The organism is Prochlorococcus marinus XMU1408 (assembly GCF_003208055.1).
Taxonomy (GTDB): Bacteria; Cyanobacteriota; Cyanobacteriia; order PCC-6307; family Cyanobiaceae; genus Prochlorococcus_B; species Prochlorococcus_B marinus_A.
On sequence record NZ_QJUE01000002.1, the window covers coordinates 113,522 to 224,730 of the forward strand.

133 protein-coding genes and 2 tRNA genes (2 of these 135 running past the window's edge) are annotated in these 111,209 nt (G+C 35.5%); 78 read left to right on the forward strand and 57 right to left on the reverse strand.

Features of this window, described 5'->3' with window-relative positions:
* The 3 genes in view from aroQ to cobI are tightly spaced (at most 35 nt apart) and all read left to right on the forward strand, a layout consistent with a single transcriptional unit that may run on beyond the window.
* Positions 1-295: the 3' portion of a type II 3-dehydroquinate dehydratase gene (gene aroQ / locus DNJ73_RS02100; protein WP_158466065.1), read on the forward strand. 143 nt of this gene lie to the left of the window's left edge; the window shows 295 of its 438 coding nt (coding positions 144-438); the start codon falls outside the window, past its left edge; it ends in the stop codon at positions 293-295.
* 7 nt (positions 296-302) lie between these two features.
* A complete protein-coding gene (locus DNJ73_RS02105) occupies positions 303-917 on the forward strand; it encodes a tRNA-(ms[2]io[6]A)-hydroxylase (RefSeq protein ID WP_158466066.1) in 615 nt (204 codons plus the stop codon).
* 35 nt (positions 918-952) lie between these two features.
* Positions 953-1,681, forward strand: a complete 729-nt coding sequence (cobI, locus tag DNJ73_RS02110; protein WP_158466067.1) for a precorrin-2 C(20)-methyltransferase — start codon at positions 953-955, stop codon at positions 1,679-1,681.
* 5 nt (positions 1,682-1,686) lie between these two features.
* Here cobI and dusB read toward each other — a convergent pair whose 3' ends face one another.
* Positions 1,687-2,679 (reverse strand): tRNA dihydrouridine synthase DusB, encoded by a 993-nt coding sequence (dusB, locus tag DNJ73_RS02115; protein WP_158466068.1) that lies wholly within the window; start codon positions 2,677-2,679, stop codon positions 1,687-1,689.
* Positions 2,680-2,737: 58 nt separating this feature from the next.
* On the opposite strand from dusB, the gene DNJ73_RS09690 reads away from it, so the two are divergent.
* From DNJ73_RS09690 to proC, 7 genes are all read left to right on the forward strand, one after another.
* A complete protein-coding gene (locus DNJ73_RS09690; RefSeq protein WP_187152528.1) occupies positions 2,738-2,941 on the forward strand; it encodes a hypothetical protein in 204 nt (67 codons plus the stop codon).
* 64 nt (positions 2,942-3,005) lie between these two features.
* Positions 3,006-4,370, forward strand: a complete 1,365-nt coding sequence (gene der / locus DNJ73_RS02125; RefSeq protein WP_158466069.1) for a ribosome biogenesis GTPase Der — start codon at positions 3,006-3,008, stop codon at positions 4,368-4,370.
* A 15-nt stretch (positions 4,371-4,385) separates the two neighbouring features.
* Positions 4,386-5,300, forward strand: coding sequence for a CbiQ family ECF transporter T component (locus tag DNJ73_RS02130; RefSeq protein WP_158466070.1), 915 nt, complete (start codon positions 4,386-4,388; stop codon positions 5,298-5,300).
* Between the two features lie 17 nt (positions 5,301-5,317).
* The gene (locus DNJ73_RS02135) at positions 5,318-5,584 is read left to right on the forward strand and encodes a PipX family protein (protein WP_158466071.1); all 267 of its coding nucleotides are present in this window, start codon (positions 5,318-5,320) and stop codon (positions 5,582-5,584) included.
* The gene (locus tag DNJ73_RS02140) at positions 5,584-6,228 is read left to right on the forward strand and encodes a YggS family pyridoxal phosphate-dependent enzyme (protein WP_187152529.1); all 645 of its coding nucleotides are present in this window, start codon (positions 5,584-5,586) and stop codon (positions 6,226-6,228) included. Before DNJ73_RS02135 ends, DNJ73_RS02140 begins: the two co-directional genes overlap by 1 nt.
* Before the next feature lie 156 nt (positions 6,229-6,384).
* The gene (locus tag DNJ73_RS02145) at positions 6,385-6,960 is read left to right on the forward strand and encodes a cell division protein SepF (protein ID WP_158466073.1); all 576 of its coding nucleotides are present in this window, start codon (positions 6,385-6,387) and stop codon (positions 6,958-6,960) included.
* Positions 6,961-6,973: 13 nt separating this feature from the next.
* Positions 6,974-7,819, forward strand: coding sequence for a pyrroline-5-carboxylate reductase (proC, locus tag DNJ73_RS02150; RefSeq protein WP_158466074.1), 846 nt, complete (start codon positions 6,974-6,976; stop codon positions 7,817-7,819).
* On the opposite strand, the gene DNJ73_RS02155 is transcribed toward proC, so the two are convergent.
* From DNJ73_RS02155 to hpf, 4 genes are all read right to left on the reverse strand, one after another.
* Entirely contained in the window at positions 7,710-8,984 is a 1,275-nt protein-coding gene (locus tag DNJ73_RS02155; RefSeq protein ID WP_158466075.1) for a glycosyltransferase family 4 protein, read from the reverse strand. The genes proC and DNJ73_RS02155 overlap by 110 nt on opposite strands.
* A 123-nt stretch (positions 8,985-9,107) precedes the next feature.
* Entirely contained in the window at positions 9,108-9,908 is an 801-nt protein-coding gene (gene recO, locus DNJ73_RS02160; RefSeq protein WP_158466076.1) for a DNA repair protein RecO, read from the reverse strand.
* Positions 9,908-10,591 (reverse strand): deoxyribose-phosphate aldolase, encoded by a 684-nt coding sequence (deoC, locus tag DNJ73_RS02165; RefSeq protein WP_158466077.1) that lies wholly within the window; start codon positions 10,589-10,591, stop codon positions 9,908-9,910. Before deoC ends, recO begins: the two co-directional genes overlap by 1 nt.
* A gap of 11 nt (positions 10,592-10,602) precedes the next feature.
* Positions 10,603-11,187 (reverse strand): ribosome hibernation-promoting factor, HPF/YfiA family, encoded by a 585-nt coding sequence (gene hpf, locus DNJ73_RS02170; RefSeq protein ID WP_158466078.1) that lies wholly within the window; start codon positions 11,185-11,187, stop codon positions 10,603-10,605.
* On the opposite strand from hpf, the gene lipB reads away from it, so the two are divergent.
* The 5 genes from lipB (at position 11,170) to queA (ending at position 17,125) form a co-directional block, all read left to right on the forward strand.
* Positions 11,170-11,892 (forward strand): lipoyl(octanoyl) transferase LipB, encoded by a 723-nt coding sequence (gene lipB / locus DNJ73_RS02175; RefSeq protein ID WP_158466079.1) that lies wholly within the window; start codon positions 11,170-11,172, stop codon positions 11,890-11,892. The two genes, hpf and lipB, sit on opposite strands and share 18 nt — an antisense overlap.
* A gap of 42 nt (positions 11,893-11,934) precedes the next feature.
* Positions 11,935-13,902: an AMP-binding protein gene (locus tag DNJ73_RS02180; RefSeq protein WP_158466080.1), complete on the forward strand. Its 1,968-nt coding sequence runs from the start codon at positions 11,935-11,937 to the stop codon at positions 13,900-13,902.
* 78 nt (positions 13,903-13,980) lie between these two features.
* Complete coding sequence (locus DNJ73_RS02185; protein ID WP_158466081.1) at positions 13,981-14,424, forward strand: YlqD family protein; 444 nt, start codon at positions 13,981-13,983, stop codon at positions 14,422-14,424.
* Positions 14,425-14,615: 191 nt separating this feature from the next.
* Complete coding sequence (locus DNJ73_RS02190; RefSeq protein ID WP_158466082.1) at positions 14,616-15,974, forward strand: dihydrolipoamide acetyltransferase family protein; 1,359 nt, start codon at positions 14,616-14,618, stop codon at positions 15,972-15,974.
* Positions 15,975-16,027: 53 nt separating this feature from the next.
* Positions 16,028-17,125, forward strand: a complete 1,098-nt coding sequence (gene queA / locus DNJ73_RS02195; protein ID WP_158466083.1) for a tRNA preQ1(34) S-adenosylmethionine ribosyltransferase-isomerase QueA — start codon at positions 16,028-16,030, stop codon at positions 17,123-17,125.
* A 12-nt stretch (positions 17,126-17,137) separates the two neighbouring features.
* Here queA and cysK read toward each other — a convergent pair whose 3' ends face one another.
* The 3 genes from cysK to DNJ73_RS02210 form a co-directional block, all read right to left on the reverse strand.
* Positions 17,138-18,124: a cysteine synthase A gene (gene cysK, locus DNJ73_RS02200; RefSeq protein ID WP_158466084.1), complete on the reverse strand. Its 987-nt coding sequence runs from the start codon at positions 18,122-18,124 to the stop codon at positions 17,138-17,140.
* A 90-nt stretch (positions 18,125-18,214) separates the two neighbouring features.
* The gene (locus DNJ73_RS02205; protein ID WP_158466085.1) at positions 18,215-19,690 is read right to left on the reverse strand and encodes a PLP-dependent transferase; all 1,476 of its coding nucleotides are present in this window, start codon (positions 19,688-19,690) and stop codon (positions 18,215-18,217) included.
* Positions 19,687-20,856 carry a trans-sulfuration enzyme family protein gene (locus DNJ73_RS02210; protein ID WP_158466086.1) on the reverse strand — a complete coding sequence of 390 codons (1,170 nt, stop codon included), beginning with the start codon at positions 20,854-20,856 and terminating at the stop codon, positions 19,687-19,689. The genes DNJ73_RS02205 and DNJ73_RS02210 overlap by 4 nt, the downstream gene beginning before the upstream one ends.
* 307 nt (positions 20,857-21,163) lie before the next feature.
* Here DNJ73_RS02210 and DNJ73_RS09695 point away from each other — a divergent pair, with 307 nt between their 5' ends.
* The gene (locus tag DNJ73_RS09695; protein ID WP_187152530.1) at positions 21,164-21,334 is read left to right on the forward strand and encodes a hypothetical protein; all 171 of its coding nucleotides are present in this window, start codon (positions 21,164-21,166) and stop codon (positions 21,332-21,334) included.
* Between the two features lie 746 nt (positions 21,335-22,080).
* On the opposite strand, the gene DNJ73_RS09700 is transcribed toward DNJ73_RS09695, so the two are convergent.
* The 3 genes from DNJ73_RS09700 to DNJ73_RS02220 all read right to left on the reverse strand — a co-directional run bounded on the left by DNJ73_RS09700 (position 22,081) and on the right by DNJ73_RS02220 (position 23,064).
* Positions 22,081-22,221, reverse strand: a complete 141-nt coding sequence (locus DNJ73_RS09700) for a hypothetical protein (RefSeq protein ID WP_187152531.1) — start codon at positions 22,219-22,221, stop codon at positions 22,081-22,083.
* 94 nt (positions 22,222-22,315) lie between these two features.
* Positions 22,316-22,846, reverse strand: coding sequence for a PAP/fibrillin family protein (locus tag DNJ73_RS02215; protein ID WP_158466087.1), 531 nt, complete (start codon positions 22,844-22,846; stop codon positions 22,316-22,318).
* Between the two features lie 20 nt (positions 22,847-22,866).
* Entirely contained in the window at positions 22,867-23,064 is a 198-nt protein-coding gene (locus DNJ73_RS02220) for a hypothetical protein (protein ID WP_158466088.1), read from the reverse strand.
* An 831-nt stretch (positions 23,065-23,895) separates the two neighbouring features.
* Between DNJ73_RS02220 and DNJ73_RS09705 the strand changes: the two genes are divergently transcribed.
* Genes DNJ73_RS09705 through DNJ73_RS09710 form a run of 3 tightly spaced genes read left to right on the forward strand, consistent with a single transcriptional unit; the run spans position 23,896 to position 24,338 of the window.
* Positions 23,896-24,069: a hypothetical protein gene (locus tag DNJ73_RS09705; protein ID WP_187152532.1), complete on the forward strand. Its 174-nt coding sequence runs from the start codon at positions 23,896-23,898 to the stop codon at positions 24,067-24,069.
* Positions 24,070-24,073: 4 nt separating this feature from the next.
* Entirely contained in the window at positions 24,074-24,205 is a 132-nt protein-coding gene (locus DNJ73_RS10130) for a hypothetical protein (protein ID WP_257473290.1), read from the forward strand.
* On the forward strand, positions 24,198-24,338 hold the full coding sequence (locus DNJ73_RS09710; protein WP_187152533.1) for a hypothetical protein: 141 nt from the start codon (positions 24,198-24,200) through the stop codon (positions 24,336-24,338). Before DNJ73_RS10130 ends, DNJ73_RS09710 begins: the two co-directional genes overlap by 8 nt.
* 512 nt (positions 24,339-24,850) lie before the next feature.
* Here DNJ73_RS09710 and DNJ73_RS02225 read toward each other — a convergent pair.
* The gene (locus DNJ73_RS02225) at positions 24,851-25,132 is read right to left on the reverse strand and encodes a hypothetical protein (RefSeq protein ID WP_158466089.1); all 282 of its coding nucleotides are present in this window, start codon (positions 25,130-25,132) and stop codon (positions 24,851-24,853) included.
* A gap of 259 nt (positions 25,133-25,391) precedes the next feature.
* On the opposite strand from DNJ73_RS02225, the gene DNJ73_RS02230 reads away from it, so the two are divergent.
* From DNJ73_RS02230 to DNJ73_RS09720, 8 genes are all read left to right on the forward strand, one after another.
* Positions 25,392-25,601, forward strand: a complete 210-nt coding sequence (locus DNJ73_RS02230) for a high light inducible protein (protein WP_158466743.1) — start codon at positions 25,392-25,394, stop codon at positions 25,599-25,601.
* On the forward strand, positions 25,598-25,762 hold the full coding sequence (locus DNJ73_RS09715; protein WP_187152534.1) for a hypothetical protein: 165 nt from the start codon (positions 25,598-25,600) through the stop codon (positions 25,760-25,762). Before DNJ73_RS02230 ends, DNJ73_RS09715 begins: the two co-directional genes overlap by 4 nt.
* A gap of 11 nt (positions 25,763-25,773) precedes the next feature.
* Positions 25,774-25,893 (forward strand): high light inducible protein, encoded by a 120-nt coding sequence (locus DNJ73_RS02235; protein WP_011294968.1) that lies wholly within the window; start codon positions 25,774-25,776, stop codon positions 25,891-25,893.
* On the forward strand, positions 25,893-26,039 hold the full coding sequence (locus DNJ73_RS02240) for a high light inducible protein (RefSeq protein WP_158466090.1): 147 nt from the start codon (positions 25,893-25,895) through the stop codon (positions 26,037-26,039). The genes DNJ73_RS02235 and DNJ73_RS02240 overlap by 1 nt, the downstream gene beginning before the upstream one ends.
* Entirely contained in the window at positions 26,039-26,185 is a 147-nt protein-coding gene (locus DNJ73_RS02245) for a high light inducible protein (protein WP_158466091.1), read from the forward strand. The genes DNJ73_RS02240 and DNJ73_RS02245 overlap by 1 nt, the downstream gene beginning before the upstream one ends.
* Positions 26,185-26,310, forward strand: a complete 126-nt coding sequence (locus DNJ73_RS02250) for a high light inducible protein (RefSeq protein WP_158466092.1) — start codon at positions 26,185-26,187, stop codon at positions 26,308-26,310. The genes DNJ73_RS02245 and DNJ73_RS02250 overlap by 1 nt, the downstream gene beginning before the upstream one ends.
* A gap of 172 nt (positions 26,311-26,482) precedes the next feature.
* Positions 26,483-26,617, forward strand: a complete 135-nt coding sequence (locus DNJ73_RS02255) for a Photosystem I reaction center subunit IX (protein WP_158466093.1) — start codon at positions 26,483-26,485, stop codon at positions 26,615-26,617.
* Positions 26,618-26,907: 290 nt separating this feature from the next.
* The gene (locus DNJ73_RS09720; RefSeq protein ID WP_187152535.1) at positions 26,908-27,078 is read left to right on the forward strand and encodes a hypothetical protein; all 171 of its coding nucleotides are present in this window, start codon (positions 26,908-26,910) and stop codon (positions 27,076-27,078) included.
* A gap of 97 nt (positions 27,079-27,175) precedes the next feature.
* On the opposite strand, the gene DNJ73_RS02260 is transcribed toward DNJ73_RS09720, so the two are convergent.
* Positions 27,176-27,283, reverse strand: coding sequence for a high light inducible protein (locus DNJ73_RS02260; RefSeq protein ID WP_158466094.1), 108 nt, complete (start codon positions 27,281-27,283; stop codon positions 27,176-27,178).
* 360 nt (positions 27,284-27,643) lie between these two features.
* Here DNJ73_RS02260 and DNJ73_RS02265 point away from each other — a divergent pair, with 360 nt between their 5' ends.
* Entirely contained in the window at positions 27,644-28,060 is a 417-nt protein-coding gene (locus DNJ73_RS02265) for a hypothetical protein (RefSeq protein WP_222703264.1), read from the forward strand.
* A 641-nt stretch (positions 28,061-28,701) separates the two neighbouring features.
* Here DNJ73_RS02265 and rpsD read toward each other — a convergent pair.
* Positions 28,702-29,310, reverse strand: a complete 609-nt coding sequence (gene rpsD / locus DNJ73_RS02270) for a 30S ribosomal protein S4 (protein WP_158466096.1) — start codon at positions 29,308-29,310, stop codon at positions 28,702-28,704.
* A gap of 93 nt (positions 29,311-29,403) precedes the next feature.
* Here rpsD and yidD point away from each other — a divergent pair, with 93 nt between their 5' ends.
* The 3 genes from yidD (at position 29,404) to DNJ73_RS02285 (ending at position 31,685) form a co-directional block, all read left to right on the forward strand.
* On the forward strand, positions 29,404-29,643 hold the full coding sequence (gene yidD / locus DNJ73_RS02275; RefSeq protein WP_158466097.1) for a membrane protein insertion efficiency factor YidD: 240 nt from the start codon (positions 29,404-29,406) through the stop codon (positions 29,641-29,643).
* Positions 29,640-29,951 (forward strand): glutaredoxin family protein, encoded by a 312-nt coding sequence (locus DNJ73_RS02280; protein ID WP_158466098.1) that lies wholly within the window; start codon positions 29,640-29,642, stop codon positions 29,949-29,951. The genes yidD and DNJ73_RS02280 overlap by 4 nt, the downstream gene beginning before the upstream one ends.
* A 216-nt stretch (positions 29,952-30,167) precedes the next feature.
* Complete coding sequence (locus DNJ73_RS02285) at positions 30,168-31,685, forward strand: UDP-N-acetylmuramoyl-L-alanyl-D-glutamate--2,6-diaminopimelate ligase (RefSeq protein ID WP_158466744.1); 1,518 nt, start codon at positions 30,168-30,170, stop codon at positions 31,683-31,685.
* Positions 31,686-31,689: 4 nt separating this feature from the next.
* Here the strand turns inward: DNJ73_RS02285 and DNJ73_RS02290 are convergent, their stop codons facing one another.
* Positions 31,690-32,901, reverse strand: coding sequence for an aminotransferase class V-fold PLP-dependent enzyme (locus DNJ73_RS02290; protein ID WP_158466099.1), 1,212 nt, complete (start codon positions 32,899-32,901; stop codon positions 31,690-31,692).
* 179 nt (positions 32,902-33,080) lie between these two features.
* On the opposite strand from DNJ73_RS02290, the gene DNJ73_RS10135 reads away from it, so the two are divergent.
* The 4 genes from DNJ73_RS10135 (at position 33,081) to DNJ73_RS10140 (ending at position 35,028) form a co-directional block, all read left to right on the forward strand.
* A complete protein-coding gene (locus DNJ73_RS10135) occupies positions 33,081-33,215 on the forward strand; it encodes a hypothetical protein (RefSeq protein ID WP_257473296.1) in 135 nt (44 codons plus the stop codon).
* A 606-nt stretch (positions 33,216-33,821) separates the two neighbouring features.
* On the forward strand, positions 33,822-34,025 hold the full coding sequence (psbN, locus tag DNJ73_RS02295) for a photosystem II reaction center protein PsbN (protein ID WP_158466100.1): 204 nt from the start codon (positions 33,822-33,824) through the stop codon (positions 34,023-34,025).
* Positions 34,026-34,212: 187 nt separating this feature from the next.
* A complete protein-coding gene (locus DNJ73_RS02300; protein ID WP_158466101.1) occupies positions 34,213-34,881 on the forward strand; it encodes a hydantoin utilization protein A in 669 nt (222 codons plus the stop codon).
* A 12-nt stretch (positions 34,882-34,893) separates the two neighbouring features.
* Positions 34,894-35,028, forward strand: a complete 135-nt coding sequence (locus tag DNJ73_RS10140; RefSeq protein WP_257473297.1) for a hypothetical protein — start codon at positions 34,894-34,896, stop codon at positions 35,026-35,028.
* Positions 35,029-35,398: 370 nt separating this feature from the next.
* On the opposite strand, the gene DNJ73_RS02310 is transcribed toward DNJ73_RS10140, so the two are convergent.
* Positions 35,399-35,644 carry a NifU family protein gene (locus tag DNJ73_RS02310; protein WP_158466103.1) on the reverse strand — a complete coding sequence of 82 codons (246 nt, stop codon included), beginning with the start codon at positions 35,642-35,644 and terminating at the stop codon, positions 35,399-35,401.
* Positions 35,645-35,717: 73 nt separating this feature from the next.
* Between DNJ73_RS02310 and DNJ73_RS02315 the strand changes: the two genes are divergently transcribed.
* Both DNJ73_RS02315 and lepA read left to right on the forward strand, forming a co-directional pair.
* Positions 35,718-37,208, forward strand: a complete 1,491-nt coding sequence (locus DNJ73_RS02315) for a malate:quinone oxidoreductase (protein WP_158466104.1) — start codon at positions 35,718-35,720, stop codon at positions 37,206-37,208.
* A gap of 83 nt (positions 37,209-37,291) precedes the next feature.
* Complete coding sequence (lepA, locus tag DNJ73_RS02320; RefSeq protein WP_158466105.1) at positions 37,292-39,103, forward strand: translation elongation factor 4; 1,812 nt, start codon at positions 37,292-37,294, stop codon at positions 39,101-39,103.
* A gap of 15 nt (positions 39,104-39,118) precedes the next feature.
* Here lepA and DNJ73_RS09725 read toward each other — a convergent pair whose 3' ends face one another.
* Positions 39,119-39,286, reverse strand: a complete 168-nt coding sequence (locus DNJ73_RS09725; RefSeq protein ID WP_187152536.1) for a hypothetical protein — start codon at positions 39,284-39,286, stop codon at positions 39,119-39,121.
* 139 nt (positions 39,287-39,425) lie between these two features.
* On the opposite strand from DNJ73_RS09725, the gene DNJ73_RS02325 reads away from it, so the two are divergent.
* Positions 39,426-40,229: an ABC transporter permease gene (locus DNJ73_RS02325; protein WP_158466745.1), complete on the forward strand. Its 804-nt coding sequence runs from the start codon at positions 39,426-39,428 to the stop codon at positions 40,227-40,229.
* A 36-nt stretch (positions 40,230-40,265) separates the two neighbouring features.
* Here the strand turns inward: DNJ73_RS02325 and trmH are convergent, their stop codons facing one another.
* Together trmH and DNJ73_RS02335 are read right to left on the reverse strand one after the other, a co-directional pair.
* Complete coding sequence (trmH, locus tag DNJ73_RS02330; protein ID WP_158466106.1) at positions 40,266-40,955, reverse strand: tRNA (guanosine(18)-2'-O)-methyltransferase TrmH; 690 nt, start codon at positions 40,953-40,955, stop codon at positions 40,266-40,268.
* 185 nt (positions 40,956-41,140) lie between these two features.
* Entirely contained in the window at positions 41,141-42,151 is a 1,011-nt protein-coding gene (locus DNJ73_RS02335; RefSeq protein WP_158466107.1) for a porin, read from the reverse strand.
* Positions 42,152-42,367: 216 nt separating this feature from the next.
* On the opposite strand from DNJ73_RS02335, the gene DNJ73_RS02340 reads away from it, so the two are divergent.
* Positions 42,368-43,699: a 16S rRNA (cytosine(967)-C(5))-methyltransferase gene (locus DNJ73_RS02340; RefSeq protein ID WP_257473299.1), complete on the forward strand. Its 1,332-nt coding sequence runs from the start codon at positions 42,368-42,370 to the stop codon at positions 43,697-43,699.
* Positions 43,700-43,740: 41 nt separating this feature from the next.
* Here the strand turns inward: DNJ73_RS02340 and chlG are convergent, their stop codons facing one another.
* Entirely contained in the window at positions 43,741-44,691 is a 951-nt protein-coding gene (chlG, locus tag DNJ73_RS02345; protein WP_158466109.1) for a chlorophyll synthase ChlG, read from the reverse strand.
* Positions 44,692-44,706: 15 nt separating this feature from the next.
* Positions 44,707-44,928: a DUF2862 domain-containing protein gene (locus tag DNJ73_RS02350; RefSeq protein WP_158466110.1), complete on the reverse strand. Its 222-nt coding sequence runs from the start codon at positions 44,926-44,928 to the stop codon at positions 44,707-44,709.
* Positions 44,929-44,982: 54 nt separating this feature from the next.
* On the opposite strand from DNJ73_RS02350, the gene hisF reads away from it, so the two are divergent.
* Both hisF and ubiE read left to right on the forward strand, forming a co-directional pair.
* Positions 44,983-45,753 carry an imidazole glycerol phosphate synthase subunit HisF gene (hisF, locus tag DNJ73_RS02355; protein WP_158466111.1) on the forward strand — a complete coding sequence of 257 codons (771 nt, stop codon included), beginning with the start codon at positions 44,983-44,985 and terminating at the stop codon, positions 45,751-45,753.
* Between the two features lie 80 nt (positions 45,754-45,833).
* The gene (gene ubiE / locus DNJ73_RS02360) at positions 45,834-46,532 is read left to right on the forward strand and encodes a bifunctional demethylmenaquinone methyltransferase/2-methoxy-6-polyprenyl-1,4-benzoquinol methylase UbiE (protein WP_158466112.1); all 699 of its coding nucleotides are present in this window, start codon (positions 45,834-45,836) and stop codon (positions 46,530-46,532) included.
* A 10-nt stretch (positions 46,533-46,542) separates the two neighbouring features.
* On the opposite strand, the gene DNJ73_RS02365 is transcribed toward ubiE, so the two are convergent.
* A complete protein-coding gene (locus DNJ73_RS02365; RefSeq protein WP_257473300.1) occupies positions 46,543-47,025 on the reverse strand; it encodes a DUF721 domain-containing protein in 483 nt (160 codons plus the stop codon).
* 73 nt (positions 47,026-47,098) lie between these two features.
* Between DNJ73_RS02365 and DNJ73_RS02370 the strand changes: the two genes are divergently transcribed.
* Together DNJ73_RS02370 and DNJ73_RS02375 are read left to right on the forward strand one after the other, a co-directional pair.
* Complete coding sequence (locus tag DNJ73_RS02370) at positions 47,099-47,875, forward strand: PspA/IM30 family protein (protein WP_158466113.1); 777 nt, start codon at positions 47,099-47,101, stop codon at positions 47,873-47,875.
* A 28-nt stretch (positions 47,876-47,903) separates the two neighbouring features.
* Positions 47,904-48,662 (forward strand): biotin--[acetyl-CoA-carboxylase] ligase, encoded by a 759-nt coding sequence (locus tag DNJ73_RS02375; protein WP_257473301.1) that lies wholly within the window; start codon positions 47,904-47,906, stop codon positions 48,660-48,662.
* Between the two features lie 20 nt (positions 48,663-48,682).
* Here DNJ73_RS02375 and DNJ73_RS02380 read toward each other — a convergent pair whose 3' ends face one another.
* Complete coding sequence (locus DNJ73_RS02380; RefSeq protein ID WP_158466114.1) at positions 48,683-49,390, reverse strand: ABC transporter ATP-binding protein; 708 nt, start codon at positions 49,388-49,390, stop codon at positions 48,683-48,685.
* On the reverse strand, positions 49,383-50,945 hold the full coding sequence (locus DNJ73_RS02385) for an NAD(P)H-quinone oxidoreductase subunit N (protein ID WP_158466115.1): 1,563 nt from the start codon (positions 50,943-50,945) through the stop codon (positions 49,383-49,385). Before DNJ73_RS02385 ends, DNJ73_RS02380 begins: the two co-directional genes overlap by 8 nt.
* 130 nt (positions 50,946-51,075) lie before the next feature.
* On the opposite strand from DNJ73_RS02385, the gene topA reads away from it, so the two are divergent.
* From topA to DNJ73_RS02415, 6 genes are all read left to right on the forward strand, one after another.
* Entirely contained in the window at positions 51,076-53,982 is a 2,907-nt protein-coding gene (topA, locus tag DNJ73_RS02390; protein WP_158466116.1) for a type I DNA topoisomerase, read from the forward strand.
* 31 nt (positions 53,983-54,013) lie between these two features.
* A complete protein-coding gene (locus tag DNJ73_RS02395) occupies positions 54,014-54,508 on the forward strand; it encodes a hypothetical protein (RefSeq protein WP_261792582.1) in 495 nt (164 codons plus the stop codon).
* Positions 54,509-54,510: 2 nt separating this feature from the next.
* Entirely contained in the window at positions 54,511-55,197 is a 687-nt protein-coding gene (locus DNJ73_RS02400) for a DUF2232 domain-containing protein (protein ID WP_158466118.1), read from the forward strand.
* A 6-nt stretch (positions 55,198-55,203) separates the two neighbouring features.
* On the forward strand, positions 55,204-56,400 hold the full coding sequence (locus tag DNJ73_RS02405) for a nicotinate-nucleotide--dimethylbenzimidazole phosphoribosyltransferase (RefSeq protein WP_158466119.1): 1,197 nt from the start codon (positions 55,204-55,206) through the stop codon (positions 56,398-56,400).
* 5 nt (positions 56,401-56,405) lie between these two features.
* Entirely contained in the window at positions 56,406-57,407 is a 1,002-nt protein-coding gene (locus DNJ73_RS02410; RefSeq protein WP_158466120.1) for a hypothetical protein, read from the forward strand.
* An 83-nt stretch (positions 57,408-57,490) separates the two neighbouring features.
* A complete protein-coding gene (locus DNJ73_RS02415; protein WP_158466121.1) occupies positions 57,491-58,153 on the forward strand; it encodes a riboflavin synthase in 663 nt (220 codons plus the stop codon).
* A gap of 28 nt (positions 58,154-58,181) precedes the next feature.
* On the opposite strand, the gene DNJ73_RS02420 is transcribed toward DNJ73_RS02415, so the two are convergent.
* The 4 genes from DNJ73_RS02420 to DNJ73_RS02435 form a co-directional block, all read right to left on the reverse strand.
* Complete coding sequence (locus DNJ73_RS02420) at positions 58,182-58,538, reverse strand: AbrB family transcriptional regulator (RefSeq protein WP_158466122.1); 357 nt, start codon at positions 58,536-58,538, stop codon at positions 58,182-58,184.
* 95 nt (positions 58,539-58,633) lie between these two features.
* Positions 58,634-59,239, reverse strand: a complete 606-nt coding sequence (locus DNJ73_RS02425; protein WP_158466123.1) for a heme-copper oxidase subunit III — start codon at positions 59,237-59,239, stop codon at positions 58,634-58,636.
* Positions 59,236-60,876: a cytochrome c oxidase subunit I gene (gene ctaD / locus DNJ73_RS02430; protein ID WP_158466124.1), complete on the reverse strand. Its 1,641-nt coding sequence runs from the start codon at positions 60,874-60,876 to the stop codon at positions 59,236-59,238. The genes DNJ73_RS02425 and ctaD overlap by 4 nt, the downstream gene beginning before the upstream one ends.
* A 4-nt stretch (positions 60,877-60,880) precedes the next feature.
* The gene (locus DNJ73_RS02435; protein ID WP_158466125.1) at positions 60,881-61,693 is read right to left on the reverse strand and encodes a cytochrome c oxidase subunit II; all 813 of its coding nucleotides are present in this window, start codon (positions 61,691-61,693) and stop codon (positions 60,881-60,883) included.
* A gap of 183 nt (positions 61,694-61,876) precedes the next feature.
* Here DNJ73_RS02435 and DNJ73_RS02440 point away from each other — a divergent pair, with 183 nt between their 5' ends.
* From DNJ73_RS02440 to DNJ73_RS02460, 5 genes are all read left to right on the forward strand, one after another.
* Positions 61,877-62,803 carry a COX15/CtaA family protein gene (locus DNJ73_RS02440; protein WP_158466126.1) on the forward strand — a complete coding sequence of 309 codons (927 nt, stop codon included), beginning with the start codon at positions 61,877-61,879 and terminating at the stop codon, positions 62,801-62,803.
* Entirely contained in the window at positions 62,796-63,791 is a 996-nt protein-coding gene (locus tag DNJ73_RS02445) for a heme o synthase (protein ID WP_158466127.1), read from the forward strand. Before DNJ73_RS02440 ends, DNJ73_RS02445 begins: the two co-directional genes overlap by 8 nt.
* 100 nt (positions 63,792-63,891) lie before the next feature.
* Positions 63,892-64,905 (forward strand): ATP-binding cassette domain-containing protein, encoded by a 1,014-nt coding sequence (locus tag DNJ73_RS02450; protein ID WP_158466128.1) that lies wholly within the window; start codon positions 63,892-63,894, stop codon positions 64,903-64,905.
* A gap of 31 nt (positions 64,906-64,936) precedes the next feature.
* On the forward strand, positions 64,937-65,791 hold the full coding sequence (locus DNJ73_RS02455; protein ID WP_158466129.1) for an ABC transporter permease: 855 nt from the start codon (positions 64,937-64,939) through the stop codon (positions 65,789-65,791).
* 29 nt (positions 65,792-65,820) lie between these two features.
* A complete protein-coding gene (locus DNJ73_RS02460; protein ID WP_158466130.1) occupies positions 65,821-66,297 on the forward strand; it encodes a hypothetical protein in 477 nt (158 codons plus the stop codon).
* A 71-nt stretch (positions 66,298-66,368) separates the two neighbouring features.
* On the opposite strand, the gene groL is transcribed toward DNJ73_RS02460, so the two are convergent.
* The gene (groL, locus tag DNJ73_RS02465; protein WP_158466131.1) at positions 66,369-68,042 is read right to left on the reverse strand and encodes a chaperonin GroEL; all 1,674 of its coding nucleotides are present in this window, start codon (positions 68,040-68,042) and stop codon (positions 66,369-66,371) included.
* Between the two features lie 128 nt (positions 68,043-68,170).
* On the opposite strand from groL, the gene DNJ73_RS02470 reads away from it, so the two are divergent.
* Positions 68,171-68,347 carry a hypothetical protein gene (locus tag DNJ73_RS02470; protein ID WP_158466132.1) on the forward strand — a complete coding sequence of 59 codons (177 nt, stop codon included), beginning with the start codon at positions 68,171-68,173 and terminating at the stop codon, positions 68,345-68,347.
* Positions 68,348-68,618: 271 nt separating this feature from the next.
* Here the strand turns inward: DNJ73_RS02470 and DNJ73_RS02475 are convergent, their stop codons facing one another.
* Positions 68,619-68,858: a hypothetical protein gene (locus DNJ73_RS02475; protein WP_158466133.1), complete on the reverse strand. Its 240-nt coding sequence runs from the start codon at positions 68,856-68,858 to the stop codon at positions 68,619-68,621.
* A 148-nt stretch (positions 68,859-69,006) separates the two neighbouring features.
* On the opposite strand from DNJ73_RS02475, the gene DNJ73_RS02480 reads away from it, so the two are divergent.
* Positions 69,007-69,189 (forward strand): hypothetical protein, encoded by a 183-nt coding sequence (locus tag DNJ73_RS02480; protein WP_158466134.1) that lies wholly within the window; start codon positions 69,007-69,009, stop codon positions 69,187-69,189.
* 386 nt (positions 69,190-69,575) lie between these two features.
* Here DNJ73_RS02480 and fabG read toward each other — a convergent pair whose 3' ends face one another.
* On the reverse strand, positions 69,576-70,328 hold the full coding sequence (fabG, locus tag DNJ73_RS02485; protein ID WP_158466135.1) for a 3-oxoacyl-[acyl-carrier-protein] reductase: 753 nt from the start codon (positions 70,326-70,328) through the stop codon (positions 69,576-69,578).
* A 157-nt stretch (positions 70,329-70,485) separates the two neighbouring features.
* Between fabG and ispD the strand changes: the two genes are divergently transcribed.
* Positions 70,486-71,163, forward strand: coding sequence for a 2-C-methyl-D-erythritol 4-phosphate cytidylyltransferase (ispD, locus tag DNJ73_RS02490; RefSeq protein ID WP_158466136.1), 678 nt, complete (start codon positions 70,486-70,488; stop codon positions 71,161-71,163).
* Here the strand turns inward: ispD and DNJ73_RS02495 are convergent.
* Both DNJ73_RS02495 and DNJ73_RS02500 read right to left on the reverse strand, forming a co-directional pair.
* On the reverse strand, positions 71,150-72,022 hold the full coding sequence (locus tag DNJ73_RS02495; protein ID WP_158466137.1) for an LD-carboxypeptidase: 873 nt from the start codon (positions 72,020-72,022) through the stop codon (positions 71,150-71,152). The genes ispD and DNJ73_RS02495 overlap by 14 nt on opposite strands.
* A gap of 22 nt (positions 72,023-72,044) precedes the next feature.
* The gene (locus DNJ73_RS02500; RefSeq protein ID WP_158466138.1) at positions 72,045-72,938 is read right to left on the reverse strand and encodes a 4-hydroxybenzoate polyprenyltransferase; all 894 of its coding nucleotides are present in this window, start codon (positions 72,936-72,938) and stop codon (positions 72,045-72,047) included.
* An 84-nt stretch (positions 72,939-73,022) separates the two neighbouring features.
* On the opposite strand from DNJ73_RS02500, the gene DNJ73_RS02505 reads away from it, so the two are divergent.
* Positions 73,023-74,657 (forward strand): Ppx/GppA phosphatase family protein, encoded by a 1,635-nt coding sequence (locus tag DNJ73_RS02505; RefSeq protein WP_158466139.1) that lies wholly within the window; start codon positions 73,023-73,025, stop codon positions 74,655-74,657.
* On the opposite strand, the gene DNJ73_RS02510 is transcribed toward DNJ73_RS02505, so the two are convergent.
* From DNJ73_RS02510 to petC, 5 genes are all read right to left on the reverse strand, one after another.
* Positions 74,654-75,151 (reverse strand): helix-turn-helix domain-containing protein, encoded by a 498-nt coding sequence (locus tag DNJ73_RS02510; protein ID WP_158466140.1) that lies wholly within the window; start codon positions 75,149-75,151, stop codon positions 74,654-74,656. The genes DNJ73_RS02505 and DNJ73_RS02510 overlap by 4 nt on opposite strands.
* Before the next feature lie 119 nt (positions 75,152-75,270).
* Positions 75,271-76,023 carry a precorrin-4 C(11)-methyltransferase gene (gene cobM / locus DNJ73_RS02515; protein WP_158466141.1) on the reverse strand — a complete coding sequence of 251 codons (753 nt, stop codon included), beginning with the start codon at positions 76,021-76,023 and terminating at the stop codon, positions 75,271-75,273.
* The gene (gene lgt, locus DNJ73_RS02520; protein ID WP_158466142.1) at positions 76,020-76,931 is read right to left on the reverse strand and encodes a prolipoprotein diacylglyceryl transferase; all 912 of its coding nucleotides are present in this window, start codon (positions 76,929-76,931) and stop codon (positions 76,020-76,022) included. The genes cobM and lgt overlap by 4 nt, the downstream gene beginning before the upstream one ends.
* A gap of 13 nt (positions 76,932-76,944) precedes the next feature.
* Entirely contained in the window at positions 76,945-77,877 is a 933-nt protein-coding gene (petA, locus tag DNJ73_RS02525; RefSeq protein ID WP_187152588.1) for a cytochrome f, read from the reverse strand.
* A gap of 43 nt (positions 77,878-77,920) precedes the next feature.
* Positions 77,921-78,457 (reverse strand): cytochrome b6-f complex iron-sulfur subunit, encoded by a 537-nt coding sequence (petC, locus tag DNJ73_RS02530; RefSeq protein WP_158466144.1) that lies wholly within the window; start codon positions 78,455-78,457, stop codon positions 77,921-77,923.
* An 82-nt stretch (positions 78,458-78,539) separates the two neighbouring features.
* On the opposite strand from petC, the gene DNJ73_RS02535 reads away from it, so the two are divergent.
* Positions 78,540-78,902 carry a DUF3067 family protein gene (locus DNJ73_RS02535; RefSeq protein ID WP_158466145.1) on the forward strand — a complete coding sequence of 121 codons (363 nt, stop codon included), beginning with the start codon at positions 78,540-78,542 and terminating at the stop codon, positions 78,900-78,902.
* On the opposite strand, the gene tatC is transcribed toward DNJ73_RS02535, so the two are convergent.
* The 3 genes from tatC to DNJ73_RS02550 form a co-directional block, all read right to left on the reverse strand.
* Positions 78,868-79,587, reverse strand: a complete 720-nt coding sequence (tatC, locus tag DNJ73_RS02540; RefSeq protein ID WP_158466146.1) for a twin-arginine translocase subunit TatC — start codon at positions 79,585-79,587, stop codon at positions 78,868-78,870. The genes DNJ73_RS02535 and tatC overlap by 35 nt on opposite strands.
* 230 nt (positions 79,588-79,817) lie before the next feature.
* Positions 79,818-80,069, reverse strand: coding sequence for a hypothetical protein (locus tag DNJ73_RS02545; protein ID WP_158466147.1), 252 nt, complete (start codon positions 80,067-80,069; stop codon positions 79,818-79,820).
* A gap of 42 nt (positions 80,070-80,111) precedes the next feature.
* A complete protein-coding gene (locus DNJ73_RS02550; RefSeq protein WP_158466148.1) occupies positions 80,112-81,815 on the reverse strand; it encodes an NFACT family protein in 1,704 nt (567 codons plus the stop codon).
* A gap of 68 nt (positions 81,816-81,883) precedes the next feature.
* Between DNJ73_RS02550 and gmk the strand changes: the two genes are divergently transcribed.
* Positions 81,884-82,447 (forward strand): guanylate kinase, encoded by a 564-nt coding sequence (gene gmk / locus DNJ73_RS02555; protein ID WP_158466149.1) that lies wholly within the window; start codon positions 81,884-81,886, stop codon positions 82,445-82,447.
* A 21-nt stretch (positions 82,448-82,468) separates the two neighbouring features.
* Here gmk and psaJ read toward each other — a convergent pair whose 3' ends face one another.
* Complete coding sequence (gene psaJ, locus DNJ73_RS02560; protein WP_158466150.1) at positions 82,469-82,606, reverse strand: photosystem I reaction center subunit IX; 138 nt, start codon at positions 82,604-82,606, stop codon at positions 82,469-82,471.
* Between the two features lie 45 nt (positions 82,607-82,651).
* Positions 82,652-83,209, reverse strand: coding sequence for a Photosystem I reaction center subunit III (locus DNJ73_RS02565; RefSeq protein WP_158466151.1), 558 nt, complete (start codon positions 83,207-83,209; stop codon positions 82,652-82,654).
* Between the two features lie 73 nt (positions 83,210-83,282).
* Here DNJ73_RS02565 and tsaD point away from each other — a divergent pair, with 73 nt between their 5' ends.
* The 4 genes from tsaD (at position 83,283) to DNJ73_RS02585 (ending at position 86,544) form a co-directional block, all read left to right on the forward strand.
* Positions 83,283-84,353: a tRNA (adenosine(37)-N6)-threonylcarbamoyltransferase complex transferase subunit TsaD gene (gene tsaD / locus DNJ73_RS02570; protein WP_158466152.1), complete on the forward strand. Its 1,071-nt coding sequence runs from the start codon at positions 83,283-83,285 to the stop codon at positions 84,351-84,353.
* A gap of 31 nt (positions 84,354-84,384) precedes the next feature.
* Positions 84,385-84,567 carry a high light inducible protein gene (locus DNJ73_RS02575; protein ID WP_158466153.1) on the forward strand — a complete coding sequence of 61 codons (183 nt, stop codon included), beginning with the start codon at positions 84,385-84,387 and terminating at the stop codon, positions 84,565-84,567.
* 38 nt (positions 84,568-84,605) lie between these two features.
* Positions 84,606-85,127: a DUF1643 domain-containing protein gene (locus tag DNJ73_RS02580; protein ID WP_158466154.1), complete on the forward strand. Its 522-nt coding sequence runs from the start codon at positions 84,606-84,608 to the stop codon at positions 85,125-85,127.
* Positions 85,128-85,299: 172 nt separating this feature from the next.
* Complete coding sequence (locus tag DNJ73_RS02585) at positions 85,300-86,544, forward strand: cation:proton antiporter (RefSeq protein ID WP_158466155.1); 1,245 nt, start codon at positions 85,300-85,302, stop codon at positions 86,542-86,544.
* Here DNJ73_RS02585 and gltX read toward each other — a convergent pair.
* The 5 genes from gltX to rplS form a co-directional block, all read right to left on the reverse strand.
* Positions 86,500-87,930 carry a glutamate--tRNA ligase gene (gene gltX, locus DNJ73_RS02590; protein WP_158466156.1) on the reverse strand — a complete coding sequence of 477 codons (1,431 nt, stop codon included), beginning with the start codon at positions 87,928-87,930 and terminating at the stop codon, positions 86,500-86,502. The two genes, DNJ73_RS02585 and gltX, sit on opposite strands and share 45 nt — an antisense overlap.
* Before the next feature lie 21 nt (positions 87,931-87,951).
* A tRNA-Asp gene (locus DNJ73_RS02595) sits at positions 87,952-88,025 on the reverse strand.
* Between the two features lie 188 nt (positions 88,026-88,213).
* Positions 88,214-88,402, reverse strand: a complete 189-nt coding sequence (locus DNJ73_RS02600; protein WP_006043540.1) for a hyperconserved protein Hcp — start codon at positions 88,400-88,402, stop codon at positions 88,214-88,216.
* Positions 88,403-88,437: 35 nt separating this feature from the next.
* A tRNA-Trp gene (locus DNJ73_RS02605) sits at positions 88,438-88,510 on the reverse strand.
* 60 nt (positions 88,511-88,570) lie between these two features.
* Positions 88,571-89,059, reverse strand: a complete 489-nt coding sequence (gene rplS / locus DNJ73_RS02610) for a 50S ribosomal protein L19 (protein ID WP_158466157.1) — start codon at positions 89,057-89,059, stop codon at positions 88,571-88,573.
* A 299-nt stretch (positions 89,060-89,358) separates the two neighbouring features.
* Here rplS and map point away from each other — a divergent pair, with 299 nt between their 5' ends.
* Positions 89,359-90,198, forward strand: coding sequence for a type I methionyl aminopeptidase (gene map / locus DNJ73_RS02615; RefSeq protein WP_158466158.1), 840 nt, complete (start codon positions 89,359-89,361; stop codon positions 90,196-90,198).
* 16 nt (positions 90,199-90,214) lie between these two features.
* Here map and DNJ73_RS02620 read toward each other — a convergent pair whose 3' ends face one another.
* Positions 90,215-90,964: an SDR family oxidoreductase gene (locus DNJ73_RS02620; RefSeq protein ID WP_158466159.1), complete on the reverse strand. Its 750-nt coding sequence runs from the start codon at positions 90,962-90,964 to the stop codon at positions 90,215-90,217.
* 148 nt (positions 90,965-91,112) lie between these two features.
* Here DNJ73_RS02620 and DNJ73_RS02625 point away from each other — a divergent pair, with 148 nt between their 5' ends.
* From DNJ73_RS02625 to DNJ73_RS02645, 5 genes are all read left to right on the forward strand, one after another.
* Positions 91,113-92,204, forward strand: coding sequence for a phosphotransacetylase family protein (locus tag DNJ73_RS02625; protein ID WP_158466160.1), 1,092 nt, complete (start codon positions 91,113-91,115; stop codon positions 92,202-92,204).
* A gap of 39 nt (positions 92,205-92,243) precedes the next feature.
* On the forward strand, positions 92,244-92,762 hold the full coding sequence (locus DNJ73_RS02630) for a DNA recombination-mediator protein A (RefSeq protein WP_158466161.1): 519 nt from the start codon (positions 92,244-92,246) through the stop codon (positions 92,760-92,762).
* Between the two features lie 123 nt (positions 92,763-92,885).
* Positions 92,886-93,383, forward strand: coding sequence for a YajQ family cyclic di-GMP-binding protein (locus DNJ73_RS02635; RefSeq protein ID WP_158466162.1), 498 nt, complete (start codon positions 92,886-92,888; stop codon positions 93,381-93,383).
* Between the two features lie 36 nt (positions 93,384-93,419).
* Positions 93,420-93,614 carry a hypothetical protein gene (locus DNJ73_RS02640; RefSeq protein ID WP_158466163.1) on the forward strand — a complete coding sequence of 65 codons (195 nt, stop codon included), beginning with the start codon at positions 93,420-93,422 and terminating at the stop codon, positions 93,612-93,614.
* A 128-nt stretch (positions 93,615-93,742) separates the two neighbouring features.
* Complete coding sequence (locus DNJ73_RS02645; protein WP_158466164.1) at positions 93,743-94,549, forward strand: prohibitin family protein; 807 nt, start codon at positions 93,743-93,745, stop codon at positions 94,547-94,549.
* A gap of 59 nt (positions 94,550-94,608) precedes the next feature.
* Here the strand turns inward: DNJ73_RS02645 and hemL are convergent, their stop codons facing one another.
* Entirely contained in the window at positions 94,609-95,895 is a 1,287-nt protein-coding gene (gene hemL / locus DNJ73_RS02650) for a glutamate-1-semialdehyde 2,1-aminomutase (RefSeq protein WP_187152537.1), read from the reverse strand.
* 283 nt (positions 95,896-96,178) lie between these two features.
* A complete protein-coding gene (gene xth / locus DNJ73_RS02655) occupies positions 96,179-97,006 on the reverse strand; it encodes an exodeoxyribonuclease III (protein ID WP_158466166.1) in 828 nt (275 codons plus the stop codon).
* Between the two features lie 115 nt (positions 97,007-97,121).
* Between xth and DNJ73_RS02660 the strand changes: the two genes are divergently transcribed.
* From DNJ73_RS02660 to DNJ73_RS02675, 4 genes are all read left to right on the forward strand, one after another.
* Positions 97,122-97,400: a hypothetical protein gene (locus DNJ73_RS02660; protein ID WP_257473304.1), complete on the forward strand. Its 279-nt coding sequence runs from the start codon at positions 97,122-97,124 to the stop codon at positions 97,398-97,400.
* A 69-nt stretch (positions 97,401-97,469) separates the two neighbouring features.
* A complete protein-coding gene (locus tag DNJ73_RS02665; protein WP_158466167.1) occupies positions 97,470-98,114 on the forward strand; it encodes a hypothetical protein in 645 nt (214 codons plus the stop codon).
* 71 nt (positions 98,115-98,185) lie between these two features.
* Positions 98,186-99,412, forward strand: coding sequence for a nickel pincer cofactor biosynthesis protein LarC (gene larC / locus DNJ73_RS02670; RefSeq protein WP_158466168.1), 1,227 nt, complete (start codon positions 98,186-98,188; stop codon positions 99,410-99,412).
* Positions 99,412-100,374, forward strand: coding sequence for a lysylphosphatidylglycerol synthase domain-containing protein (locus tag DNJ73_RS02675; RefSeq protein WP_158466748.1), 963 nt, complete (start codon positions 99,412-99,414; stop codon positions 100,372-100,374). The genes larC and DNJ73_RS02675 overlap by 1 nt, the downstream gene beginning before the upstream one ends.
* Positions 100,375-100,382: 8 nt before the next feature.
* Here DNJ73_RS02675 and DNJ73_RS02680 read toward each other — a convergent pair whose 3' ends face one another.
* From DNJ73_RS02680 to DNJ73_RS02695, 4 genes are read right to left on the reverse strand one after another with little or no spacing between them, the layout of a single operon-like run.
* Positions 100,383-101,963 carry an ABC transporter permease gene (locus DNJ73_RS02680; RefSeq protein WP_158466169.1) on the reverse strand — a complete coding sequence of 527 codons (1,581 nt, stop codon included), beginning with the start codon at positions 101,961-101,963 and terminating at the stop codon, positions 100,383-100,385.
* Positions 101,964-103,037 (reverse strand): CobW family GTP-binding protein, encoded by a 1,074-nt coding sequence (locus tag DNJ73_RS02685; RefSeq protein ID WP_158466170.1) that lies wholly within the window; start codon positions 103,035-103,037, stop codon positions 101,964-101,966. It abuts the gene before it with no gap.
* 24 nt (positions 103,038-103,061) lie between these two features.
* Positions 103,062-103,349: a 4a-hydroxytetrahydrobiopterin dehydratase gene (locus DNJ73_RS02690; RefSeq protein ID WP_158466171.1), complete on the reverse strand. Its 288-nt coding sequence runs from the start codon at positions 103,347-103,349 to the stop codon at positions 103,062-103,064.
* Between the two features lie 19 nt (positions 103,350-103,368).
* A complete protein-coding gene (locus tag DNJ73_RS02695) occupies positions 103,369-103,830 on the reverse strand; it encodes a secondary thiamine-phosphate synthase enzyme YjbQ (RefSeq protein WP_158466172.1) in 462 nt (153 codons plus the stop codon).
* Positions 103,831-104,059: 229 nt separating this feature from the next.
* Here DNJ73_RS02695 and DNJ73_RS02700 point away from each other — a divergent pair, with 229 nt between their 5' ends.
* Positions 104,060-105,589, forward strand: a complete 1,530-nt coding sequence (locus DNJ73_RS02700; RefSeq protein WP_158466173.1) for a carboxypeptidase M32 — start codon at positions 104,060-104,062, stop codon at positions 105,587-105,589.
* Between the two features lie 127 nt (positions 105,590-105,716).
* Positions 105,717-106,304, forward strand: coding sequence for an inorganic diphosphatase (locus DNJ73_RS02705; RefSeq protein WP_158466174.1), 588 nt, complete (start codon positions 105,717-105,719; stop codon positions 106,302-106,304).
* Between the two features lie 14 nt (positions 106,305-106,318).
* On the opposite strand, the gene hemC is transcribed toward DNJ73_RS02705, so the two are convergent.
* Positions 106,319-107,266 (reverse strand): hydroxymethylbilane synthase, encoded by a 948-nt coding sequence (hemC, locus tag DNJ73_RS02710; RefSeq protein ID WP_158466175.1) that lies wholly within the window; start codon positions 107,264-107,266, stop codon positions 106,319-106,321.
* A gap of 158 nt (positions 107,267-107,424) precedes the next feature.
* A complete protein-coding gene (gene rpoD / locus DNJ73_RS02715) occupies positions 107,425-108,723 on the reverse strand; it encodes an RNA polymerase sigma factor RpoD (protein WP_158466176.1) in 1,299 nt (432 codons plus the stop codon).
* 199 nt (positions 108,724-108,922) lie between these two features.
* Here rpoD and DNJ73_RS09730 point away from each other — a divergent pair, with 199 nt between their 5' ends.
* Positions 108,923-109,066: a hypothetical protein gene (locus DNJ73_RS09730; protein WP_187152538.1), complete on the forward strand. Its 144-nt coding sequence runs from the start codon at positions 108,923-108,925 to the stop codon at positions 109,064-109,066.
* Positions 109,067-109,103: 37 nt separating this feature from the next.
* A protein-coding gene (gene priA, locus DNJ73_RS02720; protein WP_158466177.1) for a primosomal protein N' crosses the window boundary here: on the forward strand, positions 109,104-111,209 show its 5' portion. 129 nt of this gene lie beyond the right edge of the window; only the first 2,106 of its 2,235 coding nucleotides appear in the window; its start codon is at positions 109,104-109,106; its stop codon lies off the right edge, out of view.

The window sequence follows — 111,209 nt, forward strand, 5'->3', positions numbered from 1 at the left end:
CCAAAGTAACTCAGAAGGAGAGATGATTGATCGCATTCAAAAAAGTGTTGGTTCAATTGACGGAATATTAATTAATGCAGGCGCTTATACGCATACCTCCATTGCCCTTAGAGATGCTTTACTAGGAGTTGCTATTCCTTATGTTGAAGTGCATTTAAGTAATATTTATTCTAGGGAAGAATTTCGTCATAAATCATTTCTTTCAGACAAAGCATTGGGCTTGGTATGTGGTTTTGGACCAACTAGTTATCAACTTGCTTTACGAGGAATAGTTTCTTTTTTGAGACGAGTTTGAAGAACTGATGGATAAATCACATTCTAAAATGGTTGAGCATTCAAAGATTCGCTGGCTAATTAATAAAACAACTGAGGACTGGGTAAATCTTGCAATTTCTAATCCTATTGAAATACTTTTGGATCATGCACATTGTGAAAGAAAGGCAGCTGGAGTAGCTCTTCAGCTTATGTTTCGCTATGTGAGTGAACCTGGTCTGTCAGAAGTTCTAAGTCCACTGGCGCGGGAGGAACTGGAACATTTTGAAAGGGTTTTAGCTATTTTAAATTCACGTGGAAAAAAGCTCCAAAAATTAGCCTCACCTCCCTATGGAGCTATTTTGGCAAAAAATATTTGCAAAGAAGAACCAATGAGAATGTTAGATAGCTTTCTTGTGGCCGGGCTCATTGAGGCAAGGAGTCATGAAAGAATGAAATTATTGTCCATACATTCGCCTGATTTGGAACTTCGTAATTTATACGCTGATCTATTAAAAAGTGAGGCTAGGCATTTTGGGATTTATTGGAAGTTGGCAGATGAACGTTTTGATAGAAATATTCTTACTTCCAGATTAGATGCATTAGCTAGGGTTGAATCTGATGCCCTAGTTGAAATGCATCAGGCACCAAGAATGCATAGTTAATTAGCTCTTTTGAGTAGACACTTGTTACCAATTCAATGAAACTTTTGACTATTACTGGCGTAGGGCCAGGTGACCCGTCTCTGTTGACTTTGGCAGCTGTTCAGGCGATTCAAGAGTCAACAGTTGTTTCTTATCCTGTTTCTATTTTGGGAGGAGAGAGTCTAGCTGAAAAAATTGCTTCAAAATGGATTACAAAAGATAAGAAAAAATTACCATTATATTTCCCTATGGTTGATGATGCGAAGGCTTTAAAAAGTTCATGGAAATTAGCTGGTAATCATTTAATTAATATGATTGAGAATGGTGAAAGAGTCGTTTTCCTCTCTCAAGGAGACATCTCTCTTTTTTCGACAGGTTCATATCTTCTAAAAGAATTAGAAAAATATTATCCAGATTGCAACATTAAATTAATTCCTGGGGTTACATCTTTTTCAGCAGCAGCAGCCATAAGTAAATTGCCACTTGCTTTTCAAAACGAGCAATTCCTTGTAGTGCCAGTTCCACACTCGCGTAAAGAGCTAAAGATTATTTTATCTGAGGCAGCGTTAATGAAAAGGGTAGTTGTTTTGCTCAAACTTGGTAAAAATTGGACATGGGTCCAACCTTTACTGAAAGAACTTAATCTTTTAGAAAGTTCTATATTCGCAGAAAGGGTAGGATTTTCAGATCAACAAATTTTTAGAGCAACAGATTTATCTTCAAAAAGTAGGCAATATTTTTCATTATTACTTATTCGACAAAGTTGGCCTTTAGTAATGCCTTAAAGTTATTAATTTAATTTTATAAGTTCTTCTTCAAGTAGTTTTATTGCTTCATTTGGAGTACTAGCTCTGACTAATTTGTGTCTAAGTGCAGAAGCTCCTTGAAACCCCCTACAAGTCCAATTCATATGTTTTCTTGCAATTAAAAGTCCATGATTACCTTTTTTTAAGACTAGTAACTTTAGATGCTCTAAAGATAAACTGACTTTCATCTTTGCGTCAGGTGCTATAAAAGTTTTTTGATTTTTGATTTCTTCATCAATTTGTCCAACTAACCATGGAGCCCCCATGCTTGCTCTCCCAATCATGACTCCATCGGCATTAGTTATCTCAAGACATTTAATTGCATCCTTTGAATTTTTTATATCACCATTTGCTATGACAGGGATATCCAATGACTTTTTGATTTTCGCAATAGCTTCCCAATTTGCATTACCTGAAAAGCCTTGTCTTCTTGTTCGGCCATGTACGGTAATTAGTTGTGCGCCAGCCTCTTGTAGTCCTAACGCAAAAGATATTGGATCACTGGTGTCTTCACACCACCCCAATCTTATTTTTACTGTTAAGGGTATTGAGATAGATTGAGAAACTTTTTTGACGATTGTTTGAGCAAGTTTTGGTTCTTTTAATAGAGCACTGCCACCTCCTTTTCGCGCTATTTTTTTTACTGGACAGCCCATATTAATATCTATAAGAAAAGCTCCGGATAATTCAGCTTTGATAGCAGCATCAATCATTGAATCTGGTCGATGGTCAAATAGCTGAACACCAATTGGTCCGCTCTCCTTTGAAAGCTCAATTACCTTTTCTTTCCCGTGCCCTAGTTCAAGACTTTTAGCATTAACCATTTCTGTGAAAAGCAAAGCTTTTGGAGACCATCTACGAACAAATGTTCTGAAGATTTGATCGCTGACCCCTGCAAGTGGAGATTGAAGTATTGGGCACTCTAAAGATCTCGAAGTCCCGTTACCTGATAAGAAAATCGGTGGTAATACTTTCATCTTGAAAATGAACTTGGATTTATTTCAGTCATTACAAAAAAACAAATTTTGATTTGTTGTGCTTGGTTCAGAAAATAAGCAAATGATGCTCAAGGAGGCTTTTATTGAAGTTGGTACTTGTAGCAAAGCTATCGATATCAGCAGAATTGCTAATAAAGACGGTTTTGTATTGAATGAATTCCTTTTTTTTGAGGTTAATCTTTTTAGGGAAGTTCGATTTTTTAATCTCATGGTGGATTCAAACTCATGCGCATACTTGTAGTATGAAGAATTAATCTCAATTTTGACCTATAAAGGGTAAATAATCTCATGAAAGGTAGAGAAAATTGGCGCTACCAATAGTTGCGATAATTGGGCGCCCAAATGTTGGGAAATCTACATTGGTAAATCGCTTATGTCAGAGTAGAGAAGCCATTGTTCATGATGAACCAGGGGTAACTAGAGACCGAACTTATCAAGATGGATTTTGGAGGGATAGAGATTTTAAAGTTGTAGATACTGGTGGCTTGGTTTTTGATGACGATAGTGAGTTCCTTCCCGAAATTAGAGAGCAAGCTAATCTTGCTCTTGAAGAAGCTGTGGTTGCTTTAGTAATTGTTGATGGCCAGGAAGGTATAACCACAGCTGATGAATCGATTGCTGAGTTTTTGAGGTCTCATTCTTGTAAAACACTAGTGGTAGTTAATAAATGTGAGTCTCCAGAGCAAGGGTTAGCAATGGCAGCTGAATTTTGGAAGCTTGGCTTAGGAGAGCCGTATCCAATCTCTGCAATACATGGCGTAGGAACAGGTGATTTGCTCGATCAAGTAGTCACTTTGTTTCCCTCTAAAGACTTGGATGAGGTTGGTGACACTCCTGTTCAATTGGCAATTATTGGGAGACCTAATGTAGGGAAGTCAAGTCTCCTCAATTCAATTTGTGGAGAGACAAGAGCAATCGTTAGTTCCATTCGAGGTACTACTCGAGATACTATTGACACTCGAATAACTCATCAGGGTAAACAATGGAAATTAGTTGATACTGCGGGAATACGTAGACGTAGAAGTGTTAATTATGGTCCAGAATTCTTTGGTATTAATCGTAGTTTTAAGGCAATAGAGAGAAGTGACGTTTGTGTATTGGTTATAGATGCTTTAGATGGAGTAACAGAACAAGATCAAAGGCTTGCAGGTAGAATTGAGCAGGAAGGAAGAGCTTGTTTGATTGTGGTTAATAAATGGGATGCTATTGAAAAAGATAGTCATACAATGTCTGCAATGGAAAAAGACATTCGTTCAAAGCTATATTTTCTTGATTGGGCTGAAATGATTTTTACCTCAGCTCTTACAGGGCAGAGAGTAGAAGGTATTTTTGCATTGGCAACTTTGGCAGTGGATCAGAATAGAAGAAGGGTTAGTACATCAGTTGTGAATGAAGTACTTACTGAGGCATTAAAATGGAGAAGTCCTCCTACTACGAGAGGTGGAAAGCAAGGACGTCTTTATTACGGCACTCAAGTAGCTATTAATCCGCCAAGCTTTACTTTGTTTGTCAATGAACCAAAATTGTTTGGAGAAACTTATCGAAGATATATTGAGAGACAAATTAGAGAGGGGCTTGGATTTGAAGGCACCCCTATTAAATTGTTTTGGAGAGGAAAGCAGCAACGTGATGTCGAAAAAGATTTGGCGCGCCAACATAAAGGGAGCTGAAATTAGCAATAATTTATGGATTGGCTAAAAAAGATTCCTATAGGTCAATATGTTTCTGGTAAATCAAGCTGGCTTCGTGTGATTGATCCTCGAGTCAAGCTCTCTTGGGTCCTTTTATTTTTGTTGACGCCAATTTTAGCAAACTCTATTTGGAGAATATCAATAGCTTATGTTCTTCTGTTGATAACATTTTTTAGTTTTTTACCTCTTCGCGTTTGGTGGAGGCCTTTCGTCTTTTTATTAGTGCTCTCCTTAGTTTTAGGACTCTTATCGATTGTATTGCCTGCAAGTGAAGCATCAAGTGAATTAGCAATTAGAGCACCTGATGAAATACCTGGAGCAATTGTCGTTACTCGATCATGGGAGATTTTTAGAGTGGGACCATTTAACTTCGGAGGCATTTCATTGGGCCCGTTAATCGTCGATCGTCGCTCTGCTGAATTAGGTATCAAAACATCAACTTTGATTTTTACAGTTATACATAGTGTGAATTTGATGCTGATTACAACTCCTCCTGAAGATCTTGTATGGGCAATAAGGTGGTTTTTTTCTCCTCTAACTTTCTTAGGATTCCCTCTGGAAAAATTTTCATTCCAACTTCTTTTGGCATTAAGATTTTTACCTTTAGTTCAAGAAGAACTTCAAAACCTTTTCCGCTCAATTGGTGTTAGGGCAATTGAATTTAGGAAATTAGGACTTAAAAGCACTTTGAATGTATTTATTTCTTTAGGGGAAAGACTTTTATCAAATATTTTGCTGAGGGCAGAACAGGGAGCCGATTCTTTAATGTTGAGAGAGGGGCTTTGGCTATCATCTGAACAACTTCGACCTTCCATTGTCACTAATCCTAGATATTTGTGGATTAATTTTGGTTCAATTTTTTTGCTTTTGATAGCTATTATCTTACGTTGTCTGTATGGTACAACTTAAATAAAAAAAATTAAGATTTGAACGCTGAACGCTATCTAAATCATCCTACTTTTGGGATGCTGTATCTAGTTTCACCAGCGAGTAATGGTAGAGATGTATATGCAACTTTATATGCACAAAAAATATTTTTTTTAGTTACTTTGCAACCTAGGGGAGCAACTTTTGAAGTCATTCCATATATGGATGCCCGACATTATGCAGAAATGCATTTATCTAAATGTAGGAGAGAGAAATTATCCGATATTGCTACTTGGCGAGAATTATTTAATCAAACTTTTATTTGATGTTGATTTGCTCTAGTGATTTTGAAAAAATAAAAGCTTTGTTACCCTTTGGGGTTAGTTTACTTGCTGTAAGCAAGGGACATGATCAAGACTCCATTCGTAAACTGTCAAGTTACGGTCAAGTTGATTTTGGAGAAAGTCGTTTACAAGAGGCTATCCCCAAAAAAAAAGACTTAAATGATTTAAAGCAACTTCGCTGGCATTTTGTTGGAACATTGCAGAAAAATAAAGTTCGAGGAGTTATTAAAGAATTTGATTTTATACATTCTGTTGATTCGCTCCCTTTGCTTGAGAGAATCTCAAGAATTTCACAAGAAGAAAAAAAAAATCCGAATGTATTTTTACAAATAAAACTTAGAGATGATCCCAACAAAGGTGGTTTTTTAAAACAAGATCTTTTGAAAAATTGGACCAATATTGTCTCTGTTAAGAATATTCATATAATCGGCCTAATGACTATCCCACCAGTTGCTTTAAATTCATTTCAAAGAAAAGATTTGTTTTGTGAATGTAGAAATCTTGCAAATTATTTGGGATTAAAGGACTGCTCAATGGGAATGAGCACAGATTGGGAAGAGGCTATTGAAGGTGGCGCTACATGGATACGTTTAGGCTCTCTTTTGTTTGGGGAACGTCATTATTAGTCAAATAATCAAAGATATGAAAAAAACAAGAAAAAAGCTTGCTCCTTAAGTTAAGTAGCGTTATTTAAGTATATGGTTCATTCTTCATTCTATTGAAGATGCATCTTTCGTTGGCTTATCCAACTTTTTAACAAATCATCCCGAGAGGATTAACTGGTGTCGCTTATTTCCCGTCTTCGTGCTGTCGTCGCTGGTGATGACTTTTTAGATAGTGATTTTGATGAGCTCGATTACGACACAAGCGAGGATTTTGAAAACTTTAGTAGAACTAATAAAGAAGGAAGTGGAGAAATAGCGACCCTATCTAAAACTAATCCTTTTGATGCTCGCAATAGTCTTAATTCTTCTAATGTCATTGGTATGCCTGGAATTTCAACAAATGATTCTGAAGTTAGCTTAATGGAACCTCGAAGTTTTGATGAAATGCCAAGAGTGATTCAGGCTTTACGTGAGCGTAAAACAGTAATTTTAAATCTCACGATGATGGAGCCTGATCAAGCTCAAAGAGCAGTTGATTTTGTCGCAGGTGGAACTTTTGCTATTGATGGTCATCAAGAAAGAGTTGGAGAAAGTATTTTCCTTTTTGCACCTTCTTGCGTGACAGTAACTAACTCGTTCCAAGAAGAAGCTTCTCCTTCAAGCATGACTAATAAAGGAACAGAATTAATCTCTAAGGAGTCTTCTCCTGCACCAGAGCCAGCTTGGGGGGAGACAGTAGCTACAGCTCTTTAAAAGATTAAATAGATTGGAAATTTCTATTGGTATAATTGGCTTTGGTCGTATGGCTAAAGCTATTATTTCGCCTCTTTTGGAAAGAGGTGAATTTAAACCTGAGGATGTTTTTGGAATTGTTGGCTCTACTTCAAGTATTTCGTCTGCATTGAGCGATCTTCCAAAAGGAGTGAAAATCGTATCTAGTGAAGATGCATTATCTAAAGATGCATGGAGTGCTCCGTTGAAATTATTGGCTGTTAAACCTCAACAATTCAGAAAAATAAAACAATGTTCTATCTCAACATTTTCATCGACTGATGAGTGTCCTAAGCCAATATTGATTTCGGTTTTGGCCGGAATAACATTAAAAAGTCTTAAGAAAGCTTTTCCAGATCACACATGTGTAAGGGCTGTTCCAAATACCCCCTCTTTGGTTAGAGAAGGGCTTACTGGCTTAGCTTGGGAACATGACATCACTTTGGAACAAAAAATTGCAGTTAAAAAGATTTTCGAACCGATAAGTGAAATTTTTGAGTTACCGGAGAGACAGCTTGATCCTTTTTTAGCTTTAACCTCTTCAGGACCTGCATATATAGCTTTAGTGGTTGAAGCAATGGCAGATGGAGCTGTCGCCTCTGGTTTGCCACGATATTTGTCCAATCAATTAGCTCATAAAACTCTTTCAGGTACTGCCTCACTATTAAGAGAAAAGGATTTGCATCCTGCTGAGCTTAAAGATATGGTCGCCTCGCCTGCTGGGACGACCATTAGTGCTCTTCGACACCTTGAACTTGCGGGCTTGAGGTCCGCTTTAATTGAAGCAGTTGTCTTGGCTGCTGAGAAGAGCCGTCAATTGGCTGAGGAGGTCTCGATTTAGATGTATTAAGTACGTTTGCATATAAATTTTCAAGCGAGTCAATATTTTGTTGAAGTGTATATTTTTCTTCTACTCTTAAACGAGCACGTCTACCTAACTCGTTGGTAAGTACTTGTTGATCACGCAAAACAGGTAAGAGTGTCCTTAATTGAGATGCGACTCCCTCTGTATTTAGTATGATTCCAGCTCCATTTTCAAGGACTTCTCCATCGGCCCCCGCATCTGTCGCTACGCAAGCAGTGCCAGTTGCCATGGCTTCCAGTAAGGCGATAGATAATCCTTCTACAAGGCTTGGAAGTAAAAAAACCTCAGCGATCTGAAGAAGGGCAACTCTTTTATTTTGATCAGCTTCGTATCCCCACCAAAAAACATTATCTTCTTTACTAAATATTGAATTATTTTCAAGTGTAGGTCTTAGTGGTCCATCTCCTACTATTACTAGTCGACATCCTTTTGGTTGGACAAACCTCCATGCCCGGAGTAAAGCCTCAACGTTTTTCTCTGAAGCTATTCTACCCATATAGATAAAAATTCTTTCAGGACCTAATTTTCTCCTTATTTCAACTTGAAGGTCGTTGAGTGAATGATTTGAATTAAGGGGTTTCCATTTCTTTATGTCAATTCCATTAGGTATTACATCCAGTCGATTTTCTTTAACGCCTAGTTTTGCTAGAACTTCTGCTTGCATATCTGAAAAAACTATAACCTTGTCATATTTAGCTAAAGAAGGTGCATAAAGTTGGTAAGTAAGTTGCTGTGTATTGGCTGTAAGATTTCTGAGTTTTGCATCGAAAGCTGGGTGAAAAGTTGCAATTAAAGGTAAATTAAGTTTATGACACAGTTCAGGCAGGCGAAAATCCAATGGTGAAAGAGTCAGACTTGCATGGACCAAGTCAGGTTTAAGTCTAGAGAGAGATTCTCTAAGCTCTCTTTGCGCATTTAAAGAAGGGATTGTATAAACCTGAGATTTAATTAAATAAGGAAGGCTTACATCTGGATCATTTGCAAGAAGCGAAGTTTTGTTATTCCCTTCCCTAAGTGGGTTGTCAAAGTGAATAAAACTCGTTTGATATCCCCTTTCTCTAAGCTCTTCAGTCGTGCTTAGCCCGTAACAGACGTTTCCGCAAAAAGGTGTTTTTTTGCCTAGCCAGGCGATATGGGTCAAACTTTAAAAAATCTGGTATTTCAAATTAGCAGCCATCCTATATTTCTTCTCAAACTATTGTTAATAATTAAATAATTTATAAATTAGGGTTTAAAAATAATAATTGTTTCCAAATCTATGTTTTTAATTAGTATTAAGATCATTACTAATTATTACTTCTCTCAACATTTGAAGAGATGTGATTCTTCGTTCTAAATGAGTTTCGATCCAGGTTTCAACGATTTTCAATAATTTTAACCATACATGTTTAGGACCTAATAATTTGCCATTACTATGAAACGGCACTTTCTCTAGTAATAGTCTTTGAAGTAAAGCTAGTTCAGATGGATTCATTTCAATGCTTGCATTAGGGCTCGCTCCAATAGCAAAACCTTCTTCAGGAATAAAGCTGCACTTCCAACTCCATTTCCCAATAGGAGGTATTAACTTTGAGCCCGATTGACAACAGTTTTGCAGTGGTAAGCAATATCCACCCAGGGCTAATATATGTATGCATGATTGAATGCTTATAGCTAAAGCTTGTAAAGAATCAAACTCTGCTTTATTTAAATCGTCTAATCTATTTAAATGAATTAATATAAGTTTAAGTAAATCTTTTTGTGGGTTTTCATTGCCAAACATAATTATTATTAGCTCTGAAATTGCTTGCGCTGCCGATAGAGTTTCTAAATGCTTACCAAGATTGCCATAACTTCTAAGAATTTTTATTTGCGTAACTCTTTTTAGATTTTTTTTTCCAACTATATGTAAATCTAACAAATTAAGTGGAGATGTCGCTCCAAGTCTACTTTTTGGTTTTCTTGCTCCTGGTATTGCAAGACGACATATACCATTTTCCTCAGTTAGTATGGTTAAAAGTCTGTCATTCTCACCAAGAGGTCCAATTTTTAAAGATAGTCCTTTTACTCTTTGAGTTAAACTCATTAATTCTTTTTCTTTTGTTCTTGGGCAATTTCAAAGCCAAAGGTTGTACCGACGTATGTAGCTCCTGATTCCATGATTTCTATAGCTTGATCAAGAGTTTTGATACCTCCAACTGCCTTGATTGAGCAGCGATTATTAACAATTTTAGAGACTTTTTGAGTTTGATTTTTGGTTAAAGTTTGACCAAAGCCATTCCCTATTTGAATTCCAGTTGCGCCTGCATCAATTGATGCATTTATTGCTAAGGAAAGTTTTGATGAGTTTAAGAGTGTATTCCCATCAATTATTACTTTTACTGGAGTACCCAGCTCACTTAGTTGATTTATTTCCTCAGCAAAATTTTCAATATTTCCATCTTCCAATGCAAAATAATTTGGAACAAAATCTAATTCCTCTGCGCCATTCTCTATTGCATACTCGGCTTCTTTAAGTTTATTAGAAATTGGTATAAAACCAAAAGGGAAGGCAATTACTGATATTAACTTTGTAGTACTTTTGCTCCCTAATCTTTCACGTGCAATCGGTATATTCGAAAGGCTAGTGCATAAACCTGCAAAGCCAATTTGCTGCGACCCATTACAAATCTGAATGAGCGTTTCTTTATCTAAATGAGGATTTAAGACTGCTTGATGAATTACGTTAGAGATATTGGAATAAGCTTCTTGCAAACTATTTTTACCCATTTGAATAGTATCTAAACCTTTTCTTGAATCACGCCATAGCCTCCATGAGTTCTCTTGTAAATAACTCGTAACGCTGAGCCTTCTTCCTCTCTAAATAAATAGAAGTCATGATCAATTAGATCTAATTGGGCTCTCGCTGTCTCAATACTCATAGGTGTCATTTCGAAATATTTACGTCGTACTCCTGGGCTTGGAAGATGAGGTTCTTTGCCTTTAATTAGTGGATTATCTGAGGAAGAAAATCTTTGAGTTTCTTCATTTTGAATTGATTTTGTTGACTTATTAGTATGGACATGGTGTTTATTATGACGCTCTTTATACTTACGTAATTGCCGTGCAAGCTTATTTGCTACTAAGTCAATGCTTGCATATAGATTCTCACTTCTCTCTTGAGCTCTTATTACAGTTCCATTTGCAAAAACGGTCACCTCAGCTGTTTGTTGTGGAACCCGAGGATTACGAGCGACTGAGAGATGGACATCAGCTTCCTTCACCATTTCATGGAAATTATGAGTTGCTTTATCAATTTTTGTTTTGGTGTAATCACGAAGTGATGGAGTTAATTCAAGATTGCGTCCATGAATAAGAAGCTTCATTCTGTTTCGCCTGAATCAGGGCCTAATAGCAACTTAGATCTAACACCTCAACTTGTACAATTTTCTTCGGCTTTTCTTTTTGAACCTAAAAATTTTGTGCCGTTTGATACTGCCTTGGGTTGGCAGAAAAATTTTCAGCAAAGCCTTATTGAGAAACCTTTTTCACCACAAGCAGTATGGTTTCTGGAACATTTTTCTTGCTACACCTTAGGTAGGGGAGGCGACAAACAAAATTTATTATTTGAAGAAAATCAATCCTCCATGCCAGTTTTTAGGATTGATCGAGGAGGTGAAGTGACTCATCACATGCCTGGTCAAATTGTTGGATACCTAGTTTTAAATTTAGGTCTACATAAAAAAGATTTATCTTGGTATTTGAGAGAATTGGAACAAGTACTGATTGATGTTCTTAATTTGTTGGATATTGAGGGGAAGAGGGTAGATGGTTTAACAGGCGTTTGGTGCGAAGATAAAAAGATTGGTTCAATAGGAATTGGATGCAAAAGATGGGTGACTCAACATGGATTTTCACTAAATGTAGATTGTGACCTTGTTGGTTTTGAGCAGATAATTCCTTGTGGACTTAATAAAGTTAAAGTAGGGAAATTGAGTGATTGGATACCTGGCATCAAAGTCTGTGACGTTAAGCCTCTTCTTCGAGAATCTGTGAAAAGACGTTTTAAATTGAACTGGGAAAACATTTAAATTAATCATTACTAAAAATAATAGAAATTATTTTTCATAGCTATGGTAAAAACTAATTCACAAAAAAATATATTGGCTTCTAAAAATGCTTTAGCCTTTTGGATCCCAAATACAAAAGAGAAAAAAGCAATAAAGAGAAGATCTCATCTTGAGACCATTAATCAAGTTGACGAGATTTGGGAAAGATTAAAAATTCCTTTAGGTGATGTATTAGCAGTTAATTCACCTCATACTTTCCACCCAGAAAGTTTTACATATAAACAACTTGCTGAGAATATTTCCAAGGCAGCAGCTTCTTTTTCTCAAATCGGTGTAGAACCTGATGATGTAGTCGCACTTTTTGCAGAGAATAGTCCTAGATGGCTAATTGCTGACCAAGCTCTTATGCGAGTAGGGGCATCAGATTCAGTCAGGGGTGCGACTGCACCACCAAGTGAACTTAGATATATTCTTGAGGATTCAAATGCGGTTGGATTAATTGTTCAAAATTCAGATGTCTGGGAGCGACTTTCTCTTGATAAGAAACAATTCGATAGTTTGAAATTTGTTATTCAGCTTGAAGGTAAAGCTTGTGAAGGGATATTGGAATGGGAACGTTTTTTGGAGATAGGTTTGAATAAAATAAATCTAAGTAAAAAGGAAAATATAATTGATAGAAAAAAAACAAGAATTGCAACTATTTTATATACTTCTGGGACAACAGGTAAGCCAAAAGGTGTGCCATTAACACATTCTAATCTGTTACATCAAATTAGATCTCTTTCCTGCGTAGCCAATCCTTCTCCTGGCTCGCCGGTACTAAGTGTTTTGCCAATTTGGCATTCATATGAACGTAGTGCTGAATATTATTTTTTTTCTTGTGGTTGTACTCAAACTTATACATCTATTAGGCATCTAAAGGAAGATTTGCCAAGGGTTAAACCAATTGTAATGGCCACTGTTCCCAGGCTCTGGGAGTCAATAAAGTTAGGGTTTGAGGATGCTGTTGAAAAAATGCCGAAAATGAAAAAGATCTTGATAGCAGGTGCAATTTCTAATAGCAAAGCATATAAATTGGCACAACGAAAACTTAACTTTTTAACTATTGAAAGTGTTTCAACTTTAGATAAGATAATCTCTTTTTTTGAAATTCTTTTACGGTACCCAATTCATAAAATATCTTCTATTTATTTGTGGCCAAAAATTCTTACAAAGATTTGTGGAGGAAGATTAAGGTTCCCTATAAGTGGAGGAGGAGCAATTGCTCCCCATGTTGATTCTTTCTTTGAAGCCTTAGGTGTTGAATTATTAGTTGGTTATGGTTTGACTGAGACTAGTCCAGTCCTTACATGTAGAAGACCATGGAGAAATATACGTGGAGGGGCTGGTCAGCCTTTGCCAGAGACTGAGATAAAGATTGTAGATCCAGAAACATTTCAAACCAAAAAGTTGCGTCAAAAAGGATTGGTTCTTGCTCGTGGCCCTCAAATAATGTCTGGTTATTTAGGGAAAGAATCAGAATCGAAGAAGGTTTTAGATGCTAATGGCTGGTTCAATACTGGGGATTTAGGGATGTTACTTGCAGACGGATCCTTGGTTTTGACTGGAAGATCAAAGGACACGATAGTACTTAGTAGTGGGGAAAATATTGAGCCAGGTCCTCTCGAGGAAGCCTTGATTGCAAGTCCATTAATTGATCAGGCTTTTTTATTGGGTCAAGATCAAAAACAACTTGCTGCTTTGATTGTTCCAAGAATTGATCGTCTCAAAGGATTGCTTGTAGAAAAGGGTTTGAATTCCCAAGTTGTATTGGGCTCCTGTACTGAAAATAGTGAATTAAGACAAATTTTAAAATTGGAAATGAACAAACTTCTTGCAAATCGTCTTGGATCTCGAAGAGAAGAGAGAGTATTTTCAATTGGTTTAGTCGAGCCATTTACAATAGAAAATGGCTTGTTAACACAAACTCTCAAGCAAAAACGTGACAAAATTATTCAGCGTGATTTGAAACTGATAAATGAAATATTATGATTTGTAATTTGTTTGTTTGGTAAATTAAATTGACCAAAACTCTCTTTTACTGAGAGCCTAGGAGTTGATTCATAGTATATCGATCAGGTGAATTCGATTTCAATAAAACGTTCAATAACTGTTAAAGCAGTTGTAACCCCATCATGGAAAGAGGAAGCTGAGCGAGAATTGAGTAATGCAATATCAACAATAGATAATCAACTTGGTGAACTAGAAAAAGAAGGACAACAAATCATTGATGGCATAAGAAGTCAAAGTTCAAATCCGCTTGATCCACGAGTTCAAGAACAAATAGCTCAAGTTCAGAATCAAGTTGCATCAAAGAGATCAGAATTTGAAGAACAAAAAAGAAATCTTCTTTTACAGCAATCTCAAGTTCGCGACCTAGAGATGGAACAGATAGTTGAGCAAGGGCAAATAGACAGTTTTTGTGATTTAAAAGTTGGTGATAACTTAGTAAGTAAAATGGGTGTCAGTATTTTGGTTAGAGATGGCATTGTAGAAGCAATTGATCAGGACTGATGTTTGGTCGCTCTACAATTAATTAACAAAAAATTTTTGATATTAAGAAGAAATCCACATAAAAAAATCTATCGTTGTAAGGACACTCATGTAGAACTAACATTGGTATGTATTGATACTTGCCAAGCTTCTGGATAGAAAATTTTGAAGCTTTGCCACAAACTCTCTCTATAAGGAAATAGGAACAAATTATGGCCACTCATGACATCTTCATGCCTGCTTTAAGTTCAACAATGACTGAGGGCAAGATAGTGGAGTGGCTAAAAAATCCTGGTGACAAAGTTGAGAGAGGTGAATCTGTTTTGGTCGTTGAGTCAGATAAGGCAGATATGGATGTTGAGTCTTTCCATGATGGCTTTCTTGCATCGATTGTTATGCCCGCTGGGAGCTCTGCTCCTGTTGGAGAGACCATTGGACTAATTGTTGAGACAGCAGATGAAATCGCCGAGGCTCAAGCTAATACACCTTCTGCGCCTCCTCAAGTAGCTAGTCAAGAGAAAGAGAGTTCATCTCCTCAGAGTAAAGAAAAACAAGTCTCTATTGACTCTTCCAAAACAGTAGTTAGACAGACGCCTACTGTACAAGAAACTTCTTTAAATCATCCTCAATTTTTAAACGATGGTAGAGTTGTTGCGTCTCCAAGAGCTAAAAAACTTGCTTCTCAAATGGGAGTTGATTTAGCGACTGTAAGGGGATCAGGTCCTCATGGACGTATACAAGCTGAGGATGTTCTAAGTGCAAAAGGTCAACCTATAAGTGTTCCTTGGATTGCTGAAAGTAACGCTCCAGCACAAGTTGTTTCTGATACACCACGCATAGAAAAGAAAACTGTTGACTCTGATAAGCCACCTGCTCCAGGAAAAAGTTTTGGATCTATGGGGGAAACAATTGCATTTAATACCCTTCAACAAGCTGTAAATAGGAATATGGAGCAAAGTTTAAATACTCCTTGCTTCCGAGTCGGATATTCAATTCTTACGGATGAATTGGATTCCTTTTACAAACAAGTTAAACCTAATGGAGTAACTATGACTGCTTTACTTGCTAAAGCAGTTGGATTGACTCTTGCTAGACACCCTCAGGTAAATGCAGCTTTTAGTTCTGAGGGAATTGCCTACCCTTCACAAATAAATGTTGCCGTAGCAGTAGCAATGGAGGATGGTGGACTGATAACTCCAGTGTTGCAAAATGCAGAAGAGACTAGTCTTGCTGATTTATCTCTGCAATGGGCTGATCTTGTTAAGCGTGCGAGGAATAAGCAATTGGAACCTCATGAATATAGCAGCGGTACATTTACACTCTCTAATTTAGGTATGTTTGGTGTTGATCGATTTGATGCAATTCTACCCCCAGGTACAGGAGCTATTTTAGCTGTGGGAGCATCTTTGCCCAAAGTTGTTGCTTCTAAGGATGGTTCGATTTCAATTAAAAAACAGATGCAAGTAAATCTCACCGCTGATCACAGAGTGATCTATGGGGCCGATGGAGCACTATTCCTAAAAGACTTAGCTTATCTAATTGAAAAAAATCCTTATAGCCTTTCATCTTGAGACTTAACTAGTCGAACCAAAAGGGATTTCTTCTTACTTTAACCTGATTGAATGTGTTAGATCAAAACGATAATCTTTTAAGTTCATACAATTATGATTTGCCCAACGATTTCATTGCTCAATCACCTATTGAGCCTAGACATGATGCGAAATTAATGATTGTCAATGATGGACTAGATGATGCTTTAAATCTTATGCATGGAAAGATATGGGACTTGAAAAATATATTGAGGATTGGCGACCTTTTAGTTGTTAATAATACTCGTGTTCTGAAGGCAAAATTAAAAATTAGATTTTCCGGAGGAGGTCAAGGTGAATTATTGCTCATGGAGCCGAGAGACAATGGCCAATGGCTTTGTTTGGGGCGTCCAGCTAGACGGATGAGAAGCGGTGATCAATTATGGCTAAATACGTCTCTAGATAATTCTTTATGTTTACAGGTTATTGATAAAGATGAGAGTACAGGCGGGAGAATTATTCAATTCCCTAGTGAGTTTTCAAGCAGGTCGCAAATGGCAGACTTACTTGATTTGTGTGGCGAAGTCCCATTACCCCCATACATAGATAAGGATAAAAGTAATTCTCATGAAGAGAAATATCAGACTCGATTTGCTTCGAAGCCAGGTGCTATTGCTGCTCCAACAGCCGGTTTACATCTAAGTGATGAACTCATAGAAGTTTTAAAACTTAGGGGTATTAAAATTGCGCAAATTACTTTGCATGTAGGTCTTGGAACTTTTAGGCCATTAGAAAAAGAAGATCTAACTCAGCTTCATTTACATAGTGAATGGGTAGAGGTTAATGAAAAGGCTGTTAAAGCGATAATTAATTGTAAGGAAGAGGGTGGAAAAGTTTTTGCTGTTGGTACGACGAGTGTAAGAGCTCTTGAAGCTGCTTATCTCTCAGGAAGAGGTGATTTGAAACCATACGAGGGGAAAGTGAATCTTGTAATCAAGCCAGGATTTAAATTTTGCGTAATTGATGGATTACTTACAAATTTTCACCTCCCCAAAAGTTCTTTACTTCTTTTAGTAAGCGCTCTTATAGGTCGTAAACGAATGTTGGAACTTTATAATAATGCCATTGCTAATAAATATCGATTTTTTTCTTACGGGGATGCGATGTTGATAACACCAGATTCAATGATCTAAACGATGAAATTATTAGGCTAATGATGGTTCTTTGATAACTCCTGTCGGAACATTCTCAAACATTATGGATGAGATATATCTTTCAGCAAGGTCAGGTAGGACTACAACGATTGTCTTTCCTGCAAACTCATCTTTTTCAGCCAATCTTACAGCTACAGCTGCTGCTGCACCACATGAGATGCCAACTAATAGACCTTCTTCTTGTGCTAATCGAAGTGCCATCGCTATAGACTCATCATTCGAGACTTGCTCAACTTGATCGACTACTGATAAGTCGAGGTTTTTAGGAATAAATCCAGCCCCAATACCTTGGATTTTATGAGGGCCAGGTTTTACTTCTTCTCCGTTAAGAGTCTGCGTTATTACTGGACTATGCGTGGGCTCAACAGCAACGGATAATAATGAATGATTCTTATCTTTTTTTATATAACGAGAGACACCTGTAATTGTTCCACCTGTTCCTACTCCAGATACTAGAACATCAATATTTCCATCGGTATCATCCCAAATTTCAGGACCTGTCGTTTTGAAATGTATTTCTGGATTGGCTGGATTATCAAATTGGCCAGGCATAAAGTATTTCTGAGGATCGCTATCTGCTATTTCCTTGGCTTTTGCAATGGCACCAGGCATGCCTTTTGCTGCTTCAGTAAGAATGAGCTCAGCACCAAGGACAGCCATCATCCTTCGACGTTCAATTGACATGGACTCAGGCATGGTGAGGATAAGTTTGTAACCACGAGCGGCAGCTGTGTAAGCAAGGGCTATTCCTGTATTACCAGATGTTGGCTCAATAATGACTTTGTCTTTATTAAGTAAGCCTTTTTTTTCTGCATCCCAGATCATATTTGCACCAATTCTGCATTTGACGCTGTAGGCGGGGTTGCGACCTTCTATCTTTGCAAGGACTGTAGCTTTCGCATTCTTAGTGATCGAATTCAGTTTGACCAATGGTGTATGACCAATAGCAAAACTATTGTCTTCAAAGATTCTGGACATTTTAAAAAATGACTTTGATTTACTAATACACTAAATCTATATAAAAATCTCGATAATTGGTTATTTATATAACCTTTATTAGTGTTTTTTTTATTTTTTTTCTATTACTGAATTGAATCTTGACCATAATTCATCTTCATCTTCAAGTCCTACAGAAACTCTTAACAAATGTTCAGAGACTCCGCAACTTTCAGCCCATTTTAATTCATTAAAATGAGCCAACTGAACGTATGGACAAACTAATGTAAAATTTGTACCTAAACTAGGTCCTTTGCATACTCTCAAAGAATCATAAATTCTTTTTGATTCTTCAATCCCTCCTTTGAGTTCAAACGATAATAAACATCCATATCCTCCTCCTTTTTTTAATAGAGAATTAAAATTTTTACATTCCTGGGGATGTAAAACTTTTGATATTTCTTTTTTCGTTTCTAATTTTTCTTTCAGCTTTAAGCAAGATATATTTAATCTTTTTAAGCGATCTTTTACGTCTCGACTAGCTATCTCTAACTCAATAGCATCTGAATCAGATAGCGATGACAATGCAGCTTTAGGCATTATCTCAGTTAATTCAATTTTCCATTTGGAATAAGGGCTTATGACAGTACTGCCAGCAAGAATATCTCCTCTTCCAGCAAAACTTTTTGTAAGTGAACTAAACACTACATCTGCGTAAGGAGTTAAATGAACATTTATAGAAGAGCCAATTGTATCGTCAACAATGACAGGGATATTTCTATCTTTAGCTAGTTTTGAAATAGATATGAGATCAACGCATTTCAATAAAGGGTTGCTAGGTATCTCTATGATTAATGCTGCTGGTTGTTTTTTATCGAGCAGTGCTTTTATATAATTTAATTTTGTTTTAAGAGTAAGATCGCTTCCCTGGAAAATAATTTGAGGAAGTTTGAGTACATCAACATATGGGAAACCTATTTGAAGTATTGAACTATCTCCTTTGATATCCTTAATTGCTGAGAGGATAGACGTTAATGCAGCCATGCCTGAACGGTGTAGTTGAATTAAATTAGAATCACACTCATATAAATTTGCTAAACGATTTAGAAGTTTAGCTCGAGCGCAACCACCATCGGATGTCGATGGTTTTTTCTCTTTTCCAAGGGCAATAGCTGCCTCACGTGATGACAATCCAAGACCAGTATGTTGCCAAAAAGCTTTTGCTGATGGCGTACTCCTCTGATCAACGATTAAACACGAAATTCCAAGAAAATCTTTAATTTTTGAATAACACTCAGAATTATCATGATGACAATGTTTTTGTGCACTTAAAGCAGAAGCTATATTTGGGAAAGGCCAACTACTTTGATGTAACTCTCCGTGAAATGCTAAAGATTTGCGAGCAATCTCAGCAACAAAAGGATTAAATCCAAACCTTGGATAAATTGCTTTCAATGAATTTAAGCAGGCTGGAACTTTCTCTTCATATGCAATTACATCTTCCCACCTAGGTAAGGCAACAGATACTGCATGTGGACTGCTTGGGAGAGGTTCGCCTAAGTCTTTGGCACTCCAGCAAGGATCATTTAGTAAATTTCGTTCAGTCAAGAGATGCTTTCCAAGGCTTGATTTAAATCAGCGATTAAATCCTCAATATTTTCACATCCGACAGACAAGCGAATAAGTGAATCAGTGATTCCAATCTTTAATTTTGTTTCTTTTGAAACTGAGGCGTGTGTCATTGTTGCTGGGTGACAAACAAGGCTTTCAATCCCTCCAAGACTTTCTGCCATTTTGAAGAAACGCAGACTTTTACAAAATGAAAAAGTTTTAGCTTGACTTGTATTAAGAGCGGCAGTAACAATTGCTCCTCCCAAAGTCATTTGCTTTTTGGCTAATTTACATTGTGGGTGATCATTCCTAAATGGATATCGAACGAATTTTATTACTGGATTCTCAGCGAGTTGATTGGCTATTTTAGATGCATTATTGATTTGTCTTTCTAGCCGAAGTGGAAGAGTTTTTATCCCTCGGTTAATAAGCCAGCAATCAAAAGGAGAAGGGTTTAAACCAAGTGCTTTTTGGGCAAAATTTAGCTTTTCTTTCCATGCAGTGCTCTCAGTGCAAATAGCGCCTCCAAGTGCATCTGAATGACCATTTATGTACTTGGTTGTACTAGTCAAGGATAATGTCGCTCCAAGTTTAAGAGGTCTTTGTAATAGAGGCGTCGCAAAAGTATTGTCTACGACAACAGGAATTTGCATTTTGTTTGAGAAATTACAAATTGCTTCAATATCAATAATTTTAAGGAGTGGGTTGGTTGGACTTTCTATCCAAATTAATGCTGGTTTATGTTTGGCAATGACTTCTTTAAAATTAGACTTAGTAAAATCTACCCACAGAGTTTTTAATCCAAAACTATTGAAAACTTGTTCAAACAATCTCACTGTACATCCATAAAGGTTCTCCTCACAGAGGATTAAGTCACCAGCCTTGAGAGAAGAGACAATAGCAGTGATTGCAGCGACCCCAGAACTAAATACACATGCGAATTGACATTCCTCCAGATCAGATAATACTGATTCGAGAATTCTAAAATTTGGATTTCCTGAACGTGTGTAATCAAACCCACCCTCATTGCCGTGAACGAAAGTTGAGGTTGGGAATATAGGAGGCATTACTGAGCCTGTTTCCTTAGAAAAATTTTCTTTGTGATGAATGACTCTTGTATTTACTCCTGTTCTGATCACCTTCTCTTTTTTTACTGAGCCCATATTTATTGAGTTAATTTTCTATAGGATATAGAAAAACATGAAAAAGCTCCTAAAAAAAGGGGCTAGATAATTAAATTTAATGAGAAAGAATCGTAAAGGTTTATACCTTTCTTGAGTAATACATAGTTTTGCAGTAGAGATGAATTATAAGGAAAATTAAGTTGGACCTAAGTTTGACTATTTATTCTACAGATCGCACAATACGCGCGAAATCGGTCTGATTGGCTATCCGTACAAACCCATTATCACGATTATCTTATTTGGTAGCGAGCATTAAATAAGAACTAAGAAATTCAATTGATTCGCGATGAATTTATTTGAAAATATCTTTCATAATCAATTCTTGATGACTTTCCTCATTGCATCAATATGGATCGTTCCAGGTTTTGTCTTTACCAGAATGACAAATAAAAAATTCAAGAGAAGAGAACTTGCAAGACAAGCTAAGAGAGTCTCAAAACTTTATCCTTCTTCTTAGCTTGGAAAGGTCAAAAGTAATAGTACATCGTCTTGAAAAAAATCTGCGAGTTTAATCATTGATTAAAGAGCTCAGGATATTTAGCAAAAGCCCCTTGCGAGATTTTATAACCCAAGTATTTAGCTCAATGACTTATAAAATAAACTAATAGTTAAAAATAACTCGAACTGGTTAGCTCTACATCGACCGACCTAAGAGAAAAAAGAACTAACTTCTACATTAGCTTCATCCTCACATAAGTAACTAGAAAACGATTAGCTATGCACGCAATAACCAAAATTACTGGCTACTAAGCTGTTGCTTCTTTTTGATCTGCCAGCAATCCTTTTATTGGCCGGAGCTTTCGAAATTGGTTCTTCAGTACATGCATAATATGACTTCATTTCAAGAAAGATTTAGTGTATCAAAAGTTAAAAAGTATATTCCTCTTTTTGTTGTTGGAAAGCTGGCCATATTTACAGGGTTTCTTCTCTACATGATGCAAGGGTAAGGGATGACAATACAAGAAAGAATTAAAGCTGCTGAATTACGAATTAAAGAACTACAAACTCTTATTCAATACTTGAAGAACGAGAAGTGAAATCTATTAAGAAGTTTTTCCAAGCACTGAAAATTCTTTGATAGGTTTTTTAAGAATATAAGTTACTTTTACCACTCAGAGTCTTCTAGAAGATTTGAATACTCGTTGTAATCAAAAAACAGGTCTTCCTCTAATACTTCTTCCAGAGTGATTCTATTAAAATAAGTCATGCTTCACTGCGAAAAGGTGAGTTGTAATAAGCCTTGTTAACTGTATAAAGTGTGTAAAGAGATACAGCGATCCCTAAAAAACCTACAACTAGTATTGGAGAGAATGATGGAAAATCATAAGTAGGAATTGGAGTCATAATGATATAAATGATGACAAATATGTTCTAAACCATCTGCATGCTTTTTGATTGAGGCTTGTACGACAAATTTTTACGCTTAACACGACAAAGACTATGCATTAAAAAATTCAGTAAGTGATAAATCATTTCTTTTTAACAAAGCAAAAGTTGTACCCTTGTAACCTTTGCATATACGTAAGTCGGGAGATAATACAGTTGTATCTAGCCAACCTTTTTGAGTCTTTTTTATTTCTGATAGGAAACTAATCTTTTTACCTAGTAACTTTGGACCTATTATTCCTGCTTTTTTAAAGCTAACGTTTATACGTTTCTGATCAATGATTTCTAAGCTAGCAAGAATGTTAGTAGAAAATAGCTTTCCTGCAAAACCTTTTGGTCTTAATAAATTTAGTCCTTTACTTCTCTTTGGCTCAAGTATCTGTAAGTTATCTAATAGTGGTGAATAATTTAAAAGAGGTGAGTTAGAAGTACTCCATCTAAGTTCCCATACACCTGTGAGTAGATCAATTTGCTTTGTTATGTCTACAGATGATTCGCTTTCAGCTAGTTTTATGAGCTCTACGATCTGATTTGATTTAGGGGTATGTTCAATAACTTCTATCAATTTTGATATTGCATTCATGATTATTATTTGTTGAAAACCTACAGTTGTTCAATATTTATCTGATTGGCATAAAGAACGTGTGGCTGTTCTTTGCTACCCTCACTTGCTTGAATCCATTCTTTGTACTCTTCTTTAAGAGCTTTTTTATCAAGCCCATCAAGTTCCATTAGTCTCTTCGAAGCATCATTCATTGTTACTTCAAGAGTTTTTTTTAAGCTGATAGTTGGTAATTTCATACAAATCTCCCGACGAAAGAATCAGCTAAAAAAGTACAAACAACAAAAGCAAATGTCATTAGTAATGGCTTTTGAAATAAATCATTAGAGGAGTTCATTGGATTTATTAGTAGTGACCAATTGAGCTAACGAAGCATGCTAGAGCTCCGCAATAGATAAAAAACAAACTCATTTCTAATGGTTTATGACTAAAAAATGAGAGATAGAAAGCAGTTGATTTCATTGGATAGCTAAAATGTTTTAAAATGATTGGTTGCTTTTTTCTTTGCTGCTTTTTGTATACGGCAAAGCTCAGTCATCTCTGGTTTAGGGATGCTGAAAGGGGTAAACAATTTCATAAAAAATCTCCCTTTTTACCTAAGTTTTAAGGCATTTATAGGGTTCTCTAGATGTGTAGAATCCCCTAATAAAAAGTCGTACTTTTACTACAACGCACTACCTTCTTAGCTTCTTATTATTCGAGAGTTTTTTTGATCAGCCATGCTTACGCCATATCACGCAATAATGTTTGGAATGCTTTAATAGTTAGCTCTGCCTCAATTTTTCAAATGTCTACAGCAGAACCGAGTTAGTCACAGCAAGTTTAACTAATATTATTCAGATCCATTTTCACTTGCCCTTACTTATCTATACACGAGTAGGACAAGAAACTAAATACATTTAATCATTTTGCAGTTCCAATCCTTGGAAAATGCGAAATAGCTTTCATATGCAGAAAGTGAATCAATGGGTAAAAATTCTATAAACGTCTTATGTTTATAGTTAACCGAACGATTGAATCTCACGAAACTCATTTAATTCTCTGATCATATATATATTCGATACAAATCAATGAAGAAATTAATTCCGTTATTACTTATTTCATCTGCAACACTTTATTCCACGATAGGCACCTTGCCTGTTAGTGCTATGGGCTGCAATTCATCTAGTAATAAAGCGCAGGTAGTTTGTGCTGAAGGTGATATTGATTGTGAAAAGAAATTAATAGAAGATCGAATTAATTAAAATCATGTCAAATCACTTTCCTGAATTTTACGAATCAATTGTCGAAGCCTGTAATCGTGGGGAGTTGTGGGGGATTGAAAAACCTTCTACTGACTCAACTCAATTAGAAATTGATTTTAATTTTAATAATGCCTAACCAAGTAATTGTGATTTTTGCTTCAGGTTTGTTTGCATTGGGCGGCATTTTGGTTCTAATTTCTGGCTTTGATGATGACGATAATGATGGAGATGGTTTGACTTTCCCAGAGTTTCAAAGCTTGGGTACTTAGTCACGGAAATAATCTATTTTTTTTTTGGATCTAATTGGTGATGCTTTTTCTCGTAAAGTGAAAGTAAAAAGAAAAGGTTACTATTACTGATGTTAAATTAAATCCTGATTCAGATGATGTAGGAACGAAATTCAAGATCATTGGGATTTCAGTCACCTTGGGTTTGAATACAATTGTTTTTATTTGGTATTTTTTCTTTTCAGGTCTTAACTAAACCTTGTCTTTAATCGATTATTTGTCTATAGATATAGAAGGGTGATTTAAAGTTGTAGTCCAAGAAATTACTATCTACGAAGCTTTTGATGGCTCAAGGTTTGGCTCTCTTCACGAAGCCAATAATTACAAAGATCGTTATGCAATTACGACTATTATGAATGGGAAGACTATATGTTCACTCTATCTAAGGAAACTAGCTGAAAAGATATTCAATTATTCCACCTTCTAACAGTAAGTAGGACTTACTCCATATGTTTGAGTGATCTTTTTCCCGCTCCATTAAATCCTTATAGCTTTTAATTCTTGAAATCTACAAATTGATTGATAACTGATTTAAAACTAGAAATCCATCTACCTATTCTTGATGAAGAAGTAAGAGATTTAGTTAATAGATCAATTTGTTCTTGTCTCTCTTTGTATTTTACTTCCAGTTCTTTTTTTGCAATATCAAGGCTTTGGTTTTGAGAGGGGCAACCATTCTCTTTATCCCATCTATCGATACTTGCTTCTAATTCTTCAATACCCATAGCCCTGTACTTACTGATAAGTATTTGTAAGTCATCAGGTTCGGGACGCATGAAAAGTAATTTATTTACTAACAAAATCTAACTTGTAAAAAAAATATCAAGGATGGGTAAACACACTCGTGTTTGGGCTATTTATACTTATCAGGATCATCAGTGGATCTAATCATTTAGATAGAGATCTCTCTAATTAGTAGCTGTCATTGGTGTTTGAGGTTTATATCTATCAAGGATTAGAAGAAGCCGTACCGGACCGAATCTTTACCTTAGAAAGCCGATGCTTTACATTTCTTTACATAAATTATTTTCAGTAATGACTTCTTCTTCTTCTTCTTCTCAGGTAATTACTGAGTACGGCAAACAAAACATCTTTGGCCGTGAAACACAGCCACAGCTTGTCGAGGATTACACAAGTTATCCAGAAGAAGCAGAGAAGACAAATGGTCGTTGGGCGATGATTGGCTTTTTTAGTCTTCTCGTTTCTTACTTCACAACTGGTCAAATCATTCCTGGAATCTTTTGAGCACTGAATCGCCTTCTGCATCTGGCAACTATGTCAACGTAGTTGAGAAGTTCAAACCAGAAGACGCCGAGAAAACGAATGGACGCTGGGCAATGCTCGGCATGATCGCTTTACTCGGTGCCTACTCAATAACCCACCAAATCATTCCTGGAATTTTCTAAAACAATTAATCATGCAACCATCTAACAAAACAATTCTAGAAAGAAGCATCGGTAGACCAGCCATGATGGCATTCGTTCTTTTAACAGGTATCTACCTAACAACCGGTCAACTCATCCCAGGTGTCGTTTAATGACTACTCAAAACAAAAGCAACAGAAACATTGATCCTGAAAAGGTAACTGCTGAAAGACTTAACGGCTACGCAGCATTGTTTGGATGCATCGCTCTTGTTGGTGCTTATGCAACAACCGGTCAAATCGTTCCAGGTTTCGTGTAATGAAAAATCAAACCACTGAAAAGCCAAGAGTAGAAGAAGGCAAAGTGATTGCTGAAAGACTTAACGGCTACGCAGCATTTGTTGGCTGCTGGGCACTCATCGGTGCATATCTAACAACCGGTCAGATCATTCCAGGTGTTGTGTAATGAACAAAGCAATAAACTACTGGAAAATAGCAGAGCAAATGAATGGTCGTCTAGCCATGATGGGTTTCTTTGCTGCAGTCATTAACTACGGATTCACAGGTTGGATTGTTCCTGGAATTGTCTAGGAGTCAACTTACAATCTTTCTTTAGCCTCTCGTTTTATTGCAAGGGAGAGGCTTTTTGACTTGAGAAATTAAATACTTATTTTTAAGAAATCGATTAAGACATGATCGTCTACTAACAACCGAACCTTCGCTTCTATTGTCAATCTCTTAGCATCAAAGAAATATTTGAACAATGTTTAAAATCTTTCATACAAAGTGGCTTAAGTCCGCGCCAGTAGTTGCAACACTATGGCTTTCTAGTACAGCAGTCATCCTCATTGGAGTGAATTATGTTGCTCCTGACTACTTATTCATGCCGACGAGTTGACTTTGACCTAGGGCTTTAAGAGCAAAGCCCTATATGACATAGGTATAAGCAGTCAGTTATTGCAACGTTTGTTTAAGTTGGTTTGCCCCCTACTTGTCTTGGGTTTGACAATTCACTAGAAAAAACAATTCCAATTAAATGCTCAAGATTTGAACAGGGTAGAATTAAATATTATCGATTGTATGAGCCGAATATGAAAGGAACAAAAGTTAAATAAAAAAGTAAAACTTTCCAAACGAATCACAGTCTGAACGTTAAGTCGCTAAAACATAATTCCCAACTTTACTGATATGAGTCATTTGATTTTTGGTGGTTTGTTATCAACCCCAGCTCCCACTGCTCCAATTGTAGGAATTGCTTTTATTGCTTTGTTTGCAATCGTTGGAGTTATGGTTGGACCTGACTATGACGGCATGAATGCTCCTGCATTAGGAGATTCCAAAGATACTAATCAAGGCTAAATCATTTCTTGATTAGTAACTCAGATATTGGGTTAATTAAAAATCAGTTAGTAGATTTTAAAAGTCTATTTACTGATTTTTTTTATTTTAATTATTTCTAGAAAATACCTGGGATGAATTGACCAGTTGTTGCATAAGCGCCTATTCCAGCAACGATGCCAATCATCGCCATCAAACCATTAAAACGTTCAGCACCAGAATTCATAACTTTTTTAGAAGAAAATTAGACTTTAATCATTGTGTTGAGTGTTCGAGAGCGGAATACCGAACGATCATCAATAAGATTGAATATAAAAAAGCTTAATTGCATCAAGCTCAGCTAGTCAGTTATGACATTGTTGTTTTAGTTTCGTTTGGCTGACTGTTGAATGTAGTTTGACTTCTCTTTCAAAGATTTGATCCCAGTAATCTTCCAAGGAGGTCAAACTAGCTAAAAGAGGCACCGTGATAGGGATATGTGTATGTTTTTGATTAATGTTTAATAGTGTTTCTATAAGTATTTATTATCTGGTTTTGTATTCACATATACGATAAACAAGCTTAGTAGAAGACATTGAAGATGCCTGTGGCCACGTATCTGAAGGATAAGCAAAAGAAAATTGAATCAAAATATCATCAAGTTGCCAAACAATTTGAATCGAAATATGAGTTAATTCATCGGAAGGTAACCTCAAGGTTTCATAGAGAAGTACCTGAAATAGAACGCGTTCGTTCAAGCCTTAATGATTTAATAGCAAAATCTACAGCAACTGTTGAAAGGAAAATAAAATCAAAAAGTAAAACATCTATCTTCTCTAAAACGTCTACTAAAAAAGGATCTAATTCTGATCAAGAAAATATTGATTGGACACGAGGTAGATTCTCAGGACAAACAATACAAATCGTTGTAAGGGATGGCAAAATAATGGAGAAGGTTTTCTTAACTCCTAAAGGAAATAAGATTTCTGTCAAGAGAAGCGAATTAGGACTACTTTTGAGGTGAAGTCTGATTTATAAAATACCGTCAAATTCTTACGTCTATATTAATGCCTATTTTACAACTTAGACTAAAAATCTTGTTATGCCAAGTGATTTGAGAGGCTAAACAAGATTGGTAATCATACTATACGACAATCTTTTAGTCCTATCTACCGACTTCTAGGGGGGTAAGAGGGGTAAATAGAGTCCTTGCTCATACATTAGTAGGGAAGAGAAATTTATGGTCAAAACTCAAGGACTCAGATAATCATCTATCTTTGATCTTCAATGATGAAGTCTTTGGTATGGAGATATCAACAGTGCCTGTGTATATGAAAGAGGTTTCTTTTTAGGACTTTGTATTACCTTATAACTTCTTATTTTGATTGAGCTCATGAATTTAATTGGATAATGGTTATACGTATTTGGTTCGTTAGGGGATGTTTGAGGAGGTTGGGAAAACTCACTCCTTCGCTTTGCTCAGTCGTTGGTTTTAAAACTACTGAATTGTTGTCTTATGAGCGGAGCGAGTCTTTTTACCTCCGAAAACTTTTGATTTCTCTGCAATATTCGGCATGAAAAAAACTCTTGCCGTACTGAAAGCAGCGAAGCAAGAGTTTGACTAAAGTTGGACTGAGGTTAAGAAAAGCCAGTAATAGACTAGTTTTAAACTTTTCTTGAATAATACTCAACAACTAACAATTCATTAATTTCAATAGCCACCCATTCCCTATCTGTCTTTGCAGATATTTTTGCGGATAGTTTGGTTTTATCAAGTTCAAGATGAGGCGGAACATTTGCAAGACCTGGAAATTCCAAGTTTGCTTGAGCTAATTTCTGACTGGCTTTGTTATCTCTAATAGCAATAACATCTCCAGCCTTGCATTGATAACTTGCAATATCTGTTATCTTGCCATTTACAGTTACATGGCCATGGTTTACCAATTGCCTTGCACCTGGGATGGTTGGTCCAAATCCAAGTCTAAAACAAACATTATCAAGCCTATTTTCTAAAAGCTTCAATAGATTTGTTCCTGTGGAACCTTCCTGAGCACGAGCTTTTTTTACATAACGAACAAGCTGACGTTCAGAAATTCCATAGTTGAATCGAAGCTTTTGCTTTTCTTCGAGTCGGATCGCGTATTCAGAGCGCTTGCGACGGGCTTGGCCGTGCTGACCTGGAGGATGTGACCTTTTAGCGGCCTTCCTGGTGAGACCAGGTAGGTCTCCCAAGCGACGCGTGATCCTCAAGCGAGGTCCGCGGTATCTAGACATAAGGGTTTAATTTAGAAAAAGTTTGCTGGACAGGGTAATCTGGATTTGTATCCTTTAGCCCTGATATTTACCAGTTTATTATTCTATCTAAAGATGCTATCAAAGATCAATAAAGTAATTGCATTTCTTTTTGTTGGCTTAATTGGCCTATATCAAAAATGGATTTCCCCATTATTCGGGCCTAGTTGTCGATTTATCCCTAGTTGCAGTGCTTATGGGATAGAAGCGGTGACTAAGCATGGCCCTTGGAGAGGAGGCTGGCTAACATTAATAAGATTAAGTAAATGTCACCCTTTCACTCCTTGTGGGTGCGATCCCGTTCCTGAAAAATGAATTCAGAGGTGTTCATTTTACTTTCTCGTAAAGGCTGTTGCTTATGTGAAACGCTAGAAAAAAAAATGTTAAATATCAGTCTAACTAACTTAAATCCTCCGATAGTACTTTCTATTATAGATATAGATAGTAAAGAAGTTCCATATGATATTAAAAAAAAGTATACAAATGATGTCCCAGTAATTATTCTTGAATCTAGTAAATTATCAAGAAAAATTGAATTACCTCGTATTCCTCCTCGTTTGAAAGACGAGTTGCTTTTGTCTTGGCTACAAAAGAAGCTGAATATTTATTTTGAGAAATATTAAGAATATAATCAAACAGTTTTTTATTTAATTTCTTACTTTAAATAGTTTATTAGGTGAATTAATTTTTTGCTGAAATAAGCTTTGCTCTATTATAAAAACTTTTAAATCTCTTTTTAACTACTTCATCCTACATAGTTCTGATTTATGGTGAAAATTATCTATTTCTTTTTATACTTCTAATGATACTTCGTTATGTTCTCTTCATTAGAGGTTGTTTTGACGCGTTATCTTCACTCTTTGTTGAAAGCAATTGATCTTGAAGTGCCTTCTGGGTTGGCAAATCTGGAAATAAAAAATCTTTCGTGTGATTCAAGGGAAATTAAACAAGGTGATTTGTTCTTAGGTCTTGAGGGTGAGAAAGTTGATGGTGGTACCTATTGGGCAAGAGCTATTGAGAGAGGTGCTTGTGCAGCTATAATTAGTAAAAATGCTTCTCTTTTAAATCCACCAAAGGCGGAAGATCCCGTAGTTATTTTTCCTGATCCTGTTTCGCTATTCATGGGGAAATTAGCTGCAGATTTCTGGGACAGACCATCTGATGAGATTTGTTTGATAGGTGTTACTGGCACAAATGGTAAAACGACTACATCTTATCTAATTGAATATTTGATTTCTTTTCTAGGAAAGCCATCCGCCTTGTTTGGAACATTGATAAACCGATGGCCGAATCATGAAGAGGTTTCAACCTATACAACTACTTTTGCAGTGCCATTGCAGGAAAAACTTAGGAGAGCTGTTAAAGCAGGAGCTAAATATGCTGCAATGGAGGTAAGCTCACATGCATTGTCTCAAAATAGAATCGCTGGTTGTAATTTTAGTGGAGCAATATTTACAAATCTTTCAAGAGATCATTTGGATTATCACGACTCAATGGAATCGTATTTTAAGGCTAAAGCTAGTCTATTCAGATCACATTTAATAGATGATTTTAACCCTAGATCAGTAGTGAATATAGATGATAAATGGGGTGCATTGTTGGCAAAAGAGTTAGATCAAAAATGTTGGACATGTGCATTAACTGAGAAGTCAAAAACGGGAGGGAACCCAGATTTGTATATTAATAATCTTCAAATTATTCAAGGCGGCTATAGAGGGGAATTACATACGCCCATTGGCTCAGGGTGCTTTTCATCGCCATTAGTAGGCGATTTTAATTATATGAATATTTTGCAAGCAGTAGGTATTCTCGTACAGCGTGGCTTGCCATTAAATGATCTTTTAGTTGCTTTAAATCGATTCCCTGGAGTTCCTGGAAGAATGCAGGTGATAAATATGGATGGTTTTAAAGTTAAGGATGGCTATCCTCTTGTGATAGTTGATTATGCTCATACACCTGATGGTTTGAAAAATGCTTTAGTCGCATCAAGATCTTTGACGAACAAAAAATTAATCTGTGTCTTTGGTTGTGGTGGTGATAGAGATAGAGGTAAAAGATCTAAAATGGGAGAAGTTGCGGCCAAGTTTGCAGACTATATAGTTGTGACATCTGATAATCCTAGACAAGAAGACCCTAAGCGAATTATTAAAGATATTCTAATTGGTATCGCTTTTGATTCTGAATTTTCTGTGGAACCAGACAGATCTGTGGCAATTCAACAAGCCATAGCAAAAGCTGATAAAAACGACGTTGTTTTAATAGCAGGCAAAGGCCATGAAGATTATCAAATTTTACAAGATCAGACAATTTATTTTGATGATCGTGAGCAAGCTAAAAAAGCACTATGTTCAATATAGCCTTCTATGCGGGTTTATTATCCGCAATGAAATTGCTTAGTGCATTAACAAGATTATCTATTTCCATTATATCTGTTGTGATGTGTACACAAGCACGAAGCCATTTTGGATCTTCGAGAACCCTTATCCATAAATTTTTTTGACCAAGATGGTTAACCACTTCCTCGGGAGAATTGATTCCATTAATTGTAAAACTAATAATGCCTGAAGGTGGCGCACTTTTTAAAACAAGCTCTATATTTTTAATTGCGTTCAATCTTTCCCAAAGGATGGAACTGAGGTTTTTAATCTTTAAAAAATGATCAGTTTCTGAACCTTCATTAGTTAGCATTAGTAAAGAGGTTCTGAGACCAGATAAAAGAGGTACACAAGATGTTGCTATTTCAAAACGCCTTCCATCTGAATGAAAAGGAATGTTGTTATTTACATAAATACTCTCTTCAGCTTTTAAGCTTTTCCAACCAATTAATGTTGGGTTTGATTCTTCTAGCACCCTTCTTGACATGGCCACAGCCCCAAGGCCTTCAGGCCCATAAGCCCATTTGTGTCCTGTAAATGCATAGATGTCTGCTTTATCACAAACACCTTTTATTGGTATATGACAAAAACTTTGTGCTGCATCAACTAACAAATAAGGCTTGCTTGAATGCTCTTTAAGTTTTTTGGAAATAAGTTCAATTGGCATGATTTGTCCTGTATTCCAAAGAAGATGTGAGAGAACAACTAACTTTGTATTTTTTTGTATATATTTATCTATTAAATTAAGTACTGATGTATACGTCTCATCTTTATTGTCGTCGCCATTGCATAGTTTTAAGACAGGTAGTATCCCAATCTTGAGACTCTTTTTTCGTGCCAACTCTTTACATGCTGCAACTATACCAGGATGCTCGCAGTCACTAATTAATAAATGATCGCCTTCATAAAATGGAAGTCCAAGTAATGGTAATACACATCCGGAAGTAACATTCTCTGTAAAAGCAATTCTCTTAGGGGGAACTCCACAAAGTTCTGAAATAAGATTTTTGGTACTTATTATTTCTTTAGTGATGTATGGCCAAACATCATTTGTGAATGGACCTAGTTTTTGGATTATTTGCCAACTTGTGGTGATTGCATTTAATGATTCAGTTGGTAACGGTCCTTGACCTCCATAATTAAAGTAATGTTTGTTTTGTAAAGCGGGCATATTACCTTTGAAAGATATTGGTAACATTTTTCCTAATGTTTAGATGTGGTATTTAAGAATATCTTTTTTAAGCCAACTTACCAATTTAAAAACTTTTCCTAGTCATGTAAATTTCAACGCCTACGATGTGTGAATTTATTTATTTATTGGCTTTGATTTCAAAAAAACAAGCAATTAAAGTAAACTAGTTTAAATTCAATTGCTCTATGAACGTCAAAAACGAACAAAAAATCAAGGCTCAAGAATGGGTCGTCATGTTCGATGGGCAAATTAAAAGAAGCGAAAAAGAGATTGATGCGAATGAGCATCATTCTGAAGTTAATAGTCAAAAGAATGAATAGAGCCTGCAATCAGATTTTTTTAGGCAAATAAGCATACGAAGTATTTATTGTTGATATTGTTAAAGTTTGAATTTAGAGAATGGAGAGGGACTTTAGTAGTGGACGATTAATAGGTTTTGAGATTAATTCAGAAGAGCTAGGTAAGATTTCTGCGTTAAAGCTTTTTACTTTTTGTCGATGTTTATATTAAGATAAAGGGGATTACTAAATCCCAATGAAAATTGATTTTGGCCCTATCACTTTTAGTAGGATTGCAAGTATCCTGTTAATACTTGGATTTTTTGGACTTTTAGCTTATAATTCTACCCTATAAAAATTTTATAAGAAATTTTTAATTTCTATTATTAGAGAAATAAAAATCTCAAAGAGATTGCTTTTTTTACTTTCTTAATTAAGACTATCAAATATAGCAATTGTTATGTGTTCATTATAAAATAACCATAACATAAAGATTTTTTTTTAAATCAAAATTAAATATAGTCATAGGCCAATTTAGATAGTTTCCATTTATTACTCTCGTTGCCAGTATCAATACAGTAGAATCTAAAAAATTAGAGATACAAATGGAAACTTCAACTACTGATCCAACTTTATTGATGCTAATTGATGCTAATTGGTGGAATTGTGGTATTACTAGCTGGATCTGTAGCATATGGGGTTTACTCAACATTTGGTTCAGGTTCTAAAGAGCTTAGAGACACAATTGATGAGCATGCAAAAATGCACGAATTAGGAATTGCTCACGGTCATGGTGGAAATTCAGATGCTTATGAAATGTCAGGAAAGCTTCAAAAGGATCAAATATCTTAATAGAAATTTATTTATTTCTTTTTCATATTCAAAATTATTTTAGTGTGGTTTTAAACCAAGTTTTTTTCGATTAATTATTTATACTCGATCTTCTGAGATGTAATATTAAAAAGTTTCCAGAAAAGAAATTGATTATTTTTGATACAAAAGATATTTATTTAATAGAAAATACTCCTGGTGAAATCCCATGTTGATGAGTGTTTTGACTGGCTTTGCAGCTGGAGCAGTTCATGTGGTAAGTGGAGCTGATCATATGGTGGCAATGGCACCTTCTGCAATTAGAAAGCCTCGAATGGCTTTAATAGATGGATTGGCGTGGGGCGTTGGTCATTCAGCGGGAGTTCTGATTCTCTCAATATTAGGGATTATGGCTAAGGACCTAATCAATGTTGAATTAATGTCTTCTTATGCAGAGTTTCTTGTTGGGATAAGTCTTTTGATTGTTGGATTCATAGCTATTAGGACTTCTTTGAAAGTAAACATTCACATGCATCAGCATATGCATGGAGAAGAATCGCCTCATCAACATTTTCATTTCCATTCCCTTGGAGATAAGCTTCACAAAAGTCATACTCATGCTGCAACTGGACTAGGGATTTTGCACGGCTTTGCTGGAGCAAGTCACTTGGTAGCAATAATTCCTGCATTGGCATTACCTTTGTTAGGAGCTTTGTCTTATCTATTTGCATATTTGTTGGGATCAGTATTCGCAATGGGGTGCGTTGTATTGGGTATATCTTTTGCAGCGAGTAAAGCTAATAAAATGTTTTATCCTTTTTTGATGAGATCAATAGGGGGACTATCAATAGCTATAGGAATATTTTGGCTTCAAAAGACCTCGATTCTAACTTTTTAAAAGTTAACTTTAATGAATTACACAGCCAGTATTTTAGCCTTGGGAGGCTTCTTCTTATGGGTTGTTATAGCTACATTAATTTGGGCTAGAAGAATGAGAAAACTTAAAGAAGAATATTCTCAAAATAAGTCCAAATTCAAAAGTTAATTGATACATCGTTATTCATCTTTAGATACATTTTTCTTAGAGTAATTGATTAAAGATTATGTATGATAATTTTATTATAAAAAAGATTAATGAAAGGTGTTTTATTTTTCCTAGGTTCTATCTTTAGATGGCCTGTTCAAAAAACTAATGAGTTCTTGATTCTGCATGCTTATCTTCTAGGGATATATGCTATTACTTTTTTGCTCAGAAACATAGGGATAACCTTTTCAAACCTAATATTTACAGCTGGTTTAGTTGCACCTATAGGATATCTTATTTGTAATGGGTTGCCCTTGGATTGTCTTAACTATAAGTCAGCAATTAAAAGAGAATTGAGTTCTCAAAATTAATTATAAAACCAATTAAGTATTTATAGGACTTGTATTACCTCACTGACTTCAGGAATCATTTCCCTGAGTTTTCTTTCAATACCCATTTTTAGAGTCATTGTGCTGCTTGGGCAACTTCCGCAAGCACCCTGAAGTCTTACTTTTACAATTGGTCCATCTATTTCAGCTATTTCTACATTCCCTCCATCAGCCATGAGAAATGGTCTTAATTCATCGAGAACCTTTTCAACATTTTCTATGGTGAGTGCAAGAGTTTCGTCGCTCATTTCGACTTGATTAACTTCATTTTCCTAGCATAGTTAATTGCAGGATAGTCTGTATGTAATCTTGATAAAGATTTTGTTTAGAACCAGTACATCAGATTTGGAAAATACTTATGACGCAATATTAGTCGGTGCAGGAATTATGAGCTCAACTCTTGCAGTACTTCTGCATGAGCTTGATCCTGATTTAAGATTGCTAATTGTTGAACGATTATCTTCTTCTGGGTTAGAAAGTAGCAGCGCTAACAATAATGCTGGAACAGGTCATGCTGCTAATTGTGAGCTGAATTATACTCCCGTCCAAGATGATGGATGTATTAGTACTTCCAAAGCTTTTGAAATAAATAAATCTTTCGAACAAAGCTTAGAATTTTGGGCGTCTTTGGCAGAAAAAGGGAAATTGATCCCAGCAACCTTTTTAAATAAGTTGCCCCATATAAGTCTTGTCTTTGGAAATGAAGATATTCATCTACTTCAAAAAAGATTTTCTGAACTTAGTTCTCATGCAGCTTTTTCACAAATGGAATTCACCAAGGATCACGATGAATTAAAAGATTGGATTCCATTAGTTATGGATGGAAGAAAACAGAGTGAAAAGATAGCTGCTACCAGAATTCGAAGGGGAACTGATATAGATTTTGGTAATTTAACTCGTTCATACATTAAGCAAATTGAAGGGAAAGAATCTATTGAGATTAACTATTCCACTAATGTTGAGAATCTTCAACAAGATAGTGAAGGGGTTTGGTATTTATCTTTAGATGGAACAAAGATAAATAGAATTGTTAGATCGAAGTTTGTATTTCTTGGCGCCGGTGGGGGGGCTTTAACTCTTTTACAAAAATCAGGAATTCCAGAAGGTTTGTCATATGCAGGTTTTCCAGTCAGTGGAAAATGGTTGATTTGTGAAGAAGAAAATTCAACAAAAACACATAATGCAAAGGTTTATGGAAATGCTGCAGTTGGAGCACCGCCAATGTCAGTTCCACATTTAGACACAAGATGGATCAATGGAAAAAGATCTCTTTTATTTGGTCCTTTTGCGGGATTTAGTTCAAATTTCCTAAAATATGGATCAAAATTGGACTTATTTAGATCTATAAAATCAACCAATGTTGTCTCTATGCTACAAGCAGGAATAACTAATCTTGATCTAGGAAAATACTTGTTCAATCAACTCATACAAACCAATAAGGATCGAATAGAAACTTTAAAAAAATTCCTTCCTATGGTCAGACCAGGAGATTGGAAACTTTCAATTGCTGGACAACGTGTACAAATAATTAAACAAACTCCTAAAGGAGGAGTTTTAAAAATGGGGACAGAAGTTGTAACTTCATCTGATGGATCTTTAGCTGTTTTACTTGGTGCTTCCCCAGGAGCAAGCACAGCAGTAACAATTATGATTGAAGTTTTAAATCGCTGCTGGTACGAAAAAATGAAATCAATTCAATGGCAAAAGAAAATGTTAGAGCTTTTCCCAAGTATTGGGACAGATATTAATTCAAATCAAGAAGCACTTTTGGCAATTCGCAAAAGAAACGATTTCTTACTTAAATTAATTTAAAACTTTAGTACTGGTGAGTTATATTTAATCTTTGATTAGAGTCGATTGATAACTGAAGATCTTTTCCCTTTAACTGTTTTCGCATGACTAATGTGCCCATTTCTCGTTTGAGGAACTTTTGCATAATTGCTCATATTGACCATGGTAAATCCACTTTGGCAGATAGGCTCCTGCAGGACACTGGCACAGTCTCCTCCAGAGATATGCAAGAACAATTTTTGGACAATATGGACTTAGAGAGAGAGAGAGGGATAACTATAAAATTACAGGCTGCGAGAATGAATTATAAAGCTAATGATGGCGAGGAATATGTTTTGAATTTGATTGATACTCCAGGTCATGTTGATTTTTCTTATGAAGTGAGTAGATCTTTACAGGCTTGTGAAGGCGCGTTGTTGGTTGTTGATGCTAGTCAAGGAGTGGAGGCCCAGACTTTGGCTAATGTTTATCTTGCTTTGGAAAATGATTTAGAAATCATTCCTGTTCTTAATAAGGTTGATTTACCTGGTGCTGAACCTCAAAAAATCAAAGATGAGATTGAATCAATTATTGGATTGGATACTTCTAAGGCAATTTCTTGTTCTGCTAAAACTGGGGTTGGCATTCCTGAAATACTACAAGCAGTAGTTGATAGAATACCTTCTCCTAAAGATGTTGAGGATCAAGCTACAAAAGCACTTATTTTTGATTCTTATTATGACCCTTACAGAGGAGTGATTGTCTATTTCAGAATCATGAGTGGAGGCATAAGTAAAAAAGATAAGATTTTGCTTATGGCTAGTAAAAAAACTTATGAGTTAGATGAAATAGGTGTTATGGCTCCAGATCAAGTAAAAGTAAATGAACTTCATGCAGGGGAAGTAGGGTATTTAGCTGCATCTATCAAAGCAGTTGCTGATGCAAGAGTCGGGGATACTATTACTTTGCAAGACAGACCTGCTAATGAAGCATTGCCGGGGTATACAGAGGCTAAACCCATGGTTTTTTGCGGGTTGTTCCCTACGGATGCAGATCAATATCCAGATCTAAGAGAGGCTCTGGATAAATTGCAGCTTTCAGATGCAGCATTGAAATATGAACCAGAGACAAGTAGTGCAATGGGATTTGGATTCCGTTGTGGATTCTTAGGCTTATTGCATATGGAAATTGTTCAAGAGCGTTTAGAGCGAGAATATGATTTGGATTTAATTGTTACTGCGCCTTCAGTTATTTATAAAGTACAAATGATTGGAGGAGAAGTTTTGATGATCGATAATCCCGCTACACTTCCAGACCCTCAAAAACGTGAGTCTATAGAGGAACCTTACGTCAGAATGGAAATTTATGCACCTAATGATTACAACGGTACTTTGATGGGTCTTTGTCAGGATAGAAGAGGAGACTTTATTGATATGAAGTACATAACGACGGATCGAGTGACTCTTATTTATGAAATACCCCTTGCAGAAGTTGTCACCGACTTCTTTGATCAGATGAAGAGTAGAACTAAAGGATATGCCTCAATGGAATACCATTTAATTGGTTATAGAGAAAATGATTTGGTCAGATTAGACGTTCTAATTAATTCAGAACGAGCAGATCCCTTAACGACAATTGTTCATAAAGTTAATGCTTATGGTGTAGGTAAAGGACTTGTAGAGAAATTAAAGGAACTTATTCCGAAGCAGCAATTTAAGATTCCTTTACAGGCTTCTATTGGGAGTCGGATTATTGCAAGTGAAAGTATTAGCGCTTTACGAAAAGATGTTTTATCGAAATGTTATGGAGGTGATATCTCTAGAAAAAAGAAATTATTGAAGAAACAAGCAAAAGGGAAAAAGCGTATGAAGTCTATGGGGAAAGTGGATGTTCCCCAAGAGGCTTTTATGGCAGTCTTGAAATTAAATAATGATTGATAGATTGTTTTATGTTCATAGCGATTTAGGATGGATTAACTCACTTGAATTATTTCTAAATATTGAGACGTCCTGATCCCCTTTGCCTTTATTAAGGTTTGTCCAAATAAAACCTATTATGATGATTAGTGCAATAGTTATTGAGAGTTCACCGACGGTAAGACCATCATCTTTAAAAATCATCTTGAATAGTATGTTTTGATTTATTTAAGCAATTTTTTTTTTTTATTTCTACCTTTTATAGTTAAATTTAATTGGGCTTTAATTTTTGACATTGAATTTGAGAAGCTTTTTAAAGCGTAAGAATTTGTCGACGCGATTAATGTTTGCCGGTCTAATAATTTTATCTGTATATATAGGCATTTCTTTTTTTATGCCAATATTAATTTCTTTAAAGATCGTTCCTAATGGAGAATTTGGGTTGGGGAATCCAATTTTCTCAGCTCCATCTTTAGATCATTGGTGTGGAACAGATCGATTAGGTAGAGATGTTTGTATTAGAACTTTGGCTGCGAGTGGAGTCGCATTACAAGTTGTTTTTTTTGCCGTATCTCTTGCTGTTTTAGTAGGAATCCCTTTGGGACTTTTGAGTGGCTACATTGGTGGTTTTTTGGACAGGATTTTGGTGCTATTGATGGATACTCTTTATACCATTCCTGTTCTACTTCTCTCGGTTGTTATGGCATTTTTATTGGGGAGAGGTGTGTTAAATGCTTCAATTGCTTTGTGCGTAGTTTATATCCCTCAATATTTTCGACTTGTTAGAAACCAGACTTCACAAGTTAAATCAGAATTGTACATTGAGGCAGCAATCTCAATGGGAGCGTCACCCTTGTGGGTAATAAGAAAATACCTTCTAAAAAATGTTCTTACTTCTGTTCCTGTTGTCTTAACACTTAATGCTGCTGATGCTGTATTAGTTCTTGGGGGATTGGGATTCCTTGGATTAGGTCTCCCCGAGAATGTTCCAGAATGGGGAAGTGATTTAAATATGGCATTAGTTGCATTACCTACTGGTGTTTGGTGGACAGCGATTTATCCTGGTTTGGCTATGTTCGTTTTAGTATTGGGACTATCATTTATTGGAGAAGGCTTAGAGGAATTTATAAGTGAAACTGGTTGGTAGGATTAAATGGATTAAATCAAATTCGAGATTTTTAATTTAATATCTCATCTTTTCTGTTCTTGGTAGCTCATCTATTATTTCGCCTTTTTCATTAAGCTCTGGGTACTGTTTTCCCTCGCTTTTACACCAATTAGCAACATCTGGGTAAGCCCACTCAAAGATCTTTTGTTTATATGTTTCTTTGCTGAGACCTTCTCCAGATTCAGGAATTATATTTGCTACCTGTCGTTGCCTTACCGCTTCAAATAATAAAGCTGATGCTGCAACTGATACATTCAACGATTCAACCATTCCTCGCATTGGAATATGAATATGCTCATCCATTAGTATCGCGGTTTCTTTACTAATACCCCATTTTTCGGCACCTAGTACAAATGCAGTTGGTCCCTTGAAATCACATTCTCTATAGTCAATTGATTTCGGATTCAAATTCGTGCCATACAATTTGAACCCCTTGTTTTTAAGAACCTTTATTGCCTCGGGGCTCTTGTTATATTGGTTTATTTGGACCCATTTTTGGCTTCCTTGAGCGGTGCTATTAAATGTTAAAAATTTTTCTTTGTTGAAAATTGCGTATGCCTCAAGTACCCCAACAGCATCACAGCTTCTTATTATTGCGGAGAGATTATGAGGCTTCTCAACATTCTCAATTAAGACGGTGAGATCTGAAATCCTTCGATTTAGTACTGATTTCAGACGTTCAAAACGTCGTGGTAGCAGAGGCATATCTAATGTTTATAGAACAGTTGATTTTCTTTGATGAGGGCAGTGGTTTTGATTGCTTAAAAAATATAAGAAATACCTCTAAGTTATTTTAAAAAATACTTGAACAAATTTCCATACAAATAAAAAGCCCCTGTCCAATTGGACAGAGGCTTTTTATTTTACTAAAGATTTAGTTATCTATTGAATTAGAAGCTGAATGCTGTTTCAACAACAACACCAGTGTCGTCATCACCAGTACTTGTATCTTCAACAGTGAAGAATCCAGGAGTGATTGAAACATTATCATTCACTGAATATGTGTAAGAAACTTCAAATCCGGTTGAATCTAAAGAATCACTTCCATCAACATCAGTTGAATTGTAAGCAGCACTCAATGTTCCTGGGCCAACTTCGTAGTCAACACCAACGAACAAATCAGTTGCATCAGCACCAGTTTCTGGATCAGTTGTGTCATAAGCAACACTGAATGTTGCGTCAATTGACTCAGGGCTGTAGTAGATACCGCCACCGAATGTGTCATATCCAGCTGTACCAGCTTCACCATCATTGGAAGCGATTACAAGACCACCGCCAAATCCGTCGCCGTTATAGCCAAGAGTGAAAGTTGAAACATCATCACCATCATCTGCGCCAATTCCTACTGTTGAATCAGATCCACCAACAGAAACGAAGCTAACAGAAGCAACTACACCGTTGTCGTTAGAGTATGCAACAGCAACACCAGGACCAGTTTCATTACCAGCCAAAGAGTAAGGCATGCTGCCTAGTCTGAAAGCATCTGAGTAAGCAGAAGTTGTTGCTGCAACAACATCGTCCTGATCAACCAAAGGTCCAACAGTTACTTCTAAATCGCCAACAGGGAATGCATAGAAAAGAGATGTAACGTTTAAGCCGTCACCAACTTCAACTGCACTATCCATGCTTGCAAGTGGGCCACTAGCATTACCTGCTTCGATACCTGCGTAGAAAAGGTCTTCACCTGTGAAGCTAGAAGTTACATCAAGGCCATATGCATATTGCATATAAAGCTCTTCCTGTGTATCTGTTGTTCCGCCGTCAGCGACAGATCCAACAGTGAAAAAAGCACCACCAGAAAGAGATGTAGTTGATGAAAATGCAGTATCTGCATTAGCTGCAACTGGAGCCATTAGGCCCAATGCAGCAGGAGCTACCAGCAAACGCTGAAAAAGCTTCATTGTGTCCTCACACAAAAAGTTTATGTAACAAATATTACATTGCCACAAAAAGGCGTGTAAGTATCTCTTGTTACACCTTTCAGGCTGTCCTCTTAAAACGACAATCATTTCCGTTTTGATATTTATCTATTTTTGCTGCTACTGCATTTATATAACCATAGATTAAAATCCTGATGCGAGCGGTTTTTATCTTTAATTATTTGGCCATGTCTTGCTTTGAATAGAAAATTATCACCAGTTAAAGGGCTAGAAGCAAGGAAGGCTGCTTGGGAAGTAATTCAAGCTGTTGGAGGAGGAGCATTCGCAGATCTAGCCTTGGAAAGAATTTTTAAAATATATTCTTTTGAACCCTTAGATAAAGCTTTAATAACTGAATTATCTTATGGAGTTATTCGTCAAAGATATTTTTTGGATTGTTGGATTGATCATTTAGGAAAAGTTTCGGCAATAAAGCAACCTCCACTTTTGAGATGGCTTCTTCATCTGGGTCTTTATCAAATTTTTAAAATGGAAAGAATACCGCCAGCAGCGGCCATAAACACTACTGTCGAATTGGCTAAAACTAATCATCTGAGAAAACTTGCACCTGTTGTTAATGGCATATTGCGATCTGCTCTCCGAAGCAAAGAAAAAGGTTTTAAGCTTCCTAAGTCAAAGAATCCGAGCGAGGAGCTCGCCCAAGAACAGTCAATACCAGTTTGGTTGGCTGATGAATTAATTGCTTGGAAAGGGAAAGAAGATGCTGATGTTATTGCAAAAGCATTCAATACCATAAGTCCTATTGATATAAGAGTGAATAAATTACGGGCAAATATCGAGGAAGTTAAAGAAAGTTTTGATTCCTGCGGTATTTATAATCGATTTATTCCAAATTGCCCTTACGGATTAGAAGTTCCAGTTGGTGTTGGCGAACCTATGAAATGGCCAGGTTTTGCAGAAGGTAAATGGAGTGTGCAAGATAGATCTTCACAGTTAATTGCTCCTTCCCTTGGCGCTTTGCCTGGAGAGAAGATCCTTGATGCTTGTGCGGCGCCAGGTGGCAAATCAACACATATTGCAGAATTAGTTAATAATCAGGCCGAAATTTGGTCTGTTGATCGATCATCTAGAAGAGTGGAAAAAATATTATCTAATGCAAAGAGGCTTGGAATTTCATGTTTGGAAATATTGATTGCTGATTCTAATGAATTATTAGCAGAGAACCCTAAATTGGAATCTTATTTTGATCGAATACTAATTGATGCACCTTGTTCTGGCTTGGGTACTCTGGCTCGTCATCCTGATTCAAGATGGCGAATGACTAAAGATAATATCCAGGAACTTGTTTGTATTCAAAGCCAGCTACTCAAGTCGATAGATCCTTTATTGAAAAGTGGGGGCAAATTAGTTTATTCAACTTGTACTATTCATCCCTATGAAAATCATAATCAGATCAGAAATTTTTTGAAAATAAAGTCTAAATTTTCTCTAGAATATGAGAGACAAATTTGGCCTGGAGAGGAAAATAAAGGAGATGGTTTTTACATCGCTATTCTAAATAAATTGTAAAACAGAAGATGTGGAGATAGGTTTATCTTTTGAAACCTAAATTATGAGCTTATTAAACTACTATGACCTATTGCTATAGCAGTCACAAGCATTCCTAAAATTAGAAATGGTTGTGCACTGGCTTGGTATTTAACATCAAATTTTAATGGATCACGTAAAAGCCATATGTCTTGAAATGTGATTTGAGGAATTATTAGCAAAACCAGAATTACAGATGCAAAATGTTGTCCTATTGCTATTAAAACTACTACCATCGCCAGCTGAAAGATATCTATCATTCCTGCGCTTATACGACTTGCATTTTTAATACCAAAAACAACAGGAAGTGATTCAAGACCAAGGCTTTTATCCCCTTCCACGCTTTTAAAATCATTTATCACAGCAATTCCTAAGCCTGACAAGCTATAGGCAAGAGTAAGCAGAGCAGTTGTCCAAGTTAAATGACCAAATAGAGCCTGTCCAGCCCACCAGGGAAGAGCTATATAGCTTGCACCAAGTGCATAATTCCCAAGCCAACCATTTTGTTTAAGTTTTAAAGGTGGTGCTGAGTAAATAAAACTTACAAATGAACCTCCCAATGCCAAAAGAAGGACGGAAGGAATTGTGTGATGTGCCCACAAATCTAATAAATAGGCAACTCCAAGACCGGCAATTAATAAAACCCAAATTTGACATTTTACTTGGAAAAGTGAAATTGCTCCTGAAGGTATTGGTCTATTAGGTTCATTTATTGCATCAATTTCTCTATCAAAATAATCATTTATTGTTTGGGTATAACCAGTTAAGAGTGGCCCGCTCATAAACATGCAACTTATCGAAGCAAGAATGTTGCTCAATTCCCAGTGATAATTACCACTAGCAGCTGCTCCACATATGACTCCCCATAACAAAGGAATCCATGTGATGGGCTTCATTAATTGCAAACGAAGCTTCCAAATGTTTGTTGTTTCAGAACCTCCTTTTATCCCAAGGAGTTGCCTAGCATCGCTCACTTTGTAATCTCAGGGTTAAGAAACTTCATCTTCGAAGAACCAATGTTTGCTTCCATCATTCATTTTAATTACCACACCAATGCCACCAATACCATCAGTCATCTTGTAATCGATTACAGTGCCTCTTGGATCATTAGATAGTTGGTTGATCAAATAAGAAGGTATGCGATCTCTTACACGTTCAATATTGATCTTAATTTTTGAACCTATCCTTGCAAGGGAGGTTGGCTTAGCCATGGCATCAAAATGCTTAAGTTTGGGCAACCATAACAGTTCCCCTGTTTAAAAATCATGGTTGCTTTAAGATTGATCCCTTGTCTTGATGTTTCAAATGGACGAGTAGTAAAGGGGGTTAACTTTGTTGGATTGCGTGATGCAGGTGATCCAGTTGAGTTGGGATGCAGATACAGCAAGGCTGGAGCTGATGAATTGGTCTTTCTAGACATAACAGCCACTCACGAGAAAAGATCAACTTTGGTTGACATGGTTAGACGAACATCCGAGGCGGTAACCATTCCTTTTACTGTTGGAGGTGGGATAAGTTCTATTAATGGAATAAAGGAATTGTTACGAGCAGGAGCTGACAAAGTAAGTTTAAATTCCAGTGCTGTTAAAGACCCTTCGTTGATTTCTCAAGGGGCTAATTGTTTTGGATCTCAATGTATTGTGGTTGCAATAGATGCAAAAAAGAACAAAAATATTTCTAATAAGTGGGACGTTTATGTGAGTGGTGGACGTAATAATACTGGTTTGGATGCGATTGAATGGGCAGAAAAAGTATTTGAGCATGGAGCAGGAGAAATCCTATTAACTTCCATGGACGGTGACGGAACTCAAAATGGGTATGACATAGAACTGACTAAATCTATTTCTGAAAAAGTTCCAATTCCTGTAATAGCTTCAGGAGGAGCTGGTTGCTTGAGACACATTAAAGAGGCTTTTACTCTTGGGAAATCTTCAGCTGCTCTCTTGGCATCCCTTTTGCATGATGGACAATTAACGATCAGCGAAATAAAAGAATATCTAATTAAGGAAAATTTACCTATAAGACCAATTGAATGATTAATATTTGCACTAAAAGATGTAAAATAAATCTCTCCATATTCAGTTTTTTGTGCGAGTAAATAATTTCTTAGATTTATATGAGACCTGGTAATACTAAAGCTATAGAGGAAATGTTTGATTCGATTTCTTCAAAATACGATTTTTTAAATGATATATTTAGCTTCGGATTGCATAGATTTTGGAAAAGACGATTGTTGGATATTCTTAATCCAATTTCAGGAGAAAAATGGATAGACATTTGTTGTGGAACTGGAGATATGTCAATACTCTTGGCTAGATATATGAAGAGTTCTGAAAATATTATCGGGATAGATTCAGCTTCTCAAGCATTATTAGTTGCGAGAGAAAGATCTAAGCAAAACTATTCTTCAATTGAATGGATAAATGGTGATGCGTTGGAGACAAATCTAAAATCACATCAATTTGATGGACTTTTAATGGTCTATGGCTTAAGGAATCTTTCAAGCCCTTATGCAGGGCTCAGAGAGGCTTTAAGGATTTTGAAACCAGGAGGAAGAGCTGGGATTTTAGATTTTAGATCTTTTGAGGGACCTTCCATTCAAGGGCTATTCCAAAAAATTTATCTAAGTTTTTATGTTGTTCCAATTGCATCTCTTTTCGGATTGGGAAAAGAATATTCATATATAAAAAAAAGCTTACTTAACTTTCCTTCAGGTGAAAAACAAATTTATTTGGCACTTTCTGCTGGCTTTAAAAAAGCAAAATACCAAACATTAGCAAAGGGTCAAATGGGTATTTTATTACTTGAAGCTTAATCAAAATCGTTCAATCTATTCTCAATTCTTTTCTTCTACAAAAACTACATTTACCCCATAATTTAACTTCTCCCTTGGGAGAAGGCACCTTGCAAAAAGGACAATTAGTGATTCCATTCTTATCAGTTCTACTTGGGTGCTTTTCCCATATCTCTTTTTCACTTTCTCTCGTAACTAAATCACTAGGATAATGTTGTCTAATCCGAATCTCTTTTATTTGATATCCATATGATTTTAAAGATTCAATTAATTCCAAGCGGTTGTACTGAAGAGCCTGTCTCCACTGTGGATGACTTGCACCAATCGTTAAAATTTTATTTTGAATGTTAAGAGGTGTGCAATTTAATGCGAGCTGCTCCCCAGCTATCTCTTTCCAATCTTGAATAAGACCTCCCACATTTCCTTTCCATGAAGACTTGATTCCTTCCAAGCATGTAGAAATTGACTGCTCTCTTCTTGCTTTCGTTTTATGCTTTAAGTCTTCTAAAATCAATTTTAATTAGACACTATTGGTGAGTTAGTGCTTAAATCTAGCTAATATTTTTTAGATTGCATAAAAGATCCTAATGGGATTATTAGATAGGTTAAGTCGCTTGATAAGGGCAAATCTAAATGCTTTTGTCAGTGATGCAGAAGATCCAATTAAAATACTTGATCAGTCTGTTGCTGATATGCAAGAAGACTTGGTGAAGCTTCGTCAAGCGGTGGCTATGGCTATTGCAAGTCAAAAAAGATTAGAGAATCAGGCAAATCAAGCAAAAGATCAAATAAAAAATTGGTTTACCAGAGCTGAATTAGCCTTGAAAAAGGGAGAGGATGATCTAGCTAGAGAAGCATTAAGTAGAAAAAAAACTTTTCAAGAAACTTATGAATCTTTATCGACTCAATTTCAATCACAAAATGGTCAAGTTGAAAAACTAAAGAAAAGCCTTTTGTTATTAGAGAGAAAGATTGCCGAGGCTCGAACAAAAAAAGATATGCTTAAAGCAAGAGCTCAAGCAGCTAAAGCTCAGCAACAAATTCAAAGTGCAGTTGGTGATTTAGGTAGCAAGTCCGCTATGGCTGCTTTTGAACGAATGGAAGATAAAGTAGAGGCATTGGAAGCTTCTGGGCAAGCAGCATTAGAGTTGGCTGGAGAAGATCTAGAAAGTAAGTTCGCAGCATTAGAAGGAGGTAATGATATAGAGAAAGAATTAGAGATATTGAGGACTCAATTGAAATCGGGAGTTGAGGCAATAGCGTTGCCTCCGTCTGGTTTAGATGTAAGTGAAGTAAAAACAGTAGAAATTCAAGAAGTTGAAGTTGAATTAGAGGAGATGAAAAAGTCAATGGATAATTCTTGATTGTTTAAGAACAAATTATGTTTGAAATATGAATAACCAAAAATTCGATAGGGGAGTTGGATTGATCTATAAATATTACAAATTAAACCATTCCTCTCCCAGCTATTGGAGATTAATTCTTAAACCTATTTGCGCTAGTACAGAAATAGAGCTATCAAATTGGATCGCAGAGAAACCAGTAAAAAAAAATAAGCCAATAGCGATATTCTCCTCTTGCCAAAAATTTGGTCAAGGTCAAGCTGGTCGAACTTGGTATGCACCAAAAGGAGGGGTTTGGGTTAGTGCGGCTATTAAGAGAAAAGGTTCGTGTGAACATAATTCTCAACTTTATGGGCTAGCGGTGGCATTAGCTTTGGTTGAAAGAATTGAAAGGATAGGAGTTAATGTGAAAATAAAATGGCCAAATGATCTTTTGGTTGATGGTCAAAAATTAGCTGGAATTTTACCTAGATTAATTTTTAGGGGAGGAAAACTTAGATTATTAAGAGTTGGCGTAGGTTTAAACGTTTTAAATAATGTTCCTAAAGATGGGATTTCACTAAAACAAATTATTGGAGATAAAACGATGAATATAAATTTTTGGTCTTCAGAAGTTTTATGTGCAATAGATAGATCTTTAGATCTTTTAGATAATAAACATTTTTTGTGCAGTCAGATTGAAAAAAGATTGTGGTCGAGGCAATACATTGATAAAAAAACTCGATATCAATGGGATATTAAAGGAATAGACTCAGCAGGTAGATTAATTCTATTTAATGATGGTCAAGAGAAAGTATTGTCAACTTAAAAACTATTGTATTGGCTTAGCTAATTATTAGTAACTTCTATTACTTTGCCATCTTTAAACCTTGCAATTTTTTTTGCTCTTTGAGCAACATTGTCTTCATGAGTAACTAAGACAATAGTTATACCTTGATTATGAAGTTGGTCAAAAAGATTTAAAACGTCTTCAGTAGTTTTTGAATCAAGTGCACCAGTGGGTTCATCTGCTAATAATAGTGATGGTTTATTGATTATTGCTCTTGCTATAGCAACACGTTGTTGCTGCCCTCCAGATAACTGATTAGGAAGGTTATTCATTCTATTCTCTAGTCCTACTCTTATAAGAGCCTCTTGAGCACGTTTTTGTCTTTCTGACGAAGGGACGCATGCATAAATCATTGGAAGCATTACGTTCTCAAGTGCTGAAACTTCTTGAAGCAGATGAAATTGTTGAAAAACAAAACCAAGTTCTTTATTCCTGATATCCGCAAGTAAATCATCCTCAAGTTTTTCTACAGCAGTTCCGTTTAATTCATATGTTCCATGCGTGGGACGATCAAGACATCCAAGAATATTCATTGCAGTACTCTTGCCGGATCCACTTGCACCCATTACTGCAAGATAATCTCCATGAAAGACTTCAAGGTTTAGCTCATCAAGAGCTTTTACTTTTACTGAGCCCTCTCCATAAAATTTATTTACATTAGTTAGACGAGCTACAGATTTTTTTAAAGATTTGAACTGGTTATCCAATGGAGTTTTTACTTGCAAGAGTAATAGCTTTTTGAAGTAATGGAGTTCCGTTTACCGCACTATCAGCGAAGTCAAAGAGAGGGTTTGAAATGATTCCACCAATAGCTGTTACTAGAACACAAAAAATTAGAGCCACTTTAAGAGATGACATCCCTGGTATTGACCATTCAATTGATGGGTATGATTTAACAACATCTGAAGCTTCTTTCGGCTCAGTTACCACCATCATTTTTATTACTGATATGTAGTAGTAAATAGAAATTACAGAAGTAACTAGACCAACACTAACAAGTAAGTATTGCCCATCAGCCCATCCTGCAAAAAATAAATAAATCTTCCCAAAGAATCCCAACATGGGAGGAATGCCTCCCAAAGAAAGAAGGCATAAACTTAATCCTAAAGTAATTAATGGATCTTTTTGGTAAAGCCCTGCATAATCTGAAATCTGATCACTTCCAGTTCTTATTGAAAAAAGAATGATGCATGCAAATGCTCCAAGGTTCATAAATAAATAAGCTGCCATATACAAAATCATCGCGGCGAAACCATCTTCAGTTCCACAAACCAATCCAATCATTACGAATCCAGCTTGTCCAATTGAGCTGTAAGCCAACATTCTTTTCATCGATTTTTGAGCTAGAGCTACTACATTTCCTAGTGACATGCTTAAAACTGCCAAAACAGTAAAAAGTAATTTCCATTGAGTATCAAAAGCGCCAAAACATCCAATTAGTATTCTTATGGCAAGTGCAAAACCCGCTGCTTTAGACCCGACTGATAAAAATGCAACTACTGGTGTAGGAGAACCTTCGTAAACATCAGGTGTCCATTGGTGAAAAGGAACCGCAGCAATCTTGAAAGCTACTGTTGACAATACGAAAACAAGAGCTAGAGCAGATAAAGGGGTAGGAGCATTGATTAAGGTTATTCCTATGTCTTTTAGGTTTGTAGATCCACTGATTCCATAAAGTAGAGATGCTCCATAGAGAAATACAGCCGCCGCCGCCGAACCGACCAATAGATATTTTAAAGCGGCCTCTGAACTCCTTGAATCTCTTTTGAGATATCCAGAAAGTAGGTAGCTAGCAACTGAAAGAGTTTCTAATGAAACAAAAACACTTACTAAATCAGTGGAACCACAAAGAAGCATTGCCCCAAGAGTTGCAGCTAATAATATTGCTGCAAATTCACCAATTGGACTTCCATTTTGTTCAGCGTATCTCCAACTAATTAGAAGAGAAATTAGTGTTGATAGAGCAATAACACCTCTAAAAGCAATAGCAAGATTGTCTGCTACAAATGAACCTAAGAAAGATTCTTGTATCTCTCCATTCCATTGCATTATTAGCAAAATCAGAGCTGTACAAAGACCTGCATAACAAATTGGAGGGGACCATCTGGACGAAATTTTTTCACCGGCCAAATCAACCAAAAGTGTCCCTAACATTGCAATTAAAACAGCAGCCTCTGGAAGCACAGCCTTGGCATTTAAGGAGAGATTTAAAAGCTCTATAGGCGTATTTATTAATATTTGAAAAGAAAAAAGATCTCCCATTTATGTATTGTTTTTAAGCTGTGTCTGATTTGATAACTCTAGCGAAGTTATGAAATATGCCTTTTTTATCATTTTGGGCTATGCATTTTACTATCCAGTACGTTAGATAAGAAGGAGGGAAATTGAGCTGATGCCCACTGACCATACTCTGGTAATTGTTGAAAGTCCCACAAAGGCAAAGACTATTAAAGGTTTTTTGCCCAAGGACTTTCAAGTGCTTGCCTCAATGGGGCACATAAGAGACTTGCCTAATAATGCTTCTGAGATCCCTGCCAAACACAAAGGAGAAAAGTGGGCAACGATTGGAGTGAATACAACTGCTGATTTTGATCCTTTGTATGTAATACCCAAAGATAAGAAAAAAATTGTCAAGGAATTAAAACAATCTTTGAAGGGTGCTAGCGAATTGTTGCTTGCCACTGATGAAGATAGAGAAGGGGAAAGTATTAGTTGGCATTTAATGAATGTGCTTGATCCCAAAATTCCTGTGAAGAGGATGGTTTTTCATGAGATCACTAAAGAAGCTATTTCTAAAGCTTTATCGAAAACAAGAGAAATTGATATGGAATTAGTTCATGCACAAGAAACGAGGAGGATTTTAGACAGATTAGTTGGATATACCTTGTCTCCTCTTTTATGGAAAAAAGTTTCTTGGGGCTTATCTGCTGGGAGAGTTCAATCAGTTGCTGTAAGATTGCTCGTTCTAAGAGAGAGAGCAAGGAGAGCTTTCAAGAGTGGAAGCTATTGGGATTTAAAAGCAAAATTAGAAAAAGAATGTAGTGAATTTGAGGTTAAAATGACCTCAATTGGTGGGCGAAGAATTGCTAATGGTAGTGATTTTGATGAGTCAACAGGATTATTGAAATCTGGTCGAAATGTCAAATTACTTACGGAAGAAGAATCTAAGGAACTTGCTCAAAAATTAACTACAGATAAATGGAAAGTTATAAATGTCGAAGAAAAACCGTCAATTCGTAAACCAGTTCCTCCTTTCACAACAAGTACATTACAACAAGAAGCTAATAGAAAACTTCGATTATCAGCTAGGGAGACAATGAGATGTGCTCAGGGTTTATATGAAAGAGGTTTTATCACATATATGAGAACAGATTCTGTTCATCTTTCCGATCAGGCAATAAATGCCTCACGAAAGTGTGTTGAGTCAAAATATGGGGTTGAATATCTAAGTAATAAGCCACGCCAATTCTCTAACAAGACTAGAAATGCGCAAGAAGCTCATGAAGCTATTCGTCCTTCTGGTGAGAGCTTTAAAACTCCTAAAGAGTCTAACTTGCAAGGAAGAGACCTTTCTTTATATGAACTAATTTGGAAACGAACAGTTGCTAGTCAGATGGCTGATGCAAGGTTGACAATGCTTGGGGTTGAATTACAAGCGTTAGATGTGTCTTTTAGGGCAAGTGGCAAAAGAATAGATTTCCCAGGTTTCTTTAGAGCTTATGTTGAAGGCACTGATGACCCTGATAGCGCACTTGAAGGACAAGAAGTGCTTTTGCCTAAATTAGTTGTAGGGGATACACCAACAGCTAAAAATGTAGAGGCGTTAGGGCATCAAACTCAGCCACCTGCTAGATATAGCGAAGCTTCATTGGTTAAAACACTTGAGAAGGAAGGTATAGGTCGTCCATCAACATATGCAAGCATAATAGGAACAATCGTAGATCGAGGCTATTCAGTCCTAAACAATAATTCTTTAACTCCAAGCTTTACAGCATTTGCTGTTACTTCACTTCTTGAAGAACATTTCCCTGAACTTGTAGATACTAGTTTTACAGCTCGAATGGAATCTACACTTGATGAAATCTCAACAGGTAAAGTGAACTGGCTTCCATATCTCAAGGGTTTTTATAAAGGTGATACTGGTTTAGAAAATCAAGTTCAACAAAGAGAAGGAGATATAGATGGAGGTGAATTTCGAGCTGTTTCCTTGGAGGGACTTACGTCTCTTGTTAGGTTGGGTAAATTCGGAACATATCTTGAATCAAAGCAATTAGGTGAAAATGGCAAGCCTATAACAGCTACTCTTCCACAGGAAATTACACCGGCAGATTTGGATGAAGATATCGCACAGATGATTTTAAAACAAAAAGCTGAAGGTCCTGAGTCACTTGGAGTTGAACCTGAGAGTGGGCAGAATTTATATCTATTAAATGGTAGGTATGGACATTTTGTTCAAAGGGGCTTAGTGGTTGAATTGAAAGATTTGGGAGTTCCAAAAGGTAAGAAAAAGCTAGGGAATCTTCGCTTGTTCAAAAGTAGTCAATATGGGCTCTATCTGAAGCAGGATTCATCAAAAGTTCAGGTGTTGTTGCCAGAAAATATAAAAGAGGAAGAGATTGATACTAAAAAAGCACTCGAATACTTAGAAGATAAATCATTGAAAAAAGCTCCAAACCCTAAAAGGACTTCATTACCAAAGAATTTAAAACCAGAAAATTTGACCTTTGAGGAGGCTCTTGGACTTATTCAATTACCACGCTTATTAGGGGAACATCCAGAAGGTGGTAAAGTGCAATCGAGTTTGGGTAGATTTGGACCTTATGTAGTTTGGAGTAAAGATAATGGTGAGAAAGATTATCGCTCAATTAAGGGCGAAGATGACGTTCTTCAAGTAAGTCTAGAGAGAGCCCTTGAGCTCTTATCTATTCCTAAGAGAGGGAGAGGGGGAAGAACAGCTTTAAAGGAACTAGGTATTCCAGAAGGAGAGAAAGAAACTATTCAATTATTTAATGGACCCTATGGTCTATATGTTAAGCAAGGGAAGGTGAATGCCTCCTTGCCAGAAGGTAAAGGTGTTGATGATATCTCTATTGAGGAGGCTATTGAATTATTGGCAACTAAAAAATCAAGTAAGAAACCAACTTCAAAGAAGAAAAGTGCTCCAAAAAAGACTGCAAAGACAACCAATAAAACAATGGATTCATCGTCATCGAAAAAACTCAGATCTTCAAAAGCTCCTTCTACAACAAAAACTGGGCGCCTAAGAGCCAGTAAAGTAAGGGTTATCAAAACCAAGTAAAATTTTGAACATACTTAGATTGATTGATAATATGTTTATTAGATTATTTTTAATAGTTGCTCTTATTCCATTTCAATCATGTTCTAATACATTAATTGGTGAGAGATTGGAAAATAGTTTTGATACTCCCGAAAATTCAATAATTTCGGACACAGCTAGGGAAGTCAAGGATAAAAAAAACCTAAAGGAAATTAAAGAAATCCAATTAAGTAAAGTTGAGAAAGAGAAAGAGAAAGAGAAAGAGAAAGAGAAAGAGAAAGAGAATATTAAAGGAAATATCACAAAAGAAAATTCAATGTCTAATAAAGATAGATTTAGTCAAAAAACAACTAAATCAAACAAGAAAGTAATCTTTAATCCACAGCCATACAGAATTATCTTAAAATTATCTGGTGCAAATCCCTCTGCGCCAGCTGAGACAGTGACAAATGCGCTAAGAAAAGCAGGAGTACAGTTTGAGGTTGAAAAGATAGAACGTTTTGATAAGGAAAACTTTTTAAAGGATACATCTATGAAAAGAAAATAATTTTGACCTTAGATAATCAAAACTTTTTGAGAAGTAGATCTGTTTTCAAAGCGCCTCTTAGTAAAAGAAAAGCCTTGAAAATTGTTGAGTCTTCTTATTTAGCTGCGGCAACTGCTTTGATTTGGATCGCTCTTTATTATTTGCCTATTGGCGGAGCTGTCTTTCGACTTGCTTTGCCATTACCTTTGGCGCTTCTTCAGATTCGCAGAGGTGTTAAAACAGGTATTGAGGGTGTGACAATTTGTGTGATGTTATTAACTGCACTAATGGGACCGCTAAGAGGACCTTTGGTACTTTTTCCGTATGGATTCCTTTCTTTATGGTTGGGATATAGTTGGCATAGAGGTTGGAATTGGTGGTTAAGTTGGAGTGTTGGAGTCTCAATTGGAACTATGGGTTTTTTAGTGAGGGTTTTTGTTTTATCTATTCTGGTTGGTGAAAATTTATGGGTTATCATTACTCGTGCCGGAGCAGCATTGCTTGAGAAAGGAATAGAGATTTTCAATCTTTCTTTTAGTCCGGATATGAATCAAGTTCATATAGTTGCTCTATTTCTAGTAATAACTCAAGAAATCGTTTATGTGCTTTGTTTGCATGCTTTGGCTTATTGGATTTTCCCAAGGCTAAAATCTTCGATGCCTGAACCACCTGCTCTGCTCGAGAATCTAATTTCTTTAGAATCTAATTGATAAATAATGATTGTAGATAATTACGTTTTATTGCCAACAGGTGTTCTAGCTTTTGGGAAAGGTATTCAAGAGAAAAATTTTGAGGAAAGAGTTAAAAGGTGGCATGAAAATATTACGAATATTGCTTTTTTTTTAATTCTAGCTGGATCTCAAACAGCAGAGATTGAGGGGATTTCCTCTGCTGGTTCTACATCTGTTTCTAGACGTTATACCGCGGTTGCAGATGCTGAACTTTTATTGAGAGGACCTACTTCCCCAGCGAGATGGCCCTTGCCTCCTTTGCCAGCGGGAGTTTCTCCTGCATTGATTAGTTACGTTGCTTCGAGGTTTTTAAAAATTAAACCAACAGTTATTTCGGCAGGACTTCTTCAAAGTCCCTCCTTTAGTCATATTTCTCTTGAATCACCAGAAATAGGTCCGGCTAGATGCTTGAGTTCTGGTAATGCGATGGACATTAATAGAGTCAAACTTTTGCTTGAAGCTGGCCTTAAGATAGGGAAGCAATTAAAAAAATCTCTTTTGATCACTGAGTGTGTTCCAGGAGGTACATCTACAGCTTTCGCAGTTCTTTCCGGATTAGGCATAAACGTTAATGGACTTATAAGCGGAAGCCAAAGAAATCCACCTTCAGAGTTAAAAACTAAATTAGTTAATAAAGGATTAAAAGCAGCAAAATTAGAGAAGAAGCCATCTTCAGTTGATCTAATGGCTGCGGTTGGTGATCCATTTCAACCAATTGCAGTTGGCCTTTTAATGGGAGCAAGAGAGTCTGGCCAGGATATTTTATTAGGAGGAGGTTGTCAGATGTTGGCAGTATTAGCTTTGGCATTAAATGAAATTGAAACTGATTTACGTTCTGAATTTGTTGAAAAGATTTCAATAGGAACCACCTCATGGTTAGTTGATGAGTCACTATCTTTTTCAGGAAAAAGAAACTCATTTATTCATTTAATGAACCATGTTTCTAAGCATTTCAAAGTTAATATCCTAGGGCTAGCTAGCGGTTATAGATTTAATGATAGTAATCAAAAGGTTCTCCGAGATTATGAGCTTGGATACATCAAAGAGGGAGTTGGGGCAGGAGCCTTATCATTACTTGCTCAAATTAAAGGATTGTCTCAGAGAGAAATGATTGAGAGATGTGATAAAGAGGTTACTAATTTATTTAAGTCAAAAAATGAAAAAAATCTTCAAGAGATTTAAATAAAATGATCACCAGTAAATGGGGAAGACGAGAGTTTATCAAATATGGATTGATCTCTTCTTTATTTGTCTTGTCTGGGTGCTCAACATCTAGAAAAAAATTAGCTCTGAGAGGTATTTCTAAAAGCTTCCCTAGTGAATTTATCAATAGTTTATCTACAGATTGGGAATTTTTACCAATACAACAGATTGAACAAAAGAGAATTTCTTACACTTTTAGTCTTCAAGAAAAAACAGATTTATTAGTCTTAAATGATGGTTGGGTCTCTGATTTGCCTTACGATTCACTTCAAGAAATTAAAGCATCTAATATCAGAGATGCTTTGAGTAAGAAGGCTACCTCTTTTTTGGATGGATTAGGCGAGGAATATAAGAATAGAATTTTCCCTTTGGCTGTCAGTCCATGGGTAATACTTCTTAGAAATGAAGATTCATTAGCTCTAAAAAATAAGAATTCTTGGGAGGTCCTTTTTTCAAGTGCACTTACAAATCAAATAGTTTTTCCTAATAGTCCATATCTTTTGATTTCAATTGCCCAAAAGCTAGGATTTGTTGATGACTTCTCAATAATCAAGCGTCAAGCCAAGACATTTGATGATCAGAATGCTTTAAATTGGGTCGTTGCAGGTAAAGCTAATGCTGCAGTTTTACCTTTGTCTAGCTGTGTTGATAGTCTTATAAAAGATCCTCGTTTATCGATTCTTTTGCCTCAGGAAGGAAGTCCATTAAATTGGACAGTTCTTGCTTCTCCAAGTTTCTCTTCAGAGCCTTTCCCCACTGATTGGTTTCATTTGTTGTGGGGGCCAACTTATTTGAGACGTTTAATAAGAAAAGGTTTTTTACCACCAACTAGTTTTTCAGACTTAAGGAGAAAAAATATCAATATTTCTCAAAGGTATCAATCTGTTTTTATTCCAGAAGAAAGTGTTTGGAATAAATGTTGGTCATTGCCTCTCCTGAGTTTTGAAGATAAAAAAGATTTAGCGTTGAATTGGAATAATTCATAATTCAATTAAATTTTAAATTCAAAAAACTTTTTAAAGACATTTCGAAATACTATAACTAGCATTCTAAAAGTTTAGGTTTTTATATGTTTACTGGTTTAATACAGTCTATTGGTACGATTAAGAAAAATAATCTGGGTGTATTGGTTGATGGATGTAATCCTTTCTCCCCTTTAAAGCTTGGTGATAGTGTTTCTGTAGATGGAGTTTGTCTTACCGTCTCTGAATTAATTAATGATTCTTTTGTTGCCAACATTAGTGAAGAAACTCTTAAAAGAACAAATCTTGGTGAGAAAGCTCAGCGAAATGGCTATGTAAATCTTGAACCAGCTTTACGTCTTTCTGATCGATTAGGTGGACATATCGTTAGTGGGCATATAGATGGGGTGGGTGAAGTTGTTTTAATTGAGAATTTGAAGAATTCTTGGAATTTAAAAGTTTCTTGGAATGATTCAAATTTCTGTAAATATATGTGCGATAAGGCAAGCATTAGCTTAAACGGAATAAGTTTAACAATTGCAGAGATATATGATGATGGATGTAAATTTTCAATAGCCGTAATACCTCACACCTGGTCGAATACATGCTTAAAGTTTTTAAAAATTGGCGAGAAGGTTAATTTAGAAGTTGATTTAATGGCTAAATATGCAGAAAAGCTGCTAAAACTAAATAAAAGTAACAATGATTTTATTTCTAAAGAAAACTCAGAAATCAGCTCTAAGTGGCTTAAAGAGCAAGGTTGGAATTAAGTTTTAGTGCTTTTTTCTGAGTGAATTATTATTTCTTAAGTGGTAACAAACTGATCGCCCCAGATTCTTTACGTACATCAATTCGAAATTCTTGCCCAGGTTCAAGACCTAACTTTTTAGTGTATGCATGGCCAATAAGAAGATTGCCATTGCCATGAACCTTTGTACGAAACTCTGCTTGTCTTCCTCTTGAAGATCTATTTCCTGCTCTTCCAGGTCCATTTGAGCGGAGTTTATAACCTTTGGCTTCAACTAGTGCACGATAGAAACTTTTACGTAAAACTCTTCCACTAGGTCCAACGTAACCACATCCTTTAGCGATTTCGTCTTCTGGACGATTGCTCAAAGATCTTGCTTTGTCTAGGAGTTCTTTTCCAACAAGCATTTCAGACTGTTTTAATTAACTGAATTCTGACCAATAAGTGGAATTGTGGCAACAAATTAATTGAAAGTTTCTTTCTTAGTATCAATATTTACCTCTTAAAGCAGATAAAGGATGATGAATAAAACGACCCAGATCCCATCTACAAAGTGCCAATAGAGCTCAACTGCTTCAAATGGAAACAAGTTTTCTTTATTTACTCGACCATTAGGTACACGGGTTTGCCACCAAATAATCATGATCATGATTGATCCAAGCGTTACGTGCAGGCCATGAAAGCCAGTTAATGCATAAAAAGTACTTGCGAAAAGGTTGTCAGTTAACCCAAAAGGCAAAGTAAAGTATTCAAACATTTGGCTAATTAAAAATGCCACTCCTAATGCACCTGTAATAAGAAGCCATTTTTGACATTGCTTTGCTTCTTCCTTTTCTAGAAATTTCCCAGCTCGATGAAAAGTAAAGCTACTTACTAAGAGTAAAATTGTATTTAAAGTGGGTAAAGGTAACTCTAATTCGTAAATAGCATCAGGAGCTAAGGGGTTGACTGCTTTAAAAGTTAGATATGCAGCAAAAAAACCTGCAAAAGTCATTCCGTCTGCGATTAAAAAAGCTATTAAACCAAATAAACGGAAATCCTCATGCTCCCCTTCTGAGAGATTTTTCTTGCTTTCTGATGATTTCTCTTGTGGAACTATAGAAGTCATTTGTTTTGCTCCTGAGTTTTATTTAAATTTTTATTTCCGTAACCATATGGCTCTAGAACCAGAGGAGCTTCTCCATCCCAATTTTCAACTGGAGGAGGTGAACTTGTTAGCCACTCAGGTGTGAGAGCATTCCATGGATTATCACCAGCATCATGGCCATAGAGGATGCTTTGAAAAACATTCCATAGAAAAGGTAAAGTACTTAATGCCATCAACAAGGCCCCTACACTACTGATTTGATTAATTAATTGAAATTGTGGATCGTATTCTGCAACTCTTCTAGGCATTCCATTTAAACCTAACCAATGTTGAGGGGCAAAACAAAGATTAAAGCCAATAAAGGTAAGTATGAAGTGGAATCTTCCGAGATTTTCATTGAGCATTTTTCCAGTGAATTTCGGGAACCAATGATAAATTGAGGAGAAGATAACAAAGACTGATCCCCCATAGACTATGTAATGAAAATGGGCGACAACAAAATAGGTATCATGTACATGTATATCAAAAGGTACTTGAGCGAGCGCAACACCTGTTATTCCACCTAAAACAAAGTTAATAATAAATCCACAAGAAAATAGCATTGCACTATTAAGTGATATTTTCCCTCCCCATAAAGTTGCAACCCAATTAAAAAATTTAATACCTGTGGGAACAGCTATGAATGCTGTAGCTATTGTAAAAAATAAGCGCATCCATGGAGGAGTCCCACTTGTAAACATATGATGGGCCCAAACAACTAGACCTAAAACAACTATCCCCATAATTGAGAAGACCATTGTTGTGTAGCCAAAAAGCGGCTTTCTACTATGAATAGGAAGTATTTCACTGACTAAGCCAAAGGCAGGGAGGACCATGATATAAACAGCAGGATGCGAGTAAAACCAAAAAAGATGTTGATAAACAATTACATTTCCCCCAAGACTTGGGTTAAAGAAACCTGTATGAGCAACTATGTCAAAGCTTAAAAGTATTAAAGTTCCAGCAAGAACAGGAGTTGATAAAACGACAAGAATACTTGTACCAAGCATTGCCCAGCAATACATGGGTAATTGCATTAATTTAAGACCAGGTCTCCTTAATTTAATAATGGTTGCTATGAAATTAATACCACCAAAGATTGAGCTTCCACCTAAAAGTAAGACACTTAATATCCAAATAATTTGACCAGCTGCTGGAGTAGTTATGCTTAAAGGTGGATAAGCTGTCCATCCAGATTGTGCGGCACCATTTATAAAATAGCTGGTTATTAGCATCAAACCGGAGGGAGGTATCAGCCAAAAAGCAACTGCATTTAGCCTTGGGAAAGCCATGTCTCTAGCCCCAACATAAAAAGGTATTAAATAGTTTCCAAAGGCACCGTTTACCACAGGCACGATCCATAAAAAAATCATTATTGTGCCATGGAGAGTTAGAACTTGGTTGTAGACCTCTCTTGGCATGAAATCTGATAGCGGACTTGTGAGCTCTACCCTTATTGCGCCAGCTAAAGATCCTCCAATCAAATAAAACAAGAAACCACAAACTAAATATTGAAGACCTATGACTTTATGATCAAGACTAAAACTTAGATATTTGAGCCATCCAGTTGGTTGAAGCTTTTCTGGAGTTGAATTGTTTGGTTTAAGTGAAACAGTCATAAATTTAAATTGTTTCCTTAGAGTTTTCTCTTATCCAAGTGTCAAAGTCTTCTTGTTCATCTACTATTACGTTTGATCTCATTCCACCATGATATGGGCCGCACAATTCAGCACAAACAATTGGGAAATTACCTGCTTTTGTTGGAGTGAAATTTAATATTGTTGGTTGCCCAGGAATGACATCTTGTTTAAGTCTAAATTGAGGCACCCAAAAAGCATGTATTACATCTTTAGATTCCATTTTTAAACTAACTTCTTTCCCAACTGGAACATGTAGTTCACCAGAAATAATATCTCCTTTTGGATAATGAAAGATAAAAGCAAATTGCATTGCAGTTAACTCAATTGGTAATGAAGATGAATTATTTGAAGATGAAGTTTCAATTGGTCCTGAACCAATCCCACCCCAAACTCTTTCGGCTTGATTTCCCATATGACCACTTTGATCATGCATTAAAGGTTGCATGCCACCCATTCGATCATAAATATCGTAACTATATAAACCTACAAATAAAACAACGATTGCAGGAACTGCTGTCCAGAAAATTTCCAGAGATATATTACCTTCTAAGTCTATGCCATCTCCAGTTTCACCAGGCCTACGACGGAATTGAATCAGACTATAAATAACTAAGGCAGTCATACCTATAAAAAGTATGGAGCCAATAATGAAAAGGACTCGATAAAGTTCATCATAAACAGGAGCATTAGTGCTCGCGCTAACGGGAAGCATATCGACGTTGTAAGCAATCCAAACTCCTCCTACGCCAAGAATTAAACTTGATGCAAGAGTTAGGATGGCCGACATTTTCGGCAAGAAGATCTCCTTTGCTTCTTATAGGTTATGGGCAAAAGTAATTAATGTACTAACTAATTGTTAATTCAAGATGAATAATTTTTTTTAAAGGTAATCTTTATGTTGCACTCCGCTTATTCAGGTGACGTGCACAAAGTAATCGCTACGTTGAAAAAAGAATTATTTTGATGGATCTTTGCATAAGTGCAGGTTATTTATCCACCAAAGCCTCGATTTAGATTAGGACAACTTGCTGCTCACGTAGTAGTTGCACTGATTGTACTTGTCGTGATTGGAGGAGCGACGAGGGTAATGGAGGCTGGCCTCGCTTGCCCTGACTGGCCTCTTTGCTATGGCTCTTTTTTGCCTGGCAGTCAAATGAATTTACAAGTATTTCTCGAATGGTTTCATCGCTTAGATGCTTTCTTCGTAGGAATTGTTTTAATTATTCAATTTTCCCTCTCTTTATACTGGGCCAAGTTTTTACCTATGTGGCTCCCTTGGACTTATGGAGCACTTACTTGCTTGGTTGCTTTTCAGGGTTTTTTAGGTGCTTTGACAGTCCTTCAGCTATTGCCCTCTCTAATAGTTGTTCTTCATCTAGCAGTTGCCTTGACTCTTGTTGCGATTATGAGTGGTGTTACTCAACAATTACTTAGTCCAGGTAAATCAATTTTTCCACTTTGGCTCCGCTCACTTGGATTTTTATCTCTTTTTTCTGTAATAGGCCAATCTTTATTGGGTAGTCGGGTGGCAACATCATGGGCTGCTCAAAGATGTCTGAATATTGGAGATTCTTGCAATCTTTTACGACTTCATCGTTTCAGTGCATTCCCTGTAAGCCTTTTGGTGATTTTATTTGTAATTATTTCATTTACTCAGAAAGATGTTTTTTTGAAGCAATGGCCTTATTTTGTGTCTATTACTTTTTTGATCATCTCACAAATCTTTTTAGGTGTTTTTTCAATTCAATTAGGTTTGAGTGAGCCTGGTCTTGTTATTGGCCATCAACTCGTTGCTTGCTTGTTAGTGGCAGTCATATCAGCATTGAATTTTAAAGGGAATGGAATCGAAGGATCTTCACAATCACTTCTTATAAACGAATCAAATTTGGAGACATGCCATGGTTAGTTCAACATCTGATGTAATTGCACAGCCAATTAATCGTGAGGACATTGTTCCATCTAGGAAGCGTATTAAACTCCCAGCTTGGTTAGAGGTTGCTAAACCAAGATTAATCCCTCTTTTACTTGCTACTACAGTTGGGGGAATGGCTCTTTCGGAAGATTGGCCATTACCCGCCCCTAGATTGGCATGTACTTTAGGTGGAGGAGCTCTCGCTGCTGCAGCTGCAGGAGCTCTTAATTGTTTGTGGGAGCAAGATCTTGATAAACGAATGAAACGTACAAGTAATAGAGCATTACCTTCTGGTCGCCTTTCTTCATCATCTGTTTTCATTGGAGCAATTTCTTCCACTCTTGCTGCCTCAGTTCTTTTGGTAAGCGGAGTTAATTGTTTAGCTGCAGGATTGACCCTTTTAGGACTTTGTAGTTATGTACTTCTCTATACCGCTTTTTTGAAACCTCGTACATCTCAAAATATAGTTTTTGGAGGTGTTGCTGGAGCAATCCCTCCTCTAGTTGGAGCCTCCGCAGCGGCAGGCCATATTGGATTAGGAGGTTGGTGGTTATTCTCTTTGGTTATGGTTTGGACACCTGCACATTTTTGGGCTCTGGCCATATTGTTAAAAGAGGACTACCGATCTGTTGGGATACCAATGCTCCCAACAGTAAAAGGTCCATTCGTTACGTCCAAAGCCATATCCGTTTATGGATATCTAACTGTATTTTTAAGTTTTTTAGGTTGCTTCGTTTTGCCTGAAGGAGGTTTCTTATATGGAATGTTATTGCTACCTTATAATTCAAGACTTCTTCAACTGGTTTCAAGATTAAGGGATAACCCAGAGGATTTAGATCGAGCCAAGGGTTTGTTTAGGTGGTCTATTCTTTATATGTTTGGAGTCTGCTTCTTGCTTGTTATTAGTAGATTACAAGTAGCAATTATTTTTAATGATCAGTTGATAGCATTAATTAACGATTTCTTTATGAGTTTTTCTTAAGTCTAAAAAATAAAAATAAAAACTTTATAAACTTGCACTCTTCTATTAATTAGAATTTGCTTGAAGATATCACTTTATCTTTTTAGGCAATTTGTTTTAGATGTTTTTCATCCAGCTTAAAGATTTATTCAAGTCCTATGGACCTGTTAGGGCTCTAAATGGACTCAACCTTAAAGTATCTAAAGGATCTTTATATGGATTGTTGGGTCCCAACGGCGCCGGTAAAAGCACTGCGCTTAGAATTATTTGTACTCTTCTTGATCCTGATTCAGGTGATGTTGAGGTGGCAGGACATAATGCATTAATTGAAGAAAAAGCAACTAGACGAAGTTTGGGTTATGTAGCTCAAGAGGTTGCAATTGATAAAATACTTACAGGTAGAGAGTTACTCCAGCTTCAAGGTGATCTTTACCATCTAGATAAAAATTATAAGAAAAAAAGAATTGAAGAATTGATTCAGAGACTTGATATGCAGGAATGGATTGATAGAAGATGTGGTTCTTTTTCAGGAGGAATGAAAAGAAGACTTGATCTCGCTTCAGGATTATTGCATGAACCAGAATTGTTGATTCTAGATGAACCTACTGTTGGTTTGGACATAGAGAGTAGATCAGTTATTTGGGGATTATTGAAGGAACTTAGAAATAAGAAAACTACAATTCTTTTAAGTAGTCATTATCTTGAGGAAGTAGATGAATTGGCTGATGATATGGCTATTATTGATAAGGGAAAAGTTATTGCTAGTGGAAAACCAGATGATTTAAAAAAAGAGCTTGGTGGCGATAGGGTGACACTTAGAGTTCGAGAGTTTAGTGATGAATTTGAATCTGAATCTGTAAGGAAAATAATAAAAAATATCAATGGGGTTTCAAATGTAGTTGTAAATAAAAAGCAAGGATATTCTTTGAATTTCTTAGTGAGAAATAATGAGGTTATATCAAATTTGTCGGAACATCTTTCAAAAGAAAATTTTGAAGTCTTTGCTCTCTCCCATAGTCGCCCCAGCTTAGATGATGTTTATTTGCAGGCTACTGGTAAAACTCTTATGGATGCAGAATTAGAATTAGCAGGTAAAAGAGATTTTAAGCTTGAGAATAAAAAATCGATGCGTTAATTAATTGCTTTACTCCTTAATTATTAAACAAATGATTACTACTAATTCATCACCTCATAAGGAAAAACAGTCTGTAAATAATTTAAATGAATTGGTTCAAGAGACTTCTGCTTTAACATGGAGGCTTTTTATTCAATTAATTAGGAGACCTTCCACATTATTCGCAGGTATTCTTCAGCCTTTGATATGGCTTTTACTTTTTGCAGCGTTATTCTCCAAAGCGCCTATAGAATTTTTGCCTGGGAACAGTAGCTATGGTGAATTTCTTGGCGCAGGTTTAATAGTATTTACTGCTTTTAGTGGAGCTCTTAATGCTGGACTTCCAGTTATGTTTGATAGAGAGTTTGGTTTTCTTAATCGACTTTTAGTTGCCCCATTAAGTAGTAGAAATTCAATAGTAATTTCTTCTGTGATCTACATAACAACTATTAGCCTTTTGCAGAGTTTTGCAATAATGGGAACTTCAGCTTTACTAGGTTACGGTTGGCCAAGCCTGGGAGGTTTTTTTCTCATAGCAATAACATTATTATTGTTAGTCTTTTCAATAACTGGTCTAAGCCTTGGATTGGCATTCGTTTTACCAGGCCATATAGAACTAATTGCAATTATTTTTATTGCCAATCTCCCCGTACTTTTCGCAAGTACAGCATTGGCTCCTATTTCATTTATGCCTGAATGGCTTGGATGGATAGCATCAATTAATCCATTGACATTTGCGATTGAACCAATTCGCATGGCCTACCATAACTCTGTTGATTTGAAATCAGTTTTAATTAATGCTCCATATGGAGAAGTCAATGGATTTTCTTGCCTGGCAATTTTATTTATTCTTACAGTTGGAATATTTTTTCTTATTAGACCACTTTTAAATCGCAAACTTGCTTGATAATCTTAATTTAGTGATCAAAAAGAACCTTGGATTCTCGAAAGTATCAATTACAAAAACAAATTTTAGAAGCTTTTAAGGCTAAAGATAGTGAATTATATACTCTTTTGAAATCCCAATGGGCACATCGTTTTGGAGTAGAAAGTTTGGAAGAATTGAAAAATCTTGATTTAAACCAGATGGATCAAAACCTCAAAAATGAAGATAATCAAAAAATTGATCCATTACAAGATTTGATTTTAGAGGATGCCAAAGAAATTTCTACAGAGGACTATGATAATCAAGAAAAAGAAATCACAAATCAAAATATTAAATTAGCTGAGTCCGCTGAAGTTGAGAAAAAAGAATCTTCCGTGAACAAATCATATGAAATAGTTGATAAAGAAAATAGTGAAAACATAGCTAGAATTCCCTTAATTGATTACAAAAGGGCGCCAGAAGTAAAGGCTTTAATTCCACTGCCACCTAAACCAAAATATGGTTATTTTAAGAAGTGGTTGATGTGAAATTAGATAATATTTAAATTAATAATTCTGAATTTTTCTGTTTTTTCAAGCCTAATTATATTTAGCTTCTTTTACATCATTCCTGGCATACCCATTCCACCCATTCCACCCATTCCACCCATTCCACCCATTCCACCCATTGGATCGCCTCCTTCACCTCCTGAAGCAGATGGTGGTTCTGGTTTGTCAGCTATTACAACTTCTGTTGTGATTAATAGTGAGGCTATTGATACAGCATCTTGAAGAGCAAGTCGTATAACTTTTGAAGCATCTAATATTCCTGCTTCAAGTAAATTCTCATATTCCCCAGTTTGCGCATTGAAACCTTTACCTAAGCGCTTAATGTCTGATACAACAACGTCACCATTGAATCCAGCATTTATAGCTATTTGTTTGGCTGGAGCGCTTAATGCTCTTTTTATAATTTCAACACCGGTTTTTTGATCTCCTTCTAAATTTTTCGCTAAATCCTCAAGCCCTTCACTTAGTTCTAGAAGAGTTGTTCCACCACCAGCAACAATACCTTCTTCAATAGCTGCACGAGTTGCATTTAAAGCATCCTCAATTCTTAGCTTTCTATTTTTTAACTCGGTTTCAGTAGGAGCACCAACTTTGATCACTGCTACGCCACCGGCAAGTTTAGCGATTCTTTCATTTAACTTTTCCTGATCATACTCAGAATCTGTTTCGTCGAGTTCTCTTTTAATAGAGGCAATTCGATTGGCTAATTCGGCGTTCTGACTTTCATTCGCGACAATTGTGGTGCTGTCTTTTGTAATTGTCACTCGTCTTGCTTGCCCTAAATCAGATATTTGAACTTTTTCAAGACTCATGGCTTTGTCTTCGCTAATTAATGTACCTCCAGTTAGTACTGCAATATCTCCCAATGCAGCTTTTCGTCTTTCTCCAAACGAAGGAGCCCTAACTGCAGCGACTTGGAGAACACCACGGTTTTTATTGACCACTAATGTTGCTAATGCTTCACCTTCAACTTCTTCAGCAAGAATTATTAAGGGTGTTCCGTTCTTCTGAACAGTTTCAAGAACTGGAATAAGATCGGCAATTGATGAAATCTTTTTGTCAGTGATTAGTATTGATGGATTTTCAAATTCACAGATTAATCGATCTTCATCAGTAACAAAATATGGTGAGCTATAACCTCTATCAAAGGCCATACCTTCAGTTATGTCTAATTCAGTAGCTAAAGACTTGGATTCCTCAACTGTTATCACCCCATCAAAACTTACTTTATCTATGGCATCTGCAATCATTAAACCTATTTCTTCGTCACCACCTGCACTTACTGTCGCAACTTGTTTTATTGCTTCACCACTTACTGACTTGCTTTTTTTCTTTAGATCATCAACTATTTGAGCAACGGCCTTTTCCATTCCTCTTCTAAGTTCAATAGGACTTGCTCCAGCTGCTGTATTTCTAAGTCCTTCTTGAACCATAAATTGAGCAAGAACAGTGGCTGTAGTAGTGCCATCACCAGCTTTCTCTTTCGTTTTTGAGGCAACTTGTTCTATTAGTTTTGCTCCAATATTTTCAAATGGATCATCGAGGTCTATTTCCTTAGCAATAGTTACTCCATCATTAACAATATCTGGGGCACCAAATTTCTTTTCAATTACTACATTTCTACCTTTTGGACCAATAGTGACTTTTAGGGCATTTGCTAAATTGTTTACCCCTTTTTCTAGAGCACCACGAGACTCGTCTGAAAAACTTAGTAGTTTGGCCATATTTAATTTGAATTAAACTTAATCTCCCACAAGAAACACACATTAGGGGAGGCTAAATAAGTGGGGAAAGCCGAATGAAAATTTTGAAAATTATCCCAATTTTTCTAGAAGGTAGTTAGTGTCAACTTATGAATGATCCAGGAGCTTTATTTTTTATTCTCATGGCAGGGTTGGCCGGGACTATGACTTTGATTTATTTCCCTTTGAGGATATTTCTTACTGCCACGGCAAGAAGCAGAAGATTAAAGCTTCTCCAACGTATTCGAAGATTGAGAGATGAATTAGGTCAACCTATTCAAAATTGACATTTTCTCAACTCATGTAATAGTCCGATGAATGACTAACTATCAAAACCAAATACAAATTTTTAGAGCTTTTTTATAAGTTTGCTAATTGGCTTATAAGTTTTGATATGGCTGAAAGAACATCCTTTAACGAATATCACATAAAAAGGGTTTTAAGGAGACTGCATTCAAACAATCAATTAGCAAAAATTTCGCAAAAATTCTAAACGGAAGACCAATCAATTTGTATGGAGTTACTCTTTAGGGGAAGGGGAATTTTATGAAATCGTGATTATTGAGTTTTCAACTTAGGCTCGTATACAGCTCCATTACATACACCCACTGCGAGAGACTCTTTGGCTTTCTGATCCCATCTCTTTAAATCCCCTTTTTGATTTATCCACTTCACTGTGTTGTCAAGGCAGCGATTCCAATAAGCAGCTTGTCTAGAAACAGGTATTAATTCGATAGCAATACAAGAGACACCCAGAGCAATGACACCAAAAAAAGCTTTCTGTAATGATTCACCCATCTTGAAAATGTAATTAGTGAAATTAAAGCGCATTCATTCTCTTTCTGATCTCAATCTCAAGACAAATGTAATAGCTAATGTCTTTTTCAAAGCTATAAAAAATGTAGGGAGCTAATCAGTTTCTTCTAATTATCAGGACTATTTTTCGATGGTTTCATTTGCTAGAGCAAGAACAAGATCATGGCTTTCAAGGCTATGGCCTGTGACAGTTCAACCGATCAAGGATGAGACAGTTGAGTTGGAGAAGTCCAAAGAGCTTATTGAGAATATTTCAAATCAAAATAAGTGTTTTCTAGAAGCAATTAAGAATGGCGGAATGTGGTTTTCATAAGGCTCTGGCTTGATCAGTAGACTCGCTTGCCTTAAGAACTGTCCTGCATCACTGCCTTATGCACAGTTACGCAAAATTTGTTTACTACTTCAGGCGCCTATGGGTCCCTACTCGTGGAAAGCTCGACGGGTATTTTCGGTCCTCTCTTATTCCCTAGGCATGTCTAAATACAAGCCTTACAACTTCACTACAAAGAAAAAACGTCTAATAGAAATGTAAAATTTAGATCTAATTTTTTTGTAAGTTTCAGTTGTTAAGTAACTAGTTAACCAGTTAACTAGTTCACCGCTTTCAATTTTTCCCTTTGAATTTGTCACTATAGGAGGTCATTTTTCGCTGACTCCCGTTGTTATACTTAGTTTTTGCCGAGTAAGCAATAGCGAGGGTTAACTCATTACCATTCCACCATCTACTTGAATTGTCTGACCAGTTATGTAAGCAGCAGATGGATCTGCTGCTAAAAACCTTACTGCTCCTGCAACATCTTCCGGAGTTCCAAATCGTCCAAGCGGAATAGCCGAGAGGATTGTGTCGCTATTCAGATCCTTTGTCATGTCAGTAGAGATAAAACCAGGAGCGACTGCATTTACAGTTATTCCTCTACTTGCAAATTCTTTAGCAGCCGTTTGTGTTAGACCAATTACGCCAGCTTTGGCTGCAGAATAATTAACCTGTCCTGGGTTGCCCATTAATCCGACTACAGAAGTTATGTTGATTATCCTTCCTGTTTTTTGTTTCAACATCTGCCTGGAAATCGCTCTAGTGCAATAAAAAACACCACTCAAATTAAGGTCTAATACCTTTTGCCAATCTTCAGTTTTCATTCTCATAAGAAGTCCATCTTTTGTTATTCCAGCGTTATTAACCAAAACATCTATTTTTTTGCTCTTGTTTAAAACTGTTTTTATTAATTCATTTACAGAGTTTTCATTAGAGATATCGGCTTGAACAGCATATGACTTACCTCCAAAAGAATTGATTTCTGAGACAACCTTATTTGCATTCTCTGGAGATGAAGAATAATTAATTATTACTTCTGCACCTTCCTTTGCTAAAGATATTGCAATTGCTTTGCCAATACCTCTGCTAGCCCCAGTTATAAGAGCAATTTGTCCTTCAAGTGATTTTGATAATGTCATAGTCTTATGCTTTTTAGATCGTTTGAATTGATCTTTATTTATTTAACTTACTATTGAGCCACTTAATTTTTAATAAGACTTTAAGCTCTGGTATCAAAAATAGTTATTTCTACTGTTCGAATATATTAAAGGAAGAATCAAAGTAGAGGAATCAGTTGTGCATTTATTAATTGCTGCTGCGGGAAGTGGAAGAAGAATGGGAGCTGATAAAAATAAACTTTTGCTGAATATTGCAGGTAGGACTGTTTTAGAATGGACTTTGAAAGCAGCTTTCGCTTCTAAAGCAATCAGTTGGATTGGAATTGTTGGACAACCTAAAGACAAAAACTCCATTAAATCTATTCTTAGTAACTCTTTTAAGTCAGTTGAATGGATAAACGGTGGATCAACCAGACAGCAGTCTGTACAGTTGGGATTATCTGCCCTTCCCGATGATGCCCAGTCAGTTCTTATTCATGATGGGGCAAGATGCTTAGTAAACCCATTGATTTTTGATGAGATTGCAGAGATTGTATCTAATGGACAGGCTGTTATCGCAGCTTCACAAGTGACAGACACCATAAAGAAGGTGGATCAAAATGGGGAGATAATTGATAGCCCTCCGCGCGCGGGACTATGGTCTGCTCAGACACCTCAAGCATTCCCGGTAGATAAACTTAAGCATGCGCACAGTGTCGCAATCGCTAGGGAATGGAATGTCACCGATGACGCCTCTTTATTTGAACGATTGGGGATACCCGTGAAAATATATGATGCAGGCCCCTCAAATATTAAAGTGACAACACCATTTGATCTTGTGATTGCAGAGTCTTTATTGTCGACTATGAAAGACTAAGTTTCCCTTCCTTGCCATTTAAAATAGCCTGACTACCCAGTGGTAGCGATGCATTTCCATGACAATGTCCGATGGGTAAATTTGAAACAATAGGGATCTTAAGATCTTGAGTTCGATCTTTCAAAATATCAATAAGCTCAAACGACTTTTTTTTATCGACGTTAATATCATCATCACAACTAGTAAATGAACCAAAACCTAAACCAGATAATTGTTTAAGAATGCCTGTCAATCTCAAGTGAGTTAGCATCCTGTCAATTCTGTAGGGTGCTTCTCCAATATCTTCAATGATTAGGATTGATTTTTTAAAATTTGGTAGATGTTCAGTACCAATTAGGTGAGTTAGGACGGTAAGGTTGCCAACTATTAGATGTCCTTTTGAGATACCTCCTCCCCATGGGTCTCCGTAAATATCCGGGACACAATTACCGAACAAAATTGATTTAAGCCTATCTTTACTCCAGTCTGGTTCTGCCCCCAATGTCGTTATTAATGGCCCATGAATTCCTCCGTGAAAACCTGCTGCGAGCCTTGCAAGAAGTATTGAGGTTAAATCTGAGAAGCCAATCATCCATCCCTCTTTCCATAATTGTTTTTTTTCTAATAATCTTGCCGATCCCCATCCACCTCTCGCAAAAGCTATTAGAGGAAAAATCTTTTTTGGATGTAGTTCATTAAATCTAACTTCATCACTACCCGCCAAGTATCCCCATGATCTATCTTCTTCCTCAACATGGTTACAAATCAATCCCCATTCTTGAAGGACCTTTATCCCAGAGTGAAGATCTTCTTTATTGCTAATTGGCGAACTTGCGGAAACTATGTGAAAAAGATCACCTTTTTTTAGAGGCTCAGTCATTTATTGAACTTGCGTGAAGCATTTATTCAATGATCTTGCTTAAGATCATCCCAAGAAGTAATAGACTTCCAATTCGCACTTGATTGCTGAAATGCAACCCTGAAGTCTTTATACCTTTTGATCTGGAACTTAACAAGAAAACTTCTCTTTGCATTCCTAACGAAGATATCAACCAAAAAGGCCAAAAGATCAATCCTAAATTTGCGCTGAAAGATGCAATGGCTAAAAAAAAGCTTGTAACAAAATAGCAAAAAGAAACTGTTTTTATCGATTTTCCCCCGAGACTGATCGCACTACTGTTTAGACCAATTTCTTTGTCATCAGTTTCATCAGCCATTGCATAAACAGTATCAAAGCCGAAAGTCCAAAATATTGTTGCCAACCAACAAAATAGCAGTGTTTCTCCTCCTGCTAAAGATGATTCACTTGCTGCCCAGGGGATTAGAACTGAAAATCCCCAGCAAATAGAAAGAATAAGTTGGGGATATTTAAACCATCTTTTTGCTGATGGATAAAAAAGAATAAGAGGTAGTGATAACGATGCAAGTTGCAGGCATAATTTTCTACTATCAGCTGGGATTGCAAGAACTATAAAAAGACTAAGAAATAACATTGAAACTAGTAGTATCAATGCAGTCTTAAGAGATAATTTGTTATTGGCTAATGGCCTTTCTTTTGTTCTTGTCACTTGTTTATCAAATTTTCGGTCCCAAATATCATTAGCAATACATCCCGCGCCACTAACAAATAATCCACCTAAAATTATTAATCCCAAAATGAATAGAGAAGGGGGTGCTGTAGGAGTTAACCAAAGAGACCAACCAGCAGGAATGAGAAGTATCAATCTTCCGCTAGGTTTGTTCCATCTAAGAAGTTGAAAATAATATCTAATTTTTTGTGTAAGAAGATTATTCATTAAAAATCTAGTTGATAATCATTTATAAGGTCTTCTCAATAGGGGGCTGAGGGTGGCAGAGTATTGAGGTTAACCTACGTATGAATGTTAGGTGAATCAATAAATAATTCCTTTCAAAGGAATTCTATTGAATTGGATCTTGGAGAAAATCAAGATACTAAACTGTGTCGTGTGGCAACAATTGATATTGGTACTAACTCTACCCATTTGTTGATTGCAAAGCTTGAACCTAAATTAAATACTTTTAGTATTGAACTTGCTGAAAAATCAACAACACGACTAGGAGAAAGAGATCCTGATACTGGGGAACTTACATCTCTTGCAATGAATAGGGCTTTTTCAACATTAAAGAGGTTTAAGGATTTATCTGAAAGTTATAAAGTAGAAGGTCTCTTGGTCGCTGCCACAAGTGCGGTTAGAGAAGCATCTAATGGAAGAATCTTTATATCGGAAATAAAGAAGAAGATAGGCTTAGACGTTGAATTAATAAGTGGAGCAGAAGAAGCCAGATTGATTTATCTAGGCGTACTTTCAGGAATGCAATTTGGGAATAAACCTCATCTTGTTCTTGATATAGGGGGAGGTTCGACTGAATTAATCCTAGCTGATAGTTCTGAGGCAAGAGCATTAACAAGTACAAAGATTGGAGCAGTAAGATTGCAAAGAGAATTTATAAAAAAAGATCCAATATCCTCTCAAACTGAATTGTTTTTAAGGTCATTTATCAGAGGCTCTATGGAGTCTGCAATTGACAAAGTCTCTAAGAGAATTGAAGTAGGAGAAGAACCAGTTTTAGTTGCAACTAGTGGAACTGCTATGGCTATTGGGGCATTAATCTCTAGCAAAGAAAATCATATTCAATCAAGATTACAAGGATATAAAATCCCAAAAAATAATTTAGATAGTATTGTTAGTCAGTTAATAAAACTGACACCTTCTCAAAGGAGTCAGTTATCCTCATTAAGTGAAAGAAGATCTGAGATTATTGTTCCAGGAGCTTTGATTTTACAAACCATAATGAATATGGTTAATGTTGACGAAATTGTTTTAAGTGAAAGAGCTCTTCGAGAAGGATTAGTAGTTGATTGGATGTGTCGAAATAATTATCTAAAAGATCAATTGAGCTTTCAAGGGTCAATAAGAGAAAGAACTGTTATTCATCAATCTAGAAGATTTGGCGTTAATTCAAAAAGATCAAAAAGAGTATCAGAATTTGCGATGACATTTTATGATCAGACAAGAGGAATTTTGCACAATGATAATGGAGAAGGTAGAGATCTTTTATGGGCAGCAGCTAAACTTCATGCATGCGGAAAGCATATAAATATAAGTGCCTACCATAAGCATTCATGGTATTTAATTAAAAATGGCGAGCTTTTAGGTTACTCTCAGGCTGAACATTTAATGGTAGCAGCTATCGCTAGATATCACAGGAAAAGTCTTCCAAAAAAAAGGCATGAATGTTGGCAATTATTAATCGATGAAAGTCAAAGGAATTTGGTAAGTGATATGTCGTTACTTCTTCGACTTTCTTGCTCTTTGGATAGAAGGCCAGAACCTTTGATATCCAAAATAGTTATCGAGGTTAAAAATAAAAAAGTTGATTTGGAGCTGATTCCTAATGACTTAGGCCAGAACTTAGATCTTGAGAAATGGAGCTTAACTAAGGCAATTCTATTAATTAAGAAAATCAAAGATGTTGAAATAAATATACTTTAGGAATATATATTTTTATCGAATAAAAATATATAACTTTGCTGGGGATTAACATAATTATTTTGAATTGATTGAAAATATTTCAATAACATAATTGAAGAAAATAAACCTAAAGCACCAGATAAAATTACCATGCTAAATGGATTGATACTTCTATTTTTTTTAGAATTTTTCTTATTAATTACTTGGTTGGATTTTGGTAAACTCTTTTTCTTATCATTGAGTTCTTCAATGATAAAACTAATATCTAGGTTTAATTTCTCGGCTATTCGACGAACCATTGCTCTAATAAAAACTTTTTCAGGAAGTGATCTTTCATCTCCTTCTTCAAGTGCAATCAGTTGTTCTTTGCCAATTCTAAGTGATGAGGATAAATCATCTAATGAAAGACTTCTGCCTTGGCGCGCTTCTCTTAGAAACTCCCCAACTTTTTGTAAGGAAGATTTTTTTTCTGCGATATAGGCATTATCGCTTTTGATGCCTTCACTTTGTTCCAATTAAGAACCTTTTGGTTATTAATTTTATTCTAAAGGGTTTGTAAAGTCGTTTATCTCAAAAAAAATCATATATCTTTAACTTTGAATGTTTTAAAAAAAAGTTTCTTAATTATTTACCTTTATTTAGGTCTAAACAAATGAGAATGTGTTGGATCATAAAGCTTTGATCTTTTATTACCGATCTTTAATGTTGGACTAATTATATACAATGTCGTTCTAATTAATTTTTTTTCTTTAGAGGTTTTTGCCATCTCGCTTAAAGGTACAATTTTTACCCACTCATCTGGCCAGGTGATTCTATGTGCAATCGCGACAGGTGTATCTACATGATAATAATTTATAAGTATGGATTGTACTTCTTCCACATGTCTAGCACTTAAGTAAAGACACAAAGAAGATTGAATAGATGCAAGCTTTTGAAGGTTTTCTTTTTTTGGCTTACCTGTTCTACCATCTGCTCTGCTAAGTATTATTGTTTGGGTTAGATCTGGAATAGTTAGTTCGAAGCCTAATGTTGCTGCAGTAGCTTGATATGCACTTACTCCAGGAATAATCTCTACTTCAATTCCTTCATCATTTAATCTACATATTTGTTCTGATATCGCTCCATATAAGCAAGGATCTCCATCATGCAGACGAACAATTTTTTTACCTTCCTTATGCTTTTGTATTAGGACAAGAAGTATTTCTTCAAGAGTTAATGAACTTGTCTGTATTTTTTCACAATCATCTTTAACAAGAGTTGTTATTTGAACAGGAATTAAAGAATCTGTCCAAACTAAAACATCAGCTGTTTTAAGTCTGCGTTGAGCTCTTACTGTCATTAAATCTAAAGCTCCTGGACCTGCTCCAACAATTGCAATAGGATTCATTGAATTCTCCCATTACTTAAAGAAGGATCAGGAAGTGTTTTTTTAGAAATATAAATTCTCCACATTCCCAAAAAACCTGCAAACATTAAAAATAAGCTTATCAATTGAGCTATACGAAGCCCTCCCTGACAAAAAGGAGGAATTCCACCTAAGCAAAGAGGATCTATTCTTAAGGCTTCTATCCAAAACCTACCTAAACTGTAGCTTATTAAATAAAGACAACTTAAAGTGCCTGAAGGCAGTATTAGTTCATGTTTATTTGATTTATTAAAAAGGAAAATTAATATAGTAAAAACAAAAATATTCCATACTGATTCATAAAGAAAAGTAGGATGAAAATAATCATTTGTGGAGAATATTTCTGGCCTGAATTCATAAGGTATAAATAATTTCCAAGGTAAGTTTGTAGGTATTCCAAAAGCTTCGTTGTTAAAAAAATTGCCCCATCTACCTATTGCTTGGCCTAATGCAACTGAAGGAACTAAAACATCAATAACATCCCAAAAAGATTGTTTTCGCCATCGACAAAAAAATATTACTGATAATGTTCCCATTATTAGAGCACCGTGAATCGCAATGCCTCCTCCCCAAATTTCGATTGCACTAGGAATTGGAATATTCAAGTTGAAAAAGTTAATAGAACTCCAAAAATTTATACCAGTATAATTTCTCCATTCAAATGCTACATAATAAATTCTTGCACCAATTACAGATGCCAGAACTAAAATAGGAAGTAAATCATTGATTAGACTTTTTTTTAAACCTTTTTTGCGAGCTAATTCACCTGATAAATTAACTCCTATTAAAACTGAAATAGCTATTAATAATCCGTACCATCTTAATGAAAAAGGACCCATTTGAATCAAATCAGGCCCAGGGGCTCTAAGCGCTATTAATATATTTTCCATCAATTAATTGAATTTATATTCCTTCAGCAGCTTGAACTTTTTCTACTTGTTTCTTTTTAAGAACTAGCATTATTTGAGACAAACCAACTCCAATAAAGAAGATTATCATTCCAATAACTCTTGCCTTACTCTGTAAAACTATTTCTTTGTCAAGTTGACCAAAGCCTCCAACATTTGGGTCTTCAGTTAACTTTGAACCTGACTCAATAGTGTCGCCTTCTTTTACTAATAATGTAGTCCCAGCAGGAATATTTTCAGCAAAATTTTCTCCTGCTTCATTATTTAGATTTATTATTTGTGTACCATCTTCGTTTGTTTCTATTGAAGTTATTGTCCCTGAATTTGTTGCCGTAAACAAATTATTATTGCTCTTCTCACCAGTTGGGTAAACTTGACCTCTCCCTCTATTCCCTCCTACATGAATTGAATATTTTCCAAAGTGAATATTTTTGTCTTTAGCAGGATCAGGTGAAAGTACAGGGAAAACAATCTCTCTATTTTGATCTCCAGGTAAAGGGCCTACTAAAATAATATTTTCTTGTTCTTCGCTGTATTGAGTGAAGTAAACACCTTGTGTCTCCTCTTTTATTTCATCAGTCCATCTTTCTTGAGGAGCAAGCTTAAATCCATCTGGAAGCATAACTACCGCTCCAACTTGAAGAGGGACTTTGCTTCCGTCGGCTCCGATTTCTTGTAGATCCTTTTTATAAGGTATTTCTACAACTGTTTTGAAAACACTATCAGCTGCGACTGACTGAGGTACTTCAGCTCGTGTTGGCATGCTTGCTACGTGACAATTAGCACATACAATTTTGCCGGTTGCCTCTCTAGGGTTTTCGAATTTTTGTTGCGCCCAAAATGGGTATGCCCAACTTGGTTGAGGAACTAGAAATATTGAAAATCCAACAACAACTGCACAAAGGAAAAGCTTTAATGATCGTCTCATGATTTCTATTTTGGTATGGAGGTTTTTTTTGTTCATTTATTAATCAACCCCACCAAGGGTCAGTACCAGTTCGGAAATCAGTTTCTGTCCACTGACTCACTAGAACCTGATCGTCTTCAACTGATACATGAGCAATTGCTAATGATAAGGGAGCAGGACCTCGAACAACTTTTCCTGTTGAGTCGTATTGACTTCCATGACATGGACACATGTATTTATTGGCACCGCTATTCCATGGAACTACACATCCAAGGTGAGTACAAATGGCATTAATTCCATAACTAGTTATTGCATCCTCACCTTCAACTATTAGATAGGTAGGATCTCCTTTAAGCCCTTGGACCAAACTTCTATCTCCAACTGGATGAGAAGATAGCCAAACACTTGCCTTAACTGGATTACCAAGCTCATCTTTAGCATTTGTGCCACCTCCACCTCCACCAGCTCTATAGGGAGTGAAGTATTGAGCTACAGGATATAAAGCCCCCAAGGCAACTCCCGTAACGGTGCCAAAGGTAAGCAAGTTCATGAACTGCCTTCTGCCCATTGAGGGCACATCTGCAGCATTCATTTGTGTCATTACAGATGTTCACCTGGATTATGATACTAGACCAGAATGGACACCTAAAGGTTATTAATCTCTGCCAAGACTGGCTTTTGACATGAGTTTTAAATCTAATGAGTTTAATTCTGGTAATTTTTCTTCTCGAATTCCATTGGAAGTAGACGAAGTAGTGGGGTGCTTAAGAAGGCGATGGGGCGTCACATATGATTTGAAATTGTTAATCAAAAGAGACAGAATATATTTACAAATGATGTGGGGATTTTTAGAACAACAATCTTTCCCTTTGGATGAAGAGACCTTTAGAGAAAATTTGAATCGCACCTTAGAAATTATTAACCGTGCAGGCCAATCGGGTTTAGTAAGGAATTGGTTGGAAAATGTTCAGGCAAAGCCAAGACTTGGAAGGGCAATAACTTTAATTTTGCCTATTGATCAAAGGATGGAAGAATTTGTTCTTTGAGATTAGTTGTTAAGACCACTAAACCAACTCCGATAAAAAACAAAAAAGTTATCGATGTTGATAAAAGAAGCATTGTTATGGGATCAGTAGAAGGAGTTATTATTGCTCCTGCAATTGCAGAGGTGATTATCACCACTCTCCAGGCAGATAGCATTTTTTGCCATGAAATTAATTCAAAAAACCCTAAAATTAATTGAAGGATTGGCAATTGAAATGCCAATCCTGTTGAAAGCATGAGTAGAAGTACAAAATCTAAATATTTTTCTATTGACCAAAGTGGCTCAACTACATCTGCACCATAACTTATAAGAAATCCTAGCGCTGCTGGTATCAAAGCTTTCCATGCAAAGAAAATCCCTAAAAAAAACAAAATTGCTGAACCTGCAACAGAGGGAGCAATAAGTAGTTTTTCTTTTTTAGTTAAACCAGGAAGAATGAACTTTAAAAATTGGTAAAGAATGAAAGGAAGAGAAATAGTTAGGCCACCGTATCCAGCAACTTTTATTGAAATAAATAAAAATTCACCGGGTGCTACTTGCAAAAAGTGTATTTTCCCTGCAGGAATCTCCAAAGTTTGTACAAGCTTTCTTACGAATAGAAGGCAAAAACCTGAAGACAGAAGAATAGCAATGAGACTTTTAAGGACCCTTTGACGAAGCTCTTCTAAATGATCAACTAAAGGCATCTCAAGTGTCTGAGATACCTCATTTGAATTGGCCTTGGCTCCTATCTTTATTGGAGGCGGGGCTTGAAAAATATTTTCTTTTTGGTTGGGACTAGCCAGTTTAATTTAAATTAATAGTTTCATATTAGTAGAAAATTGAATTTATTAAGTATCCTTCTTTTGTAATGCAAAGATTAAGTAGAAATTGAATAGATAAACTTAGTCAATCTTAATTATTTAGATTTTTTATTTTAGTTGTTTTTTGTTGGATCAGGCAAAATGAAAGGAGGACAATCATTAAGAGAAGATTCTCCATAATTTGCATATTCTTTGTAACCTCCCATTTTTCCATTGGTTTTCATTAAGGCGCTCGTAAATGCCAACAAAAGAAAAACTGTTGGAGCACCAATGATTAAAGCTGCTCCGAATAAGTATCCAATTAAAAATTCTGGGAAAGTGTGATTTCCAAGAAACTCATGAGTACCAAGCAAAAAGTCAATCATTTTTAAACTGGTCTAATGCAGCTGATAGTAAGTCATTGAAGTTCACTTCTGGTGGAAATATTTCTCAGCTCTTTCAGCTTTTCCCCAAAGGACCTTTCCACCTCTGTGGCTAACAGTTCCAGGTAAGGAGCCTGATATCCTTTGAAGATTCTCAATTGGAACCATAATTATAGGTACAAGCTTGCTACCACGTGCTCGGCTAAAAAAAGAAGCTAGATCAGCAGCTAATTGAACGTCTTTGTCATCAAAAATTCCATTGGATGATTTAAGTACAACATGACTGCCTGGAATTTCCTGCGCATGAAACCAGAGGTCTCCTTTTCTCCTTTTTTTTAAACTAATAAATTCGTTTTGCCTGTTGTTACTTCCTATTTGGATTTTTAGACCGCTAGGACTTTGTATCTCTTTTATATTTGATGAGTGTTCTTTTCTCTTGTTTGATTTAAATTTTGAATTAACTTTTTTGATGCATATATATTCCTCTACCTCTTCTTTAAGCTCAATAATTGAATCCAACTTATTATTATTATTATCACCTTCCTTATATGTTAATTCTTCAAGAAATAATTCACAGTATTCAATATCTGATATTCTTTTCTTATGAAATTTAATTCTATTCAGAATTGATTCCCTAGATCTTTTTTTCCTTTTAGCTTCTTTGAATAAATTCTGTGCTTCGATTATTTGCTTCTTTGTAGGAGATTTTAGAGAAAGAAGCTTCTGAGCCTTCTTTTGCATATTTATATATTCAGAAATATTTTTAATTAGTAATTCTTGAATTCTTAGTTTTCTAATTTCATCATTTTTTGAATTTTTGAGATCTTGTTCTAATTTTTTCCAAATAGAAGTTAGCTTTTTTTCTAAAATCTTATTTGAATAGTATGTGCTAAGTATAAGACCTATATTTTTACATTTAACTTCTGGTTTTAGGTTACCCCAAACAACAAAATCTGTTGGTCCTTGGAAACTAATAGTATAATTATTGTTCTCTATATCTAGCAGCCATTCTCTCCATCTTTTATATATTTTTTCCCATATCTTTAATTGAATATTTGTTACCGGTTGATTTATGATACTCATTGCTTCATTATAAGTTTTACCCGCAATTTGTAATGTTAATGTTGGACTAATCCCTTGATAAGTGTTTTTTATACTATTTTTAAAAGTTGATGGAACTAGGCATATATTGTTTTTCCATGAATTGAATGACTCAGAGAAATCAGGAACTAAACCTTTAAGTGGTGGAGGAGATGTATAGATATCTCCCGTACCTATTGGCCTTAATCTTGATTGGCTCTCTTTTACTTGTTTCCCAAGAGTAATTACTTTTCTAGCTTTATCTAGAAGTAAAATATTGCTATATCTACCCATTAATTCGACTATTAATTCTTTTTCAATTTCTTTGCCGGGTCTGCTAGAAAATTTGAATTTTATTACTCTTTCAAAGCCAGTTTGTTCTATTTCTACCAAAGCTAAATTGGTAAGTAAATGTTTTAGCTGCTTCGCTAAAGTGCTATTTTCCCCATGTTTTTTTGGGGGGTGGATTTCTACAATTCTTGGTGAATCTGCCATCCAGCTAATTTCTAGCCATTTAAGACTTTCTAGTGTCCTAAATCCTAATTGAACAGTATTTGAATCAATTTGTTGCGCCTTTTCAAATCGACTTGGAACTATATCTTTTTTAAGTTCAAATACAACCGCTTTAAGGGTTGTTAAGTCCATAATTTGAATTGGAACTTTATTCATATATCATCCTTATGGTTTCATGAATTATGCAATTAACCTTTGGAAGGCAAATTAGACAGGATTAAGTTATGTCATCTTTAGGAAATCTTACTGTTCTCACTGGCCCGAGTGGAGTAGGTAAAGGAACAATTGTTAGGAAAATCCTTGATAAGCATAGTGATGTATGGCTTTCTATTTCTGCAACTACTCGTCATCCAAGAGCTGGAGAAATTGATGGACAGCATTATTTTTTTTTAGAACAAAAAGAATTTCAAAAAATAATTGATAGCGGAGGTTTCCTTGAATGGGCGTCTTTTTCTAATAATTGTTATGGTACTCCCCAAAAAATAGTTAAAGAAAAAATCGAAAAAGGTACTAATGTGCTTCTTGAAATTGAATTAGAGGGTGCTAGACAAATTCGAAATTCTTTTCCTGAAGCGTTACAAATATTTTTAGCCCCACCTAATTTATCTGAACTTGAGAAAAGGATTAGAGGGCGAGGAACTGAAACAGAAAGTTCTATAAAAGATAGATTGGCAATAGCTAAAAAAGAAATTATTGCTAAAAAAGAGTTTGACGCGGTAGTTATTAATGACGATATTGACAAAGCCTTTAGGGAAATTGAAGGCTTAATGGGATTAAAATCTAGTTAAAAGACTAAAAGATTACTATTATTAAAAAGACATTGGGTGAAAAAGTAAGTCAGGTACGAATCTATTAAATTCAACAATAATACTTGCTGTCAAAGTGATCCAAATCGTTGCAACTACTGGTGCTGATCTAAACCATTTAGTACGAAATAATTTAAACATGATTAAAATAAGTTAGGTGATTTTTAAGTTGATAGTTAATATTTTTTAGCCTCTTGGGCCATTAAGAGATACATTGTTGTCTTTTTCTCTTAGTTCTCCATTTTTACCTTCTCTATTGGCTTGAAGTGGCCAGGCTGCCCCTCTTTTTAAGCATTGCCATGCTAAAGAAGTATCGATAATGATTTCAAATTCTGCAGCATTTTTTTTACCTCTCACGGCTCTTACATACTCTCTTCCTGACCAACCAATAATACCGGCAATATAGATAAACATTACTCCTGGAATAAGAAGATCTCCTTCATGTCCCCTGTTAATCCATGCACCCCAAGGTTCAATAGGTGGACCAATAATTAAATGAGGAAGTCCATCATCTCCACATAGGGCTTTGCTATATCTCTCAAATCTCTTTATAGCTTGATCTGTGGTTGCGCTGCTTGCTCTTTCTTGGAAACGGGCATTCTCTGAGCAAGAGACCAAAGCAGAAGCTGTAAAATCTGTTGGAGCTCTATCAGCATTTAGTGCTGGACCTGGCCTTGCATTAGCTATTGGAGCTATTCCTAAAAAAAGGAATGCTGAAAGCAGAATTGATAAAAGACGACTCATGAGTTCTGATTTTTATCTGTTGCCCTGTTTTAATGGGATTTCAATACTAAACTTAGATGATAACTAGCTAGAAATGTCAATAATTTTATCCCTCGAAACAAGTTGTGACGAGTCAGCTGCGGCTTTGGTTTCAAATGCAAAAGGAAAAATTGATTTATTAGCTCATGAAATAGCTTCACAAATTGAAGAACACTCTAATTGGGGCGGGGTCGTTCCCGAAATTGCTTCGAGAAGACATTTGGAGAATCTGCCATTTTTAATTGAAGAAGTTTTTGCAAAAACAAAATTAGAGATAAAAAATATAGATGCCGTAGCTGCGACTGTTACACCAGGATTGACAGGTTCACTTTTGGTTGGATCAATAACAGCAAGAACTTTAGCTAATTTGCACCAAATTCCATTCTTAGGAATTCATCATTTGGAGGGACATCTTGCATCTATTTATTTGGCAAAAAATCACCCGAAACCTCCTTTTTTAGTTTTGCTAGTAAGTGGAGGCCATACTGAATTGATTAAAGTAGATGCACAACATAAGTATCAACGTCTAGGTAGAAGTCATGATGATGCAGCTGGTGAGGCTTTTGACAAGGTTGCAAGATTACTTGGACTTCCATATCCAGGAGGTCCGGCAATTCAAAAAGTTGCAAAATTTGGAGATCCAAAAAAATTCTTGTTCCCAAAAGGGAGGGTCTCTAAACCTGGAGGTGGTTTTTTTCCATATGATTTTTCTTTTAGTGGGGTAAAAACGGCTGTTTTTCGTCAGATAGAAAAGATCAGGTCAGAAAATAAAGAATTGCCAATTGCGGATATTGCTGCAAGTTTTGAAAACATAGTGGCTGAAGTTTTAGTTGAGAGGAGCTTTCGTTGTGCACTTGATCAAGGACTAAACTCTATTGTCTTGGTCGGAGGGGTTGCCGCTAATGAGCGATTGAGGAAAATGATGCTTGCTAAAGCATCTGAAAATACAATTAATATATCTCTTGCACCAATGGAGTTTTGCACTGATAATGCGGCAATGATTGGGGCTGCAGCTTTGTTACGATTAACTTCTGATAATGTTCAGAGCTCGATGGAATTAGGAGTTTCTGCTAGATGGCCGTTAGAAAAATCAGATTTACTTTACGACTTTAATCCTCCTTTCTAATAAATAATTTTTGGTTATTAGTTTTTTTATTATGTCTTTAGAGCAAAGAAATGAATCAAATAAATCCATCAGGCCTGCTAGCTCAAGTGAACTTAATTCTTGGAAAAGAGGATTCACTCCACAAGCAGAGCTATGGAATGGTCGAATTGCTATAGCTGGTGTAGTTGTTTTATTAGCTATCCTTTTAGTTTCAAATTTAATTTTTTCTGGATAAAAAATGATCTAGATATATAATATATTGTAGTTTTTTTGTTGTCATTTTGTTTATTTAGTGAATGTAGGTCTTATCGATGGATCTTAAAAAGAGAATTATTAACTGGTGATAAGACGTTAGTTTTTATTGGCTTGAATCCATCACAAGCGAATTCAGTCAATAACGATATGACTCTTATAAGAATAATTAATTTTTGTTCAAGATGGAATTATAAAAATATCTATGTAATTAATCTTTTTGGGTTAATTTCAAAGTTTCCTTCACAATTATCAAAAAGCAAAGATCCTATAGGAGATAACAATGATTTAATTACCTTAAAAGTATTAGAATTTTGGAGAAAAAATATCAATTGTGATTTGTGGTTGGGATGGGGTGATAAAGGTCAATTAAATAGTCGTGATCAAGTAGTTTTAAAATTAATTAAAAATCTTTCATATTTGAATTCAAACGAAAAAAATCATTCCCAACGCGTTTTTAGTTTGGGTCTAAGTAAAAAAGGGAATCCACGTCATCCTCTTTACATGCCTAATGAATCTTTCTTGAGACCTTTTGATCAGTAAATTTTTTAATTGTTTTTGTCAATTATTTTTTTAAATTCGAAGTTTAAATTATATTTGAATTGGAAGGCTTATTATTGTAAAAGTGTATCTAGGTTAAATTAGCTTATTAACTTATTTATTTTCTTAGCTAGGTTTAATGGATACTCTTATATGTCTTCCTTGCTAGTTATTTATGACTCCTGAGCGACTGGGCTTGCTCTGGGGCATCACAGTTTTTTCTGGTGCTGGAGCAAGATTATTATCAGTTCTAACAGGACTTCCTGCGGTAGTTTTATTATTGCTATCTGGTTTATTGATTGGGAGATCAGGTCTTGGATTGGTTGAACCTTTAGACCTGGGAAAGGGCTTGGAAACAATCGTGGGTTTATTAGTAAGCCTTGTTTTATTTGATGGTGGATTAAATCTTCGTTTTCCTGAAGGGACAATAAAATCAATAGTTATAAGAATTTCTTCAATTAGATTAATTATTTCATTAGCAGCAGGCTTCCTTGCTGCGCATTGGTTCGCAGGGCTTGGTTGGTCAGTAGCCGGCGTTTATAGTGCAATTGTTCTCGCTACTGGACCAACTGTTGTAACTCCGTTAGTTCGTCAAATTCGACTGGCTTCTCCATTAAGTGATGTTCTTGAAGCAGAAGGTTTGATACTTGAACCTATTGGAGCAGTACTAGCACTTTTGTTGTTAGAGCTTGTTGTAGGAGATTTGCATGGTTGGAGAGAGCTATTCCTTGGCCTTTTTTCAAGGCTTGGAGGAGGGGTCTTATTTGGTTCGCTTGCAGGCTTATTGCTCTCAGAAGGTTTAAAACGCTTACGTTCAGAGCCTTATATAGGGATCAGATTGCAATTAACTCTTGGGGTGATTTTTTTACTTTATGGCGTATGTGAATGGTTATTACCTGAATCAGGACTGCCTGCATCTGTCGCTGCAGGATTTGTTGTAGGTCAAAGACCTTCTACGCAGGCTAATGAACTTGATAAATTAATTAGAGAATTAGCGCAGTTAGCTATAACTATGCTTTTCCCTTTACTGGCGGCTGATGTTTCATGGGGGGAATTAAGTCCTTTGGGTTGGGGTGGCATAACTTGTGTACTTTTTTTGATGATCGTCGTCCGACCAATAGCTGTATCCATAGCAACTTATGGATTACCTTTAGAAAATAAACAAAGATTATTCCTTGGTTGGTTAGCCCCGAGAGGAATAGTTACTGCAGCAGTTGCATCTTTATTTTCTATTAGATTGGAGCAAGCAGGTGTTTTAGGAGCAGGAAAGCTTCAGGGACTAGTTTTTCTAACAATATTAATGACGGTAGGGATTCAAGGTTTAACAGCCCAACCTTTAGCTAAAATGATGGGTTTATTAGATGAAGATAAGAATCTAGATAAATCTACTAATGCGGGGTCTATCTTTACTCAATCTTGAGAGCAAAACCCAACTCTTTATCAAATCAGGACCATTTAGAGTTCCAAAAAGCGCAGCTCTAAGACTTTTCATAACTAGCCCTTTTTTTACTTCACAGATTTTTGTTGCTTGATTTAATAAGTCATGAGCTTTTTCTTCATTAATGATAGGGGAATCTGATTTTTTCAAGTTTTCAAGAATGAATTTTAAAATGACTTTTGTTTCTTTTAGTTCTAATTGCTTTTTTCCATCTGGATTTAATGTTGGCTCTTCAAAAAAAGGTTTAGCTTGATCAACCCCATCATTTATAAGAATCATTGATGGTGCAATTAAATCTAATAAGTTTTCCCCCCATTCTTGACTTGGTATGTTCCACTCATTTTTTTTAAATAATGGATCTAAATAATTTAATAATTTTTTGGGTGACATTTCATGAATCACTTGAGAATTGAGCCAGTTCAATTTGTCCCAATCAAATTTTGCTGAAGCTTTATTAACCTTTTCAAAACTGAATACACTTGAAATTTCTGAAATTTTAAACCTTTCATTAGTCCCTTCTGGAACAGCCCAACCAAGAAGAGTCATATAGTTTGCCATCGCTTCAGATGTGTAACCCATTTCCTTAAATTCAGAAATTGAGGTAACACCATCCCTTTTTGAAAGTTTTTTCCCTTCAGAATTAAGAATTAAAGGGGTATGAGCGAAAGTAGGAATATTTAGATCAAGAGCTTCGTATAGAAGAATTTGCTTGGCTGTATTTGCAATATGATCTTCCCCCCTTATTACATGGGAGATTTTCATAGCTGAATCATCTGCTACTACAACTAAATTGTATAAGGGATCTCCAATTGAATCTGCCGGAGCTCTTCTTGCAATGACCATATCTCCACCTAAATCTTTTCCACTCCAAGTCATTTCCCCGCGAATTAAATCGTTCCAGGAAATTAATTTTTGATCATTGATTTTGAATCTGATAACAGGATTTCTGCCTTCATTAATAAAATTTGATTCTTGCTCTGGTGTTAAAAATCTATGCCTATTGTCATATCTTGGAGCTAAACCATTTTCCTTTTGAGTCTCTCTCATCTCTTCTAACTCAGATTCTGAGGCATAACATCTATATGCAAATCCTTTATCAATAAGAGTTTTAATGATTGCTTTATGTTCATTTACTCTTTTACTTTGAATTACTGGGGATTCATTCCAGTCAATTCCTAGCCACTGAAGTCCATCGTAAATATTTTTTATATATTCCTCTTTTGATCTTTCAAAATCAGTATCTTCAATTCTTAAAAGAAAACTTCCACCTTCTTTTTTTGCAAATAACCAATTAAATAAGGCTGTTCTGGCTGTTCCTAGATGAAGTGTCCCAGTTGGACTTGGTGCCAGCCTTACCCTAACTTTCAAAGCTCTGAATTGTTTTAGATACGGGACCGACGGGATTCGAACCCGCAACTTCCGCCGTGACAGGGCGGTGCTCTAACCAGTTGAACTACGGTCCCAGTTTTGGTTCTCTAACAAGGATTTATCTTTTTTAAAATCCATTGCTTAGACAAAAAGAGTATCAAACTTTAGATGCCTTCTAGTCAACTAGAGATTAATATTGTTGACTTAAGATTTTTTTCAAAGCTGATACTCTCAATCAAGAGTGAACTGCTGATGAAATAAAACTAAATAAGTTGATGACAATTTAAGGGCGGAAGCCTGCAGGCTCTATGAGCCTAACTTGATTTCCGCGAGCTGTGAACTCACGGCCTTGGTCGCTTTGAACTACAACTCGACCTCCTGATTTTACACGAATAACTCGTGCCCTGACCCAGCCTAATGCGGCTGACTCAAGAACTTTTACGACATCGCCAGGTTGAAGATCCAACTCCATTCTTTAAAATAGTAACTGCAGAAAGGGTTTTCGAACGCGCCGTGGAGGACTTGAACCCCCGACATCAGGTTTTGGAGACCTGCGTTCTACCAACTGAACTAACGGCGCATTTTATATACCCTTTAAGCCATTGATAAACAATGACTTTTTATTGAGGAGGCCGAAACCTCAGCGGTCGAAGCGCTGCTTTACGCGTGTGGCTTTGCCCACCCGCTCCCGCAGATAGAAAAGCTTCGCTCTTCTTACTTTACCTCGGCGTTCAACCTTAATGGATGCAACTTGTGGACTGTGAACTAGAAAAATTCTCTCAACTCCGATTCCTTGGAAAATTCTCCTTACTGTAATTGTTTGGTTAATTCCTCCATGCCGCTTTGCTATTACAACACCCTCATAAGGCTGAACCCTCTCTTTATTACCTTCACTAATACGAACTCCAACACGAACAGTATCTCCTACATAAATTTCAGGGAGCTTTTTGTTTTGTTGCGCTTCTTCAAAACTCTTTATTATTTCTGAAGGAGAGATCTTTTTAATTGAAATTTTCTTTTCATTAGATTTTGCTTCAGAAGCATTTACAACTCCAGAGTCCTCTGGAGCATTTAATTCATCTTCAACTTTTACCTCTTTTGATGAGGACTCTTTCGAATCAACAGACATCACCAATCACTGTTAAATTAACCGAACATTTATTGTACTCGCTTGTTTCTCAAATTAAAAATTTTTTTTGGATTTGATCTTTTATCTCTATGTGAGCATAATTCTCAGACTTGAAATTCATTGTTGAGTTAGGGAGTTCGAAAAAAAAAATCAGTTTTTGATATCTTTTCTAGAATATAGAAATTTTATTAAATAAAAGAATTTTTTTTATGAATCTTTCCCTCTTCATTTGATAGTTTATCTAATATAAATTCGTTAATAAAAAGCAAATTTTGAGATTTTTACTTTTTTTCTAAACAATGAAACTTTTCGCTGATCTTCTTTCTTCTGCAAACTCAAAGATCCCTAGCAATAATGGACCAACGATTAATCAGAGGAGAGGAGTTGAAATTAAGTCTGCAAGAGAAATAGAAATTATGCGTAAATCTAGCAAAATAGTAGCAACTGTATTAAGTGAAATTAGAGACTTAGTGAAACCAGGAATGTCAACTTTAGATCTAGATAATTATGCAGAAAAACGTATAAGAGAACATGGGGCTGAGCCTAGTTTCAAGGGCTATCATGGTTTCCCAGGTAGTATTTGTTCAAGTATTAATAACGAAGTGGTTCATGGCATTCCAAGTAAGACGAAGATTATTAAAGATGGAGATTTACTAAAAGTAGATACAGGAGCATTTTTTAATGGCTACCATGGAGACAGTTGTATTACTATTTGTGTAGGTAAAACGTCTGATAAAGCAATTGAATTAAGTAAAGTAGCGCAAGAAGCCTTGATGCTAGGTATCAAACAAATAAAGCCCAAAAATAAACTTCTCGATATAGCAGGAGCAATCGAAGACCATGTCAAATCTAAAGGTTTCAGTATTGTTGAAGATTACACTGGTCATGGAGTAGGAAGGAATCTTCATGAAGAACCTTCGGTATTTAATTTTAGAACTAATGATTTGCCAAATGTCACATTAAGAGAGGGAATGACAATCGCCGTGGAACCTATAGTTAATCTTGGGACTAAGTATTGTAAGACTCTTCGTGATGGCTGGACAGTAATTACAAAAGATGGAAATCTCTCTGCTCAATGGGAGCATACTGTGTTAGTCACAAAAAATGGTTTTGAGATTTTAACTGATAGAGGAGATTAATTCTATTCTAATATGATTATTTTGAGTATATTTTAATTAGCAATCTTGAATATAGTATTCTAATAAATTCAATTATTGGCATTATAAAATAAGTTATTGGATTTGGAGTAACTATTATTAAATAATCTTCTGTTTCTGCTTTTATAATTATTTTTTTTGCTACAAGTTCAGGACTTAAAATTCCATATGGATTTAATTGGGATTTAAAAGGACCTAGTATTAATTTTTTTATAATAAGATTATTGTTGTTTTCAATTAATAATTTACTTTTTTTTAAACTTACTATCTCACCTATTAAACGTTTTGTTATTTCATAAACTGGACTAAAGGCTATCTGAATCTCGGCTTCAGAGGTGTTTACCCATATTTCCTTAGGACTACATTTATTTAAAATATTATTCAGTGTTAATCCTTCGAAGACTTGAATTAATCTCCAATAACTAAGTGAATTTATTTCTATGGCTTTATTGATTTCATTAGTATCAATAATTTCTTTAGGATTGAATCCATGATTAAGTATCAAGATATCAATATTAGCAAGCCTGCTTGAAAGGAGTTTCTCTTCTCCACATGACCAGAAAATCCAATCATCTGGAGCGATTTCATTAGAATTACTATTATTTTTTTTGCTATGAGTTAAACCAATTACATAAGCCCCATTCCTTTTGAGTTCCTCAATAAGAGCTTTGCCCAGGCTGCCACTCGCGCCTGTTATAGCGATTTTTAAACCTTTAAATCTTGAGTCCTTTGACAATTTCTTGTTCATTTGTCTAAATCCATTTTTTTTCTTGCAAAAGAATTGGGAATTATTTGATAAATTTGTCTAATTAGAATTTTATACGGGTTTGGTGTTGAGAACTTTTTCAAAAAGCCTAAACTTATAAAGTTATTAATTCACGTCAGGTCTTTAATTAATGAGCAAGACCTTTCTAATTGGATCGTGTGAGCCATTTAGTGGTAAGTCAGCATTAGTTCTTGGCATAGCAAGAAGTTTAATTGCTTCAAATCATTTAGTAAGATTTGGAAAACCATTAGCCACAAGCCTTGAATTAAATGTCTCTCAAGGAGGAGACATCCAAAACATGATTGATGATGATGTCAGGTTTGTTGGGGAGACCTTGAAATTATCTGTTGATGATTTGATTCCTTCCATTCAATTTTTAGGCGCTTCTACTGCAAGTGAGAGGATTCAAAAAAATGAGTTAGATGCTGGAATCAAATTTGATGAGTTCAGATCATTTCTTGATTCTTCTAAAAATGTTATTAATATTCTCGAAGCCGCTGGAAGTTTACATGAGGGACTTTTATATGGCTTAAGTCTTAGTCAACTTGCTAAAGGTTTAAACGCTAAAGTTTTATTAGCTCATTTTTGGCAAGATAGTAGAAGTGTTGAAGCGTTATTAGACGCAAAGAATCAACTTGGAGATCATTTAAGTGGTGTTATCTTGAATGCTGTAAATCCTGATCAAATCAAGGAAATTAAAGAGGATATAGTTCCATCTCTTAAGTCATTAGGTTTAGATGTCTTTGGAGTAATGCCTCGTTCACCTTTGTTGAGAAGTGTCACTGTGGAAGAGCTGGTAAGACGTCTAAATGCTCGAGTTGTTTGTTGCTCTGACAGGCTTGAATTAATGGTGGAAACACTGAGTATTGGAGCGATGAGTGTTAATTCTGCAATGGAGTTTTTTCGTAAAAGGCGAAATATGGCCGTGGTTACAGGTGCAGATCGAACTGATATCCAATTGGCGGCTTTGGAAGCTTCTACTCAATGTTTAATCCTTACAGGAGCAGGTGAACCATTACCTCAATTAATTAATAGATCAGAAGAATTAGAAGTTCCGTTACTCAAAGTTGATAGAGATACTCTTTCAACAGTTGAGGTTATTGAGCAAGCATTCGGCCATGTTCGTCTTCATGAAACAGTTAAGGCAACTTATGCTTTTCGTTTAGTTCAAGAACATTGTGATCTTGATCGAATCTTTAAAACTTTAGGAATTTTTTCTTGATTTCATGAACAGTGCTAACTTTAAATTATCTGAATTAGGATGTCCTTGAGTCGATCACTCGATCTTCCTGCATTGGGACGAGTTGATACTCTCGCTCAGGAATTGGCCTTGTTGAAAAATGAGGGAAAAAGAAGAATTGCTTTTTTAGGGAGCAGACATGTCCCTGTGGTATCGATACATATAGTTGAATTAATAGCTAGGTCTTTAGCTCAAGAAGGGCATTCGATAATTACATCGGGTTCTCAAGGTGTAAATGCTGCAGTGATTCGAGCTGTTTTAGATGTTAATCCCTCACTCTTAACTGTTTTGTTGCCTCAAGCCCTCGATAGACAGACTTCAGAGGTTAAGGATCTTCTTGGTAACGTTTTACATTTAATAGAAAAAGAGGATAACAACGATTTACCATTGCCAATGGCAAGCAGTCTTTGCAATCAAGAAATTATTAATAGATGTGATCAATTAATTTGCTTTGCATTTCATGATAGTGAAACATTATTAAGTAGTTGTCATAGTGCTGAAGATATGGGAAAAGTAGTGAGTCTTATGTTTTTTGATTAATTTTAAATTAAAAAATATTCTTATTTTGAGATGAATTTTCAAACTTAAGAAATCTTTTATAAGTATGTTTGTAAGCAATTTCCCTTTTTATTCATAAAATAGTGGAAACCAGGAAAAAATTTTATGCCATCTTCTTATTCTTTTGACGTAGTGTCAGAATTTGATCAGCAAGAATTAGTAAATGCTATTGATCAATTGAGAAGAGAAGTTGATCAAAGGTATGATCTTAAAGACTCAAAGACCAAGATTGATATTCAAGAAAATGAATTATCTATTGTTTCTTTAAGTGAGATGACAATACAATCTGTAAAAGATATTTTGCTACAGAAAGCTACTAAAAGAAATTTATCATTAAAAATATTTGATTTTCAAAAGATTGAAACTATTGGTGGAAATATGGTAATGCAAAATGTTAAGTTGAAAAAAGGATTATCTCAAGAAATTTCAAAACAATTAAGTAAATTAGTTCGAGATAATTTCAAGAAAGTAACCGCATCAATACAAGGCGATAGTCTAAGAATTACCGGTAAAAATAAAGATGATTTACAATCCGCAATTAATTTAATTAAGAGTCAAGAAGATGATCTTGATATAGCTTTACAGTTTGAGAATTATAGATAGTAAATTAATAATTTAACTATTTAAATTTTTTTTATTATGGATTTATTAGTACAAAAACTTTCTAAAAAAGCAATTGATATGTCTGGAGAGTCAAAAAATGAATTAGAAAGAACATGTTGGATGGTTGTTCATGAGTATAAGCATGGTGCAATGCCAACAGAATACGATATTAGAGAAATTGATGAAGCACTGTATTTAAAGGTTTTAAAAACTGCTAAAGGGATGGTTTAGAAAAATACTTTTATTTATGTTAAAGATTTTCTTAATCAATTATCAACACGAAGTAATTATTTTTTCTATCTAACAAACTTCACAATATTGTCTAAATCAACATAAAATCATCTTAGATAATCTTTTTTATGACAACTCCATTTCGTAACGTGACTCCGAATGGACCAGGTGGCACAACAACCCTTCTACTTGTCCTATCATTTACTGGCTTCTTACTTCTGACACAAGCTTTTTTTGTTGTTCCTGCTGGACAAGTTTCAGTAGTGACCACATTAGGAAAAGTAAGTGGTGGATCTCGTAAGCCTGGTTTGAATTTTAAAGTTCCTTTTGTTCAAAATACATATCCTTTTAATGTTCAAACCCAAGTTAGACCAGAAAAGTTTGATTCTTTAACTAAAGATTTGCAAGTTATTTCTGCTACAGCCACTGTGAAATATGCTCTAAAGCCTAATGAAGCTGGAAGAGTATTCAAAACTATTTCTTATAATGATAGAGAGATATACAATAGGATTATTCAACCATCATTACTTAAAGCTTTAAAGTCAGTTTTTTCAAAGTATGAGTTGGTAACAATAGCTAGCTCCTGGAGTGATATCTCTGAATTGGTAGAGCAAACAGTTGCAGATGAACTTAATAAGTTTGATTATGTTGATGTTCAATCTCTTGATCTCACAGGATTGACAATTGCAGATGAGTATCGAGCAGCAATTGAACAAAAACAGATAGCTGAGCAGCAATTATTAAGAGCTCAAACTGAAGTTAAAATTGCAGAGCAAGAAGCTTTGAGATATGACACATTAAATAAAAGTCTTGATGATCAAGTCCTTTTCAAATTATTTTTAGATAAATGGAATGGGGAGACTCAAGTAGTACCTGCTTTACCAGGAACTAAATCAGGAAATGTTCCTGTAATAGTAGGCGGAAGAAATAAATAGTTCAGGAAAAAATTAGATAAAATCCAATTTAAATTATTAATTTAAATTGGATTTTATTATTATGCAATTTCTGCGAAACTTTCTTGGAAAGCTTTTATTGTCGAAGTTATGTCATCTTCAGAATGAGCAAGTGAGGTGAAACCAGCTTCAAATGCACTTGGAGCCAAATAAACCCCTTTTTGAAGCATTAGTCTATGTAGTTTGCTGAAACGATCAGTGTCTGCAGCTTTAGCTTCCTCAAAGTTTCTGACAGGGCCTTCACAAAGGTAAAAACCGAACATAGCGCTAATACTTTGACCATGGATTGCAATGTTTGATTCTTTAGCAGCAGTGATGATTCCATCTAAAAGTTTTTTAGTAATAGCCTCTAATTTTTCATAGGTACCTTCTTGTTTAAGAAGCTCAAGAGTTTTAATACCTGCAGTCATTGCTAAAGGATTACCGCTCAATGTACCTGCTTGATACATTGGACCAGAAGGAGAAACCATTGACATGATTTCCTTTCGTCCACCATATGCTCCTACAGGTAGTCCTCCTCCAATTACCTTACCCATAGTAGTTAAATCAGGGGTGACTCCAAAACGCTCTTGGGCTCCTCCATAGCTGATTCTAAAACCAGTCATTACTTCATCAAAAACTAAAAGAGCTCCATTTTCTTGTGTTACCTCTCTTAATCCTTCTAAAAAACCTGGTTCTGGTGTTATGAAGCCTGCATTCCCTACAACTGGCTCGAGAATTACGCCAGAAATAGCATCAGGGTTTTCAGCAAATAGCTCTTTAACTGCTTCAAGGTCGTTATATGGGGCAGTAAGGGTATTAGCTGTTGTACTCCTTGGAACGCCTGGTGAGTCTGGCAGACCAAGTGTTGCAACTCCTGATCCTGCCTTTACTAAAAACATATCTGCATGCCCGTGATAGCAACCTTCAAACTTAATAACTTTGTCTCTTCCAGTGAAGGCTCTCATTAAACGCAGAACGGCCATGCAGGCTTCTGTTCCACTATTAACAAAACGGACCATCTCAACGCTTGGTACAGCATCAATTACCATCTCAGCGAGTTGGTTTTCAAGAGCACAAGGAGCTCCGAAGCTAGTACCTTTTTCAAGTGTCTCTTGAAGGGCTGCAATCACCTCAGGATGGGCATGCCCACAAATCGCAGGACCCCAGCTTCCTACATAGTCGATGTATCTGTTTCCATCTACATCCCATGCGTAAGGACCTTTAACTCGATCAAAAACGATTGGATCCCCTTCAACGGATTTGAAAGCTCTTACTGGTGAACTGACTCCACCTGGCATTAAATTTTTGGCAGAGCCAAAAATTTCTTTAGATCTTTTTGTGTTCAACGCGTCTGTCACGGTACCTCAGCGAATGAGCTCATAAACACAGTTCGCCATAATGGCCTAAAAGTGACTGATTCGTCTAAATTTTTGAATCTGTTCAGCATCTGGTTATTTTTGTTTAACCTTTTAAACTTCTGTTTTTCTAATTGATTTTATACATAAAAACAAGTCATAGTATGGCTTCACAAGGAATTCTTGCTGATTGATCTAATGTTTTTTGGATGATTGTAAATATTTGATTTGTTAATTCTGTGATGATTTGAAAATAGAAAATAGCCTAATTTTTTTAAAAGAAAAATTCATTTTCAATCTCTGATGGTGGCCAGCTTATATCGACAATTACAGGTGCGTGGTCACTAGGTTTCTCTTTGGATCTGGGTTCTTTATCGATCCAACAACTGTTGGCACAACTTAGAATATCTTCTGTTAGATAAATATGATCGATTCGCCAACCCTTATCCCTCTCCCAAGCTGAATGGCGATAATCCCACCATGACCAATGTTTTTCTCCTGGTTCAAAAATTCTAAAAACATCTTCTAATTCTTCTCCTAAAGCATCTTTGAGTAATTTTCTTTCTTTGGAAGAGGTCATAATTGACTCTTCGTAATTACTTGGCGTATGTATATCTTTATCTTCCGGGGCTATATTAAAGTCTCCTAATAAACATATAGGTGAATGACTTGAAATTATTTGCTTTAGATATAATTTCAGACATTCTAGCCATTTTACTTTGTAAATAAACTTATCCGAATCAATCGATGATCCATTAGGAACATAAACATTGATGATTATCATATCATTGATTTCAGCACTTATAATTCTTTTTTGTTGACTTAAAATATCTAAATCTTCATGGTTTGATATTACCTTATCAAAACCAATCTTTATATCATTAATCGGGAATTTACTTATTATTGCAACACCATTATAAGATTTTTGCCCAGATATTGAAACTTCGTAACCAAGGTTTGAAAAAACTTCGACTGGGAATAAATAATCCTCTGTTTTTGTTTCTTGTAAGCAAAGTATGTCAATCTTGTTGGTAATTAGCCATTCTTTAACATGATCTATTCTTGAGCGAATAGAATTGACATTCCATGTTGCTACAAGCAAGGCCCTAAAAAAATATTGCTTAAGTTATTATCATGTAAAATCAGACGAAAGTTTAGTTTTGAATCAAATTGCACATTTTCTTCGTAGCCAATTGTTTTTGGTTTTATTTTTTTTAATGCCAACTTTTATTTGTGCTGGACGTACTTTATTTGATGCTAGATTTACAAAAATTTCGGAAGTAAAAAATTATTCTATTGACGATAAAAGAGATATTTACAGTACTTTTGATTCAGAAGATAAAAATGAGAATGGGTTGCCTATTGATCCATTTGATTTGATGAATCGTCTTAAGCGAGCAGGAGCAATGAATAATGCTACAACTCCATCAGATGCACTTGATGAAGCTCTCAATGCTTTTGATCAGTCAGAATACGAAAATGTCCCAATTAAATAAAATCATCATAGTCTTTGTAAGATTTTGGTAAATTTAAGATTGGGCACTGATAGCCCATTTATTAAATAGATGCAAAACCATCCGATCCCTTCGGTTACTGACCCATTGCAATACAGAGCAATTGGAATAGTTAGAGGTATTTACAAACCGCAAGATGATGAAACTTTTACTCGTGGAAAGATAATTGATGTTAAAGGGAATGAAATTGATTCAGTTGTTCTTGGCAGAGTTATAACTTTGATCCGTAATCACGTTTCACTAGAAAAACCTCATCTCTGGGTCGTTTACCCAAGATGTAGAAATAATCAAAATCTTCATTTGCAAATCACAGGTATCTGGGAACCAAGTACTTTGAATAAAGATGTTGTTGTTCAAGAGGAGCTTTCGAATGAAAGTTCAAGTTTTAAAGTTGACTCTGATGAATTAAGTGAAGGTGATGACTATTTTTCAATAAGGGGAGAATTGATTTTTACTAACCCAGAAGAGAATGAGGCAGTAGTAAAAATTCGTCAAAAGCCAAGAAATCAACAAAAAAAAGTATTACCTTTTAAAGTTAATCTTAAAGGAGCAATACCTATCAATTATTTAAAACATTTTATAAGTTTTGATGTTCGACGTGTTGACTATCAACTTTTGGTTGAAGATTTTCAGATAATAGGTCCTATTCCTAAATCATCAACAAATAATAAAAGTAGGAAAAATCTTAAAAGATAAAAATTATTGACATCTTTGAATTTTATTCATATTAATTTTATGTATACAATTAATTATAAATTTACTCTTAAATGAAATCGATTTTTTTTGATTGTAGTCTCGGAATTTCAGGCGATATGCTGGCATCAGCATTATTTGATTTGGGTGTTCCTGAATCTGTTTTCTTTGATAACTTAGAAAAATTAAAAATAGATAACAATTATAAGATAAATTTTGATGTCAGAGATAGCTTTGGAATTAAAGGGATTTCATGCACAAAAACCAAAATTGAATTTAAAGAATTATCGAGAAGCTTTACTTTTATAAAAAACTTTATTTTAGCTTCAAGCTTGAATGATTTTGTTAAAAAGAAATCAATTAAGGTTTTTGAAATTCTTGCACAAGCAGAAGCAGTTGTTCATGGTAATCAAATTTCAGATATCCATTTTCATGAACTAGGTTCAATCGATTCGATAATTGATATTATTAATGTATGCTCTGCGATGGATTTTTTAAAGCCAGAAAATATTTATTTTTCAAGCCCACCTGCAGGGAAAGGAGTTGTATCTACTTCTCATGGACTTCTACCTGTCCCTGTTCCTACCGTTGTAGAAATAGCGAAGCAAAATAAAATTCCTTTGATGTCGCTTGATGATAAATATAATGGAGAAATAACAACACCAACTGGTATAGCTTTAATGGCAGTGTTTTTAGATAAGCTTGGACAGCCAGATAGTATAAATATTAAAAAGATTGGTATAGGTTTAGGACATAAAAATATATCTAGGCCGAATTTTTTAAGAGTTCTTTTAACAGATCAAAATGAAGGCCAAATTATTAATAATAATAATCCTACTTATGAGAATATAACTTTTCAGGAAGCTTGGATTGATGATTCCACACCTGAAGATATTTCTATTTTAATTGAAAGATTAAGAGGAGCTGGAGCCATTGATGTTATATGTCATTCGGTTGATATGAAAAAGAATAGAAAAGGAGTAAGTATACAAGCTATTGTCCACTCTGATAATGAAACTTTATTGAGGGAAGTTTGGTTTAATTACAGTACAACTCTTGGACTAAGAGAAAATAAGATTAATCGTTGGATACTTCCTAGACGTATGGGAAAATACAAAACTAAGCTAGGTGAAATTAATTATAAAAAAGCAATGAGGCCAAATGGTCAGATTTCAATAAAAATAGAGCATAAGGATCTATCGAAAATAAGTTTAAATACTGGAATTCCAATAGAAGAGATTCGTCATAAAGTATTCATGGAATTATCAGATCTTTATGAATTGGATAATTGGTCAGAATGATGTTTGATTTTAAAAATATTCAGAGTAAAAAATTATCTTTAGTTTTTGGCATTATATCTAAACTTAATATTAGATTGTTGATAACATTAATTTGTTTAGGATTTATTGGTAAATCAGTATACGATAACTTTGAGGCTTTAGCTGATCAGAATATTGGAATAGAAGAGCTAGCATGGTTATCAGGAGGAATTCTTTTTAGTTTATTTAGTATAATTATTAATGCCTATGCCTGGAAGTTATTGATCAATAGTATTGGTTGTAATAGTAATAATTTGAAAATAATTAAAATATTTATAAATACAAATATTTATAAATATTTGCCAGGAGGAATATGGCACTTTGCATCAAGATATAATATTTTGCGAAAAAATTTTTCAAAACAAAAGTCAGCAGAATCAATTGTTTTAGAACCGTTGCTGATGATGGTGGCTGCTTTGATTGTTATACCTTTTGGAGGCTTTAATATATTTCTTTTCATTCTCTGCTGGTCATCTACCTTGCTTTTTCTTCCTGGACTTAGAGAGATTATTATTAAGAAAATGAAGACTATGAAGGCTTCTATTTTTAATAGTGATAAAGGAAACGATAGGACTCTGATTGAAAACAAACAGAATATTGCTACAAAAATATTTTATCCATACAAACCACTTTTTGTAGAGGTGATATTTATTTTGGTTCGTTTCCTTGGCTTTTTTTGTTGTATGAATGCTTTTTCTATTGGATCATTATTTTCTCAACTTGAATTAATATCTTACTTTTCTTTAGCTTGGTTAATTGGCCTTTTAGTTCCAGCAGCTCCAGGGGGAATAGGTGTTTTTGAATCTATAATTTTGTTTTGTCTTAGTGCACAGTTATCAGAAGCTCCTCTTTTGGCTTCATTGCTCTGCTATCGCCTTGTCTCAACAGTCTCTGATATACTCGCAGCTTTACTTTACCCAATTAAAAAGTTATTTAAAGCTTAAATTGTATTTTAATTATTTCTATTATTTAAGCTTGGGATCAAGGCTAAAGAAGCAATTAATCCAAGACAAATTATTATTAATGAAGGGAAGATAGATTCTGCTACTCTTTCATCTCCTGCATATTGAAATATTCGTACTGAAAGAGTATCAAAATCAAATGGCCTTAATATAAAAGTTAATGGTAATTCTTTTATTGTGTCAACAAATACAAGAAGTGCACCCACAATCATAGGCCCTCTGAGAAGAGGCAAATGTATTTTAATAAGAACTTCTGGCCAGCTTTTGCCAAGATTAATAGCTGCGTTATCAATATTTGGTGAAATCCCCTCAAAGCCAGCATCAAGCCCACCTTTGGATACAGCTAAGAATCGGATACTATATCCCCAGATTAGTAGACTTAATATGTTGATTTGCCATATATTTCCATTGAATGAAATAATAGCTAGTGCTAAAACTGATCCAGGTATTGCATAACCAATACTTGATAAGAAGGTTAATAAATTGAGCCATTTATGATTTTGCCATCTTTTAGAAATTGACAAAATTAATGATATAAATATTGTTATTAATGCAACAATTAAGCCTAAACTAAAGCTTCTAACAGTTAAACCAATTAACTCAGTATTAAATCCTTGATTCATTTGATCAATATTTGTTATTGCCCATGTAATTGGGATCCCTAAGGTAAGTATTGGAGGTGTAAATGTTATTACTTGAGCGAGAAATAGATTTATGCCTTTTAGTTTCCATTTGGGGGAATCCCCACCGATTATTCCATCAGTCCATCTTTTACTTCTTTCTCTTGATTTGCGTTCAATAGAAATCAATATGAAAACTAAAATCAAAGTAAATAAAGCAAGAGCGATTGCGCCTGAGGGTTCACCTTCTTCTATCCAACTCTCAATGATTCCTGCTGAAATACTTGGTATATTTAAGAGTTGAACAGCACCTAACTCATTTATAATTTCCATAGCCATTAAAGCTAAACCGGCAGTAATTGAAGGGATTGCTATTGGTAGAGATATTTTAAAAAAACTTTTCCAAGGACCTATTCCAAGAGTTCTGCATGCTTCAATTTGCTTTCTACCACCTTTTTCAAAACTTTCAGAACTTAGAAGAAATACATATGGATAGGTTGTAAAGGCCATTATTACAACACCCCAAAACATCCCTGTAATCCTGATGGAGTTGATACTGCCTAAGTCAATGAATGTTGCAGCTAATAAATAAGCTGGGGTTGCAAAAGGGATAAGTTGAAAAATTCTAAGTATTTTTCTGCCTTTAAAGTTGCAATTAGCTAAAATCCAACCATTTGTTATACCTAAAAATCCTCCTAAAGTTAGAGAAAAAACTAATAATAATAGCGTTCCTTTTATTTCATTAAAATTGTCTTTTGTTAGATAAACAGAACCTTTTTGAATACCATATAGTCCTTCCGATATAAGGCTAAATAAAGGCCATAAAATGAAAAAAGTTAATAATATGACTAGTATTTTTAATATAAATCGACTATCTTTACATTTGACTAAAGAAGAGAAAAATATAATATTTCTTTTCTTCTCTTTACTCTTTTGAAGCAAATTAAGCATTTAAACTTCAATCCTATTAGTGGACTTATTTTGTTCTTTTTCAATGCATGCATATAATTGAGAAAGTAGTTTCTCACTGTCTAATTCTTTCCCAATGAAGACAAGTTGATTATTTCTTTCTTCACCCCATTCACTGTCATCAATAGAAATTCTTTTACCTGCTAAATGAAATACATGTCTTCTTTCGCTTTCATTAAACCAGAGGATCCCTTTAGCTCTGAAAACATTGCTTTTTAATTGATTATCTAGAAAATATTGGAATTTCCTAAGAGAAAATGGTTCCTTAACTTGAAAAGAAATAGAAATGAAATCTTCAATTTGATTATCATCTTTTTTTGAGTGATCATGATGTTTATGAGAGTGTTGATGATCATGATGTTTATGAGCGTGGCCATGATTATCATGGCCTGATTCCTTTTGATTTATCAGATCGATCTCAAATAGACCAACACTTAATAATAGGTTGAGAGGAATATTCCCTTTAATACTTTTTAAAATTCTCGCATCGTTTTTTATTTCTTTTAATTTAGTTATAGTTTCTTCTATATTTTCATTGGTTACTAAATCACATTTATTAAGAAGTAAAATATCACCATAAATTATTTGTGATCTTCCTATTGAACTTTCTAAGGCGACATCATTAAAGTTCTCAGCATCTATTAAAGTTATAATTGAATCTAATCTTGTTTTATCTCTTAATTCACTTCCTAGTAATGTCATTGCAACTGGAAGAGGGTCGGCTAAACCTGTAGTTTCAATAATAATGTAATCTATTTTCTTATTGACTTTGATTAACTTTTCTATTGCTCCTACTAACTCACCATTTATAGAACAGCAAATACATCCATTAGTTAACTCAATCATTTCTTCTTCAGTCTTAATTATTAATTCATTATCAATCCCTATTTCACCAAATTCATTCACTAATACAGCTGTTTTGATTCCTTTTTGATTAGTAAGTATATGATTTAATAAAGTGGTTTTCCCTGATCCTAAAAATCCTGATATAATTGTAATAGGTATATTAGTCTTGGAAATTATTTTTTCTTTAGAATTGGATTCGCTTTTGTTCATTTTAATAGCAGAAAATAATATAAATTAGGTATTGATTAATTTATCAATAGACTCAGCAAGCTTGATGTCATTAGTAGTAATTCCACCTTTGTCATGTGTAGTTAATTCGATTTTAACTTTATTATATGTATTCTGCCAATTTGGATGATGATCCATTTTTTCAGATAAAAGGGCGACCTTACTCATAAAGCCAAAAGCATCAATAAAATTATCAAATTTAAATTCCTTCTTTATGGTTTTATTATCTATTATCCAAGAAGGGTTCTTTTCTTTAAAATAATCTAGTTGATTTTGCTCTATTAAAGAAACCATGAGTTTTTTCTATCTAATTTTAATTTAAATCAAAATCACCAATTGCATGCAATTGTAATGACCTTGATTTATTTGAGGTTCTATGTTCCCAAATATAAATTGCTTGCCATAAGCCTATTTCTAATTTGCCATCAACAACACTGAAGCTAAGATTATTTGAGGTAAGCATTGTTCTTATATGAGCAGGCATATCGTCAAATCCCTCTTCTGAATGAAGATATTCTATTCTTTTATCACTTCTGTCAATTGGATAAAATCCCTTTTCGGGCACAATGGCTTTCATGTAAGTTGATAAATCTTTAAGAACATTGATGTCCGCATTTTCATTTATAATTAAACTACAGCTTGTATGTTTTAGAAAAATAAGAAGTATTCCTTTATGAAGCTTGTAATTTTTAATCCAATGATTTATATCTTTTGTTATATCAGTAAAGCCTTGTCCATTCGTCTCGAAATCTAAAGTTGATAAAACCTGATCCATTCCTAATAAACCATTTAACCTTAATCTATAAATTCTAACAGGTTTGTTGCCTTTCTATTAAGTCAATGAATTTCGACTTAGATCTTATAAAAAGATATAATCTTTTTTATTTTCAAATCATGAATAATTAAATTAAGAACTTAAAATTTAAATTATTTTAAATTGATGAAATATAAATCTTTTTTCATCAATTTGATATTAGTATTACACAAATATTAAATGGACTACTTTGTCAAAGTCTGCTTGGCAGCTTTTAGGAGATTACCTAAAAGATACGCAGTTGTTGGGATCTATACAAAGCACTCTCTACTGGGATCAAAATACAACTATGCCTATTGCTGGTTCCTCTTGGAGAGGAGAGCAATTAAGTTTTTTAGCTAAACAACTTCATGCAAGACAAAGTTGTGAAAAGTTCGAAATTTTAATAAAAGAAGCAAAATCTGAACTTCAAAATTTAAAACAAAACGATGATTTGGAATCACAGCTCTTAACAGATAGGTTTAAAAATCTTGATTTGCTTGAGCAGGATTTCAATAGACAAAAAAGTTTAGATCCTAAATTGGTTGTTGAGCTTGCAACCGCAAAGTCTGAAGGTTATATGTGTTGGCAGGAAGCTAGGAAAAATAATGATTTTCAGTGCTTTTCGCAAGCTCTCAAAAAACTAATTACATTACGAAAAGAAGAATCCAATCAACTTTGTGAAGATAGAACTTGTTGGGAGACACTTGCACAACCGTTTGAGCCGAACTTAACGATTAATCGTGTAAAGGAACTATTTGAACCTTTAAAAAATAGATTGCCAGAATTGATTCATAGGGCTTCTATTGTTACTAACAAAAAGATTGAAAAATGGGATTTAGCAATTAACGATCAAGAAAAGCTTTGTCAAATACTTTTAAATGATTGGTCTAGAGATCCCTCTAATACAGCTATAGCTAAGTCCCCACATCCATTCTCCATAACTTTAGGTCCAGATGATTATCGAATTACGACTCGAATAGTTAAAGGTCAGCCACTTTCTTGCTTATTAGCTACTGCTCATGAGTGGGGACATTCTCTTTATGAACAAGGCTTGCCTTCAGAAAGCCACCAATGGTTTGCATGGCCTTTAGGTCAAGCAACCTCTATGGCTGTTCATGAGAGTCAATCTCTATTTTGGGAAAATAGAATTGCTAGGAGCTTTTCATTCGCAAAGTCTTTTTGGCATCATTTTGAGAATGCAGGTGCTCCAATTCACTCTGGAAATGATTTATGGGTCAATCTAAATCCATTCACTCCAGGATTGAATCGAGTAGAGGCAGATGAACTCAGTTATGGCTTGCACATAATGATTAGGACTGATTTGGAAATTGATCTTCTTGAAAAAGGACTACCTGTGGAAGATTTACCCAATGAATGGAATACAAGGTATTTGAACCTTCTAGGAGTTTCTCCAAAAAATGATACTGAAGGGTGTTTGCAAGATGTTCACTGGAGTGAGGGGATGTTTGGTTATTTTCCTTCTTATTTGCTTGGTCATCTCATTAGCGCTCAGTTAACAAAAACTCTTGAAAAAGATTTAGGGAAAATTGAAAATCTTATTGAATCAAAGGAAATCAGCAAAATTTTGAGTTGGCTTCGTAAAAATGTTCATCATTATGGGAGAAGTTTAGATTCCGAAGAACTTGTAAAGAGGGTCTCTGGAGAAACATTATCACCAAATTATTTTCTTCAATACTTAGACAATAAACTTGAAAAGCTTTCTAAAATCGCTGATTAAAATATATATTTATTAGCATAAAAATTAATTAAGGCATATTTTTTGTTGAAACTTTTCTAAATTATTTGCCATAACTTCATTTGCATTTACTGTGTTGATTTACCATGTAAGAACATAAAAAAATACTATGGCTAACCTTGACCAAGCACCTAGCAGAACAATGCCTAATCTGCTTCATGTTTTACCTGCGTTTGCCAATGAATCTGAACTTAGAGTCAATACTATCGTTGAGTTAAATTCAAATACCATAAATAAATACGAGCTTATTACTGAAACGGGGCATCTAAAGCTTGATCGAGTTGGATATTCTTCCCTCGCCTACCCGTTCGCTTATGGATGTCTTCCACGTACTTGGGATGAAGACGGCGATCCATTAGATATCGAAATTGTGAGTGTTACAGAGCCGTTGATCCCTGGTTCAATTGTTGAGGCAAGGATTATAGGAATAATGACCTTTGATGATGGAGGTGAAGTTGACGACAAAGTTATTGGCGTAATAGCAGATGATAAAAGGATGGATCACATAAAAAGCTTTGAGCAATTAGGCAAGCACTGGCTTAATGAAACAACTTATTATTGGGAGCATTATAAAGATCTTAAAAAACCAGGAACTTGTACTGTAAACGGTTTCTTTGGTGTTGAAAAAGCAGTTCAGATTATTAAATCTTGCGAGGAGCGCTACTTATCTGAAATAAATCCGAATTTAATTAATTAAATTGTTCGAGCGATTTAGGCCCTTGCAGACTTGAATATCTCTTCTAATATTTCTCCAGCACCACGGCCTTTTAATTCGTTTGCTAAGTCTATTCCGATTTCCTCTGCAGCGCTTACAGAGCCTTTTTTTATATCTCTAATTAATCTTTTACCATCTAAACTTGCAACCATACCTTCAAGAATTAATTCATCGTTGTTAATTTCAGTTCTAACGCCTATTGGAACTTGACATCCTCCTTCAAGCTCTCTAAGGAAAGACCTTTCTGCTAAACATCTTTTAGATGTTGATTCGTGTTCAAGTGTTTTTAAAATATCTAGTACCTCTTTTTGACCACTTACACATTCAATACCAAGAGCACCCTGTCCTACTGCATGGAGTGAAATATCTGTTGGAATTAACTGATGTATTCGATTAGCAAAACCAAGTCTTTGTAATCCAGCAGCAGCCAAGATAAGACAGTCATATTCTTCTGAGTCAAGCTTTTCTAATCGTGTAATAACATTTCCTCGTACATCTTTGAAAATAAGATGTGGATAATGGTATCGCAATTGAGCAAGCCTTCTTAATGAACTAGTCCCCACTACAGAACCTTCTGGCAGCGTTTCTAGTTTGTAAATTTGATTTTTCTCATTAACGACTAACGCGTCCGAAGGATCCTCCCTTTCTGTTATGCAGCCAAGAATTAATCCATCTGGAAGGTTTGTTGGTAAATCCTTAAGTGAGTGTACTGCAATTTCGGCATGACCAAGAAGCATTTGAGCTTCAAGCTCTTTAGTGAAAAGACCTTTATCTCCTATTTTCGCTAATGCTACATCAAGTATTTTGTCACCCTGCGTAGCCATTGCTTCGATAGTGATAGCAATATCAGGATGGGCTTTTTGTAGTTCATCTCGTACCCAGTTCGTCTGAACCATGGCCAGCTGGCTTCGGCGAGAGGCGATGCGCAGTTGGTCTAGTGTCATTAGCAAATATTTTCTATTTCATTACCTTAAGCAGTCAACCTTACCAAATTAAAATTCTTGGAAAATAATTTAATAAGGTTGATGTGAAATGAAATTTATGATCTAACCAAATATTTGTATTTCTTGTTAGGAAAAGTAAAGGTTATAGTTTAATTTTTTTAATTTAGCTTTATATATTCTTTAAGTACTCCGTTTCTATTTGGATGACGTAACTTCCTTAAGGCCTTGGCCTCGATTTGTCTGATTCGCTCTCTGGTTACATCAAAAATTTGTCCAATTTCCTCAAGTGTTTTCATCCTCCCATCATCTAAACCATAACGAAGTCTAAGAACATCTCTTTCTCTAGGACTTAATGTGGCGAGAACACCTTCCAAATCTTCTCTTAATAAGGTTTTTGCTACATCCTGCTCAGGGTTTTCAATATCTGCCTCAATAAAATCACCAAGTCTAGAATCTTCTTCTTTCCCAATAGGAGTTTCTAGAGAAATGGGGAGTTGAGCACTCTTGGCTATAAATCTAAGTTTCTCGATAGTCATTTCCATACTTTCGGCAATTTCTTCCTCGGTTGGTTTCCTTCCAAATTCTTGACTTAAAACTTTAGTGGTTTTCTTGATACGTGAAATAGTTTCATATAGATGAACTGGCAAACGAATTGTTCTGCTTTGATCTGCAATTGCTCTGGTAATTGCCTGTCTAATCCACCACGTAGCATAAGTTGAAAATTTATATCCTTTCTCATGGTCGAATTTTTCCGCTGCACGAATTAGACCAAGGCTTCCTTCTTGGATTAGATCTTGAAAGGATAAACCTCTATTCATATATTTTTTTGCAATTGAAACTACCAACCGTAGATTTGATTGCACCATTTTTTCTTTTGCTCTTCTGCCAAGCATTAACCGCCTGCGGAAGCGAGTTAATGGCATTTCTGCAAGATTTGCCCATTCTTTAACAGAGGGGAAATGACCATTCTCACTTTCAAACTGAGCAGCTTCCTCTTCTAATTGAAGAAGATCAGCTATCTTTCTTGCTAATTCAATTTCTTCGTCTGGCCTGAGCAGTCTTATTCGACCAATCTCTTGCAGATAAACCCTTATAGAATCTTCTGTGTAAACCCCTTTTGGCCCAATTTTTATGCTTGCTAAAGCCTTAGCTGCTGCCTCTTGAGCACTTGAAAGCATGGAGACATTATCGTCATCATCAAGATCGATTTCTGATTCAGTTACTTTGTCTGCTTCAGCAATTAATTTATCCGCCTCTAGATCTAAATCGATTTTAAGATCATTTGATGATTCTTGAGGAGGAGTTTGAGTTTCTTTAGTCACTTTTTCTTTGGCGGAAGTTTTTTTGATTTTTTTTGAATTATTTTTTGTTTCCTGATTTATAGACAAGTTTTTAGACTTCTTCTTTTTCTTAGAAGTAACTTTCTCGATTGTTTTTTGGTCTGTTGCAGAACTCATGTTATTACCTAAAAATGGAAGGAATCTCCTAGAGAAAATATTTCAGGAAAGACTATTTAATTTGTAGAATTTCAACAAAAACACTCTAATTTGACATTGTCCTTAATCGTGATGAATCTTGCGAAAAATCACATGATATAAATTAAGAACTTACAACAGTAAGTAAGGATGTTTCGTTGAAGAACGGTAATCAATTTGTATGCAAGGATGTCAGGGGATTTCTCAGACCGGCATGCCTCACAATAGGATTATTCCTAATGTAGGCAAAGCTTCTAGTCTTCCCTTTGGGTGGGATCTTGCAAGCTCCACAACAGCTTTAAAGCTGTTAACAATCCAATGGTAAGAAAAATTTCTGAAGTCGGCAAGTATTAAACAATGATATGAATCCTTTTGTCTTTGATATTTGGTTGCATGTGGGTAGAGAAGGGCGATGTTTCTCTTATCAAGATGGAAATAATTTACACATAGAGTTAGGCGATGTCGTGACAGTTCGTCTAAAAGGGCGACTTATGCAGGGCTTGGTAGTCAAAAAAAGAAAAATAAATTCAAAAGAAAACCTCAATAATATTTCATTTAATGATGTGGTTTCCTTGGTTCAAAAGGCAGCTATCAAAAAAGAATGGAGAGAGTGGCTTGGCGAAATGGCTCGTGAATTATTCGTAAGTGATTTTCAGATGCTTAAGGCTGCTTTACCTCCAGGTTGGTTGGGGAGGTCGAAATTATCAAAAAGGTCTAAAAAACTTTGGTGGGTGAAATTGTCTAGCAAAAGTTTTGAGGGTGATATATCTACCAGACAGATTGAGTTAAAGGAACATCTTCTTTTAAATGGAGGAGGGAAATGGCAAAAAGATTTGGAGGGTGAAGGATTCTCCTCAGTACTAATTAAAAACTTTATTTTGACTGGTTGCGGAGAAAGAGAAAAACGTCTTTTTCTGAATGATTCTTCTGATAATAAGCAATCTAATGATCAAAGGATCTTAAAAATTGAGGATTCTCAACCTTTAACATTAGAGCAAAAATTAGCTAAAGAAAAATATAAGTCTCTTCAAAATGGCTCAACTCTTCTACTTTGGGGCATTACCGGATCTGGAAAGACGGAGGTGTACTTACAAATTGCTGCACTTGAGTTATCTGCAAGTAGGCATTGTCTGATACTTACGCCTGAAATTGGATTAGTACCACAATTAGTTGATCGCTTTAGAAAGAGATTCGGAGAAAATGTTTTTGAATATCATAGTAATTGCTCGCCTCAAGAGAGAATAGATACTTGGAAGAAATCTTTGGAAACAAGAACACCTAGTATCTTTATTGGCACTCGATCAGCAATCTTTCTTCCATTATCTAACTTAGGATTGATAGTGCTTGATGAAGAACATGACAGTTCTTATAAACAGGAATCCCCTATGCCTTGTTATCATGCAAGAGATTTAGCAATTGATAGAGCAAAAAAAATAGGAGCTAAAGTAATACTTGGAACAGCAACTCCATCTTTGAGTATTTGGAGGGATATAGAACCCAAAGGCAATATTATTGTCGCAAGATTAACTCGACGAATTTTAAATCGTAAATTACCAATGGTTAATGTTGTAGACATGCGTGAAGAATTAGCTATTGGTAATCGAAGCTTAATTAGTAGATATCTAAAAAAACAACTTTTGAATCTAAAAAATAATGGAAATCAGGCTATAATTTTAGTGCCTAGACGTGGGTATAGCAGCTTTCTAAGTTGCCGTAGTTGTGGTGAGGTTGTCCAATGTCCACATTGTGATGTTGCTTTAACTGTGCATCGCTCTAAAGAGGGAAATCAATGGCTACGTTGTCATTGGTGTGACTTTCGCTCTAAAATTAATGATAGATGTGGAGAATGTGGCTCAAATGCTTTTAAACCATTTGGAACGGGAACTCAAAGAGTTATTGATCATTTGGAACGAGAGCTAGAGGGGATCAGCTTGTTACGGTTTGATAGAGATACAACTAGAGGCCGTGATGGCCATAGATTATTGCTTGAAAAATTTGCCAAAGGTAATGCCGATATCTTGGTAGGAACTCAGATGCTCTCTAAGGGTATGGATCTACCAAAAGTTACCCTTGCCGTCGTTCTAGCAGCAGATGGTTTATTGCATCGTCCTGATTTAATGGCTACAGAGGAAACTCTTCAACTTTTCATGCAATTAGCTGGTCGTGCGGGACGAGGTGAGCAACCTGGGAAGGTAGTAGTGCAAACTTATTGTCCTGATCACCCAGTGATTCTTCATTTAATTGATGGGAGGTATGAAGAGTTTCTTAAGCAAGAGGAAAAGACTAGAAGAGAAGCAGCGTTAGTTCCATACAGTCGTGCATGTTTATTAAGGTTTTCAGGTGAATCTTCAGAACTGACCTCAAATGGAGCATTTCATATCTCATCTAAAATCAGTAATTTTTGCAGTCAAAAAGGTTGGAAATTGGTTGGTCCAGCACCTTCATTAGTTGAGAGGGTTGCTGGTAAA

Coding starts and splice junctions, on each gene's coding strand:
- DNJ73_RS02645 (WP_158466164.1), top strand. CDS start 93,743: ATGACAACTCCATTTCGTAACGTGACTCCGAATGGACCAGGTGGCACA.
- DNJ73_RS02500 (WP_158466138.1), bottom strand. CDS start 72,938: ATGAATAATCTTCTTACACAAAAAATTAGATATTATTTTCAACTTCTT.
- map (WP_158466158.1), top strand. CDS start 89,359: ATGAAACTTTTCGCTGATCTTCTTTCTTCTGCAAACTCAAAGATCCCT.
- DNJ73_RS02545 (WP_158466147.1), bottom strand. CDS start 80,069: ATGATTGACTTTTTGCTTGGTACTCATGAGTTTCTTGGAAATCACACT.
- DNJ73_RS02255 (WP_158466093.1), top strand. CDS start 26,483: ATGTTTAAAATCTTTCATACAAAGTGGCTTAAGTCCGCGCCAGTAGTT.
- cobI (WP_158466067.1), top strand. CDS start 953: ATGAAACTTTTGACTATTACTGGCGTAGGGCCAGGTGACCCGTCTCTG.
- DNJ73_RS02470 (WP_158466132.1), top strand. CDS start 68,171: ATGAATGATCCAGGAGCTTTATTTTTTATTCTCATGGCAGGGTTGGCC.
- DNJ73_RS02300 (WP_158466101.1), top strand. CDS start 34,213: ATGTTGATGAGTGTTTTGACTGGCTTTGCAGCTGGAGCAGTTCATGTG.
- DNJ73_RS02535 (WP_158466145.1), top strand. CDS start 78,540: ATGAGTTTTAAATCTAATGAGTTTAATTCTGGTAATTTTTCTTCTCGA.
- DNJ73_RS02280 (WP_158466098.1), top strand. CDS start 29,640: ATGAATTCAGAGGTGTTCATTTTACTTTCTCGTAAAGGCTGTTGCTTA.
- tsaD (WP_158466152.1), top strand. CDS start 83,283: ATGTCAATAATTTTATCCCTCGAAACAAGTTGTGACGAGTCAGCTGCG.
- DNJ73_RS02210 (WP_158466086.1), bottom strand. CDS start 20,856: ATGGGCTCAGTAAAAAAAGAGAAGGTGATCAGAACAGGAGTAAATACA.
- DNJ73_RS02495 (WP_158466137.1), bottom strand. CDS start 72,022: ATGACTGAGCCTCTAAAAAAAGGTGATCTTTTTCACATAGTTTCCGCA.
- DNJ73_RS02420 (WP_158466122.1), bottom strand. CDS start 58,538: ATGCTTGTTGGAAAAGAACTCCTAGACAAAGCAAGATCTTTGAGCAAT.
- DNJ73_RS02190 (WP_158466082.1), top strand. CDS start 14,616: ATGGCCACTCATGACATCTTCATGCCTGCTTTAAGTTCAACAATGACT.
- DNJ73_RS02690 (WP_158466171.1), bottom strand. CDS start 103,349: ATGGTTTCTTTAATAGAGCAAAATCAACTAGATTATTTTAAAGAAAAG.
- DNJ73_RS02425 (WP_158466123.1), bottom strand. CDS start 59,239: ATGACTTCTATAGTTCCACAAGAGAAATCATCAGAAAGCAAGAAAAAT.
- DNJ73_RS02680 (WP_158466169.1), bottom strand. CDS start 101,963: ATGCTTAATTTGCTTCAAAAGAGTAAAGAGAAGAAAAGAAATATTATA.
- lepA (WP_158466105.1), top strand. CDS start 37,292: ATGACTAATGTGCCCATTTCTCGTTTGAGGAACTTTTGCATAATTGCT.
- petA (WP_187152588.1), bottom strand. CDS start 77,877: ATGAGACGATCATTAAAGCTTTTCCTTTGTGCAGTTGTTGTTGGATTT.
- larC (WP_158466168.1), top strand. CDS start 98,186: ATGAAATCGATTTTTTTTGATTGTAGTCTCGGAATTTCAGGCGATATG.
- DNJ73_RS10135 (WP_257473296.1), top strand. CDS start 33,081: ATGAACGTCAAAAACGAACAAAAAATCAAGGCTCAAGAATGGGTCGTC.
- DNJ73_RS02260 (WP_158466094.1), bottom strand. CDS start 27,283: ATGAATTCTGGTGCTGAACGTTTTAATGGTTTGATGGCGATGATTGGC.
- DNJ73_RS02665 (WP_158466167.1), top strand. CDS start 97,470: ATGCAAAACCATCCGATCCCTTCGGTTACTGACCCATTGCAATACAGA.
- DNJ73_RS02405 (WP_158466119.1), top strand. CDS start 55,204: ATGATTGTAGATAATTACGTTTTATTGCCAACAGGTGTTCTAGCTTTT.
- DNJ73_RS02235 (WP_011294968.1), top strand. CDS start 25,774: ATGCAACCATCTAACAAAACAATTCTAGAAAGAAGCATCGGTAGACCA.
- DNJ73_RS02620 (WP_158466159.1), bottom strand. CDS start 90,964: ATGAACAAGAAATTGTCAAAGGACTCAAGATTTAAAGGTTTAAAAATC.
- hpf (WP_158466078.1), bottom strand. CDS start 11,187: ATGAAGCTTCTTATTCATGGACGCAATCTTGAATTAACTCCATCACTT.
- DNJ73_RS02385 (WP_158466115.1), bottom strand. CDS start 50,945: ATGGGAGATCTTTTTTCTTTTCAAATATTAATAAATACGCCTATAGAG.
- DNJ73_RS02105 (WP_158466066.1), top strand. CDS start 303: ATGGATAAATCACATTCTAAAATGGTTGAGCATTCAAAGATTCGCTGG.
- DNJ73_RS02505 (WP_158466139.1), top strand. CDS start 73,023: ATGTTAGGTGAATCAATAAATAATTCCTTTCAAAGGAATTCTATTGAA.
- DNJ73_RS02230 (WP_158466743.1), top strand. CDS start 25,392: ATGACTTCTTCTTCTTCTTCTTCTCAGGTAATTACTGAGTACGGCAAA.
- tatC (WP_158466146.1), bottom strand. CDS start 79,587: ATGCCTTTAGTTGATCATTTAGAAGAGCTTCGTCAAAGGGTCCTTAAA.
- DNJ73_RS02575 (WP_158466153.1), top strand. CDS start 84,385: ATGTCTTTAGAGCAAAGAAATGAATCAAATAAATCCATCAGGCCTGCT.
- DNJ73_RS02215 (WP_158466087.1), bottom strand. CDS start 22,846: ATGAATGCAATATCAAAATTGATAGAAGTTATTGAACATACCCCTAAA.
- DNJ73_RS02635 (WP_158466162.1), top strand. CDS start 92,886: ATGCCATCTTCTTATTCTTTTGACGTAGTGTCAGAATTTGATCAGCAA.
- DNJ73_RS09720 (WP_187152535.1), top strand. CDS start 26,908: ATGAGTCATTTGATTTTTGGTGGTTTGTTATCAACCCCAGCTCCCACT.
- DNJ73_RS02180 (WP_158466080.1), top strand. CDS start 11,935: ATGGTAAAAACTAATTCACAAAAAAATATATTGGCTTCTAAAAATGCT.
- ctaD (WP_158466124.1), bottom strand. CDS start 60,876: ATGACTGTTTCACTTAAACCAAACAATTCAACTCCAGAAAAGCTTCAA.
- DNJ73_RS02395 (WP_261792582.1), top strand. CDS start 54,014: ATGTTTATTAGATTATTTTTAATAGTTGCTCTTATTCCATTTCAATCA.
- DNJ73_RS09700 (WP_187152531.1), bottom strand. CDS start 22,221: ATGACTCCAATTCCTACTTATGATTTTCCATCATTCTCTCCAATACTA.
- DNJ73_RS02350 (WP_158466110.1), bottom strand. CDS start 44,928: ATGGCTAAGCCAACCTCCCTTGCAAGGATAGGTTCAAAAATTAAGATC.
- recO (WP_158466076.1), bottom strand. CDS start 9,908: ATGAGTTTAACTCAAAGAGTAAAAGGACTATCTTTAAAAATTGGACCT.
- DNJ73_RS02550 (WP_158466148.1), bottom strand. CDS start 81,815: ATGAATAAAGTTCCAATTCAAATTATGGACTTAACAACCCTTAAAGCG.
- DNJ73_RS02480 (WP_158466134.1), top strand. CDS start 69,007: ATGGTTTCATTTGCTAGAGCAAGAACAAGATCATGGCTTTCAAGGCTA.
- DNJ73_RS02455 (WP_158466129.1), top strand. CDS start 64,937: ATGATTACTACTAATTCATCACCTCATAAGGAAAAACAGTCTGTAAAT.
- DNJ73_RS02705 (WP_158466174.1), top strand. CDS start 105,717: ATGGCTAACCTTGACCAAGCACCTAGCAGAACAATGCCTAATCTGCTT.
- ubiE (WP_158466112.1), top strand. CDS start 45,834: ATGAGACCTGGTAATACTAAAGCTATAGAGGAAATGTTTGATTCGATT.
- DNJ73_RS02240 (WP_158466090.1), top strand. CDS start 25,893: ATGACTACTCAAAACAAAAGCAACAGAAACATTGATCCTGAAAAGGTA.
- DNJ73_RS09730 (WP_187152538.1), top strand. CDS start 108,923: ATGCAAGGATGTCAGGGGATTTCTCAGACCGGCATGCCTCACAATAGG.
- DNJ73_RS10140 (WP_257473297.1), top strand. CDS start 34,894: ATGAATTACACAGCCAGTATTTTAGCCTTGGGAGGCTTCTTCTTATGG.
- groL (WP_158466131.1), bottom strand. CDS start 68,042: ATGGCCAAACTACTAAGTTTTTCAGACGAGTCTCGTGGTGCTCTAGAA.
- DNJ73_RS02415 (WP_158466121.1), top strand. CDS start 57,491: ATGTTTACTGGTTTAATACAGTCTATTGGTACGATTAAGAAAAATAAT.
- cobM (WP_158466141.1), bottom strand. CDS start 76,023: ATGAATCCTATTGCAATTGTTGGAGCAGGTCCAGGAGCTTTAGATTTA.
- DNJ73_RS02370 (WP_158466113.1), top strand. CDS start 47,099: ATGGGATTATTAGATAGGTTAAGTCGCTTGATAAGGGCAAATCTAAAT.
- gmk (WP_158466149.1), top strand. CDS start 81,884: ATGTCATCTTTAGGAAATCTTACTGTTCTCACTGGCCCGAGTGGAGTA.
- DNJ73_RS02130 (WP_158466070.1), top strand. CDS start 4,386: ATGGATTGGCTAAAAAAGATTCCTATAGGTCAATATGTTTCTGGTAAA.
- deoC (WP_158466077.1), bottom strand. CDS start 10,591: ATGGGTAAAAATAGTTTGCAAGAAGCTTATTCCAATATCTCTAACGTA.
- DNJ73_RS02640 (WP_158466163.1), top strand. CDS start 93,420: ATGGATTTATTAGTACAAAAACTTTCTAAAAAAGCAATTGATATGTCT.
- psbN (WP_158466100.1), top strand. CDS start 33,822: ATGCTAATTGGTGGAATTGTGGTATTACTAGCTGGATCTGTAGCATAT.
- rpoD (WP_158466176.1), bottom strand. CDS start 108,723: ATGAGTTCTGCAACAGACCAAAAAACAATCGAGAAAGTTACTTCTAAG.
- hemC (WP_158466175.1), bottom strand. CDS start 107,266: ATGACACTAGACCAACTGCGCATCGCCTCTCGCCGAAGCCAGCTGGCC.
- rpsD (WP_158466096.1), bottom strand. CDS start 29,310: ATGTCTAGATACCGCGGACCTCGCTTGAGGATCACGCGTCGCTTGGGA.
- trmH (WP_158466106.1), bottom strand. CDS start 40,955: ATGCCTCTGCTACCACGACGTTTTGAACGTCTGAAATCAGTACTAAAT.
- DNJ73_RS02625 (WP_158466160.1), top strand. CDS start 91,113: ATGAGCAAGACCTTTCTAATTGGATCGTGTGAGCCATTTAGTGGTAAG.
- yidD (WP_158466097.1), top strand. CDS start 29,404: ATGCTATCAAAGATCAATAAAGTAATTGCATTTCTTTTTGTTGGCTTA.
- topA (WP_158466116.1), top strand. CDS start 51,076: ATGCCCACTGACCATACTCTGGTAATTGTTGAAAGTCCCACAAAGGCA.
- DNJ73_RS09705 (WP_187152532.1), top strand. CDS start 23,896: ATGAAGAAATTAATTCCGTTATTACTTATTTCATCTGCAACACTTTAT.
- DNJ73_RS02325 (WP_158466745.1), top strand. CDS start 39,426: ATGTTTGCCGGTCTAATAATTTTATCTGTATATATAGGCATTTCTTTT.
- dusB (WP_158466068.1), bottom strand. CDS start 2,679: ATGAAAGTATTACCACCGATTTTCTTATCAGGTAACGGGACTTCGAGA.
- DNJ73_RS02600 (WP_006043540.1), bottom strand. CDS start 88,402: ATGGAGTTGGATCTTCAACCTGGCGATGTCGTAAAAGTTCTTGAGTCA.
- DNJ73_RS09710 (WP_187152533.1), top strand. CDS start 24,198: ATGCCTAACCAAGTAATTGTGATTTTTGCTTCAGGTTTGTTTGCATTG.
- DNJ73_RS02225 (WP_158466089.1), bottom strand. CDS start 25,132: ATGCGTCCCGAACCTGATGACTTACAAATACTTATCAGTAAGTACAGG.
- rplS (WP_158466157.1), bottom strand. CDS start 89,059: ATGTCTGTTGATTCGAAAGAGTCCTCATCAAAAGAGGTAAAAGTTGAA.
- DNJ73_RS02410 (WP_158466120.1), top strand. CDS start 56,406: ATGATCACCAGTAAATGGGGAAGACGAGAGTTTATCAAATATGGATTG.
- lgt (WP_158466142.1), bottom strand. CDS start 76,931: ATGGAAAATATATTAATAGCGCTTAGAGCCCCTGGGCCTGATTTGATT.
- DNJ73_RS02450 (WP_158466128.1), top strand. CDS start 63,892: ATGTTTTTCATCCAGCTTAAAGATTTATTCAAGTCCTATGGACCTGTT.
- DNJ73_RS10130 (WP_257473290.1), top strand. CDS start 24,074: ATGTCAAATCACTTTCCTGAATTTTACGAATCAATTGTCGAAGCCTGT.
- lipB (WP_158466079.1), top strand. CDS start 11,170: ATGAATAAGAAGCTTCATTCTGTTTCGCCTGAATCAGGGCCTAATAGC.
- DNJ73_RS02475 (WP_158466133.1), bottom strand. CDS start 68,858: ATGGGTGAATCATTACAGAAAGCTTTTTTTGGTGTCATTGCTCTGGGT.
- petC (WP_158466144.1), bottom strand. CDS start 78,457: ATGACACAAATGAATGCTGCAGATGTGCCCTCAATGGGCAGAAGGCAG.
- fabG (WP_158466135.1), bottom strand. CDS start 70,328: ATGACATTATCAAAATCACTTGAAGGACAAATTGCTCTTATAACTGGG.
- DNJ73_RS02140 (WP_187152529.1), top strand. CDS start 5,584: ATGTTGATTTGCTCTAGTGATTTTGAAAAAATAAAAGCTTTGTTACCC.
- DNJ73_RS09725 (WP_187152536.1), bottom strand. CDS start 39,286: ATGATTTTTAAAGATGATGGTCTTACCGTCGGTGAACTCTCAATAACT.
- DNJ73_RS02445 (WP_158466127.1), top strand. CDS start 62,796: ATGGTTAGTTCAACATCTGATGTAATTGCACAGCCAATTAATCGTGAG.
- DNJ73_RS09695 (WP_187152530.1), top strand. CDS start 21,164: ATGAATTTATTTGAAAATATCTTTCATAATCAATTCTTGATGACTTTC.
- DNJ73_RS02585 (WP_158466155.1), top strand. CDS start 85,300: ATGACTCCTGAGCGACTGGGCTTGCTCTGGGGCATCACAGTTTTTTCT.
- DNJ73_RS02250 (WP_158466092.1), top strand. CDS start 26,185: ATGAACAAAGCAATAAACTACTGGAAAATAGCAGAGCAAATGAATGGT.
- DNJ73_RS02685 (WP_158466170.1), bottom strand. CDS start 103,037: ATGAACAAAAGCGAATCCAATTCTAAAGAAAAAATAATTTCCAAGACT.
- DNJ73_RS02565 (WP_158466151.1), bottom strand. CDS start 83,209: ATGAGTCGTCTTTTATCAATTCTGCTTTCAGCATTCCTTTTTTTAGGA.
- psaJ (WP_158466150.1), bottom strand. CDS start 82,606: ATGTTTAAATTATTTCGTACTAAATGGTTTAGATCAGCACCAGTAGTT.
- DNJ73_RS02660 (WP_257473304.1), top strand. CDS start 97,122: ATGCCAACTTTTATTTGTGCTGGACGTACTTTATTTGATGCTAGATTT.
- DNJ73_RS02290 (WP_158466099.1), bottom strand. CDS start 32,901: ATGTTACCAATATCTTTCAAAGGTAATATGCCCGCTTTACAAAACAAA.
- DNJ73_RS02335 (WP_158466107.1), bottom strand. CDS start 42,151: ATGAAGCTTTTTCAGCGTTTGCTGGTAGCTCCTGCTGCATTGGGCCTA.
- DNJ73_RS02375 (WP_257473301.1), top strand. CDS start 47,904: ATGAATAACCAAAAATTCGATAGGGGAGTTGGATTGATCTATAAATAT.
- DNJ73_RS02695 (WP_158466172.1), bottom strand. CDS start 103,830: ATGGATCAGGTTTTATCAACTTTAGATTTCGAGACGAATGGACAAGGC.
- hisF (WP_158466111.1), top strand. CDS start 44,983: ATGGTTGCTTTAAGATTGATCCCTTGTCTTGATGTTTCAAATGGACGA.
- cysK (WP_158466084.1), bottom strand. CDS start 18,124: ATGTCCAGAATCTTTGAAGACAATAGTTTTGCTATTGGTCATACACCA.
- DNJ73_RS02245 (WP_158466091.1), top strand. CDS start 26,039: ATGAAAAATCAAACCACTGAAAAGCCAAGAGTAGAAGAAGGCAAAGTG.
- DNJ73_RS02310 (WP_158466103.1), bottom strand. CDS start 35,644: ATGAGCGACGAAACTCTTGCACTCACCATAGAAAATGTTGAAAAGGTT.
- DNJ73_RS02630 (WP_158466161.1), top strand. CDS start 92,244: ATGTCCTTGAGTCGATCACTCGATCTTCCTGCATTGGGACGAGTTGAT.
- DNJ73_RS02675 (WP_158466748.1), top strand. CDS start 99,412: ATGTTTGATTTTAAAAATATTCAGAGTAAAAAATTATCTTTAGTTTTT.
- DNJ73_RS02220 (WP_158466088.1), bottom strand. CDS start 23,064: ATGAAATTACCAACTATCAGCTTAAAAAAAACTCTTGAAGTAACAATG.